84 protein-coding genes, 1 tRNA gene and 1 pseudogene are annotated in these 83871 nt (G+C 60.5%); 46 read left to right on the top strand and 40 right to left on the bottom strand.

Features of this window, described 5'->3' with window-relative positions:
- The coding region (locus tag ACPYOJ_RS10875; RefSeq protein WP_442196306.1) for a 4Fe-4S dicluster domain-containing protein at positions 1-99 on the top strand (99 nt) is incomplete at its 5' end.
- A 3-nt stretch (positions 100-102) separates the two neighbouring features.
- Here ACPYOJ_RS10875 and ACPYOJ_RS10870 read toward each other — a convergent pair.
- The 3 genes from ACPYOJ_RS10870 to ACPYOJ_RS10860 form a co-directional block, all read right to left on the bottom strand.
- Complete coding sequence (locus ACPYOJ_RS10870) at positions 103-471, bottom strand: type II toxin-antitoxin system VapC family toxin (protein ID WP_481416261.1); 369 nt, start codon at positions 469-471, stop codon at positions 103-105.
- Positions 468-665: a type II toxin-antitoxin system VapB family antitoxin gene (locus tag ACPYOJ_RS10865; protein ID WP_168828929.1), complete on the bottom strand. Its 198-nt coding sequence runs from the start codon at positions 663-665 to the stop codon at positions 468-470. The genes ACPYOJ_RS10870 and ACPYOJ_RS10865 overlap by 4 nt, the downstream gene beginning before the upstream one ends.
- A 91-nt stretch (positions 666-756) precedes the next feature.
- Complete coding sequence (locus tag ACPYOJ_RS10860; RefSeq protein WP_481416260.1) at positions 757-1665, bottom strand: DMT family transporter; 909 nt, start codon at positions 1663-1665, stop codon at positions 757-759.
- Positions 1666-1810: 145 nt separating this feature from the next.
- On the opposite strand from ACPYOJ_RS10860, the gene ACPYOJ_RS10855 reads away from it, so the two are divergent.
- From ACPYOJ_RS10855 to ACPYOJ_RS10835, 5 genes are all read left to right on the top strand, one after another.
- Positions 1811-2284: an Lrp/AsnC family transcriptional regulator gene (locus ACPYOJ_RS10855; protein ID WP_481416259.1), complete on the top strand. Its 474-nt coding sequence runs from the start codon at positions 1811-1813 to the stop codon at positions 2282-2284.
- Between the two features lie 107 nt (positions 2285-2391).
- The gene (locus ACPYOJ_RS10850) at positions 2392-3324 is read left to right on the top strand and encodes an ABC transporter substrate-binding protein (protein ID WP_481416258.1); all 933 of its coding nucleotides are present in this window, start codon (positions 2392-2394) and stop codon (positions 3322-3324) included.
- Positions 3325-3351: 27 nt separating this feature from the next.
- Positions 3352-4350, top strand: coding sequence for a FecCD family ABC transporter permease (locus tag ACPYOJ_RS10845; protein ID WP_481416257.1), 999 nt, complete (start codon positions 3352-3354; stop codon positions 4348-4350).
- Entirely contained in the window at positions 4347-5348 is a 1002-nt protein-coding gene (locus tag ACPYOJ_RS10840; RefSeq protein ID WP_481416256.1) for a FecCD family ABC transporter permease, read from the top strand. Before ACPYOJ_RS10845 ends, ACPYOJ_RS10840 begins: the two co-directional genes overlap by 4 nt.
- Positions 5341-6153 (top strand): ABC transporter ATP-binding protein, encoded by an 813-nt coding sequence (locus tag ACPYOJ_RS10835; RefSeq protein ID WP_481416255.1) that lies wholly within the window; start codon positions 5341-5343, stop codon positions 6151-6153. Before ACPYOJ_RS10840 ends, ACPYOJ_RS10835 begins: the two co-directional genes overlap by 8 nt.
- On the opposite strand, the gene mgtE is transcribed toward ACPYOJ_RS10835, so the two are convergent.
- Both mgtE and ACPYOJ_RS10825 read right to left on the bottom strand, forming a co-directional pair.
- Complete coding sequence (mgtE, locus tag ACPYOJ_RS10830; protein ID WP_481416254.1) at positions 6134-7510, bottom strand: magnesium transporter; 1377 nt, start codon at positions 7508-7510, stop codon at positions 6134-6136. The two genes, ACPYOJ_RS10835 and mgtE, sit on opposite strands and share 20 nt — an antisense overlap.
- Positions 7511-7794: 284 nt before the next feature.
- Positions 7795-8808, bottom strand: a complete 1014-nt coding sequence (locus ACPYOJ_RS10825; protein ID WP_481416253.1) for a zinc-binding alcohol dehydrogenase family protein — start codon at positions 8806-8808, stop codon at positions 7795-7797.
- A gap of 104 nt (positions 8809-8912) precedes the next feature.
- On the opposite strand from ACPYOJ_RS10825, the gene ACPYOJ_RS10820 reads away from it, so the two are divergent.
- The gene (locus ACPYOJ_RS10820; protein WP_481416252.1) at positions 8913-9308 is read left to right on the top strand and encodes a winged helix-turn-helix transcriptional regulator; all 396 of its coding nucleotides are present in this window, start codon (positions 8913-8915) and stop codon (positions 9306-9308) included.
- On the opposite strand, the gene ACPYOJ_RS10815 is transcribed toward ACPYOJ_RS10820, so the two are convergent.
- Positions 9276-10496 (bottom strand): MFS transporter, encoded by a 1221-nt coding sequence (locus ACPYOJ_RS10815; RefSeq protein ID WP_481416251.1) that lies wholly within the window; start codon positions 10494-10496, stop codon positions 9276-9278. The two genes, ACPYOJ_RS10820 and ACPYOJ_RS10815, sit on opposite strands and share 33 nt — an antisense overlap.
- Positions 10497-10806: 310 nt before the next feature.
- Here ACPYOJ_RS10815 and ACPYOJ_RS10810 point away from each other — a divergent pair, with 310 nt between their 5' ends.
- Positions 10807-11757, top strand: a complete 951-nt coding sequence (locus ACPYOJ_RS10810; RefSeq protein ID WP_481416250.1) for a diacylglycerol/lipid kinase family protein — start codon at positions 10807-10809, stop codon at positions 11755-11757.
- Here the strand turns inward: ACPYOJ_RS10810 and ACPYOJ_RS10805 are convergent.
- The gene (locus ACPYOJ_RS10805) at positions 11754-13136 is read right to left on the bottom strand and encodes a glutamine synthetase family protein (RefSeq protein WP_481416249.1); all 1383 of its coding nucleotides are present in this window, start codon (positions 13134-13136) and stop codon (positions 11754-11756) included. The two genes, ACPYOJ_RS10810 and ACPYOJ_RS10805, sit on opposite strands and share 4 nt — an antisense overlap.
- Before the next feature lie 53 nt (positions 13137-13189).
- Between ACPYOJ_RS10805 and ACPYOJ_RS10800 the strand changes: the two genes are divergently transcribed.
- On the top strand, positions 13190-14557 hold the full coding sequence (locus ACPYOJ_RS10800; RefSeq protein WP_481416248.1) for an aspartate aminotransferase family protein: 1368 nt from the start codon (positions 13190-13192) through the stop codon (positions 14555-14557).
- Here ACPYOJ_RS10800 and ACPYOJ_RS10795 read toward each other — a convergent pair.
- The 3 genes from ACPYOJ_RS10795 to ACPYOJ_RS10785 are packed head-to-tail and all read right to left on the bottom strand — an operon-like array spanning position 14554 to position 18581.
- Positions 14554-16062 (bottom strand): ArnT family glycosyltransferase, encoded by a 1509-nt coding sequence (locus ACPYOJ_RS10795; protein ID WP_481416247.1) that lies wholly within the window; start codon positions 16060-16062, stop codon positions 14554-14556. The two genes, ACPYOJ_RS10800 and ACPYOJ_RS10795, sit on opposite strands and share 4 nt — an antisense overlap.
- Position 16063: 1 nt before the next feature.
- The gene (locus ACPYOJ_RS10790; protein WP_481416262.1) at positions 16064-17548 is read right to left on the bottom strand and encodes a glycosyltransferase family 39 protein; all 1485 of its coding nucleotides are present in this window, start codon (positions 17546-17548) and stop codon (positions 16064-16066) included.
- Positions 17549-17567: 19 nt separating this feature from the next.
- A complete protein-coding gene (locus ACPYOJ_RS10785; RefSeq protein WP_481416246.1) occupies positions 17568-18581 on the bottom strand; it encodes a glycosyltransferase family 2 protein in 1014 nt (337 codons plus the stop codon).
- 75 nt (positions 18582-18656) lie between these two features.
- On the opposite strand from ACPYOJ_RS10785, the gene ACPYOJ_RS10780 reads away from it, so the two are divergent.
- Complete coding sequence (locus tag ACPYOJ_RS10780) at positions 18657-19619, top strand: lysylphosphatidylglycerol synthase domain-containing protein (RefSeq protein WP_481416245.1); 963 nt, start codon at positions 18657-18659, stop codon at positions 19617-19619.
- Here ACPYOJ_RS10780 and ACPYOJ_RS10775 read toward each other — a convergent pair.
- The 4 genes from ACPYOJ_RS10775 to ACPYOJ_RS10760 are packed head-to-tail and all read right to left on the bottom strand — an operon-like array spanning position 19587 to position 21923.
- Positions 19587-20831, bottom strand: coding sequence for an RNA polymerase sigma factor (locus tag ACPYOJ_RS10775; RefSeq protein ID WP_481416244.1), 1245 nt, complete (start codon positions 20829-20831; stop codon positions 19587-19589). The two genes, ACPYOJ_RS10780 and ACPYOJ_RS10775, sit on opposite strands and share 33 nt — an antisense overlap.
- A gap of 3 nt (positions 20832-20834) precedes the next feature.
- Positions 20835-21194: a YciI family protein gene (locus ACPYOJ_RS10770; RefSeq protein ID WP_168828947.1), complete on the bottom strand. Its 360-nt coding sequence runs from the start codon at positions 21192-21194 to the stop codon at positions 20835-20837.
- Positions 21195-21197: 3 nt separating this feature from the next.
- Positions 21198-21557, bottom strand: a complete 360-nt coding sequence (locus ACPYOJ_RS10765; protein WP_481416243.1) for a YciI family protein — start codon at positions 21555-21557, stop codon at positions 21198-21200.
- A gap of 9 nt (positions 21558-21566) precedes the next feature.
- The gene (locus ACPYOJ_RS10760; protein WP_481416242.1) at positions 21567-21923 is read right to left on the bottom strand and encodes a YciI family protein; all 357 of its coding nucleotides are present in this window, start codon (positions 21921-21923) and stop codon (positions 21567-21569) included.
- Between the two features lie 154 nt (positions 21924-22077).
- On the opposite strand from ACPYOJ_RS10760, the gene ACPYOJ_RS10755 reads away from it, so the two are divergent.
- Positions 22078-22299: a hypothetical protein gene (locus tag ACPYOJ_RS10755; RefSeq protein ID WP_481416241.1), complete on the top strand. Its 222-nt coding sequence runs from the start codon at positions 22078-22080 to the stop codon at positions 22297-22299.
- Positions 22300-22302: 3 nt separating this feature from the next.
- Here the strand turns inward: ACPYOJ_RS10755 and ACPYOJ_RS10750 are convergent, their stop codons facing one another.
- Both ACPYOJ_RS10750 and ACPYOJ_RS10745 read right to left on the bottom strand, forming a co-directional pair.
- Positions 22303-23802: an AMP nucleosidase gene (locus ACPYOJ_RS10750; RefSeq protein ID WP_481416240.1), complete on the bottom strand. Its 1500-nt coding sequence runs from the start codon at positions 23800-23802 to the stop codon at positions 22303-22305.
- A gap of 78 nt (positions 23803-23880) precedes the next feature.
- On the bottom strand, positions 23881-24054 hold the full coding sequence (locus ACPYOJ_RS10745) for a hypothetical protein (protein ID WP_481416263.1): 174 nt from the start codon (positions 24052-24054) through the stop codon (positions 23881-23883).
- A gap of 164 nt (positions 24055-24218) precedes the next feature.
- On the opposite strand from ACPYOJ_RS10745, the gene ACPYOJ_RS10740 reads away from it, so the two are divergent.
- Positions 24219-24920, top strand: coding sequence for a glutathione S-transferase family protein (locus tag ACPYOJ_RS10740; protein WP_481416239.1), 702 nt, complete (start codon positions 24219-24221; stop codon positions 24918-24920).
- Positions 24921-24972: 52 nt separating this feature from the next.
- Here the strand turns inward: ACPYOJ_RS10740 and ACPYOJ_RS10735 are convergent, their stop codons facing one another.
- A complete protein-coding gene (locus ACPYOJ_RS10735) occupies positions 24973-25311 on the bottom strand; it encodes a DUF2147 domain-containing protein (protein WP_168828953.1) in 339 nt (112 codons plus the stop codon).
- Positions 25312-25746: 435 nt separating this feature from the next.
- Between ACPYOJ_RS10735 and ACPYOJ_RS10730 the strand changes: the two genes are divergently transcribed.
- Positions 25747-26013, top strand: coding sequence for a sel1 repeat family protein (locus ACPYOJ_RS10730; RefSeq protein WP_168828954.1), 267 nt, complete (start codon positions 25747-25749; stop codon positions 26011-26013).
- A 106-nt stretch (positions 26014-26119) separates the two neighbouring features.
- Here ACPYOJ_RS10730 and ACPYOJ_RS10725 read toward each other — a convergent pair whose 3' ends face one another.
- A complete protein-coding gene (locus ACPYOJ_RS10725; protein WP_481416238.1) occupies positions 26120-27232 on the bottom strand; it encodes a pyridoxal phosphate-dependent aminotransferase in 1113 nt (370 codons plus the stop codon).
- Positions 27233-27347: 115 nt separating this feature from the next.
- Positions 27348-27755, bottom strand: a complete 408-nt coding sequence (locus ACPYOJ_RS10720; protein ID WP_481416237.1) for a PilZ domain-containing protein — start codon at positions 27753-27755, stop codon at positions 27348-27350.
- Between the two features lie 256 nt (positions 27756-28011).
- Here ACPYOJ_RS10720 and ACPYOJ_RS10715 point away from each other — a divergent pair, with 256 nt between their 5' ends.
- On the top strand, positions 28012-28458 hold the full coding sequence (locus tag ACPYOJ_RS10715; protein WP_481416236.1) for a baeRF12 domain-containing protein: 447 nt from the start codon (positions 28012-28014) through the stop codon (positions 28456-28458).
- A gap of 41 nt (positions 28459-28499) precedes the next feature.
- Here ACPYOJ_RS10715 and ACPYOJ_RS10710 read toward each other — a convergent pair whose 3' ends face one another.
- Both ACPYOJ_RS10710 and ACPYOJ_RS10705 read right to left on the bottom strand, forming a co-directional pair.
- Complete coding sequence (locus tag ACPYOJ_RS10710) at positions 28500-29366, bottom strand: LysR family transcriptional regulator (protein ID WP_481416235.1); 867 nt, start codon at positions 29364-29366, stop codon at positions 28500-28502.
- A 260-nt stretch (positions 29367-29626) separates the two neighbouring features.
- On the bottom strand, positions 29627-29977 hold the full coding sequence (locus ACPYOJ_RS10705) for a hypothetical protein (RefSeq protein ID WP_481416234.1): 351 nt from the start codon (positions 29975-29977) through the stop codon (positions 29627-29629).
- 338 nt (positions 29978-30315) lie between these two features.
- Here ACPYOJ_RS10705 and ACPYOJ_RS10700 point away from each other — a divergent pair, with 338 nt between their 5' ends.
- Both ACPYOJ_RS10700 and ACPYOJ_RS10695 read left to right on the top strand, forming a co-directional pair.
- Complete coding sequence (locus tag ACPYOJ_RS10700; protein ID WP_481416233.1) at positions 30316-30753, top strand: glyoxalase superfamily protein; 438 nt, start codon at positions 30316-30318, stop codon at positions 30751-30753.
- A 69-nt stretch (positions 30754-30822) separates the two neighbouring features.
- Positions 30823-32192, top strand: a pseudogene (locus ACPYOJ_RS10695) (MATE family efflux transporter).
- A 41-nt stretch (positions 32193-32233) separates the two neighbouring features.
- Here the strand turns inward: ACPYOJ_RS10695 and iolB are convergent.
- The 5 genes from iolB to ACPYOJ_RS10670 all read right to left on the bottom strand — a co-directional run bounded on the left by iolB (position 32234) and on the right by ACPYOJ_RS10670 (position 39224).
- On the bottom strand, positions 32234-33031 hold the full coding sequence (iolB, locus tag ACPYOJ_RS10690) for a 5-deoxy-glucuronate isomerase (RefSeq protein ID WP_481416232.1): 798 nt from the start codon (positions 33029-33031) through the stop codon (positions 32234-32236).
- A 170-nt stretch (positions 33032-33201) separates the two neighbouring features.
- The gene (iolE, locus tag ACPYOJ_RS10685; RefSeq protein WP_481416231.1) at positions 33202-34119 is read right to left on the bottom strand and encodes a myo-inosose-2 dehydratase; all 918 of its coding nucleotides are present in this window, start codon (positions 34117-34119) and stop codon (positions 33202-33204) included.
- A gap of 173 nt (positions 34120-34292) precedes the next feature.
- A complete protein-coding gene (gene iolD / locus ACPYOJ_RS10680; RefSeq protein WP_481416230.1) occupies positions 34293-36143 on the bottom strand; it encodes a 3D-(3,5/4)-trihydroxycyclohexane-1,2-dione acylhydrolase (decyclizing) in 1851 nt (616 codons plus the stop codon).
- A gap of 182 nt (positions 36144-36325) precedes the next feature.
- Positions 36326-38260 (bottom strand): bifunctional 5-dehydro-2-deoxygluconokinase/5-dehydro-2-deoxyphosphogluconate aldolase, encoded by a 1935-nt coding sequence (locus ACPYOJ_RS10675; protein ID WP_481416229.1) that lies wholly within the window; start codon positions 38258-38260, stop codon positions 36326-36328.
- A gap of 88 nt (positions 38261-38348) precedes the next feature.
- Entirely contained in the window at positions 38349-39224 is an 876-nt protein-coding gene (locus ACPYOJ_RS10670) for a MurR/RpiR family transcriptional regulator (RefSeq protein ID WP_481416228.1), read from the bottom strand.
- 196 nt (positions 39225-39420) lie between these two features.
- Here ACPYOJ_RS10670 and ACPYOJ_RS10665 point away from each other — a divergent pair, with 196 nt between their 5' ends.
- The 3 genes from ACPYOJ_RS10665 to ACPYOJ_RS10655 all read left to right on the top strand — a co-directional run bounded on the left by ACPYOJ_RS10665 (position 39421) and on the right by ACPYOJ_RS10655 (position 42014).
- The gene (locus ACPYOJ_RS10665; RefSeq protein WP_481416227.1) at positions 39421-40536 is read left to right on the top strand and encodes a Gfo/Idh/MocA family protein; all 1116 of its coding nucleotides are present in this window, start codon (positions 39421-39423) and stop codon (positions 40534-40536) included.
- Positions 40537-40621: 85 nt separating this feature from the next.
- A complete protein-coding gene (locus ACPYOJ_RS10660) occupies positions 40622-41839 on the top strand; it encodes an NAD(P)/FAD-dependent oxidoreductase (RefSeq protein ID WP_481416226.1) in 1218 nt (405 codons plus the stop codon).
- Positions 41840-41923: 84 nt separating this feature from the next.
- Positions 41924-42014, top strand: a tRNA-Ser gene (locus ACPYOJ_RS10655).
- A gap of 267 nt (positions 42015-42281) precedes the next feature.
- Here the strand turns inward: ACPYOJ_RS10655 and ACPYOJ_RS10650 are convergent.
- The 3 genes from ACPYOJ_RS10650 to ACPYOJ_RS10640 all read right to left on the bottom strand — a co-directional run bounded on the left by ACPYOJ_RS10650 (position 42282) and on the right by ACPYOJ_RS10640 (position 45911).
- The gene (locus tag ACPYOJ_RS10650) at positions 42282-43604 is read right to left on the bottom strand and encodes an alpha/beta hydrolase family protein (protein WP_481416225.1); all 1323 of its coding nucleotides are present in this window, start codon (positions 43602-43604) and stop codon (positions 42282-42284) included.
- 102 nt (positions 43605-43706) lie between these two features.
- Positions 43707-44738: an ABC transporter substrate-binding protein gene (locus ACPYOJ_RS10645; RefSeq protein WP_481416224.1), complete on the bottom strand. Its 1032-nt coding sequence runs from the start codon at positions 44736-44738 to the stop codon at positions 43707-43709.
- A gap of 141 nt (positions 44739-44879) precedes the next feature.
- Positions 44880-45911 (bottom strand): ABC transporter substrate-binding protein, encoded by a 1032-nt coding sequence (locus tag ACPYOJ_RS10640; protein ID WP_481416223.1) that lies wholly within the window; start codon positions 45909-45911, stop codon positions 44880-44882.
- A 305-nt stretch (positions 45912-46216) separates the two neighbouring features.
- Here ACPYOJ_RS10640 and ACPYOJ_RS10635 point away from each other — a divergent pair, with 305 nt between their 5' ends.
- Together ACPYOJ_RS10635 and ACPYOJ_RS10630 are read left to right on the top strand one after the other, a co-directional pair.
- Positions 46217-47113 carry an SDR family NAD(P)-dependent oxidoreductase gene (locus ACPYOJ_RS10635; RefSeq protein WP_481416222.1) on the top strand — a complete coding sequence of 299 codons (897 nt, stop codon included), beginning with the start codon at positions 46217-46219 and terminating at the stop codon, positions 47111-47113.
- Positions 47114-47143: 30 nt separating this feature from the next.
- Positions 47144-47449 (top strand): putative quinol monooxygenase, encoded by a 306-nt coding sequence (locus ACPYOJ_RS10630; protein ID WP_481416221.1) that lies wholly within the window; start codon positions 47144-47146, stop codon positions 47447-47449.
- A gap of 11 nt (positions 47450-47460) precedes the next feature.
- Here ACPYOJ_RS10630 and ACPYOJ_RS10625 read toward each other — a convergent pair whose 3' ends face one another.
- A complete protein-coding gene (locus ACPYOJ_RS10625; protein WP_481416220.1) occupies positions 47461-48555 on the bottom strand; it encodes a LacI family DNA-binding transcriptional regulator in 1095 nt (364 codons plus the stop codon).
- Between the two features lie 494 nt (positions 48556-49049).
- Here ACPYOJ_RS10625 and ACPYOJ_RS10620 point away from each other — a divergent pair, with 494 nt between their 5' ends.
- The 6 genes from ACPYOJ_RS10620 to ACPYOJ_RS10595 all read left to right on the top strand — a co-directional run bounded on the left by ACPYOJ_RS10620 (position 49050) and on the right by ACPYOJ_RS10595 (position 56020).
- Complete coding sequence (locus ACPYOJ_RS10620; protein WP_481416219.1) at positions 49050-50084, top strand: ketopantoate reductase family protein; 1035 nt, start codon at positions 49050-49052, stop codon at positions 50082-50084.
- A 124-nt stretch (positions 50085-50208) separates the two neighbouring features.
- Positions 50209-51270 (top strand): ketopantoate reductase family protein, encoded by a 1062-nt coding sequence (locus ACPYOJ_RS10615; protein ID WP_481416218.1) that lies wholly within the window; start codon positions 50209-50211, stop codon positions 51268-51270.
- A 56-nt stretch (positions 51271-51326) separates the two neighbouring features.
- Positions 51327-52433: a sugar ABC transporter substrate-binding protein gene (locus ACPYOJ_RS10610; protein WP_481416217.1), complete on the top strand. Its 1107-nt coding sequence runs from the start codon at positions 51327-51329 to the stop codon at positions 52431-52433.
- Positions 52434-52449: 16 nt separating this feature from the next.
- Positions 52450-53475 (top strand): ABC transporter permease, encoded by a 1026-nt coding sequence (locus tag ACPYOJ_RS10605; protein ID WP_481416216.1) that lies wholly within the window; start codon positions 52450-52452, stop codon positions 53473-53475.
- Positions 53472-54989 (top strand): sugar ABC transporter ATP-binding protein, encoded by a 1518-nt coding sequence (locus ACPYOJ_RS10600; protein ID WP_481416215.1) that lies wholly within the window; start codon positions 53472-53474, stop codon positions 54987-54989. The genes ACPYOJ_RS10605 and ACPYOJ_RS10600 overlap by 4 nt, the downstream gene beginning before the upstream one ends.
- 50 nt (positions 54990-55039) lie before the next feature.
- Positions 55040-56020, top strand: a complete 981-nt coding sequence (locus tag ACPYOJ_RS10595) for an ABC transporter permease (RefSeq protein ID WP_481416214.1) — start codon at positions 55040-55042, stop codon at positions 56018-56020.
- Positions 56021-56063: 43 nt separating this feature from the next.
- Here the strand turns inward: ACPYOJ_RS10595 and ACPYOJ_RS10590 are convergent, their stop codons facing one another.
- A complete protein-coding gene (locus tag ACPYOJ_RS10590; protein ID WP_481416213.1) occupies positions 56064-57842 on the bottom strand; it encodes an extracellular solute-binding protein in 1779 nt (592 codons plus the stop codon).
- Positions 57843-57910: 68 nt separating this feature from the next.
- Positions 57911-58840 carry an NAD(P)-dependent oxidoreductase gene (locus ACPYOJ_RS10585; RefSeq protein WP_481416212.1) on the bottom strand — a complete coding sequence of 310 codons (930 nt, stop codon included), beginning with the start codon at positions 58838-58840 and terminating at the stop codon, positions 57911-57913.
- 360 nt (positions 58841-59200) lie between these two features.
- On the opposite strand from ACPYOJ_RS10585, the gene ACPYOJ_RS10580 reads away from it, so the two are divergent.
- The 19 genes from ACPYOJ_RS10580 (at position 59201) to ACPYOJ_RS10490 (ending at position 77282) form a co-directional block, all read left to right on the top strand.
- Positions 59201-60334 carry a substrate-binding domain-containing protein gene (locus ACPYOJ_RS10580; RefSeq protein WP_481416211.1) on the top strand — a complete coding sequence of 378 codons (1134 nt, stop codon included), beginning with the start codon at positions 59201-59203 and terminating at the stop codon, positions 60332-60334.
- A 63-nt stretch (positions 60335-60397) separates the two neighbouring features.
- Positions 60398-61888 carry a sugar ABC transporter ATP-binding protein gene (locus ACPYOJ_RS10575; protein ID WP_481416210.1) on the top strand — a complete coding sequence of 497 codons (1491 nt, stop codon included), beginning with the start codon at positions 60398-60400 and terminating at the stop codon, positions 61886-61888.
- 9 nt (positions 61889-61897) lie between these two features.
- On the top strand, positions 61898-62863 hold the full coding sequence (locus tag ACPYOJ_RS10570; RefSeq protein ID WP_481416209.1) for an ABC transporter permease: 966 nt from the start codon (positions 61898-61900) through the stop codon (positions 62861-62863).
- On the top strand, positions 62863-63843 hold the full coding sequence (locus ACPYOJ_RS10565) for an ABC transporter permease (RefSeq protein ID WP_481416208.1): 981 nt from the start codon (positions 62863-62865) through the stop codon (positions 63841-63843). Before ACPYOJ_RS10570 ends, ACPYOJ_RS10565 begins: the two co-directional genes overlap by 1 nt.
- A 22-nt stretch (positions 63844-63865) precedes the next feature.
- Positions 63866-64654: a glucose 1-dehydrogenase gene (locus ACPYOJ_RS10560; RefSeq protein ID WP_481416207.1), complete on the top strand. Its 789-nt coding sequence runs from the start codon at positions 63866-63868 to the stop codon at positions 64652-64654.
- Between the two features lie 22 nt (positions 64655-64676).
- Complete coding sequence (locus tag ACPYOJ_RS10555; protein ID WP_481416206.1) at positions 64677-65444, top strand: SDR family NAD(P)-dependent oxidoreductase; 768 nt, start codon at positions 64677-64679, stop codon at positions 65442-65444.
- Positions 65445-65461: 17 nt separating this feature from the next.
- Positions 65462-66535 carry a zinc-binding dehydrogenase gene (locus ACPYOJ_RS10550; protein ID WP_481416205.1) on the top strand — a complete coding sequence of 358 codons (1074 nt, stop codon included), beginning with the start codon at positions 65462-65464 and terminating at the stop codon, positions 66533-66535.
- Between the two features lie 2 nt (positions 66536-66537).
- Entirely contained in the window at positions 66538-67305 is a 768-nt protein-coding gene (locus ACPYOJ_RS10545) for an SDR family NAD(P)-dependent oxidoreductase (protein ID WP_481416204.1), read from the top strand.
- A gap of 19 nt (positions 67306-67324) precedes the next feature.
- Positions 67325-67609, top strand: coding sequence for a YciI family protein (locus tag ACPYOJ_RS10540; protein WP_481416203.1), 285 nt, complete (start codon positions 67325-67327; stop codon positions 67607-67609).
- Positions 67606-68619 carry a Gfo/Idh/MocA family protein gene (locus ACPYOJ_RS10535; protein ID WP_481416202.1) on the top strand — a complete coding sequence of 338 codons (1014 nt, stop codon included), beginning with the start codon at positions 67606-67608 and terminating at the stop codon, positions 68617-68619. The genes ACPYOJ_RS10540 and ACPYOJ_RS10535 overlap by 4 nt, the downstream gene beginning before the upstream one ends.
- Positions 68620-68629: 10 nt before the next feature.
- Complete coding sequence (locus tag ACPYOJ_RS10530; protein WP_481416201.1) at positions 68630-69613, top strand: zinc-dependent alcohol dehydrogenase; 984 nt, start codon at positions 68630-68632, stop codon at positions 69611-69613.
- Positions 69614-69618: 5 nt separating this feature from the next.
- Positions 69619-70677: an SDR family oxidoreductase gene (locus ACPYOJ_RS10525; RefSeq protein WP_481416200.1), complete on the top strand. Its 1059-nt coding sequence runs from the start codon at positions 69619-69621 to the stop codon at positions 70675-70677.
- A gap of 15 nt (positions 70678-70692) precedes the next feature.
- Positions 70693-71574 carry an intradiol ring-cleavage dioxygenase gene (locus ACPYOJ_RS10520; protein WP_481416199.1) on the top strand — a complete coding sequence of 294 codons (882 nt, stop codon included), beginning with the start codon at positions 70693-70695 and terminating at the stop codon, positions 71572-71574.
- Between the two features lie 9 nt (positions 71575-71583).
- Entirely contained in the window at positions 71584-72648 is a 1065-nt protein-coding gene (locus ACPYOJ_RS10515) for a maleylacetate reductase (protein ID WP_481416198.1), read from the top strand.
- Positions 72649-72834: 186 nt separating this feature from the next.
- Positions 72835-74118, top strand: a complete 1284-nt coding sequence (locus tag ACPYOJ_RS10510) for a sugar ABC transporter substrate-binding protein (protein WP_481416197.1) — start codon at positions 72835-72837, stop codon at positions 74116-74118.
- A 55-nt stretch (positions 74119-74173) separates the two neighbouring features.
- A complete protein-coding gene (locus tag ACPYOJ_RS10505) occupies positions 74174-75685 on the top strand; it encodes a sugar ABC transporter ATP-binding protein (protein ID WP_481416196.1) in 1512 nt (503 codons plus the stop codon).
- 24 nt (positions 75686-75709) lie between these two features.
- Positions 75710-76651, top strand: coding sequence for an ABC transporter permease (locus ACPYOJ_RS10500; protein WP_481416195.1), 942 nt, complete (start codon positions 75710-75712; stop codon positions 76649-76651).
- Between the two features lie 28 nt (positions 76652-76679).
- Positions 76680-76979, top strand: a complete 300-nt coding sequence (locus tag ACPYOJ_RS10495; RefSeq protein ID WP_481416194.1) for a YciI family protein — start codon at positions 76680-76682, stop codon at positions 76977-76979.
- Between the two features lie 135 nt (positions 76980-77114).
- A complete protein-coding gene (locus tag ACPYOJ_RS10490; protein ID WP_481416193.1) occupies positions 77115-77282 on the top strand; it encodes a hypothetical protein in 168 nt (55 codons plus the stop codon).
- Here ACPYOJ_RS10490 and ACPYOJ_RS10485 read toward each other — a convergent pair.
- The 8 genes from ACPYOJ_RS10485 to ACPYOJ_RS10450 form a co-directional block, all read right to left on the bottom strand.
- Positions 77279-78001: an ABC transporter ATP-binding protein gene (locus ACPYOJ_RS10485; protein ID WP_481416192.1), complete on the bottom strand. Its 723-nt coding sequence runs from the start codon at positions 77999-78001 to the stop codon at positions 77279-77281. The genes ACPYOJ_RS10490 and ACPYOJ_RS10485 overlap by 4 nt on opposite strands.
- Positions 77998-78822: an ATP-binding cassette domain-containing protein gene (locus ACPYOJ_RS10480; RefSeq protein ID WP_481416191.1), complete on the bottom strand. Its 825-nt coding sequence runs from the start codon at positions 78820-78822 to the stop codon at positions 77998-78000. The genes ACPYOJ_RS10485 and ACPYOJ_RS10480 overlap by 4 nt, the downstream gene beginning before the upstream one ends.
- Positions 78815-79672: an ABC transporter permease gene (locus tag ACPYOJ_RS10475; RefSeq protein ID WP_481416190.1), complete on the bottom strand. Its 858-nt coding sequence runs from the start codon at positions 79670-79672 to the stop codon at positions 78815-78817. Before ACPYOJ_RS10475 ends, ACPYOJ_RS10480 begins: the two co-directional genes overlap by 8 nt.
- A complete protein-coding gene (locus ACPYOJ_RS10470) occupies positions 79669-80751 on the bottom strand; it encodes an ABC transporter permease (RefSeq protein WP_481416189.1) in 1083 nt (360 codons plus the stop codon). Before ACPYOJ_RS10470 ends, ACPYOJ_RS10475 begins: the two co-directional genes overlap by 4 nt.
- Complete coding sequence (locus tag ACPYOJ_RS10465) at positions 80752-82338, bottom strand: ABC transporter substrate-binding protein (RefSeq protein WP_481416188.1); 1587 nt, start codon at positions 82336-82338, stop codon at positions 80752-80754. It lies immediately after the preceding gene.
- A gap of 28 nt (positions 82339-82366) precedes the next feature.
- On the bottom strand, positions 82367-82897 hold the full coding sequence (locus ACPYOJ_RS10460; RefSeq protein WP_481416187.1) for a carboxymuconolactone decarboxylase family protein: 531 nt from the start codon (positions 82895-82897) through the stop codon (positions 82367-82369).
- Between the two features lie 100 nt (positions 82898-82997).
- The gene (locus tag ACPYOJ_RS10455; RefSeq protein WP_481416186.1) at positions 82998-83285 is read right to left on the bottom strand and encodes an Arm DNA-binding domain-containing protein; all 288 of its coding nucleotides are present in this window, start codon (positions 83283-83285) and stop codon (positions 82998-83000) included.
- A 275-nt stretch (positions 83286-83560) separates the two neighbouring features.
- The coding region (locus tag ACPYOJ_RS10450) for a hypothetical protein (RefSeq protein ID WP_481416185.1) at positions 83561-83871 on the bottom strand (311 nt) is incomplete at its 5' end.

The raw sequence follows: 83871 nt of genomic DNA, 5'->3' as shown, positions 1-83871 counted from the left end.
TGCGTCCACTGCAAGACCTGCGACATCAAGGACCCCAACCAGAACATCAACTGGGTGCCGCCGCAGGGCGGCGAGGGACCGGTCTATCCGAACATGTGAAGTTCAGGCGTTGCTCAGGCTCACGCCCAACGCCGACGCCGTCTTTTCGAGTCGTTTATCTCTGGTCCAGAGACGTGCTTCAGGTGTCAGCAGGACGGAGGCCAGCAGGTGTGCGTCGACATAGCCGATGCCTATGCCGTAAAGCTTTCGCTGTTTGATAAGGTGGAGAACATCTTCATCTGACGCTTTGACGGCCTTCGGCAAAAGCTCAAGGCTGCTCAGCACCAGGTCATATTGCGGTAGGTTGCCGAGGCTGATTTCACCGATAATGAAAGGATGAGAGAGAACTTCCCGTGCTTCCAGAAAATCGCGCAAATTTGGATCACTTGCCCGCAGATGGTCGACCCATACCGAGGTGTCGACAAGGATCATTCGTCGCCCAGCCTGCGGCGCGGCGGTGCAACCAAATTGGGTGCGCTGCCGCCGAGCCGGGCAAGCGTCCGCGCCGCCTCGCGTTCTACGAGAGCGCGGAGCGCTTCCCGAACAATCAAGGACGTTTCCGCAATACCGGTCGCGTCACGCGCTTTTGACAAAAGTTCGTCGTCGATGCTTAACGTTGTGCGCATCACCTGTCTCCTACGCATCAAAATTAGCATCACATGATGCGGCTTTCAATGCATCGGCAAAGCGGGCACCCGGCGGGCACTACTGGCTTTTCTAGCGCCCCCGAGCCGCGATGCCGGTCGAAAGCGCAACGCCGATCCCGGTGATGACGGCGGCCGATATTTCCGCAACACCGATTTCCTCTCCGAGCAGCACGCCGGCGCCGATCGTGGCCAGCACCGGCGTGATCGCCGTGAAGGCCGCCGCCTGCGTGCCACCCAATGCATGCACGGCAAGGCCATAGGCAACGGTTGCGGCAAGACCCGAGAGGACACCTTGGGTCAGCATCTGCAGGCCGACCTCGGCAAGCGGGGCGCTCGCGATGGAGGTGCCGAAGATGAAGGCAAGGCCGGCGTGGATCAGAAATGACCAGATGGCGATGATCGCGCTTGCCTGCACTGCGGTCAGGCCCGAGCGCCGGAAGGCGTGCGTGTAGGCTGCCCAGAGGATTGCGCCCATCGGCAACAGGACGAAGCTGGTCCAGGGGAGGGCAGTCCCTGCAAGGCTGCGGACGAGCAGAATGGCGACGCCCACGACGATCGCCGCCAATCCTAGCCAGCGCGAGACATCCGGTCGTTCGCGGAAAATGACGACGCCGATGAGGGCGGCAGCGAGCGGCATGGAGCCACCGAGCAGGATTCCGGCCGCAGAGGCAGGGGTCGAATGAATCGCCGAAGTGGTCAGCTGGAAGAAGACGGCGCCGGCGCCGGAAACCATCATGGCAAGCAGGCCAAGCGGCACCCCCTTCGGTAGCAGGCCGGTTTTTAGCCAGACCGGTGCCAGCACGAGCGCCGGGATGCCGTAGCGGATCAGACCGATATCGATCGTCCCGAGCTGTGTTGCCGCGCTGTGACGTGTCGCAAGGATCCAGGCCGCCCAGATCAGGACCGTAACAGCGGCTCCCGCATATCCGACGGACGTCGAGGCGGATTTGGCATTGTTGGTGAAGGCAAGGACGCTCATGGATCTATCCTCTCATTGTCATCGGATCGCTGTCCGGTTGAGAAAAGAATAGGCGAGGAGTGCGGGGCATGTCCTTGCTATCTATGGCGCGAAAGCGGTACCGTAAGCAATGATCTGCCAAAATATGCGAAGGAATTTAGCAATCATGCCAAATTTGGATAAATTCGACTTAGCGATCCTGAAGTGTCTTCAGGAGGATGCGCGGGCGACCAACGTCGAGATTGCCGAGAAGGTCAATCTGTCGCCGTCCCCCTGCCTGCGCCGAATCCGCAACCTCGAAAAGACGGGCGTCATCCGCGGCTACCGCGCTGATATCGATCGCAAGGAGGTTGGCCTCGGCTTGACGGTTTTTGTCGAACTTAAGGTCGCCCACCACAGCCGCGAGAACGCGCAGGCGCAGGAGGCGGCATTGCTTGCCATTCCCGAAGTGGTCTCGTGTTTCCTGATCTCAGGAACGGCGGACTTCCTGGCGGAAGTCGTGGTCGAGGACCTGGCCGCTTACGAGCGGCTTCTCACCGATACGCTGCTGACCTTGCCGAATGTCAGCGACATCCGCTCGAACTTCGCCATTCGCAGCATGAAGACTCACGGGCCGTTGAAGCTGCCCGAAGGAAAATAAGGTGAGTTTTTTTGTAAACTTTACTTGAAGTCTGCACGTCAATTCTGTAGCGGAAAATTTAAAAGCGGGAGCTGCCTCCCGTCGCCCGTTTCAGCTGGGAGTTTGACATGAGCATATTGCAGAACCCGATTTCACGCCGCCATTTTGGCCTCCTCCTCGGCGCCGCCGCAGCGGCAGCCGCAACCAGGCCGGCCTTCGCGCAAGATTCAGCCCGCACGATCAAGCACCAGCTCGGCTCGACGGAGATCAGTGGCAAACCGCAGCGCGTCGTCGCGCTGGAATTCTCGTTCGTCCAGGCGCTGGACGCCATCGGGGTTGTGCCGGTCGGCGTGACCGACGACAACCAGCCGAAGCGCATCGAGCAGCTGCTCGGCAAGAAGATCGACTACAGCTCCGTCGGCACGCGCCTCGAGCCGAATCTCGAGCTTGTCAGCGCCCTGACGCCCGACCTGATCATCGCCGATGAAATCCGCCATTCCGCCATCTATTCGCAGCTCAGCACCATTGCTCCGACGATCGTGCTAAACAGCTGGGAGGGCAGCTACCGGACAATCAAGGACGGCGTCGTCACAATCGCCGATGCGCTCGGCGACAAGACAAAGGGTGAAAAGGCGGTCGCAAATCACGAAGCGGCAATCGCGGCCCTCGTCACCAAGATCCCGGCGGGCGAGAAGCGCCGCTTCCTTCTGGCGGTCGCAACGCCCGATTCCATGAGCCTCCACACTTCGTCGTCCTTCACCGGCTCCGTCTTCAAGGCGATGGGACTGACGCCTGCAGTCGACTCCTCCGATGCCGTGGAAAGCGGTGCGGGCCTCGAGCGGCTGATCGCCGTCAATCCCGATGTACTGCTGGTCGCAACCGATGCCGGCGGCACGGTGCTCGACCAGTGGAAGGGCAACAGCGCCTTCGCCAACATTTCCGCGGTCAAGGATGGCAAGATCTTCGAGGTAGACCGCAATCAGTTCTCGCGCTTCCGCGGCCTGAAGACGGCCGAGATGGTTGCTCGGGAAATCCTGGCCAAGGTTTACAGCGCAGCGTGAGCGGCAGTGAGCGGCAAGGCGGCAGCGATGGCAGTTAAGGCGGGCTGGCGGCTGCAACCGCTCACCCTCGGCTGCCTGCTGTTTGCCGCTCTGGTTGCGGTGATCGTCGCAGCCGTCTGCTTTGGCGTTTCGGAACTGCCGGTTCTGCGCGCCTTTTTCCTCTTTATCGCGCCCGATGGCTCGCCGGACAGCGCGCTCGTCTGGGACGTGCGCCTGCCGCGTGCGCTGCTCGCCGTCATGGTCGGCGCCAATCTGGCGGTCGCGGGCGTGCTGATCCAGACCCTGACACGCAACCCGCTCGCCTCGCCGCAGACCTTCGGCATCAATGCCGGGGCGTCGCTTGTCATCGTCCTCTGCCTGATTGCTTTTCCGCCCCTGAAGGGAGCAGGCACCGTATGGCCGGCCTTCGCCGGCGCTGCGGCGGTCGGGCTTGCGATGTGGGCGCTTTCGGTCTCGGGCGCCATGAACGACATGAAGCTGGCGCTCGCAGGCATTTCCATCCAGCTCGTTCTTGCGGCCCTGGTTCAGGCAATCCTGATCGCCAACAATGCGGCGCAAGATATTGTCTACTGGCTGGCCGGATCGATCAACGGCGCCCAATGGGAGAAAGTCTGGATCATCCTGCCGTTCACTCTGCTCGGCGGCGGCGCAGCACTTCTGGCCGGGCGCCATTTCGGCGTGCTGGCGCTCGATGAGACGACAGGCCTTTCTCTCGGGCAGAACGCCACGCGGGTCGGCGGGCTGGCGGCGCTGCTGATTGTCGTGCTGGCCGGTTCGGCCGTTGCCGTCAGTGGCCCGATCGGCTTCATCGGCCTGCTGGTGCCGCATATCATCCGGCGCATGGTCGGCGGCGACCAGCTGACCCTGATTGCGCTGAGCGCCATCGCCGGTCCGCTGCTCCTCAATGCCGCCGATCTCGCGGGCCGCGTTGCAGCCTACCCATCCGAAATGCCGGTCGGCATCGTCACTGCGCTGATCGGCGCTCCGGCTTTTTTGCTGATCCTCTGGAGGCAGCGGATCAGATGAACGCGCTTGCCGGACGCAACATGCGGGCGCTGACGGTCTGCCTCACCATCGCCTCCCTTATTGCGGTCCTTGCCGTTCTCGGCATGACGATCGGGGCTGTGACGCTGAGTATTGCTCAGGTGCTGGACGGTATCGGCGGTGGCAAGAACGCTTTCATCGTCATGCAGTATCGGGCGCCGCGTGTTGCCGTCTCGATCCTTGCGGGCGCCTCCTTCGGCCTCGCTGGCGTCTTCCTGCAGGGGGCACTCCGAAACCCGCTGGCCTCGCCGGATGTCGTCGGCATCACCAAATGCGCCGGCCTCGGCGCCTTCCTTGCCGGGATGATGGCTCCTCCCGCCTGGGCGATCTGGGCGATACCGGCAGGGGTAGTGGCAGGGGCAATTCTTGGCGCCGTCCTATTGCTCGTCCTCGGCCGTGCCTTTGGCGGCGGCATTGCGGCGCTTGCGCTCGTCGGCGTCGCGCTCGGCATGCTGGCGCAGGCACTGACGCAATATGTGATGGTGATCTTCCCGACCCGTGCCGACCAGTCGATGGTCTGGCTTGCCGGCAGCGTCTACGGCAGTTCCGGGACCGACGTGCTGATCCTCGGTCTCTGGCTGCTCGCCTGCCTGCCGCTCCTCCTGCTCGCGGCCGCGCGCCTCGATGCCGGCGGTTTCGGTGACGACACGCTGATCAGCCTCGGCATGTCGCCGGGCTGGCTGCGCGGCGGGCTGATTGTCGTTTCCGTGCTGCTCTGCGCAGGCGCCGTTGCCAGCGTTGGCAGCATGGGGTTTCTTGGCCTGCTTGCGCCGCATGCCGCCCGCCTCCTCGTCGGTCCCCACGCCAGACATCTCGTGCCCACGAGCGCGCTGATGGGAGCTCTCGCGCTGTCGGCCGCCGATCTTGCCGGACGGCTCGTGGCGCTGCCGAACGAGATCCCGGCCGGCATCGTCGCCGCGGTGATCGGCGGGCCTTATCTGATTTTCCTGCTCATCAAGGAGACCGGCCGCCATGAGTAGCGCCGCGCAATCCCGCCTTGCCGGAGAAAGGCTGACCCTGGGCTATGCCGCTCTCCAGGTGCTCGAAAGTGTCGATGTCTCCATTCCCGATGGTCGCATAACCGCGCTGATCGGTGCGAACGGCAGCGGCAAGTCCACTCTGCTCAAGGCGCTCGGCCGCATCATCGAACCGGCCTCAGGCACGGTCTATCTTGACGGCAAGGAGATATCCGCGATGCAGGGCAGGGCGATCGCCCAGAAGCTCGCATTGCTGCCGCAGAGTCCTGTGTCGCCGGATGGCCTCACCGTCCGCCAGCTCTGCCGTTTCGGCCGCCATCCGCACAAGGGCCTGCTGTCGCGCACCAGCGCGCATGACGAGGACGTGGTGGATGGAGCACTTGCCGCCACCGGGCTTACCGATCTAGCTTCGCGGCCGCTCGACCGGCTCTCGGGCGGCCAGCGGCAACGCGCCTGGATCGCGATGGCGTTAGCGCAGGAGACGCCGATCCTGCTGCTCGATGAGCCGACAACCTATCTCGATATCGCACACCAATTGGAGGTTCTGGAGCTGCTGCGCGAGCTCAATCGCGATCGCGGCTGCACCATCGTCATGGTGGTCCATGATCTGAACCACGCGGCCCAATACGCCGATCACATCATTGCCGTTGCGGATGGCGGCATTCACGCGGCAGGAAGCCCCGGCGAGTTGCTGACGCCGGAGCTCATCAAGGCCGTCTTCGGGATCGACGCCGCGGTCGTCCCGCATCCTGTGAATGGCACGCCGCTTTGCCTTCCGCTCGCCCCTGCTAGAGAAGCGTCCCGCTGAGGATCAAGAGGGCAACGGAGAAGTAGATCACCAGTCCGGTCACGTCGACCAGCGTCGCGACGAAGGGAGCCGATGCCGTTGCCGGATCGAGCCGCAGGCGCTGCAGCAGGAACGGCAGCATCGAGCCCGACATCGAGCCGAAGGTGACGATGCCGACGAGCGCCGCAAAGACGGTGATGCCGACAAGCACCCAGTGCGGGCCGTAATCGTAAAGCCCGGCCGTCTGCCAGAAGATGACGCGGAGCAGGCCGACGAGACCGAGGATCGCGCCGAGCACGAAGCCGGTCGGCAGTTCGCGCAGCAGCACCCGCCACCAATCGGACAGCTTGAGTTCTCCGACTGCCAGCGCACGGATGATCAGCGACGTCGCCTGCGAACCGGAGTTGCCGCCCGAGCTCATGATCAGCGGAATGAAGAGCGTCAGCACGACCGCCTTCTCGAGTTCCCCTTCGAAATGCTGCATGGCGCTTGCCGTCAGCATTTCGCCGAGGAAGAGGGCACAGAGCCATCCGGCGCGCTTGCGGATCATGCCCGCGAAGCCGACCTTCATATAGGGCTTGCCGAGCGCTTCCATGCCGCCGAATTTTTGCGCGTCCTCGGTCGTATCGGCAATCATCGTATCGATGACGTCGTCGACGGTCACGATGCCGAGCATATGGCCGTCGTCACTGACGACCGGCAGCGCCAGAAGATTATGCTTGCGGATCAGCCGTGCGACCTCCTCCTGCGTCATCAGCGGGTCGCAGCGAACAACCCCTTCCTTCTGCGCAACCGTGAGAACGGATTCGCCGGGATCGCCGGTGATAAGGCGGCGCAGTGTCACGACATTGGTCAGCACCTGCGTTAGCGCGTCGAGGACGTAGATCGCATAAACTGTCTCGCGTGAGCGTTCGACCCGGCGAACGTGGTCGAGCGTCTGCTGGACGGTCCAGCTATCCGGCACGCTGACGAACTCGGTCGTCATGATGCCGCCTGCCGTGCGCGGCGGGTAGCCCATCAGGTGCTTTACGGCGAGCGCCGTGGGGCGGTCGAGTTTCGCGAAAAGGGTGGCGCGCGAATCCTCGTCCAGCTCATGGAAGATGTCGGCGACGCGGTCGTTCGCGGTAGAGTTCAGCAGCCGCGCGGCATGCTCGACCGGCATTTCGGCGAGGATTGCGGCAGCGTTGTGCAGTTCCGGCCTGCCGAGAATACGGACGGCCTTCTGCTGCGGAAGCGTAGCGAGGATGGCCGCTGCCTCCGGGATTTCGAGTCCGTTCAAACGCTCGACGCGCTCTGCGGTGGTGACCGCTCCGAGGCTGTCGCTGGCGAAGAAACGGGCGGCATGCCCTGCCCGCAGGGGGAAGCGATTGAAGTTCATTAGCTCGCCTTTCCGTCGATCCGCCGTAGCGTCCGATCGGGCGAGCCCGGAGCAACCAGGTTAGCGCGAAAGGGCCGCGTACGGCAAAGGCAATCGACTGCTACTGTCGCTTGGCATCTGATTGATGGCTCCGTTGATATCCGCGGCTGACGAGCGTCATCCGCGTGTCATACTACGTGGTCCTGAACACTGAAAAAGTCAACTAGGATAGATGGTTAATGGCAGAATGCCGCACCGTCAGGCGCGGCATTCTTTGAGAACATGATTTACCGGATGTTTCCGGTTCAGAAGCCGGCGAGAACAGCCTTGCCCTTCATCCTGCCGCTCTCGATCATCGCATGCGCCTTCTTCAGGTTGGCTGCGTTGATCGTACCGACGGTTTCGCTGAGCGTCGTGCGGATCTTGCCACTATCGATAAGCTCGGAAATCTGGTTGAGCAGCTTATGCTGTTCGATCATATCCGGTGTCGAGAAGAGCGGCCGGGTAAACATAAGCTCCCAGTGCACCGAAACCGATTTACGCTTGAACGGCACGACATCGAGCACCTTCGGATCATCGATCAGGGCGAAGCGGCCCTGGGGCGCGATCGCCTCGACGATGTTGACGATGTGAGAATCCGTATTGGTGGTCGAGAAGATGAAACCCGGCGCGCCGATGCCGAGTTCCGCGATCTGCGGCGCGATCGGCCTCGAGTGATCGACGACATGGTGCGCGCCGAGTTCCTTGACCCATTCCTTCGTTTCCGGACGGGAAGCGGTCGCGATGATCGTCAGGTCTGTCAGGGCTCGGGCGATCTGGATGGTGATCGAGCCGACGCCACCAGCACCGCCGATGACGAGCAACGAACGTGCCGCGCCGGGCACCGGATCTTGAACCTTCAACCGGTCAAACAGCGTCTCATAGGCGGTGATCGACGTCAGCGGCAGGGCGGCAGCGGCGGCGAAATCCAGGCTTTTCGGCTTGCGACCGACGATGCGCTCGTCGACGAGATGAAACTCCGCATTCGAGCCAGGGCGATTGATCGCGCCAGCATAATAGACTTCGTCTCCAGCCTTGAAGAGCGTGACATCCGGCCCGACGGCCTTGACGATGCCGGCGGCATCCCAGCCCAGCACCTTGAGTTCATCGGCAGCGGGCGCCACGCCGGCGCGCACCTTCGTGTCGACCGGATTGACGGAAACGGCCTTGATCTCCACGAGCAGGTCGTGTCCCATCGCTTCCGGCACCGGCAGGTCGACGTCGATCAGCGAGGTTTCGGCGGAAATGGGCTGCGGGGTCTTGTAGGCGACGGCGCGCATGGGGAAACTCCTGTGTTCGTTGCACGGAGGCTAGATGCGTCTTATGCTCTATAAGCGCAAGAATGCACAAATTCTGTACGTAGTACCAAAAAGGATACTGTCGAATGTCGCTGCCCCGCGCCAAGCTGACGAAGAATTTCCCCGGCTGCCCAGTCGAAGCAACGCTGAGCTATCTGGATGGAAAGTGGAAGGGCGTGATCCTGTTCCATCTGATGGATGGAACGCTGCGCTTCAACGAGCTGCGCCGCAAGCTCCCGGCAGTGACGCAGCGGATGCTCACCAAGCAGTTGCGCGAACTGGAAGAATCCGGTCTCGTTTCGCGCACCGTCTATCCGGTCGTGCCGCCGCGCGTGGAATATGCGCTGACCCCGCTCGGCGAAACGCTGAAGCCGGTCATTCGTGCGCTGGCGGCCTGGGGCGACGAATATGTCTTCTGCCGCCCCGAGGGCATGGAGCTGCGCGATCCGTCATGCGCTTCCGTTGCGGCGCTCGAGGCGTAGCGAGGCGGCGAACACGAACATTCCGAGGAACGACAGGAACGCGCCGACATAACCGGTGGCTGCAAAGCCGTAGCCCCAAGCGATGACCAGACCGCCGAGCCAGGCTCCGAGGGCATTGGCGATGTTGAAGGCGGAGTGATTGGAGGCGGCGGCAAGCGTCTGCGCATCGGCCGCAACATCCATTAGCCGGGTCTGCAGGGCAGGACCGGCGGCAAAGCCGCAGCCGACGAGGAAGACGCAGAGCGCCAGCATGAACGGGCTTGAGGCGGTCAGCGAAAACAGCGTCAGCACGACGATGTTGAAGACCAGCGAGCCGCCGATTGTGCCCATGATCGATTTGTCGGCGAGCCAGGAGCCAACGATGTTGCCGGCGTTCATGCCGAGGCCGAAGAGGATCATCATCACAGCGACCATGCTTTCGGGCAGCATCGCGACCTTCATCGTGGTGCCGGCGATATAGCTGAACATCGCGAACATGCCGCCATAACCGACCGCTGCGATCCCGAGCGTCAGCAAGACTTGCGGCCGCCGGAAGGCGCCGAGTTCGCGCAGGAAGCTTGCGCCGTCATCCACCTGATCACGCGGCACGTAGTACCAGATGAGCGCCACTGTCACGAGCCCGATGACGCCTACCGACGTGAAGGCGACGCGCCAGTCAAGCGACTGGCCGAAGACGGTTGCGAGTGGCGTGCCGAGCAGGGTTGCGATCGTAAGGCCGAGCATTACCCGGCCGACGGCGCGGGCTCGCTTGTGCACTGGCACCATCGACGCGGCGACAATCGCGGCGACGCCGAAATAGGCGCCATGCGGAAGGCCGGTGATGAAACGCAGTATGATGAAGCTCTCGAAGGTCGGCGCTAAGGCGCTTAGAATATTGCCCACAGCGAAAATGCCCATCAGCAGAAGAAGCAGCGAACGGCGCACCATCTTGGCCGCAAGGACCGCAATCACCGGAGCGCCGATGACGACGCCGAGCGCATAGGCGCTGATGACATAACCGGCCTGCGGTGTCGTGACCGAAAAAGTATCGGCCACATTCGGCAGCAGGCCCATGATTGCGAACTCACCCGTGCCAATGCCGAAGCCGCCACAGGCGAGCGCCAGCTGCACCAGCGCGACTGCCATGGGCGAGGGGGCTTCGGAAACCGGACTGGAATCGATGGAATCGTCTACGGCGATCTGGCTCACGGGAGCTCCTGAGGCATGTCTCAATGGCAAACGATCCGGAAGCTTCGTGTTCGCAGGACGGTTGGCCGGGCTATGGCGGGAAGGGAGGTACGTACCTCCATCTTCCACTCTATCCCTGATTGCCCGCAAAGCGTCGAGTGCGTTTTTTGCAGTGCAGCGTCCTGCTATCTGCATATGTCCGTTGCAATATTTGCGTTTGTGCGTTTCGCGGACCTGCCTCGCCGCGGGCACACGGCGCTTGAAATGAAAGAGGCTCAGACCAACTTACGCACACAGGACTGAGACGCGCGATGCGGGAGCAGCACGCCTGATGAAGCTTGTAGGTTTTTTCAACAAAGACGGCGGTACCTTCAGAACCACGGATATGGAGGCCTATGAGAAGCGGGCGGAGGCGACCTTCCGGGAAGCGGGGCATGACTTCGAGGCCATCGTCTTTTCCGGCAGGGAGATCGTTCCCGCTATGGAGCGCGCTGCCCGGCGCGACGACATCGACGGCATCGTTGCCGGCGGCGGCGACGGCACCATTTCGGCAGCGGCCTCGATCGCCTGGAAGAACGGTGTCGCCCTTGGCGTGATCCCCGCCGGCACCATGAACCTTTTCGCCCGCTCACTGAAGGTCCCGCTCGATATCTGGCAGGCGCTTGATACCTTGGCCTTTGGCGAAGTCGATCACGTCGACATTGCCAGCGCCAACGGCCGGCCCTTCATCCACCAGTTTTCGGCGGGGCTGCACGCGCGTATGGTGCGCTACCGCAACTCCTTTAGTTACCGCTCCCGCCTCGGCAAGATGCGCGCCAGCGTCCGTGCAGCCTTCGGCGTCATTCTGAATCCGCCCGAATTCGAGGTCGATTTTGAAGCGGCCGGCGTTCACGAGCGTCGACGGGTATCCGCCGTCTCGGTGTCAAACAACCCCTTCGGCGCGAACGCCCTGCTTTATGCAGACAGCCTCACCAGCGGCGAACTGGGTTTTTATACCGCCAACCCCTTGAAACCGCTTGGCGTCGCACGCTTGGCAGTCGATCTGCTAAGAGGCAAAGTGAGGGAAAATGCCGACGTGATGATCATGCATCCGGCGGAAGTCCATCTCCATTTCCCCAAGCTGCGTGCCAAGGCAAACTGTGTCATGGACGGCGAGCTTCTGCCGCTCGAGCGCGACGTTTTCATCAAGCTGCATCCCGAGGAACTGAAGGTGCTCGTAAAACAGGGCCTTGCCTCGCAGATGGAAGAGGCCGAACGCCGCGAACCGGCTGCGTGGCTCTAAATTCGCGGCAGATAGGTCCGGTAGTCGAAATCCGACACGGTACGCAGATAGGCCAGCGCCTCCTTGTATTTCGTGTCGCCATAGAGCTTCTGATAGCGCTCGCCGAAGGCATCCTTGATGAAGGGCGACGCGCGGAAGGCTTCGACCGCCGTCAGAAAATCATGCGTCAGCCGTTCCGTATTCTCCGGGACATGGGACGGCGTCGTCTCTTCGCCGGGATCAAGCTCGTTGTCGAGGCCGAGCAGCATTCCGCCGAGAATTGCCGCGAGCAGCAGATACGGATTGGCATCCGCCCCGGCGACGCGATGCTCGATGCGCGCTGCCGGCCCGTTGGCGTCGGGAATCCGGATTGCCGTGCCACGGTGTCCTGTGCCCCAGGTTAGATCGACCGGGGCGAAGGAGCCCGGCTGAAAACGGCGATAGGAGTTGGCGAAGGGCGCGAAGATCAGCTGCGCCTCCTGCATCGTGTTGAGCAGTCCGGCACAGACGGATTTCAGTCTCTTCGGCTCTCCGCCCTTCGCGTCGAGGATGTTGCGGCCATCCTTGTCGATGATGCTGGCATGCACATGCAGCCCCGAACCGGCGTGGTCGGAATAGGGCTTGGCCATGCAGGTCGATTTTAAGCCGTGCTTGCGCGCCGCCTGTTCGGCGATGCGCTTGAGGTAAATGCAGTCGTCGGCGGCCGCCAGGGCATCGGGCCGGTGCAGCAGGTTGATCTCGAACTGTCCGGGGCCGAACTCGGCCGTCGTCGCATCCGCCGGCAGGTTCTGCGCTTTGGCATAGGCACGCACCGTCTGGAGATAGTCATGGAGCGCATCGACGGCGCTCATGTCATAGAGCTGGAAACCGTTCGGCTCGCCGCGATAGCTGAGGCTCTTCGGCGGCGAAGGCCGACCGGTGTCCCGCCAGTCCGGCTCCACCACGTAGAATTCGAGCTCCGTCGCGACGACCGGCGTGAGACCGCGCTCATCATAGCGCTTCAGCACGGCGGCCAGGATTGCCCGCGGATCCATGAAGCTCGGGCTGCCGTCGAGTTCGTGCATCGTGGCGAGCACCTGCAGCGAGCCTTCCGGCGCCCAGGGCATCGGTGCAAGGCTGCGCGCATCGGGAAAGCAGTTGCCGTCCGGATCGCCGATCGTCAGGGACAGACCGGTGATGTCGTCGTTGTCGTCGCCCCAGATATCCAGCGATTGCGTCGAGGTGGGCAGGCGCACTTCGCCCGCCCAGATTTTCTTCTGCGCGTCGAGGGGGATCTGCTTGCCGCGCAGGTCCCCGTTCATGCCGACGATCAGGATCTCGATCCGCGGTTCGCCCTCCGCAGCTTTGCCGTGCACGATGTCAGCCGTCATGATCTTGAAAATCCCCTCGGACAAGGCCAAGGTCGTAGCTCATTGAGACGAGCCTTTCAATCTCAGAGGGTGTTTTGCAAATCATGTCCGATACTTACCCGCTCTCAAATCTCGCCGCCATCGATGCCGCCCATCATCTGCATCCCTTCTCCGACATGAAGAAGCTGAACGCCGACGGCACGCGCATCATCCAGCGCGGCGAGGGCGTCTACATCTGGGATAGCCAGGGCAAGAAGTATCTGGACGGTTTTGCTGGCCTCTGGTGCGTCAATGTCGGCTATGGCCGCAAGGAGATCGCCGATGCCGTCATGCGGCAGATGAATGAGCTGCCCTACTACAACACCTTCTTCGGCACCACGACCATACCCACGACGCTGCTCTCCGAGAAGGTGACGTCGCATGCCGGTCCGCGCTTCAACCATGTCTTCTTCACCGGCTCGGGATCGGAAGCGAACGACACCTGGTTCCGCATGGCGCGCGTCTACTGGAGCGCGGTCGGCAAGCCCTCGAAGAAGATCGTGATCGCCCGGAAGAACGGCTACCACGGTTCGACCGTCGCCGGCGCCAGCCTGGGCGGCATGAAATACATGCACGAGCAGGGCGATCTGCCGATATCAGGCATCGCCCATATCGGCCAGCCTTATTGGTATGGCGAAGGCGGCGATCTCTCGCCTGCCGAGTTCGGCCTCAAGGTCGCTTGCGAACTGGAGGCGAAGATCGATGAACTGGGCGAAGACAATGTCGCCGCCTTCGCGGCGGAGCCGATCCAGGGTGCTGCGGGCGTCATCATCCCGCCGGAGACCTATTGGCCGGAAATTGCCCGCATCTGCAAGGCCCGCAACATCCTGCTCGTCTCCGACGAAGTGATCTGCGGTTTCGGGCGGCTGGGCGAATGGTTTGGCCATCAGTATTTCGGCGTCGAGCCCGATTTCGCGCCGATCGCCAAGGGCCTGTCGTCGGGTTATCTGCCGATCGGCGGCGTGCTCGTCAGCGATCGCATCGCCGATGTGCTGATCAACGAGGTCGGCGAGTTCAACCACGGCTTCACCTATTCCGGCCACCCGGTCTGCGCCGCGGCGGCACTCGAAAACCTGCGCATCATCGAGGAGGAAAAGCTGGTCGATCGCGTCCGCGACGACATCGGCCCATATTTCGGCAACGCCTGGAGCGCCCTCCAAGACCACGACCTCGTCGGCGAAGCCGTCAGCATCGGCCTGATGGGTGGCCTGCAATTGACGGCCAGTAAGAAGACGCGCACTCGCTTCGAAAAGCCCGACGCGATCGGTGCCCTGATCCGCAACCATGCGCTCGCGAACGGTCTCGTGTTGCGAGCGACCGCCGACCGTATGCTGGCGTCTCCGCCGCTGGTAATCAGCCACGAGGAAGTGGACGAAATGGCGCGGATCGCAAAGATCGCCCTCGATGCTGCTTGGGCTGATTTGAGACCCTAATCGGCAGGCGCGACCCACGCGTAGCCGAAACGGTAGGAATCGTCGTTGTGGGCGTAGTAATATGGAATCTCGATCGTCGAAACTTTGGGCGTGACGCCGGTCAACTCCGCAACCGATCTCAGCCATTCGGCAGCTTTAGCGGGTAGGGCACCGCCTTCTTTTCGACCCAACTGCCAGACGATGAGAATTGGGTGCTGTTTCGAGATCGGGACTGCAGGCGTGAACCCCGGGTAGTCCAGTGAAATCACGGTGACCGGCAGGAGATCCTTCCGCAAATTTCCGGCAAGGAGGCTGCTTTCCGCCACAATCGCACTCGGTTCGCCCTGTTGCCGGAGTGCGGCGGCAAGCCGCGCATAGGGCGTATTCAGGCGCTCATAATCGCCGTTGAGACTTGCCGCCGCAATACGACCGAAGAGGATCCCGGGAACTGCGATCATGATCGTCGCGATGATCGGCATGAGGCGCCGCAAGGCATTCGGAACATGGACGTTCGACGCCTCGATTTTCAGGCAGAGATAAAGGGGCGCGACAAAGAAGAGTGGAACCAGCCAGCGGTCTTTGACATGGGCTGCTCCGCCGAAGACGACCAGAAGGAGGATGCCGAGGATGGCAAAGAGCATCATGCGCTCGAAGAGCCGCGTCCATTCCGATCTGCCGGAGACGGCCGAGAAAAACGGCTTGCCGAACGCGATCGCGAAGACCAGCATTGCCACGGCGCAAAAGCCGATCACGGCCAGTATGAGTGAGCCGGAGCCCATCGCGACCTGCACGAGGTAGCTCGCGTTGCCGCTGTCCGTCAGTTTCTCCAGTGTCCGGGCTGTGGCGAAGCCGAGGTTGTCCTTGAGCCAGAAGAGATGCGGCAGGGTGATGACGAGCGCAGCGACGGCGGTCACCACCGTGCGCCAGTCGAAAACGCGCTTGCGCATCTCAGGGTCGAGCAACGCCGCCAGAAGCGCCGAGGCGGGCAGGAGGGCGAAATTGTATTTCGACAGCAGGCCGATGCCCAGGCCGACGCCCGCCACGAAATATGACAGCATGTCCGGCTTTTTGAGCGAGCGGACAAATCCGTAAAGAAACAGGCAGCCGGAGAAGAACACGGCGACCGTGTGCGTCAGGTCGCGCTGCATTTCGAACGCGATCTGCGGAAGCGTCAGAAGCCCGAGCATCGCGATTGCCGCGAGCATGCTGCTCTTCAGGATCATCCGGGCCGTGAGGCCGTAAAGGACGTAGGAGGCAAACAGCAGCGTATTCTTGACAACGGCCAGCGACAGCAGCGAGACGCCGCTGAGCGAAAAGGCGGCATATTGCAGCCAGTTATAGAACGGCGGCTGGGGACCATAGCCAGCGGCAAGCCATTGCGAGCGGAAGGACTGCTCCGCTTCATCAAGCCCGAGCGTCGGCGGCATCGCTATGCGGACCGCGATCTGGACCAAAAAATATGCGGCAAGCAGGGCAAAAACCCATCGCATATCGATCTGGCGGGTCGCGTAGCTGCGCTCGGTCATTTCATTTCCGTTCAAGCCAGGCGTAGCCGAGCGCAAACGTGTCGCCGTCCTTGCCGAAGTGGTAGGGAAGCGCAAGCGTGCCGATCTCATCCGGTTCGATGCCGCTGTTCTTCAGCCACGTCGACAGGCCGGCCGGCATTGCCGCATCCTTCGGAGTCGGTCCGCGCCAGACGAAAAGCAGCGGTCGTTCCGCGGTAGCGTCCACCGGGATGCCCGGACCGGGAAAGCCGGAGATCATGACCGGTACGTCCGGCCATTGAAGCCGAAGATTCCCGCCGAGCCATCTGTCGCTCGCGATGATGAGGGCAGGGCGCCGCTGTTTGGTCACCGTCTTGGCGAAGTCCGCGAAGGGAACGTTCAGCTTCGTATACGAACCGATGTATTCCGCTCCGGCGACCCTTGCGGCAAGTATGACCATCACGAGCGTCATCAGCACGGGGACAGAGCCCAGGAAACGCCTGATGCCAAGCGAGAAATCGCCGCCCGCCACTTCGAGCTTGCGGAAGAAATAGAGGGGAAGGACCAGCAGAAACGGATCAAGCCAGCGTTCGCGGATATGGGTCGCGCCGGTTACCAGGATCACCACGACGATCGCGATGAGGCTAATAATGATCATCCGCTCCATCAGCCGCGTCCATCGATCACCCGCCGAAAGCGCCCGCAGAAAATCGCGCCGGAAGGCGGCAGCAAAAATGGCGACGGGGAGGGCGGCGAACGCGACGATCGCAATGACAAGCGAGAGCAGGCCTTCGGCCGCTTGGAAAGCACCATTCCCTTCTCCGCTATCGATCATCTTGCTCAGCGTGCCGGCGGACGCCAGTTCGATGTTCCCGTAAAGCCAGAGGAGATGCGGCAATGTGATCGCCAGTGCGACTGTCAATGCCGGCAAAATCCTCCAGTCGAAGATCCGGCGCCGCCACTCCCGGTCCGGGATCGCGGCGGCAATTGCAATGAACGGCATCAGTGCGAAATTGTATTTCGAGATAACGCCGATCCCGGTCGCGATCCCGAGAACGAGATAGCTCAGCACGGTCGGACGCTTGAGTGTCCGGAAGAAGGCGAAAAGGAAGAGCGATGTCGCGCACAGCAGTGCGACCGTATGCGTCAGGTCCTGCTGCGCCATGTAGGAAACCTGCGGCAGGGTGATCAGCGCAAGCATCGCGGCCGCCTGAAGCACCGGACTCTTCAGCACTTCACGCGCGGCGAGGCCATAGAAGACGTAACACAGAAAGAGCAGCAGGTTTTTCGGAATGCTCAGCGCCCAGATCGACGGACCCGCAACGGACATGATCGCATATTGCAGCCAGTTATAGAACGGCGGCTGCGGCCCGTAGCCTGCCAGCAGATATTGCGAGTAGAAGGTCTGCTCCGCCTCGTCGAGTTCTAGGGAATGCGGCAGGGCGGCGCGAAGCGCGATGTTCAACAGGAAATAGATGGCCAGCAGCGCGCTCGCGCTGCCGATCGTCCTGCCAAAACGTTGCGTCAGCGAGTCGCCTCGCCGTTTGTCAAACGTCGCTTCCATCGAAAATCTGCCGCACGATGTAGTTCGGCGACGCGTCGTCGCGATAGTAGGTGCGCGCAATCATTTCCGCCAGAATGCCGGTGGTGATCAACTGCACCGACGATAGCAGGAGGACGACGCCGACCATCAGCATCGGGCGTGTGCCGATATCGTTGCCCATAATGAATTTGTCGAAGAAGAGGTAGAGCAGGATCAGCGCGGCGATCGCCCCGATACCAAGGCCGAGAGAGCCGAAGAAATGCCCGGGCCGCGCCTTGTAGCGCATGAAGAACATCACCGACAGCAGGTCGAGGATCACGCGGAAGGTGCGTGAGATGCCATACTTTGACTGGCCGTGCTGGCGGGCATGGTGGGTCACGGCCTTTTCGCCGATGCGCGAGCTTGGGACGACGCCTGCGACCCAGGCCGGGATGAAGCGGTGCATTTCGCCCATCAGCTTCACCTGCTTGATGATCGAGGCACGGTAGATCTTCAGGCTGCAGCCGTAGTCGTGGAGCTTCACGCCGGTGATGCGGCCGATCAGGTAGTTGGCGCACCAGGATGGAATCTTGCGAAGCAGCAACCCGTCCTTGCGGTTCTTGCGCCAGCCGACCAAAAGGTCGAGTTCGCGGCGCTCCAGTTCGGAGACCATCGACGGAATGTCCTTCGGATCGTTCTGCAGATCGCCGTCCATCGTCGCGATCAGCCGGCCTTGCGCCGTGTCGATGCCGGCCTGCATTGCGGCGGTCTGGCCGAAATTGCGCTGCAGCTCCACGATCCTGAGCGTAAGGCCTTCACGTCCTACATACTTGCGGGCGTTGACGAGGGTCGCATCGGTGCTGCCATCATCGACCAGGATGAGTTCCCACCGGCTGGGGTAGGCCAACATCGCATCGCATATCCGCTCGACGAGCGGGCCGACACTTTCCTCTTCGTTGAACACCGGCACCACAAGCGAAAGTTCAAGCGACTGGATCAGATCATTTGCGCTTTGAAGCGACTCGGACGTTGTCTGCAACTCTTATTGCTCCTAAAAGGCCGTCATGGCCAGTCGAGCGGCATTTGGGACCGCTGAAGTCAGGAAGCCTAGTACATGAACTCTCCGGTTGGCGCTAGCCGACAATCCTGGTTTGCGCGCAATCGCATGACGCTGCTCACAGTCGCGATCGTCGCTGCCTATGCGCTTTTCATCGAATGGTTTTGGGGGTGGTCGGTAATCATCGCTCAATGGGCGGCCGTCGGCGTCATCCCGATCCTCGTGGCGCTTGTATTGCTGACCAGCACCTACTTCCTGCGCACATGGCGCATTCTCGACTATTTCCCGCGGGAGACGAAAGGTCAGTTTCGCGCCCTTTTCCGCGTGACGCAGATTCACAATCTGCTCAATATCATGCTGCCGTTCCGCACCGGCGAGACGAGCTTTCCGGTTCTCATGCGCACGGAGTTTGGCATTCCGCTGACGCGGGGGACCTCCGCACTTCTTGTCATGCGCCTGCTCGACCTGCACGCGCTGCTTGCCGCAGCAGGCATGGGGATTGCGGTAGCCGCTCCGGATGCTGTCCTTGCCTGGGTCTTGTGGGCTGCATTTCTGTTGCTGCCGGTTGGGGCCTTTCTTGTGCGCAAACCGTTGCTGCGCATCAGCTTCAAGCTCTTTCCCGCCAAGGCGCAACACTTCCTTTCCGAGATCGAAAACGGCCTGCCCGTAAATGGCGTTGCATTCGCACGTGCCTGGGCCATGACAGCGGTGAACTGGCTGGTGAAGGTCGTCGTGCTCGCCTGGGCGCTCAGCCTCATGGGCGTTCTGCCGCTGACGGCAAGTTTCGGCGGAGCGCTCGGTGGCGAGCTTTCCTCGGTGCTGCCGGTCCATGCGCCGGGGGGCGTCGGCACCTATCCGGCGGGGATAACCGCCGGCGCAGTCGCCTTCGGCGCTTCGAGCGGGAAGGCGGCGCTCGCCGCGCTCGCCCAGGCGAGCATTAATGCACACTTGCTGATTATCGTCTCCGCCCTGACGGGAACGGCGATCTCACTGCCGCTCGGGCGCCGCCGTCAGCTCTGAGATCCTCTTTCGCAGGAAAGCCTGTTCGGGTCCCTGATGGCAGAGCGAGAGGGCGCGTTCGTAAGCCGCGATCGATTCCTCCCTGCGGTCCAGCTGCCGCAGGAAATCGGCGCGTGCGGAATGCGCCAGATGATAGCTGCCGAGTTTGCCGGATTCCATGATGCCCTCGATGAGCTCGAGCCCTCTCTGCGGTCCCTCCGACATTGCAATCGCCACGGCGCGATTGAGTTCGGCAACCGGCGAAGGCTGTGCTTCGATCAGCAGATCGTAGCAGGCGGCAATCCGGGGCCAATTCGTCGCCTCCGGCGTTTGGGCCTTGGCATGTTCGGCGGCGATGGCCGCCTGGACGGTATAAAGCCCGATTTCGTCGGGCTCCATCGCCCGCCGCAAGAGCCTCAAGCCTTCCTTTATCTTCCGCGGATCCCAAGCCGATCGATCCTGCTCGGCAAGCAGGATCAGACTGCCATCCTCGCCGCGCCGCGCAAGGCTGCGGGAATCCTGCAGCAACATCAGCGAAAGAAGACCGGCGACATCGGGATGCGGAAGAAGTTCCTCCACCAGCCTCGCCAGCCGGATCGCCTCGCCAGTCAGATCCGTCCGCGTCACCTCTGCGCCCGAGGAGGCGGAATAGCCCTCGTTGAAAACCAGGTAGATGACATGCAGAACGCGGTCGAGCCGTTCGGGAAGTTCATCGAGGTCGGGAACTTCGTAGGGAATGCCGGCTGAACGGATCTTGCTCTTGGCCCGAACGATGCGTTGGGCGACCGTCGGGGCCGAAACGAGGAATGCGTGTGCGATCTCCTCGGTCGTCAGCCCGCAGACTTCGCGAAGCGCCATCGCCATCTGCGCGTCGGCCGGAATGGCCGGATGGCAGCAGGTGAAGATCAGCCGCAGCATGTCGTCGCCAATGAGCTCCATGTCGCCGATCTCCGTAGCCCCGGCTTCGCTGTAAAGGCTGTCTTCGATATCCTTGAGCGACGCATCGAAGCGCGAGCGGCGGCGCAGATGGTCGATCGCCTTGTGGCGACCGGTGGAGACAAGCCATGAGAAAGGATTGGCGGGAACACCATCGCGCGGCCATATGCGCGCTGCTGCCGCAAAGGCGTCGTGCAGCGCTTCCTCCGCACGGTCGAAATCTCCGAGCAGGCGGATGAGCGTTGCCAGCACCCTGCGCGATTGCGACCGGTAGATGTCCTCGATCAGTTTCTCCAAGCGCTACTCCGGTAAAGTCAGCATACGCACCGGCCGCAGTTCCACGGCACCAACACGCGCCGAAGGGATGCGCGCGGCAATCGCCTTCGCCGCCACATCATCAGGCGCTTCGATGACGTAAAGGCCGGCAAGATGCTCCTTGGTTTCGACGTAGGGCCCATCGGTTGCCTGCAGGGCATTGTTGCGAACCCTGAGCACCGTCGCCTTTTCCGGCATCTCCAGCGCATCCGCATGGATCATGATGCCTTTGCGGCGAAGCTCCTCGTCGAAGCTGAAATGCGCTCTGACGATCTCGTCGGTTTCCTTCGGCGTCAGCGTGCCATCGACGTCGGCGGAATTATAGATCAAGCAAATATAGCGCATCTTTCATTCCCCGTCCTTGATCGAATAGGCCGGTCGCACTTCGATCGAGGCATATTCCACGATCGGAAAAGCCGAGGCGATTTCTGTCGCCTCGTCGATGTCCCTGGCTTCGAGCAGCACGAAGCCGCCGAGATGTTCCTTGATTTCGGCAAAGGGGCCGTCGGTCGCCGATAGGGCACCGTTATGCCTGCGGACCGTCATCGCCGTCGACGGATTTCGCAGGGCGAGGGCGGTCAGCAGATGCCCACTGTCACGCCAGCGATCATCGCTCTCGATGCATCTTTGGGTGAGCGCATCCCACTCTTCCTGGGGCACGAGTTTGCTCTTTTCCGTGTCGAACCAGATCTGGCAGAGAAACTTCATAGGCGCCTCCTAACCGTTCTTGAAATCGTAGATCGGGCGGACCTCGATGCTGCCCAGTTTGGCAAGCGGAATACCCGCCGCAACGCGGATCGCGTCGTTCAGATCCTTGGCTTCGATGAGAATGAAGCCGCCGAGTTGTTCCTTGGTCTCCGCATAGGGGCCATCGGTGACCGACATTTCGCTGTTGCGGACGCGTACGGTCACGGCCGTTTCCGGCGACTGCAGGGCTTCCGCATGGATCATATGGCCGCTTGCGGCGAGGTCCTCGTCGTATCCGAGCGAATCCCTGTCGAGGGTCTTCTTCTCTTCCTCCGTCATGCGCTCGAGCGCCGAAGGCTCGAACCAAACCTGGCACAGATATTTCATTGCTGACGTCCTCCCGGCTGCCTCTCACAGCCTGTTGACGAAGAGACTAGGCGGAATTCGACAGCAAAGGAAAAAATCTTTGTTCGCGCTCTATTGTCGAAATGGCGGACGCGCATTCGACAAGGCTCCATCGATCACATCGAGGAGCACGGACATGGGAATCCTGGAAGTCGCCATCACGAATTTCATCTGCGCACGGCGAAGGGCCGAGAGGCTGGACGTGCTTTACCACGCGGATATTCGAGAGGTTCTTGTGCGGCTGGTCGCCGCATTCGCTGTCTTTGCAGCCGTCATTGCCGGGCTGCAGGTCTCCAGCACGCACAACGTCGATCCGCAGCGGCTTGCGGATCGCGTCGCATCGGCAGAAGCCAGATAATCGTTATTGGAACGCCGTCTCGAAGAAGCTGCGAAGCTTGCGGGAATGCAGCGCTTCGGGCGGCATTGCCGCGAGCTTCTGGATGGCGCGGATGCCGATCTTCAGGTGCTGGTTGACCTGGGTGCGATAGAAGGCGCTTGCCATGCCTGGCAGCTTCAACTCGCCGTGCAGCGGCTTGTCGGAAACGCAAAGCAGCGTGCCGTAGGGCACGCGGAAGCGAAAGCCGTTGGCCGCAATCGTTGCCGACTCCATATCGAGCGCGATGGCACGGGCTTGCGAGAGCCGCTTGACGGGGCCGCGCTGGTCGCGAAGTTCCCAGTTGCGGTTATCGATCGTTCCGACGGTCCCCGTGCGCATGATGCGCTTCAGTTCGAAGCCTTCGTAGCCGGTGATTTCCGCAACCGCCGCTTCCAGCGCAACCTGCACTTCGGCAAGCGCCGGGATCGGAACCCAGACCGGCAGGTCGTCGTCCAGCACGTGGTCCTCGCGCATATAGGCATGCGCCAGAACATAGTCGCCGAGGCGCTGGCTGTTGCGCAGGCCCGCGCAGTGGCCGAGCATCAGCCAGGCATGCGGGCGAAGCACGGCCACGTGGTCGGTAATGGTCTTGGCATTCGACGGGCCGACGCCGATGTTGATCATGGTGATCCCGGCGTGGCCCTTCTTCTTGAGATGATAGGTCGGCATCTGCGGCAGGCGGGCGAGCGTAACGTCTGTCTCCGGCTGGCTGGATCCCGCATGGGTGATGATATTGCCCGGCTCGACAAAGGCCGTATAGCCGTCTTCGCCGCCCCCCTTGGCCATCATCTCGCGCGCCCAGGCGCAGAATTCGTCCATGTAGAATTGGTAGTTCGTGAACAGGACGAAGTTCTGGAAGTGCTGCGCGCTGGTTGCCGTGTAGTGCGCGAGGCGGGCGAGCGAATAATCGATGCGTTGCGCGGTGAAGGGGGCAAGCGGCGACGGTTCGCCCGGCGGCGGAATGTATTCGCCGTTGGCGATCTCGTCGTCGGTGGTGTTGAGATCAGGCGTATCGAAAAGGTCGCGCATCGGGATGTCGATGAAGGCCGATGCCGACGCCTCGACATGCGCGCCTTCGCCAAACGCAAAATGCAACGGGATCGGCGTCGATGATTCGGATACGACGACCGGGACATTGTGGCTGCGCATCAAGAGCGCCAGCTGTTGCCTCAAGTAGTGGCGGAAAAGCTTCGGCCGGGTGACGGTTGTCGTATAAACGCCCGGCGCCGTCACATGGCCATAGGACAGACGCGAATCGACATGGCCGAAGCTGGTCGTCTCGATGCTGACCTGGGGATAGTAGGCGCGGTAGCGCGAAGTGATCGGCGCGCCCTTGGCGAGCTCCGCAAAACTGTCGATCAGGAAGGCTGTATTGCGTTCGTAGAGCTCGGTGAGCGCATCGACGGCCTTTACAGGATCATCGAAGCTTTGCGGTTCAAAGGCAGGTGGCGAGGAAATATCGAGAGGTGAGATTCGTTTGCTCATGGCGCATTATAGGTTGCCGTTGTTAACAAGCAAGCGACGCCCCGGTGACCAATCGGAGAATATTAGGCAGTCTTGATCTTAGCGCATGTTGCTGCAGAAGGGGCTGGTCGAATTGAGGCAGGTGTAGCTCGCGCCGAAATGCGACTGCGAACCGCCACCCCCGCCGCCGTGTACGACGGCTGCCGAGAATGTGATCGCGAAAACCGCCATGAAGAGTGTAATGACGGTGAACCGTCTTGCCAGAATAAGCACGTCCGTGATCCCTGAACCTGTGTGCGCCCTATCGTTGAGATAAGTTCTGCCACACCCGGTCTGAACGGGCGCTGAGATCGCGGTTCATTTGGCGTTCACAATGATTGACTGCTTGAAGGCGGTCTCTCGCTACTTATGTGTTTAGTCCCGCTAAGGAGATTTTCATGACGGCACCGATCGAACTTTACTATTGGCCGACCCCGAACGGCTGGAAAATCAGCATCATGCTCGAGGAACTCGGTGTTCCCTACGAGGTGAAATACATCAACATCGGCAAGGGCGAGCAGTTCGCGCCGGACTTCCTGAAGATCGCGCCGAACAACCGCATGCCAGCCATCATCGATCCGGACGGCCCCGGTGGCGAGCCGATCTCCGTCTTCGAATCCGGTGCCATCCTGCAATATCTCGGCCGCAAATACGGCCAGTTCTATCCCACGGACGAGCGGAAGCGCGTGCAGGTCGAGGAATGGCTTTTCTGGCAGGTCGGCGGTCTTGGCCCCATGGCCGGTCAGGCCCACCACTTCCGCAACTATGCGCCGGAAAAGATCGAATACGGCATCAACCGCTATACGAACGAAGTGAACCGCCTCTATGGCGTCATGAACAAGCAGCTGGAAGGCCGGGATTATCTCGCCGGCGAATATTCGATCGCCGACATGGCCTGCATCGGCTGGGTCATCCCTTACGAACGGCAGGGACAGGACCTCAACGATTTTCCGAACCTGAAGGCCTGGTTCGAGCGTATGCATCAGCGACCTGCGGTCTTGAAGGGCATTGCCGTCGGCAAGGAAGAGCGCGAACGTCAGGCCAATCTGGCCGAAGACAAGGAAGCGCAGAAGATCCTTTTCAATCAGCGCGCCCGCTGAGGTGTGGAAGCGCAGTTGGAAAAGCGCCCGGATGACCGGGCGCTTTTTTTGTTCAGAGCCGCGTCCAGGTCTGTGACTTGCAGAAGACCTTGAGCACGCAGCCGCTCATCTTCAGCGAATTGCCGGACACGGTGCCCGAACCGCTGTAGGTCTTGTCATTGCTCGGATCGGTGATCTCGCCGCTGTATGTGCCGCCGGAGCCTGCAAGCGTTCCGATCTTCCTGCCGGCGAACTTGCCGGTCTTCAGCGTTATGCAATAGCCGCCGCCGCAAGGGGCGATCACCGCCGTGTCGCCGGCGACCGTCTTCCAGTTGCCGACGATAGGCTCCTCGGCATAGGCGAAGCTTGCCGAAAGCGCCAATGCGCCGGCCAGAATAAGCGTTCGGATCATTATCCCCTCCCTCATGTCCGTTGCGCGCAAAGTAACTAACGCGAACGTAAGGGTAAAGGACGCCGGGGTTAAAACGGCGGATTTTCAGGCTGCTTTTGCCCCGGATTATTTCCAGCTTTCTTCTTGCAAGCTCATTTCGTGGTGAACGAAAGCTTTATTTTCAAAAGTAAACTTTTCGTAAAAGTTCGCGGAAAGTCCTTAATAGGCAGGGATTCCGATGTTTAACGAAAACCCAATTTTACCAAGCGTTTGCACTTTGTTTGTCTCAAATTAATCATGCATTTTAGGCGTTTTTTGAAAGCCAGGCGGCATAGTGGAGCCATCAAACGAGCGGGGCAAACCCGCCGACCGAAGGGACCGAAAGCTGCGACAGACGGCACGGCCCGGAAGGTAAAACAGGGCAAACCGATAACAGGCTAAACAGGGATAAAACCGATGGCACGCTTTGAAATGCACAATGCTGAAATGGCCACCATGGGTGGCGACAGAAACGCCGACGTCTTCTGCGAAATGGGTCTGATGTATGCGACCGGCCGCGGCTGCGAGGTCGATCTGGTCGCTGCACACAAGTGGCTGAACATCGCCGCGATCAAGGGCAGCGACCGCGCCGCCGAGCTTCGCGCCGATGTCGCCGCATCGATGAACAAGATGCAACTCGCCGAAGCGCTGCGCGCCGCCCGCGAATGGATGACGATCCACTGAGACAATAACAACCTCGAAAAAGAGGGAACCGGCGGGGCGCGTTGTGCCCGCGCCCGGAAAACGGAACCGCGACCGGCAGAAACAAGGCCGGCGCGGTTTTTCCGTTTTAACCCAGCGAGCGAAGGACCTGGGGAAGGGCCTCTTCGAAGCGGGCCATATCGCTCTCCGGCCCGACGCTGACGCGGATGCAGCGGTTGAGCGGCGCGACGCCCGGCATGCGGATGAAAACGCCATGCTGCATCAGCCCATCGACGATTGAGCGGGCGTAGGTTCCGTCGCGCCCGGCATCGATCGCCACGAAGTTGGTCGCGGATGCTAAAGGCGAAAGCTGGTTGGCTCGCGCGATGCCGGCAATCCGTTCGCGGGCGGCGTGGATCTTTCCGACAACTTCTGTGAGATAGGCCCGGTCTTTCAGTGCGGCGAGTGCTGCGGCAGTCGCCAGCCGGTTCATGCCGAAATGGTTTCTGATCTTGTCGAAGGCCTTGGCCGTGCCGGGCGTCGAAATGGCATAGCCGACGCGCGCACCCGCGAGACCGTAGGCCTTCGAGAAGGTGCGCATGCGCACGACGTTTGGCAGGTCGATCAGCGAGTCGATCGAGGGAGGGGCGCTTGCCGGTCCCGTTTCGCTATAGGCCTCGTCGAGCACCATCATACAGGTTTCCGGAAGGGCGCGGGCGAAGGTGACGATCTTGTCCGCGTCCCACCAGCTTCCCATTGGATTGTCCGGGTTGCAGAAATAGACGAGCGGGGCGTTTTCACGCTTCACCGCATCGAGCAGACCGTCCAGATCCTCACGGTCGTTGGAATAAGGCACGGTCACGAGGCGTCCGCCGAAACCCGCCACATGGAAGTTGAAGGTTGGATAGCCGCCGAGCGATGTGACGACCGGCATGCCGGGCTCGATCACCAGGCGCACGATCTGCCCGAGAAGCTCGTCGATGCCGCCGCCGATTGCGATATTGGCGGCCGTCACGCCGAGATGGGCGGCCAGCGCCTCGCGGAGATCGAAGTTTTCCGGATCGTTGTATTTCCACGTATCGCCGGCCTGTTCGCGGATTGCGGCAAGCACCGAAGGCGCGGGGCCGAAGCCGTTTTCATTGGCGCCGATGCGCGCCTCGACCTTGAGACCCTGCTGACGCTCGATGGCCTCGGGCCCGACAAACGGAACGGCGGAGGGGAGGGCGCTGACCAGCGGCGTGAAGCGCGAAAAAGCGGACATCGAATTTCAGATTCCCGGAGATGTGAAAAATCGGCCAACAATAGGCGTTGCCATCCTCAAGGCAAGGACGATTATTCCACGGCCGGTCCGGAAACCACTCCAGCATTTGAAAGATTTATGGCCTCAGCTCGATGCGAGGCGCGCGGTATGCTTCGATGGCTTCCATGTTGCCCGCCATGAAGTCGGCCCGCACGACGCGTCGAAGGACTTCCGGGTCTATGGTGTTGATGAAGCGGACGCTGATGCGCTCGTTCCTGCGGTAGGCTTCCGCGCAGCCGATGCGATAGGCGAGCCCGAGAATGTTGAGATAGTAGTGTTTCGGCAGGCCGGCGGTAGACGAGACGGCGAGCGTGGCGCCGCCGCGGGAAATATCGAGGATCTCCGCGCTTCGAACCGACATGCCTGTCAAACAGGGGCGGACGGCGACGATGCGCGCTGGGCGCCGCACGTTGAACTGTTCCCACCGCACGTCGTAAACTTCCGACTTGACCGTGGCAAGGTGCGTGGCTCGGAGCATGGGCATGACGCGGCTCTCCCCTGGAACACAATCTCATACTGGTTCCGTCGCATAGCGTCACATGAATGTTTTTCGTATTCGTCAAACAAATCGGGACAATTTTAACGAAACCGGATTTTGCATTTCAGTGCATTCCATGAGCGCTTGAACGAAGCGCTGCTCCATTTATCCATGGTTTCTCCGAACTCTTTCAATTGCCGCACGTTTTCTCTCTGTCGATGAAGCAAATTCGCCTTCGAACAATCATCAAGAGGAAACGAAAATGGCTGACATCAGAGTGCCATGGGAATCATGGGTTGTGGTCTGCGATGGGGCGAAGGCTTTGATCATGCAGAATGCCGGCGATGCAGAGCTCATGAACCTGCAGGTACGCGAAACGCTGAGCCACCCGAACGAACCGGACCGTGAGCTCGGCTCCGATAAGCCGGGACGCGCACATGCGCCGGACGGCACGAGCGCCAGCGCCATGGAGGAAACGAGCTGGCAAGAGCAGGCGGAAGCCGATTTCCTCAGGCAAATCGCTGCAAAGCTGGATGAGCTCGTCCATGAGAAGAACGCCAATCACATCATACTGGTGGCGCCGCCGAGGGCACTCGGCACCTTGCGGCCGAACCTCAGCCCGGATGTGCAAGCCGCTCTCTCCGCCGAGGTCGCCAAGGATTACACCAATATGCCGGTCGGGGAGATCGAGCGCCACCTGGCTGCTTGACCGGTTCGCTGCCGAAAGAGCGCGGGTAACCCTCGCGCTTTTCATGGCTGGCTTTCTCGTCCCGCAAACAAATCCTCGTTCTCGCTGAAAAGCGCCGCCAGCCTGTCGATGACCGCGCGTACTTCCGGCCGCTGGCGCTCGTCGTCATGGGCGGTGATCCACATCTCATAGGTAAGGGGTTCGATGATCGGTCCGGCGCGCGTGAGGCCGGGGTCGGCATCGCCTATGAAGCAGGGCAGGACACCGCGGCCAGCACCGCCGCGGATCAAGTAGAAGAGCATGTGCGGCGTATTCGTCCAGCCGGTAATCCAGTAGTCCGGCTGCTCGAACGTCCATTTGTCGGCGGGCGTGATCGCAATATCGGTGCCGAGCGAAATCCAGTTGCAATTGTCGCCGCCGAAGCCGGCCGCCTGATAGACGGCGTGCGACACCGTCACCGAGCGGCGGATCGCAACATTGCCGCTTTCGGGACGTCTGTGCCTGATGGCGACATGCGCCTCACGATAGGTGAAATCGACGCTGGTATCGCAGGTCTTGTAACACATGCGGAACCGGTCTTTCGGCGTCCAGACCTTGGCCAGATGATCGGCAATGAAACGGGATGTCCAGCTATCGGCGGCCATTGAGACGATCGGCAGCGTAAGCACTTCGCCGCGCCAGTCGGAGATCGATTGCGCGGCTTCCTGCATCATGCGCACGCGCTCCAGGAGCGCCGTGCCGTCCTTTGCCAACCCGTAGCCGGTCGGTCCGCGTGTAAAAAGTGCGCGGCCGGTCGCGCGCTCCAGCGCCAGCATGCGCCGGCCGACCGTCGGCGCGCTGAGGCCGGTCTGGGCCGCAGCCGCTGACAGCCCGCCGGCTGTCGCGACATGATAGAAGAGTTGGAGGTCGTCCCAGCTCGCGTCTTTCATTTTTGAAAACCCCCTTTCTTCCGCGGCTCTACATCCGGCTGCGGCGAAGGCTTAGTTCAGGTGCTCCGGCAGATAGATGGAGAACCCGACAATGCTTCTCAACTGGGTAGTTCTCTGGAACGAACTGGAGATTAGAAACAGAAACCGCCACGACCCTCTAGCCGACCCGCTCGAAGGGCCGGAATGGCAAGGCCTCCAATGGCTCGCGCCGGTGATCGTGCGGCTTGCCTCGCGCAACGATGCCCGCCATCCAGACCGTGTCAGACGTCCGTCTCGAAGCTCAGGCGCAGCACGTGATGCAGGAATTCCGCATTGATCAGCATGTTGAAGCTGATCGTCACCAGCTCGCCTTCTCGCTTGACGACGGTCGAGCCGATCTCGTCCTGGATGCCGAGGATCTCGAGGAAGAAATGGTGCGGAAGCTCGATCCCCGGGTTTACTTCGAGGACGGCGCCGGCGAGGTTGATCGTACGGATAAGGCAGCGAACCTGCGTGCCGGTGCTGAGGTGATGGCCGACGAAGATGATCTTGCCGGGCCGGTCGAGCGTGAAATCCCGATACGATTTCTCCCGCTCGCTATTGTCGTCGTTGAGGTGCGTCTGAAAGGCCATATCAGCCTCCGCTTGTTGTACGGTTGAAGGGTAACGCATGAATGCTGACAGATGCTGAACGGGATTAGTAGAATTTGAGCCTTGTGCGTGGCGGGACAGAAAAGTCCTGCAATTTCGTGATCCCGAGCGAGCCGGGCGATCCCATTCTGGGGCATTCTTGACAGGCAACGCCGCTTCCGCCATATCAGGCGCCGGTTCGAGGCGCCTGCCGCTCGCGGATGAAAGTCCATGGTGAAGTTCTCGAAATTCACGTCGCAGCCAATTGGTGCATGCTGACTGACGGCAATGCGAGCTCCCTTTTGCAGTCGAAACGGCATGCCTTCCGAAAGGCTGAACCCATGACGACGACCTATCCCACGATCAATGAGCTGAAGGCCCAGGCGAAGCGCCTGCGTCAGGCGATGGCAACGCGCGGCACCGCAATCTCGCACGGTGCGGCACTCGAACTCGTTGCCGAACAGCACGGCATGCGTGATTGGAATACGCTCTCCGCTCTCGCAACCAGACCGAATGCCGAACCGATCGCCGCGCTTTCCGTCGGCTCCCATGTTCGAGGCCGCTACCTGAACCAGCCCTTCACCGGCACAGTTCTGGCGCTTGCGGAGACCGGCGGCGGACTCCACAAGGTCACCATTCATTTCGACGAGCCGGTGGACGTGGTGACATTCGAGAGCTTCTCGGCGTTCCGCCAGCGCATCAACGCGCAGGTGGACGCGAGTGGCGTGTCTCCACGCAAGACCTCGAACGGCCTGCCGCATCTCGTGCTTGATCTCTGATCTTTCATCTATGGATCAATTTTGGCAGCCATCGCATTTCGCGAGTTGCTGTTCGCATGGATTTTCCAAATGACACAAACTGTCCAAGAGAACATTTTTCTATCGGGCCGCCTGTTGCCCGTCTTCGCCCGCACGGCATTGCCCATCGTCCTGATCACCACGATCAGCGGCCTTTTCGCTGTGGTCGACGCTTATTTCCTGGGTGCCTATGTCGGACCGGCTGCTCTGTCTGCCGTTACCCTGATTTTCCCGGGGAGCTGATGATGATCATCGCGCTGCAATCGCTTGTGTCGAACGGCATGGCGAGCATCCTGGCGCGGCAACTCGGGGCTGGAAATCGCGACGGTGCCCGCCGGACATTCGCAGCGGCTCATGCCTTGGCCGTTCTGTTCATCGTTGCTTTGAACGGGATCTACTGGTTTGCGGGTCCCGGCATCATCGATGCTGCCGCATCGGGTGATCATCAGGTCGCGGTGAATGCCACACGATTCATGGCCATCATGATCGAATGTTCACCCGTCGCCTTCTTCCTGTCGCTGAACATCGATGCGCTGCGTTGCGAGGGCAAGATCGGTTTCATGACGGCGGTAACCTTGGTGTCGACCCTGCTTAACATCCTGGCGAACTGGCTCTTCATGGCTGTTATGCATTGGGGCGTCGCGGGGTCCGCGATCGGCTCCGTGATCGCGCAGGCGATCTGTCTTGGAGCCATTCTCCTCTATCGCTCGCATAGCCCTGCGGCGCTTCGACCGGCAGGCGCGTTCAACGTCGCGGAGTGGCACCGCATCATTGCCCTCGGCGCGCCGATGAGCCTCGGCTTCATCGGCATTTCGCTGGGCTCGGCGGCGGTCATCCTCAATCTCTCGATCTTCGAAATGTCGAACTATGTCGCGACCGTCGGCGCCTATGGCATCATCACCCGCATCATGACTTTCGCCTATCTGCCGCTGCTCGGCCTGAATATCGGTTTCCAGACGATATGCGGCAACAACTACGGCGCCGGCCGTTTGGATCGCGTCGGGCGCAGCCTGCAGATCGCGCTCCTTTCTGCACTGGTCTACTGCTCCGCAGTGGAACTGATGATTGAACTGCTCGCGGATCGGATCGGTGCTATCTTTGTCGCCGATCCGATCGTGATCGGCGAGGTCTCGCGTATCCTGCCCTGGACGATCGGCGCCTATTTCCTGTTCGGCCAGATGATCGTCCTGTCCGGATATTTCCAGTCGATCGGCGATGCGAGAAGGGCGGCCATATTCGGCCTGTCGCGACCCTATGTATTCACTTTGCCCCTGACGTTTCTTCTGCCGAGGATTATCGGAGAAATGGGGATCTGGATGGTGCCGGTCTTTGCCGAAGCCTGCATGTTCATCCTAGCAGGCGTCGTACTCTCGCGGCTGGCAAGGAGCCGAGGCTGGCAATACGGGCTGTTGCCCGCTTGAGACAATGCCGCGCCGTCAGGCGCGGCAAGCATTCACCCGAATCAGGCCTTCAGCAGCCACTCGTGTTCCGGCGCATTGTAGAACTTCCAGATGCGTTTCGGGCCGGCCATGACATTGAGATAGTAGAGGTCGTAACCGTGCGTGGCGGCGCAGGGGTGATAACCCTTCGGCACCAGCGTCACGTCGCCGTCTTCGATCGCCATTGCCTCGTCCAGCGAACGGTCGTCGGTATAGACCCGCTGGAAGGCGAAGCCCTGCGGCGGGTTCAGGCGGTGATAATAGGTTTCTTCCAGCATGCTCTCGTGCGGAAGGTTGTCCTGATCGTGCTTGTGCGGTGGATAGGAAGACGTGTGGCCGCCGGGGGTGATCACCTCGACGACGAGGAGCGAATGCGCCGATCCGTCATCCTCCGGCATGATATTGTTGACGTAGCGCACATTCGTGCCCTTGCCGCGCGTGAGCGCCGGATGCGTGCCCGGCAGAATCGCCTTTGCCTCGTAGGTGCCGCCGCCGGGGGCCGAGCAGACTGCAAGCTCCAGATCGGTCTCGGCCGTCACCGACCACGTCGACTTCATCGGGATGTAAAGCGCATGCGGCGGCCCCTCGAACGGGTTCATCCGCTCGCCGAGCGCGCCGAAATCCTTCGTCCCGGCTTTGGCCTTGCCTTTGCCGCTCACCCAGACGAGGCAGACCTCACGCTCACCGGTCTCGCCCGACGCCGTTTCGCCCGGCTTCAGCCGGTGAAGGTCGAAGCCCACATAGGTCCAGCCAGCGCTTTCCGGCGTGACGTGGGTGACGCGGCCGTTGGTGCCCGATGGTTTCACCTTGAGGTTTGGCATTGGTGTTCTCCTCACGAATTATATGGATGCGGCCCCCTCATCCGGCTGCCGCCACCTTCTCCCCGCTGGGGAGAAGGGTTTTGCCGTGCCGGCTCGTTTCCCTTCTCCCCAGCGGGGAGAAGGTGCCCGAAGGGCGGATGAGGGGCTTCCGCTCCGGCGGTTTCGAAGGCTTACCCCTTCGGAAAACCTTCAGTCTCTACCGTATATCCGGCAGCCGTCATCACACGCATCAGTTCGGCATGGCCGATCTCGGCCATCTTCTGCGGCGGGGCCTTGCGCGGGTCCTGTTCGGCCTCGACCACGAACCAGCCCTCATAGCCGTAGTCGGCCAGCCGCTGGACGATGGCGCCGAAATCGAGCGAGCCGTCGCCCGGCACGGTGAAGGCGCCGAGCGCCACCGCGTCGAGGAAGGACTGCTTGCTACGGTCCAGCCCATCGACTACGGGCTTTCGAATGTCCTTCACGTGGACGTGGTTGATGCGGGCATGGTGATTGTCGATGGCGCGCAGCACGTCGCCGCCGGCAAAGGCGAGGTGACCCGCATCGAGCAACAGCGGAATGCCTTCGCCCGAATTCCGCATGAAGGCGTCGAGTTCCGGCTCGGTTTCGACCACGGCGGCCATGTGATGGTGGTAGGAAAGCGGCATTCCCTGCTCGGCGCACCATTCGCCGAACTCGGTCACGCGGCGGCCATAGGCCTTCATCTCGTCGTCGGAAAGACGCGGCTTGGTGGCGAGCGGCTTGGAGCGGTCGCCCTGGATCGAGCGGCCGACTTCGCCATAGACGATGCAGGGCGCGTTGACCGCCTTGAACAGCTCGATCATCGGTGCGATGCGGTCTTTGTTGGCGGCAAGCTCCTCGTTGACCAGCGTGCCCGAGAACCAGCCGCCGCAGAGCGTCACGTCGGCGGCGCGCAGGATGGGCAGCATCACTTCGGGATCCTCCGGGAAGCGGCGGCCCTTTTCCATGCCGGTAAAGCCCGCGCTGCGCGACTGCCGCAGGCATTCCTCGAGGGACACGTCGTCGCTGAGCTCAGGAAGGTCGTCGTTCCACCATGCGATGGGCGACATGCCGAGTTTGGCCTTCATTACTATTTCTCCTCATATTTTAGTGGCCGAGGCCCCCTCATCCGCCTGCCGGCACCTTCTCCCCAAAGGGTAGAAGGGGATGTGCCGCACCATCTCGTTCCCCCTTCTCCCCAGGGGGAGAAGGGGCCCGAAGGGCGGATGAGGGGGCCTCCAGCTCTACGTCTCAAAATCGATCAGCCGACGCGCTGGGCGGCGCGCGCCTTGACGTAAGCCGCATGCGCCTTGTTGACCTCACCGCGCGGGCTGACTTCCGGGACGGCAACATCCCACCAGTGGCCGCCAGCCTCCGTCGTGACCAGCGGATCGGTGTCGATGACGAAAACCGAGGTGCGGTCGTTCCTCTTCGAATCGGCGATCGCCTTTTCGAGTTCCGCGATCGAAGCGACCTTGACGGCGATGGCCCCCATGCTTTCGGCGTGCGCCCGGAAGTCGATCTCCGCCATCACCTCATGGCGGGCATCCTTCAGCAGGTTGTTGAAGTTCGCGCCGCCGGTTGCCATCTGCAGGCGGTTGATACAGCCATAGCCGCGATTGTCGAGAACGACGATATTGAGCTTGAGGCCAAGCATGACCGAGGTCGCAAGCTCGGAGTTCAGCATCATGTAGGACCCGTCGCCAACCATGACGACGACCTCCCTTTCCGGATGCGCCATTTTGGCGCCCAGGCCGCCGGCGATCTCGTAGCCCATGCAGGAGAAGCCGTATTCAAGGTGGTAACTGCCGGGGACCGTGGCCGGCCACAGCTTGTGCAACTCGCCGGGCAGGCCGCCGGCGGCGCAAAGGGCGATCGACTTTTCCAGATCGATCGAGCGCGTGACCGCGCCGATCACCTGCGCATCAGAGGGCGGGGCGGCATTGGTGGTTGCCATCGCCTTTGCCGCGGCATCCATCCAGCGGCTCTTTTCGCTCGCGGCCTTTTCGGCGAGCGCGGCCGGAGCCTTCCAGCCGGCAAGGCCGCTCGACAGAGCCTTCAAGCCTTCTCGCGCATCGGCAACGAGCGGATGGCCGTCGTGCTTCAGCGCGTCGTAGGCCGCAATGTTGAGGCCGATCATCTTCAAGCTTTCATTCTTGAAGAGCGCCCAGGAGCCGGTCGTGAAATCCTGCAGCCGGGTCCCGACGGCGATGATGAGATCGGTTTCCTCAGCAATGGCGTTGGCAGCCGATGTACCCGTCACGCCGACCGAACCGAGCGCCAGCGGATGCCGCTCGTCGATTGCCGACTTGCCGGCCTGGCTTACGACTACGGGAACGCCGTGGGCTTCGACAAACGAGGTCAGCTCCTTCGTCGCCTGCGAATAGAGTACCCCGCCGCCGGCGACGATCACCGGCTTCTCGGATTTCTTGATCAGTGCGATGGCATTCGCCAGCTCGTCCGCATCCGGGCGCGGCCGGCGTTGCGTCCAGACACGCTCGTCGAAAAAGCTTTCCGGGTAGTCGAAAGCCTCCGCCTGCACATCCTGGCAGAGCGACAACGTCACCGGACCGCAATCGAGCGGATCGGTCAGCACCTGCATGGCACGCTTCAGCGCCGTCATGATCTGCTCGGGGCGGGTAATGCGATCGAAATAGCGCGAGACCGGGCGGAAGGCGTCGTTGGCCGAAACCGTACCGTCGCCGAAATCCTCGATCTGCTGCAGCACCGGATCCGGTGCCCGATTGGCGAAGACGTCGCCGGGCAGGAAGAGGACGGGAATGCGGTTGACATGCGCGACGCCCGCCGCCGTCACCATATTCAAGGCGCCGGGGCCGATCGAGGTCGTGCAGGCCATGAAGCGTCGGCGGAAGCTCGCCTTGGCATAGGCGATCGCAGCATGCGCCATGCCCTGTTCGTTATGGGCACGATAGGTCGGCAGTTCGCCGCGTACCTGATAAAGCGCTTCGCCGATGCCGGCGACGTTGCCGTGGCCGAAGATCGCCCAGACGCCGCCGAAGATCGGCATCTTCTTGCCGTCGACCACCGTCATCTGCTTCTTGAGGAAATGCGCGACAGCCTGCGCCATCGTCAATCTTACCGTCTTGCCCATCGGGTCCTCCCGCATCCTTGCTTTTTATTTTCCCCTCCCCAACCCCTCCCCACAAGGGGGAGGGGTTAACCAGCCGCATCGCCTCATATTTCCACAGCGGTTCCCGCAGGATGGCTGCTGTTTGGGCGGTGCCCCAAGTTAAGTCCCTCCCCCTTGTGGGGGTTGGGGAGGGGTTTACTTCCTCAGTTAAGCCCGCGCGTTTTCAACCAGGCCTCGGTCAGCTGGCGGAAACGACCCGCCATCTCGGCGATCGCTTCTTCGTCGCTCATCCTGCCGGAAAGCCAGGCGCGTGCGGCGTCGGCGAAAATCGTGCGGCCCACCGCAAAGCCCTTGACGGATGGCGCGGCGAGCGTCGCCTCGAAACCTTTCACAAGCTCTTCGGCGGGCGCCTCCAGCCCAAGCAGCACGATACCCCGGCACCACGGATCGTTCTTGGCAATCACGGCGTCGATCTTCTTCCAGGCAGCACTCGAAGCCTGCGGCTCCAGCTTCCACCAATCAGTCTTGATGCCGAGCGCGTAGAGTTCTTCCATCGCAGTCGGGATCGTATCGTCGGTGAGTGGCCCGTTCTTGCTGGCGATGATCTCGACCAGCAGCTCTCGGCCCACTTTTCGCGCCGCTTCGAAAAGCGTGCGAAGCTTTTCCTGCTGCTCCTTCTTCAATTCGGCCGGATCGTCCGGATGATAGAAGCAGAGGCACTTGATGCAATGGTCGAGCGGCCATTCGACGAGCTGCGAGCCGATGTCCTGGCTGAATTCGAACTTCAGCGGCTTAGAGCCGGGCAACTCGACCGGGCGGCCGATCCAGGAAAAATTCTTGGTCGCCGCATCGAAGAAGGCATCTCGCCCGAAGCGTTCGTCAATCAGCATGCCGTAGCCGCTGCGGCCATCGGCAACGCGTGCGGCTGCTTCGACAGCAAGGCGCTTAAACTGGGCAATCTTCTTGTAGTCGGTGCCAAGCTCGTCGCAAACGCTCGTCAGCTGCGAACGATGGTCGATCGCAAACGCCATCAAGAGCGGAATCTCGCTCTTACGGGTCGACGCCCAGTGAACGTGGTTGATCGCCTCGTCCTTGCGCAGCGCCCGGTGCTTGCTGCCGTTCTTCAGGAAGAAGTCGAGCTCTGCCCAGGTTGGATATTCCGGCGAACAGAGCAGGCGGGAGACAGCAAACGCGCCGCAGGCATTGGCCCAGGTGGCGCAGGTTTTCAGCGGTTCGTCTTTCAGCCAGCCGCGCAGGAACCCGGACATGAAGGCGTCGCCGGCCCCGAGAACGTTGAAAACTTCGATCGGAAAGCCCTGGCCGACGATGCCTGCCTCGAGATCGTCCGAAATCGGTCCGTCATAAACGACGCAGCCCATCGCGCCGCGCTTCAGCACGATTGTCGCCGGCGACAGGCGCCGGATTTCCTTCAGCGCGCCGAGCACGTCATCCGCGCCGGAGGCGATCAGGATTTCCTCTTCCGTGCCGACGATCAGATCGCAATCCGGCAGCGTTTCCTTCATCTTCGAGGAAACGCGGTCGGATTTCACGTAGCGCTCGAAACCTTCCGCGTGACCCGCCAGACCCCAGAGGTTCGGCCGGTAGTCGATGTCGAAAATGACTCTGCGGCCGTTCGCCTTGGCGATGCGGATCGCCTTGCGCTGCGCGGCTTCGGTGTTCGGCCGGGAAAAATGCGTGCCGGACACGAGGACGGCGCGGGACGACCTGATGAAGTTCTCGTCGATATCGCTTTCATCGAGCGCCATGTCGGCGCAATCCGAGCGATAGAAGATCATCGGCGAAACGCCTTCGGCTTCCACCGCCAGAAGCACGAGGGCAGTCAATCGCTCCTTGTCGGTGACGATGCCATCCGTTGCGACACCCTCGCGTGCTGATTGCTCGATGATGAAGCGGCCCATCTGTTCGTTGCCGACGCGGGTGATAAGCCCGGACCTGAGGCCGAGACGCGCGGTACCGATCGCGATGTTGGCCGGGCAGCCGCCGACGGATTTCGCAAATGAGCCGATATCTTCCAGCCGGGAGCCGATCTGCTGGCCATAGAGATCGACGGAAGAGCGGCCGATGGTGATGACATCGAGAGACGGTTCGGGCTGTCGACCCGGATTCGGTTGCGCCATGATCTCCTCCGCGTGATTTTGCAGATCTTTGCCGCCTGCAGCTTCCGCAATGAAACATCGGTTCCGATTTTTTGTCAATTCGGAATATCTATTCCATTTCCCATTTTTCGGCTTTTCGGATTTTAAGTTTGCGCCGGCGCTCGGCGATCGCCACCGGCAGCGCCATTGTCAGCGCCATGGCGGCCGAAAGGGAGCGGAAGCCGGCGAAGTCCGCTTCGGCAACTTCGAACCAGCAACTGGCCTGCGAGGCGAGCGGCGAAAAAGCCGAGTCGGTAATCGCAACGACGGGCACGCCGCGGTTGACGAGTTCCGCGGCCTGGCTGAGGCTATCGGCCGCGTAGGGCGAAAAGCTTGCGGCGATCGCCGCATCCGTCGGCCTCGCGAACTGCACCATCTCCAGATCGACCCCGTTCGGCGAAGCGACGATCTGATGGCGGATGTTCAGTTTCGAAAAGGCGTAGGTCAGATGCGCCGTCAGAGGGTAGGAGCGGCGCTTCGCTATAAGATATATGGTGTCTGCCGCGGCCAGAATATCGACCGCCTTGGTGAAGGTCTCCGCGTCAACCGTCGCGGCCATGCGGCTGATGGACTGGCTCGCTGCCGAGATGAAGCCGGAAAGCAGATTGGCATCCTCGTCGCCGCCGTCCGATTGTTCCAGCGTGACGAGGCGTTCCTCGTAGCTCAGGGTCCGGTCGCGCAGCCGTGCGCGGAAAATGCTCTGGAGATCGGAGAATCCCTCGTAACCGAGGTGATGCGCGAGCCGGACCAGCGTCGATGGCTGGACCTCCGACGCCGCGGCAATACTCGCCGTCGTGCCGAAGGCGATCTCGTCGGGATTGGCGAGCGCGAAGGCGGCGACCTGGGCAAGGCGCTTCGGCATGCTCGCCTTGCGCTCGATAATGGTACTGCGCAGGCTTTCGAAATCGCGCGGAACGCGGACAAGTGTCTTGGCGTCATTATCCATAAGGGCCGTCCAGTGGATGAAACAAATATTCCATGATCGGACTATAGATGATTTGGGTTTTCGATCCTAACTGTTTTCATTCAAAGGCATTTGGCCGGGACTGGCTCCCGCTTCCCGCGAATGGCTTAGTGACAACGCTTGTCAAAACGGTCCAGATATTCCAAAAATCGCTGCGGGACATGGAGGAGCGCCCGAGATGAAGTCACTCGGAATCGGTTTGATCGGCACCGGCTATATGGGCAAGTGCCACGCGCTGGCCTGGAATGCGGTGAAACCCGTCTTCGGCGATGTTGAGCGCCCCAGGCTCGTGCATCTCGCCGAAACAACAGCGGAACTTGCCAAATCGCGGGCTGCCGAATTCGGCTTCGAAAAGGCGACGGCGGACTGGAAAGCGCTGATCGCCGATCCGGAGGTCGATGTCGTCTCGGTCACGACACCGAACCAGTTTCACGCCGAGATGGCGATTGCGGCTCTCGAGGCGGGAAAGCATGTCTGGTGCGAGAAGCCGATGGCGCCTTCTTATGCCGACGCGGAGCGCATGCTGAAGGCGGCGAGGACATCCAGCAAAATCGCGGTGCTCGGATACAACTATATACAGAACCCGATCATGCGGCACATCAAGACGCTGATCGGCGAGGGGGCGATCGGCACCGTCAACCATATCCGCGTCGAGATGGACGAAGACTTCATGGCCGATCCTGACGCCTTCTTCTACTGGAAGAGCGAACTGTCGGCCGGTTACGGTGCGATCGACGATTTCGCCGTACATCCGCTATCGCTGCTTTGGTATCTTTTCGGCCATGTCGAGGCGGTCATCGCCGACATGGTGAAGCCTTACGCAGATCGTCCGCTCAGGGATGGCGGGCGGCGGCCGGTCGAAAATCATGATGCGGCAAGCGTCCTGATGCGCCTTGGCGGTGGGATTTCCGCCGTGTTGATGGCCAACCGCGCAGCCTGGGGCCGCAAGGGTCGCATCGCCTTGCAGATCTTCGGATCGAAAGGATCGATCACATTCGATCAGGAGCGCTTGAACGAGTTCGAGCTCTATCAGGCTGACGGCCGCGGCACCGAGCAGGGCTACCGCAAGATCCTCGCCGCACCCGCTCACCAGCCCTACGACCGCTTCATTCCGGCGCCCGGCCACGGATTGGGCTTCAATGACCTGAAGATTATCGAATGCCGTGAACTGATACGCGCCATTTCCGGCGCGCCGTCGTCCTTGGTGACATTCGAAGACGGTCTCAGGATAGAGAAGTCCGTTCATGCCATGGCACAGTCCTTCCACGAGCGCCGCTGGGTCGAGATCGTCTGACGAGGAAGATTGCTCCTGTTGACGGCGCTGGGGGCGAGGGCTACCTCTCGCCTCTACAATGAAACGCAGTTTCCGGGAGTGAGACGTGACGGACAGACTGGTAATCATCGGTGCGGGGCAGGCGGGTTTCGCGATGGCGGCAAAGCTCCGTGCTCTGAAGGACACCCGGCCGATCACCATCGTCGGCGCCGAAGACGTTCTGCCCTATCAGCGCCCTCCGCTGACCAAGAAATATCTGCTGGGCGAGATGACCTTCGATCGCCTGCTGTTCCGCCCGGAGCACTGGTATCCCGACAATGACGTCGAAATCCGCCTCGCAACCTGGGCCGAGCAGATCTACCGCGATCAGAAGCAGGTCGCGCTGCAGGACGGCTCCATTCTCGACTACGGCACGCTGGCGCTGACGACGGGCTCGACGCCGCGCAGGCTACCAGCAGCGGTCGGGGGCGACCTTGATGGCGTCTATGTCGCCCGCGACAAGCGTGACGCGGACCTTCTGGCCGACGAGATGCGTCCCGGCCGCCGTGTCCTTATCATCGGCGGCGGCTATATCGGCCTCGAAGCGGCGGCGGTCGCGCGCCATCGCGGGCTTGAAGTGACCGTCATTGAAATGGCCGAACGAATCCTCCAGCGCGTTGCCGCCAAGGAGACGGCCGATATCGTCCGGGCGATTCACCAATCCCATGATGTGGCGATTCGCGAACACACTGGCCTCAAGCGCCTTGTCGGCAGGGATGGGCGTGTTTGTGGAGCAGAACTCTCCGACGGCTCCGTCATCGACATCGATTTCGCCATCGTCGGCATCGGCGTCGTCCCCAACGACCAGTTGGCCCAGGACGCGGGTCTTGATATTGCAAACGGCATCATCGTCGACGAATTTGCCCGTACGTCGGATCCCTCGATCTACGCCGCCGGCGATTGTGCCATGCTGCCGTGGCACGGCGGGCGAATCCGGCTCGAATCGGTGCAGAACGCCGTCGACCAGGCCGAAGCCGCGGCCGCGATCATTGCTGGCGGCGACGTTCCATACGACCCGAACCCGTGGTTCTGGTCCGATCAGTACGACATGAAGCTGCAGATCGCCGGCTTCAATCTCGGCTACGACGAGACGATTCTCCGCCCCGGAGTCCGCGAAGGCGCGCACTCCATCTGGTATTTCAGGAAAGGCGCGTTCATCGCCGTCGATGCGATCAACGACGCAAAGGCTTATGTGACCGGCAAGAAGCTCCTGGAATCGGGCGTCAAACCGGACAAGGCGGTCCTTGCCGACGCATCGGCCGACCTCAAGCAACTGCTTTCGTGATGCGGGAGGACGTCTTCGGCGGTCGGTGAAAAAGCCTAAAAAGAGCTTGATTCACCTGCCGAATAACTCTATCAGGCTCCCACCGGAGAGGTGGCCGAGTGGTCGAAGGCGCTCCCCTGCTAAGGGAGTATACGTCAAAAGCGTATCGTGGGTTCGAATCCCATCTTCTCCGCCATCCCTTTTCATGTCTGGATGTTTAGAAAAATCGAGCCCTTGTGGCTGACGATTTTTTTGTGACCAGCTTGGCGTCATGGCTTCAAAGCCATTTCATGTCAGCTGCGGGCTCGGCCGGCGGCGCCGTCAAGGCCAACGAGATGGCGATTGCTCTGCAACCTACGTCTTTCTTAACCAGGGACAGTGTTCGTAGAGCCGGTCGCGATAGATTTTATGCGAGATTCCCGGCATAGCCGGGAATCTCCGTTTCGCTTAAGCCGATAAACCCTCAGCCTTTCGTCCACCGTTTGTTGGCCCAGGCGGCAACGTAGTCGTAAAGGTTCTTCGTGGCGTTGTCGTAGGACACCCCGGTCTGCTCGGAGCAGGGCTTGCAGGGCGTCATGCCGTGAACGGCGCCTTCGACGACGATGAAATCCTTGTCCTTGCTGGCGGAGAGATCGAAGATCGTTTCGCCGTCTCTGACGAAGTAATGACCGCCCATCGACATCACCAGCGTCGGTATGGTGATCGATTGCACCGCGCAGAGGGTCGAGTTGTTGCTCGAGCAGATATCGATGTCGTTCAATGCATCCTTGGAGCGGATGGCATTGGCGCTCAGGAAGGATTTCACGGTCAGGAACAGCGCGCCGCCATTGAGGCTCGCATCGACTTTGGCATTCTTCGGGGTGGATACGCGGACCGAGCGGATCACCTCCGTCGAGATCGAGCCGTCATTCTTCAGGAGTTTTTCCGGCCGCTGGGTGCAGCACCAGACATCCGTCGAGATGTCGGAGAGGCGGGCGCGGTCGCGATACGCGATGAAGGGCTCGTCGTCGCCGCGCCGATCCTTGCCTGATTTCAGGTCTGCCTTCATCTGCAGGGCCTTGTCGATCAGCTTGTTCATGCGAACAGACTGCGCCTTTGAATAGCGCTCGACGAATTCGGCCGAATAATGCGAGTCGCCCTTGGGATTGAACCCGTTTGCCGGATTGAAGGGATCGAGCGTCGGGTCGAGATCGTCTGGCTTGCTCTCGTCGGTCACCGCGGGGTTCAGCCCACGTAACGTATTGATCGTATTGCCGGGGTGGGCATCGAGGAAGACCACGCCGTCTGCCTTCGGCAGATCCTTGACATCCTCCGCCGAGCATTTTGAGAGCTTGTTCGGACCGTCGCAATAAGACGCCCCCTTTTCCGCAACGGCCTGATAGTAGCTCGTGCTGGGTCCGCCGCCGGAATGGCCGATCAGGATCACCGCCTTGATACCGGGCTGCTTTTTCAGGAATTCGACCCCTTGCTTAATATCGAGCGCGATATCCTCGAAATTGACCGCAGCCTCGTTATTGTCCGAGCGCGGATTCATGCCGAGGACCATGAAGCCGCGCTGCGCGAGTTCTTTGGTGGCGATCATGCTCATGAAGTTGGATGTGCGGTGGATCGCCAGGAAGGCGACAGGCGAGGGGGTGCCGTTATCCGGCTTGTAAAGCGCGCCCTTCGTGGCGCTTGGTGAAAACTGGATATATTCCGGGTGGCTTTGCGCGTAAGCCGTGCCGCCCAGGGCAAAGCTAGCTGCAAGTGCCAGTGCTAAAGCCAATAACTTATGGATTGAAAACATATATTCCTCCGTTTCAGACAGTGATGAAAGGCAAAGGGAAGAGGAGGGCGCCGATGCTCGGCGCCTTAAAGAGGCTTTGTTGGTTTGTAATGGGCGGCGCAGCTAGTTGGCGCTCGCCTGGCCGTAGAGCTTGTCGATGAAACCGCTCTTGTCGAGATCGGCCATGAAATGGGCGTCGTAATAATATTCGGCCGGATGCATGGTCATCTGGTGAAAATTATAGACTTCCATCGCCTTCTTGATGCCGTCGACGGAAGGATACGGCTTCTGTGGCAGCTCGGCGATTTCCTGGTCATACATGTGCTGCTGCGCATCCCGGTCCGTGATGTTGAACCATTTTGCCAGGGCGTCGAAGACGACCTGCTTGTTGGTCTTGGTCAGTGCGATAGCCTCGACGGTGGATTTGACGAAGCGGGCGGCGGCGTCGGGATTGTCCTGCAGCCATTTGCGCTCGACGGTGACGCTTGAGCCGACGAGCGGGATATTGTAGCTCGCGAGATCGACGAGGTCGTGCCAGCCTTCCTTTGCGGCGATTGCCTGGATCAATTCGCTGCCGACCACGGCATCGACCTGCCCCTTTTCCAGCGCGTTGATATTGTTGCCATTCGCCATCAGCGAAATGTCGTGATCGGGATCCCAGCCCATATGCTCGGCGAAAAGGCGTGCCGTGACATGGGTGACCGAGCCGAGTCCGGAAAAGCCGAGCCGCTTGCCCTTCAGCTGGTCGAGCGAGGTGATGTCGTGAGCGACGATGATATGGTCCTGCAGCTTGTCGTCCGTGGTTGCGAGAATGACGCGGTCGACCGCCCTCGCATCCGTCGCCATGCCATACATCATCGGGACGCCGCCCCCGATCGAGATCGGCGCTGCCTTGCTGTCCTTGCCGACGAAGCTGTCAGGCACATTGATGCCGCTATGGCGGATCTTCTCCGCGGCATCCGGCGTGATGAACTGATGGACGTTCAGCCCGTTCTTTTCGTAGATTCCCGCATCGGCAGCGACAAGGAAGGTTACCTTGTTGATCGAAACGTCGCCAAGAGCGACATCGATCGGCTTCGAGTCGGCGGCAAAGGCAGGAACGCCAGCGATGAGCGCCAGGGATAAAACTGTCGTGATCTGCAGATTTCTGATCATCGTGATCCTCCCAAAATCGATAATGAAGAAAATCCAATTTGGATCGCCGCGGCCGTGGCAACACGACCGCGACAGGCTGGTACAGCGAGGTGAAAGCAGTGCAGACTGAGCAGCTTGGCCGCCGGGCACTCCAAGCGACGGTCAGTTCGCCTTGGGATCGGCATAGACCTTGTCGATGAAGCCGCTCTTGTCCAACTCGGCGACGAAACTGTCGTCGTAGAAATAGTCGGCGTCATGGCGCTTAAGTTCGCGATGATTGAAGAGTTGTTTCACGAGCTTGATGCCGTCGGCGGCGGGATAAGGCTTTTCCGGCGCGGCGACGACCTGGGCGTACATCGCATCCTGCTGTTTGGGATCGTTGATGCCATACCATTTGGCGAGAACGGCTCTCACGACATTCTCGTCCGACTTCATCAGCGCGTAGGCTTCGATGGTCGATTTGACGAAGCTCATTGCTTCATCATGATGATCGGCAAGCCACTTGCGTTCCACATTGATGCCGGAGCCGGCGAGCGGGATCTTGTAGTCGGTCAGGTTGACAAGATCCTTGGCGCCGTTCTTCTCGGCCATGGTGTAGTAGATCTCGCTGCCGATGAACGCGTCCACCTTGCCCTCTTTCAGCGCCGAATAGGCCATGCCTTCTTCCATCAGCGAGATGTCGTCGTTTTGGCTCCATCCTTTCTGGCGCAGAAATTCCAAGGCCATCAAATGGCTGACGGAGCCAAAGCTCGAATAACCGAGACGCTTTCCTTTCAGATCGTCGACGGAATTGAGCGCTTTGGAGCTGATGATATGAAACCGGGCCTGGCTGTCGGTCGTGGCGATGATGACGCGATCGGTCGAACGCGCATCCGTGGTCATGGAGACGATCAGCGGACTGCCACCGCCGACCGAGATCGGCGCCTTTTCGTCCTGCTCGTCGGTGCCGACGAATTCTGCCGGAACATTGATGCCGCTGCGGCTGATGCGCGAGGCTGCCCCCTTGGTAATGAATTGATGGATGGTCAGGCCGTTCTTCTGGTAGATGCCGTTATCGGCGGCGACCAGGAAGGCCACCTTGTTCAGCGAGACATCCCCAAGGGCGACGTCGATTGCGCTGTCCGCAGATGCCGCCATGTTTGCACCGAAAAGCAACGGCAGTGCCACTGCCAGTCGCGCTACGAGTATTCTCATGAATTTCCTCCCATATTTCGTCCCCGAGGCCAAACGACAGCGCCCGGGCAAAATGCCAGGTTGCCTTTTATCTCGTATCTGGATACAGGTGCGGAGACTGGTCCGTCGGTAGGGCACACGATCTTCCGGCAATATCCTCCACGCCGGAATAAATTCAGCGTTACACGGACTGCATTTCCCGACAAAGATAAATTGTATTGGTTAGCAAGCTAATTTTTAGCTACCTACCAAACTGCGTTTCATGGCCAGTTCGGTGAAGCATTGGCGGTGCCGCGCGAAATTTCGACCGCCAGGCATCTCATTTATTGCTCAATGGCCTTTCTCGTCTGCGAACTCCAAAAGCCGAAGTCCAAAATGGACAATTATTCCCTTCTCCCTCCATCGATTGTTTGTACCCTTCACAGGATGCGTGGGAGGAGAACAGTGAAATGGCAGATACAAAGCTTTGCATTCTGACAGGCGCCGCTGGCGAGGTCGGTCGGGCGACCGCCAGGCGCTTCGCCGAGAGCGGCTGGTCAATGATCCTCTGTGACCGGACTGATGACGTGAAAGCACTGGCAGAAGGTCTCTCCACGGAGTTCGGACGCCAATGCTCCGGGATTCAGATGGACCTGACCAATGATGACGAAGTTGATTCCGTCGCTAGAACAGCCGCCGGCCTGGGGATCCCGTTGCGCTTCCTTGGATTGATCGCCGCCATCAACCATCCGGCAATCAGCATAGAGCAGATGGACATGTCCCTCTGGGATAAGGTGCAAAACGTAAACCTCCGGGCAAACGTCAAGTTCATCAGTGCTTGCGTTCCACTGCTGCGGAAATCCGGAAATGCTTCCATCGCGACTGTTTCAAGCTTTTGGGGGCGGGAAGGGCATGCATACTTCAGCCCCTATTGCGCCTCGAAGGCGGCGCTGATCTCCCTGACGCAAAGCGTTGCAGCAGAGCTGGCGCCAGATATCCGGGTCAACTGCGTAGCCCCTGGAAACATCAACACCCCGATGCATTTCAACGCCCTCGCCGTCGAGGCAGAACAACGCGGCATTTCCGCGGATGAAATGCGCTCCATCGAATGGAACAAGATTCCGATGCGCCGCCCGGCGGAAACTGCGGAAATTGCCTCGGCCATCCATTTCCTCTCGACAGAGGACTCCAGCTACTTTGTTGGCGCCACTCTCGACGTCAACGGCGGCTGCCGATTCACGTAATCGCACGGCATTCGAGGAGGACACACGCAAATGCCGGATCAGGTAACAGTGATGGCACACCTGGTGGCTCGGCCCGAAAAGGTCGATGAAACCAGGGCATTTCTAATGGCGTTGATTGAGCGAACCCGTGCGGAGAATGGGTGTGTCGACTACGACCTGCACCAAAGCGACGACAATCCAGCCCAGTTTTCGTTTTATGAGAACTGGATCAGCCGGGAGGCTTTGGACAGGCATATGGAGACGCCCTACTTGAAGGAACTGGTCGAACGAAAGGACGAGTTCCTCGCACTGGACCCGGATGTCCGGCTCATGACCATGATATCCAAGCGGAAATAGCGATTTCAGGCCTACGCAGGCTGTACCTTCTCATTGGTGGGCGACTTCGCCTGCGGTTTGCGCGCAGGTCCTGTTGTTCCCCGCACGACCATGTGCGGGGTCAGGAGAATGCGCTTCACAGGCTGATGGAGATTGTCGATCAGGCTCATCAAGAGCTCCGCGCTTTCAGATCCGAGATCACGGCCGGCGGTATGCAAAGTGGTCAAGGGCGGCGAGAGCATGTTCATAAACGGAAGATCGTTGACGCCGGCGATCGAAATCTGTTCGGGGCAAGCGACACCGGCCGATCTGAGGGCCACGAGGCATCCAACTGCCAGAAGATCATTGAAAGCGAGGACCGCGCTGCTGGTCAGCCCGTTCGCCAGCATCTGTCCCATGATGCGTTCGCCCTCCGCAACATCATAGGCTTGTGCCTCGATCACGTCGAAGCGGCAGCCGGCAGCCTTTTCCAATCGCGTGCCCGCGTTGAAGCCAGCGAGCCTGTTCTGGGCCGTCGACGCGGCCAATGGCGGTGTCACATAAGTGATGTCCCGATGGCCGAGATCGAGCATATGTTCGACGAGCGCTTGGACTCCGACGACATCGTCCATCGAGACGGAGGAGATGCGGCTGTCCCGGGGGTCGCGCAGAACCGCGACCGTCGGTATCCCAAGCTTCAGGCACAGGTCCACTGACGGGTCGTTGAGTTCGAAGCTTGCGACGATGAGGCCGGCGACGAATTGGCTGCCCATGCGTTCGATAATCGAACGCAGCTTTGCCGGATTGTAGTCTGAGTTCGCGACGAAGGTCACATAGCCTTCCTCCGCGACGCGCTCTTCGATGGACGCGATGATCGGCGAGAACAGCGGGTCACTCAGATTGGGTACGATAAGACCAATCGTGCCGGTCTTCTGCGTACGCAGACTGGAAGCCAGCGTGTTGGGTTTGTAGCCGAGCTGCTCCGCGACCTTTTCGATTTTCCGGACGACCTTGCTTGAAATCCGATGGCTTGCCTTCGGGTTGAGCGCCCGAGAGGCCGTCGAAACGTGCACACCGGCACTGTTTGCGACGTCGACAATGGTTACGCGCGAACGCTTCTTCTGATCCTCGCGGAGAGTGTCACTCATCTCGTTCCAGCCACGTTGCAGTGATTCAGTGCTACCTTCAGGAAAATAAGCGATCAAACCTTTGCGCACAAGCGAGCGTGTCTGGAACCGCCGGAGCACTCAGAACGACTGCCACAAAAGCCATAGTTGGGAAACTTTAATCAGCTCTGACCCTGAAAGGCTCTCTGACGACCCATTTGCCGCAAAAAACCGCGTTTGCCTTGTCGGTTTGTAAGCGGGCTGACGTCACAAACGGGCGGAGGACATCGGCACTGTCCGCATCTTGGCCGCCGCGTCACTTCCAAACTATAAATAAAGACAAACGGTTGCACAAGGAAACGGTTGGTGGAGACCTCACGCCTCCCGCCGTTTTAAAGGCATCAAGAGAAGACGTCGCGGAAAATTGAGAAATTTTGCGCAAACGTTTGCACTTGACTCTAGCCCTGATCCCTTTTATCGATGCGGTCGGAGGCGGCAACATCGGGTGCCGGCGGGACAATGGAGAGGAATCTGCAATGGCCTGGGATATGACGCGTAGTTTGAAGATCGCGTTTGTAGGAACGGGCGCTCAAGGCGCGTCAATCGGGGCCGATTTCGTGTTGGCCGGGCTGGATGTGACGTTTATCGAGCAATGGCCGGAGCATGTCTGCGCCATGCGAGAGAATGGCATAACCGTCAATCTGCCTTCCAGGTCAATCAATGCAAACGTTCGCGCTATGCACCTATGCCAGGTGGCGGAGCTTCGTGAGCCCTTCGACATCGTTTTTCTGGTCGTCAAGGCCTATGACACCCGTTGGACATGCCAGTTGATCGCGGCCGTTCTGGCGCCTGACGGCTTGGTCGTCGGGGTCCAGAATGGGATGACGCTCGACGACATCGCTGCCGTGGTCGGCGATGAGCGCTGCGTGGGCGCCGTATTCGACATGGCCTCCAACATGTTCACGCCTGGAGTCACCAATCGTCAGAACGATCACGATACCTCCTGGTTTGCGCTTGGTGCCGTTGATGCAGGCAATCGGCAACGTGTCGAGCGGATTGCCGAATTGCTGCGACATAGCGGTCGTGTGGAAGTCTCCGACGACATTCGCTCCGCCAAATGGATGAAGCTGATCGTCAATGCCGCTCAACTCGTTCCATCAGCGATATTGAACCTTCCGTTTGCCGAGGCGGTGAGAGCGCCCGGCATGGAGGGCGTCATGCGAGCTGCCGGTTACGAGGCAATGCGGGCCGCGCAAATTGACGGAGCAAAGATTGTTCCGATCCTCGGGATGCCGCCGACGAAAACCAACGATCCGGAACGGTATGTCGATGAGATCTTCGACGAGGTTCTCAAGACTTTCATGATGCCCGATACGCTGACGACCGTGCTGCAGGACTGGCGAAAAGGTCGGCGCGGCGAAGTTCTCGACATCAACGGCCACGTTGTGAAGACGCTGGAGAAGGCCGGTCAGTCTGCGCCCGCCAATAGCAGGATCGTCGACGTCGCGCTTTCGATCGAGAAAGGCGAGCTGCAGGCACAACCATCCAATAGCTCCCTTCTCGTCGCGTGACCAAATGCGTGAAGGAGGCATCCGCATTGGTCCTGTGGGAGAGAATTTCAGGCGCGCCAGTCGAACGGCTGGAAATGTTTTAACCGCGCGAGCAGCGCATGCCATTTGCAAAGGAGAGAGCCACATGACTTGGGATAAAACGCGCGGCCCGAAGATCGCGTTCGTCGGAACCGGCGCGCAAGGGGCATCGATCGGTGCTGACTTTGCCCTGGCCGGTCTCGATGTCACCTTCATCGAGCAGTGGCCCGAGCATGTCACGGCGATACGCAAGGACGGCATAACCGTAAACTTGCCGACACGGACCATCAATGCAAAGGTTCCGGCGCTTCATCTCTGCCAGGTTGCGGAAATCAAGGAGCCATTCGATGTCGTCTTTCTCGTGGTCAAGGCCTACGACACCAAGTGGGCGTGTCAGCTCATAGAGCCGTGCCTGGCTCCGGACGGCTTGGTTGTCGGCCTTCAGAACGGCATGACACATGAGGACATCGCCGCCATCGTCGGCCGGGAACGAACGATCGGTGCGGTTATCGAAATCGCCTCCAATATGTTCGTGCCGGGCATCACCAACAGGCAGAATGACCATGATACGTCATGGTTTGCGCTTGGCGCGCTCGATCCGAAGACGCAGGAGCGTGTGGAGGACGTTGCCGAACTGCTGCGCAACTCCGGCACGGTCGAGGTCGTCGACGACATTCGCTCCGCCAAGTGGATGAAGCTCGTCGTCAACGCGGCTGAACTGATCCCGTCGGCAATTGTCAATCTGGCATTGGCCGATGCCGCCCGCGCCCCGGGAATGCTCGAGGTGATGCGGGCCGCCGGGTACGAGGCGATGCAGGCAGCGCTCGTCGACGGGGCAAAGATCGTTCCGATTATCGGTATGCCACCGGTCACGACCAATCATCCCGAACGATACGTCGATCAGATTTTCGAGGAAGTGCTTAAGACGTTCTCGCAGCCGGACACGCTGACCACGTCCCTCCAGGATTGGCGCAAAGGCCGGCGCGCGGAGGTCCAGGAAGTCAACGGCTGGGTCGTGGATATTCTGCGAACTCACGGTCAGTCATCGCCGATCAACCAGCGCGTCGTGGAGGTGGCCTTCGACATCGAAGCCGGGAGACTCGAAGCGCAACCGGAAAACTCCAGGCTTCTGATCGAAGCCCATGAGGCTATCGCCGACCGCCGATGAAGCGCGGAGGTACGGCGCACCTATCGATGTGCATTTAACCTGAGGAGGAGAATGGCATGAAATCGCATTTGAAATTCGGCCTGTTTGCCGGGTGGCTGCTGACAGCCGCCACCGCGTGCGCAAGCATCGTGCTTCCCGCCGGCCATGCAACCGCGGGCGAAGCGAAGGGCGGACGTCTGATCGTCGGCATCGACGAGACGGCCTCGGAATATTGGTCGGAATATCTGCAGGGCGTGAAGGATATCGCCGCGTCGCTCGGCAAGGAGCCCGCCGTTCTGACGAGCAATTATCAGGGTGATCAGCTACTGGCGCAGCTTGGCGCCACCTACTCAGCCGGGTGCAATCAATGCGCGCTTGCGACCGATCCGTCGTCGAATGCCTTCGTTAAGGCGGTCGTGAACAGATCGGCCAAGGCCAAGGTGCATGTCGTCACGATCTGGAACCGGCCCGAAGACATCCATCCTTGGGACACCAATTCCAAGTACTGGGTCGCCCATACGTCCTTCGACGGTGTGATGTCTGGCTACTATCAGGCCATGGCGCTCTGCAAGGCGCTGAACGGCAAGGGCAAGATCGCCGCGATCGAGGGTGTTCCGTCGACGCCACCGGCCTTTCAGCGTATCGCCGGCTTGAAGAAAGCGCTCAAGGAATGCCCCGGACTGGAGCTCGTCGACACCCAGGTCGGCGATTGGCAGGAAACCAAGGCGCAAAACATAACCCGCACCTGGCTCGCGCGTTACGGCGACCAACTGCAGGGTATTTTCGCGTCCAACGATGCGATGGGCCGCGGAGCAGTCGCTGCGCTGAAGGAAAAAGGCCTGAACGGCAAGATCCTGGTCACCGGTTCGGACGGATCGAACATCGGCCTGGAAATGGTCAAGAGCGGCGACATGCTTGCGACAGTCTGGAACGACCCGGTCTTGCAAGGCGCGGTTTCCATGTCGCTGGCCTATGCCGCAGCAATCGGCGACATCGATCCGGAGAAGCTGACGCATGCGCAGCGCGATTTCTATCTCAAGCAGGACGTCGTGACGAAGGACAACGTCGACAAGTATCTGGATCTCAAGAAGAACGCGCCGAATTACACGTACGACCAGATCAAGCAGGACTTCTGGAAGGATTCCGCAGGTCAGATTCCCGAAGGCGCAAACGAGAATAACTAATCGGAAGGAGGGGTCGATGGAGGCCGCTACCAGGATGCACTCCCAAACGGTCGCTCGCTCGCTGACGGTTCTCGACACGGTCAGAAGCAAGTTGCCATGGACTCAGTTCGCTGGTCCTATCGCAGCGCTCATCGTGCTGTCCGTGGGCTTTCAACTGGTCAGTGGAAGCTTCTTTACGATCGACAACCTCAAATCCGTCGTAGAGGCAGCGGCGGTCCCGGCCATACTCGCCGCTGCCATCAGTTTCGTGGTCATCATGGGCTCCATCGATCTGTCGCTGGAGGGCATCATGGCTGCGACGAGCATGATCGTCGCCCTGTTGGTCGCTAATGGCGTCAACGGCAACGACTACGGCATGATGGGCTTGCTGGTCGCGCTTGCCGCGGGCCTGGCCTTCGGCTTCTTCAACGCGGTGCTCAACGCAATTTTGCGGATGCCGTCGCTGATCGTCACCCTCGGCACATGGTTTGTCGGGTTGGGAATCGCGGCGGTGCTTTTCCCGGAACGCGTGCCGCAGATCAACGATCCGCTTGTCCTAAACCTGGCAAGACTTCGGATCTTCGACTTGAGCCTGGTCGTCTACATCGCGCTGGCAGTGATCGTCGTCAGTCAACTCGTCCTCAACTATACGAGGCTTGGGCGGATGATCTACGCAATCGGTGGTGACGAGAGTTTGCTGGTCGCCTCCGGCTTGCGCATCCGGCACATTAAGATAGCGGCTTTCGCGATCTGTGGCCTTCTGGCGGGGTTGTGCGGCGTGCTGCTGTCCGCACAACTGAGCACCGGCAATGCCAATATCGGTAATGGCCTGCTGTTTCCCGCGATTAGTGCCTCGGTGCTGGGTGGAACGGTTCTGACCGGCGGGCGGGGCGGAGCGGTGCAATCCGCGCTAGGCGCCTTGATCCTCGAAGTGCTCAACAACGGCCTGATCCAGATTGGCGCAGGTCCCTATACACGCCACATTATCAGCGGCGCGGTCATCATCGTCGCAGTTGCCGCCGGCGGATGGCACCGCCGTAGCAAACTGAGGGTGGTAAAATGACGGGTTCGCTTGTTCTCCAAGGCATACGCAAAACCTATGGCAACGTCGTCGCTCTCGAAGACATTGATCTGGAGATTCCTGCCGGGCAGGTCCTCGGTCTGATCGGCCAGAACGGCTCCGGAAAGTCAACCTTGCTGAAGATATTGGCAGGGCTCACCATGCCGGACCAGGGCCGGCTGCTGCTTGATGGAAAGCCGATCGTCCTCGGGTCTGCGGCAGCAGCCAGCAGCTATGGCATCGGGATGGTCCACCAGGAACAATCGCTCATTCCAAACCTGACTGTCGCTGAGAACATCTTTCTGGATAAGCCGCATCCTGCCAAGCGAAATGGGCTTTATAGATGGTCGGCGCTGAACAAGGCAGCGCGCATGCAGCTGCACAAGATTTCCGTCGATCTGCCCACCCACATACCGGTGGAAGATCTACGGTTTGCCGAACGCCAGCAGGTCGAACTCGCCAAGGTGCTCGCCATCGAGGAGCTTGTCGATCGGCCGCCCATCATCCTGTTTGACGAGCCCACGTCGGTGCTCACGCCCGATGAGATCAAATTGCTGTTCAAGCAGATCAACAGATTGCGCGGAAGCGCAACGATCGTTTTCGTCTCTCACCGGCTGGAGGAAGTGCTGGAAATCAGCGACCGGATCGTCGTAATGACGGATGGTCGAAAGGTGGCGGAGAGGGACAGCCGCTCGGTCGACCGCAACGAGCTCTATGAACTGATGGTCGGGCGGCAGCGCACGACCGAGCCTCGCGGAGGCAATGGTATGCCGAAACAGGATGGGACTGCGGTCCTCAAGCTGGAACGGCTGGGCAGCGGAGCGCATTTCCGCAATGTCAGCCTTGCACTCGGCCGTGGTGAGATTCTAGGGATAGCCGGCGTTCTCGGCTCCGGTGCCGAAGAAGTTTGCCGGGCGGTGTTCGGCGCGGAGCGCGTCGATACCGGCAGCATTGCACTGAGTGGCAGAACGATGACCTCGTGCAGCCCGCGTACAGCCGTCCGGCGGGGTATAGGCTATCTTCCGGCAGACCGGCGCTCGGAGGGCATGCTGCCCAGCCGGTCTCTGTTCGAGAATGCCGTTTTGACATTCGGCCTCGATTACGGCTGGCGATCGCTTCTACTGCGGCGAGGCAAGGAGCGCCCGGTCGCGCTTGAATGGATGCGGCGCCTGAAGGTGAAGATGCACACGCCTTTTGCTCCCATTTCCAGCCTCAGCGGCGGCAATCAGCAGAAGACCGTGCTCGCAAAATGGCTCATGGCGAAAGACCTCAAGGTTCTGCTGCTTGATCATCCAAGCAGGGGTCTTGATCCCGGTGCGAGGGATGATCTCTTTGATGTCATCCGCCAACAGGCAAAAAACGGACTTTCGATCATCTTCGTCGGAGACACGATTTCGGAGCTTCTGGAACTCTCCGATCGTATCGTCGTCATGCGTGACGGCGAAATCACCGCCCGTTTCGATCTAAGGACGGGCGCTTTGCCGAAGGAAGAAGAAGTCGTGGCGGCCATGGTCTGACATCCATCGGACAGCCCCGCGACCCCTGAAATTCATAGGGAAACATCACGATGCAAAACGCACTCGACAGTACGCTTATCCGCGCTCTTGGCGGGCAACGGTCGACGATCCTGCGGGCGCTAGCCCCGATGCTTGTCCTGATTGCGCTCGTGCTGGCCAGCGCCATGATCGCACCGGGGGTGCTCGAAACGGATTCCCTTTTGAGTTTCCTTTCGGACGCCGCGCCGGTCGTCGCGCTCGTCGTCGGCGGAACGCTGCCGATTCTGGCAGGCAGCATCGACCTCTCCGTCGCCGGCATTGCATCCCTGACGGGCGTTCTGGTCGTCGTCCTCAATCCGATCTTTGGCCCCTGGACGTCGGTTGTCGTTGTCCTGATCGTGATGTGTTTCGGAGCGGCGCAAGGATGGTTCCATGCGTGGCTGCAACTGCCCTCTTTCATCGTAACCCTGGGGACACTGAGCATGCTGTCCGGCCTGGCGCTGCTTCTTTCGAACGCCACGGCGGAGCCGGTTCCTGACAATGACCTGTTTGTGACCTGGCTTGCGGACAGCACTGCGGAAATTCCCAATACAGTGATCGCGCTCGTCGTCATCGTCGCGCTCTTGGGAACCTTGTTGCGCTATCTGCGCCTTGGAAGAGATATTTATGCTCTGGGCACCGGCGAACGCGCCGCAATCATGTCGGCGGTCAACGTGATCGTGGTGCGCACGACCATCTTCGCCGTCTCGGCGGGTTGCGCCGCAATTGCCGGATTGTTCCTGATATCCGTAACGACCTTCAGTTCACCGACGCTTGCAGGCAATCTGTTGCTTCTCTCCATCGTCGGCGTCGTTTTGGGCGGCACGGCAATATCGGGCGGTGTCGGCGGCCTGCTCCCGGCAGTCGTGGGCGGTTTGATCACCTCCTGGCTGAGGATTGTCACGGTCATCATTGGCGTACAGCCCACGGCGCAGAACATCGTATTCGGCTTGACGGCCCTGGTGGCAGTTGCCCTCACCACCGATCGCAGCAAGCTAGGCATCATCAAGTGATGTGATCGGACGATTGGGAGACGGGCGCACAGGTTAAAGGCGGCTAGTTTTCAGTCACGCGGCTTGTGCCGCCAAGCGGAAAGTCCTCCGAATTGAGGGTCGAAGCCGAGCTCTGCCTGGGCCGTTTTCCGCGACCGGATTTCAAGCTGAATTCAATTTGCTGCGCAGCGTCCTCGAGGGCACTCCGCGGCGATTTGTTTCCCAATAGCGCGTCGTGGATCTCTACGCCCAATGTCCTCTCGATCATCGTATATTGCGGGATATTTGGTCGTTGCCACGTATGCAGAAGATTCTTCTTCGCGAGTTGATCGACGAAACGGACGATCGGCGAACTTGCCGCCGCCTCCGGATCCGCGCTGACGGAAAAGCGCGGGGCAACTGGGAAACCGTTCTTGACGTGCGCCTTCATTGCCTCTCTCGAGGCCATCCAGGCAATGGCATCAGCCGCCAGTTCCACCCGCTCTTCCGGCAGGTTGGTTGGAATACAAAAAAGAAAGCCACCGATCGGCGAAGCGCGGGTGCCTCCTGAGCCCGATGGTTGCGGCAGATACTCCACCCGCCGCTTCACCACGGACTGAACGTCATATTCAAACCGGGCAGCCCGCATCGTCCAGAAATAGCCGAGGCTCGCTCTTCCCTTGAGGAAGACTGCAAGGGTCTGGTCCCAGGCCATTTCGAGAATCTTGGGCGGCGAAATTTCGATCAGCCGGCGCATGTATTCAAGAGCGGCAAACCCGGCGTCCGAGAGGATTGTACAAGTCAGCTCTTCGAGATCGGCTCCGTCGAGCGTAAAGCCCGATCGCGTCTTTCGTAACGATATCGCCGGCTGTCCGCACGCCCCGAGGAAAAACAGAAAACTCGATGCTATCGGCATGCCCCGCGCACCGTCCCAGACCGCTCCGAACATGCCGTCGTTTGGGGAATGGAAGCGGCGCCCGGCGGCAATTACGTCATCGAAGGTCTTGGGGAAGGGCAGTCCTGCCTCGGAGAAGAGGTCCTTTCTCGCCGCAAGAAACTCGACCGTGCAGTAGCCGGGCACTCCATAATCGTTTCCCTCCCATGTCGCGGTGGACCATATGGAAGGGTGGAAATCGAGCGGGTTTATGCCGGTCTTCTGAATATAGGTATCCATAGGCCGGATGATGCCGCTCTCCGCGAACTCGCCAAGCCACGGCATGTTGATGGCGATCACATCATAGTCTGAAACCGCTCTCGCACCGTTCTCGCGTGCGCGAGTGTAAAGCTCTGGCAGCGGCAGGAGATCGAAATTTTTGCGAGACGCGAGATTGTTGCGGAAGTCCGCCCACATGTTGCGCATCGCGGAGAAGTAGTTGTCGTCATTCAGCAGAAACCGCAACTCGATCTGCGATTCCGCGCGTTTCTGGACGAGACGCATGGGTGGAATGATCTGCGAGCCGAGCGGCGTTCCGCCGAAATAATACTCATCTTCCTCCTCGCCGGCGCGCAAACCGAGGGTTTGCGCCAGCAGGGACTTCGTCTTGCGCGCATAGGATTCGAACGAGCGCAAAAGCTGCGCGCTCGGTTGCAAGGAGAAACTCTTGCCGGTGGTGCCTTTGGCCACTTTCTGGATATAGCCGCCATCGATGAGGCGGTTTATCAATCGCATCGACGTTGCGTAGGGAAGACCGGACTCCTGTCCGAGCGTCGAGATCGAAACGGTTTGGCTTAGAATATGCGACTTGATGAGATAGGTGACGACCCGCCATATGGCATCGTCATCTGCAGGCTCAACGACGTCTCTGAAGGGGCGCCGCGTTTTTTCGATAAAGTCGATGACCCGCAGCATTTCATATTCGTTCACGTCGGCCTCCCAACCGTCGCGCGGTCGAAGATAAGGTTAACTGGCAAAGGCAAGCTTTGCCAGCCCATTCAGACAGCCTTCAGATCCCGGGGACTGGTAGTGGTGTCGCGTGCCGTCAATCCGGCCAGACGTTCATACTGTTCGAAAAGAACAAAAAAGTCCTTCTCCGCCAGCCCTTCGGCAAAGGCGGCCTCGTACTGCTGCCGGATCATCGATGCGAGATACATCGGCACGTGGTCGGACTTGGCAGCACCCAGGATGAGGTCGAAATCTTTCATCATCTGCGAAACGGAGAACGCTGGGTCGAAATTGCGATTGACGAGCAGATCCCGCTTATAGGCGATCAATGGGGAGGCGACCGCGCTTTCGCAGATAACGTTGAGCATTGTTTCGACGGAGAGATTACCCTTGAGCCCGAGTGTCAAGGCTTCGCCCAGAAGAGCGGCCGTCGCACCGACGAGGGCATTCAGCACCAGCTTGAGGTAACGGGCTTCTTCGCCCCCGCCGAGATAGAACCGGCGAGAGGAGAAGCAGGCGAGTATTGGCTCTACCTTGCGATAGGCCTCCTCAGGCCCGGAAACCATCACGGACAACATGCCGGAGGACGCCGTTACGGTGCTGCCGGATACGGGCGCCCGTAGATAGGCAACACCTTTGTTGCTGAGGGCATCATTGACCTCGGCCGACAGTTCCGGAGAGACGGTACTCATTTCGACAAGGATCTGACCGGGCTTCAGCAAGTCGGCGAGGGCCCCGGGCGACAATGTCAACGCCCGAAGAACTGCGTCGTTGGGAATGGTCAGCATGATGACATCGGCTGCTTCCGCAAGGTCCTCAAGCGAATGCGCGACATTTGCGCCCTGCGCGACCACGGAGGCCCGATTTTCGGGAAGTGGTTCATAGACCGCCAGCGCATATCCGTTTTCCAGAACGCGGCGGCTCATTGGCATGCCCATTTTGCCGATTCCGGCCCATCCCACTTTCAACGTTTCGCTCATACACAACCTTCCTTTCCAGCCAGAACAAGCTGGCCGGAGCTTTTTTAAATGCCGCTATCTCAGGGAAGAACGTACAGGCACGTGAACAAACCGACGTTTGTGTGCAGACGCACCATCCTCCCGCAAGAATAGTATCTTCGACAGAACCCGGATTGCTGCATCTAAAATATCCATTTTGGATAATTAAAGGTTTGTGGAAGCACAGGTTCATCCCTTAGCTTTCTTTCCGGATCGCACGGTGGTTCCTACGGGAGGAATATAGGCCGTCAACAAAAGAGAGTTGCCGCGGAAAACAAGGTTTTCCGTGAACGATACTTTGTTGCAGAGCGGTTTGACGAGTTTATCGGAGGAGAATCCAAAATGAAAAACAAAGCCATCGGCCTTATCGCTTCACTGGCTCTGCTCTCCAGCACAGTTTCGACATTCGCAGACACGTACGCAGGTGTTCCCAGAACCTTCCTGTTCAATCCGTCGCTCGATGTCTGCTTCAAGGATACGGCGGAGTTCAAGAAGGAAGGTCCGTACACGATCGGCTTCTCGAATGCCGGCCTCGGCGATAGCTGGCGCGTAGTGATGCTGCATTCGATGGAAAAGGCCGCCGCCGAGCACAAGGATCAGATCAGTCATCTGCTCATCACCGATGCCGGTCATGACGACGCCAAGCAGGTGTCGGACATTCAGGATCTGATTTCACAGGGCGTCGATCTGCTCATCGTCAGCGCCAACACGGAGCAGGCTGTCGATCCGGCCGTGTCGCGCGCAATGGAGCAGGGGATTCCGGTGGTCATGGTCGATCGCCGTGTCTCCTCCGACAACTTCGTCACCTTCGTGACGGCGTCCGACGCGATGATGGGACGTCTGTTCGGACAATGGATCGCCGAAAAGCTGCATGGCAAAGGTAATATCGTAGTTCTCGGCGGCCAGGCAGGCTCGAGCCCCAACGAGCTGCGCGTCAAGGCGGCAAAGCAGGTGCTCGACCAGTATCCGGACATCAAGATCCTCGATACCGTCTATTCCGACTGGAGCCCGGTCAAGGGCAAGCAAGTCATGCAGGCCGTAATTGCAAAATACGGCAAGAGCATCAACGCCGTGCTGTCGACCCATGGGCTGCAGACTCCAGGCTCGATCGAAGCGTTCCTCGAAGCCGGCTTCAAGCCTGGCGAGATTCCGCCGCACACCACCTCGGACGTCAATGGGCCCCTGCAGCTGGCTCTCAAATACAAGGTTCCGATGCTTGAGGTCGGCTATCCGCCGGCCATGGGCGGTACGGCGATCGACGTCGCGCTGAAGGTGCTTTCTGGCGCCAAGGTACCCTGCACCTACGAAATCAACGCGCAGATCGCGACGACCGATGGTGACGAAACCCCTTCCATCCGTCCCGATTTGCACATCAAGGACATGGTGTTGCCGAATGCACCGGCGGACATGCTGGTAACGGGCGGCATGGGCCCCGACTACAATCCGTCGACCTTCAAAGTCGACTATCCGCAATAAGTCCTCCCAGGACACGGCGGGGCGACAGGTGCCCCGCCGGCTTCACAATTGCGAGGAAGAGATATGTTGTCACTGACGGGAATCTGCAAATCCTTTCCCGGCGTCAATGCGCTCACAGACATGGGGCTCGATGTTCGCGCCGGTGAAATTCACGCGCTCGTAGGCGAAAACGGCGCCGGAAAATCGACGCTGACGCGCGTCATCGCCGGGGTCCACCAGCCGGACACGGGCACCATCACCTTCGACGGCAAGGCGGTCAAATGGGCCAAGCCCCGAGAGGCCAAACAGGCCGGAATACACGTGATTTATCAGGAGTTCGTGCTCTTCCCGCATCTGAGCGTCGCTGAGAATATCTTCATCGGCCACGAGCGCCGGAATCGCCTGGGCCTGATCGACCACCGCAAGGCGGCCGCCGACGCCAAGGACCTTCTCGCCCGCTTCGGCCTGGACCTCGACCCGAAGGCGCTGGTGAAGGACCTGTCGGTCGCAGACCAGCAGATGGTCGAGATTGCCAAGGCGCTCGTCCACGATGTCAAGCTGCTGATCCTCGACGAACCGACCGCCGTCATCTCCGGGCATGAAGTCGAAGTGCTCTTTGCTCGTCTCCGTTCGCTGCGCGACGCCGGTGTCGCAATCATCTACATCTCCCACCGCCTGGAGGAGATCTTTGCACTTTGCAATCGCGTGACGGTGCTGAAGGACGGCCGATACGTCGGGACGCGCGATATTGCGAATGTCAATCGCGACGAGCTTATTTCCATGATGGTCGGCCGCTCGCTCGTGGAGCTCTTTCCGCCGCGCCGCCAATTGCCGGCGGATCGCCCCGTGGTCCTCGATGTGAAGAATGTCTCGGTTCCCGGCCGGGTGCGTAACGCATCCATCACGTTGCGTGCCGGCGAAATCACCGGGCTTGCGGGTATGGTGGGTGCGGGCCGATCGGAACTCGCATTCGCCATATTCGGCGCGCTGGAGAAGTCGGATGGCGAGGTCATTTTGGACGGCAAGGATATCTCCAGAATCAGTCCCTCGCGTGCGATCGCTGCGGGTATCGGCCTCGTGACCGAAGATCGCAAAGGCCAGGGGCTCGCGATGCAACTCGACATCGCAGCCAATGTCACGGCTTCGACCCTGCCAAGCGTGACCCGGCTTGGCCTTGTCGACCGCCGCCAGGAAGACGAAATCGCAAAGCGTGAGATCAGCAACTACCGCATAGCCTGCCGTGGTCCGTCGACAGCGGTGTCGCTGATGTCGGGCGGCAACCAGCAGAAGGTCATTCTGGCCCGCTGGGCGCGCACCAGCACGCGCGTCCTCATTCTCGACGAGCCGACACGCGGCGTCGACGTCGGTGCAAAAACGGAAATCTACCGCATCATCCAGGAACTTGCCGACCGCGGCATCGCGATCCTGATGATCTCCTCGGAGCTGCCGGAAATCGTCGGCTTGTCCGATAGCGTCTTCGTCATGCGGGAAGGCGAGATCGTCGGTTCGCTCGACGCGGATGCGATCAGCGAAGAAGCGGTAATCGCCCTCGCGACCCATCAACTTGCAGCGTGAGGTGGGACAATGAACAGCTCTTCCATCAAACTTGGATCCATCTTCAACAGTTCGCGCGCGGCTATTGCCGTCGTCATCGCGCTGTTGGTCATCCTCTTCGCAACCGGTGTCCTGGTCTCTGACCGCTTCGGCACGACGAGAAACATTTTCAACGTCTACGAGCAGTCGACAGGTCTCGCGCTTGTCAGCCTCGGGCAGACGCTTGCCGTTCTGACCGGCGGCATCGACCTTTCCGTCGGTTCGGTCATCAGCCTCGCCTCGATGCTCACCTCCGGATTGATCAATGGCGACCAGAGCATGGTCGTGCCGGTGATCGCAGCCGTTCTCCTTCTCGGTATCCTCATCGGTGCTGTGAATGGAGGCGTCATCATCGTGACTGGCGTGCACCCGCTGATCGTCACGCTCGGCACAGGTGCGATCATCCAGGGCGTCGCCCTGCTGTATGGGCTCGGTCCCATCGGCAAAGTTCCGAAGGGTTTCGATTATTTCGCCTACGGCCGCCTGCCGGGCGGACTCTCGATCGGCGCTACCTTCGCCGTCGTCCTGTCCCTTCTGGCCGCGTTCCTTCTCGTGAAAACCAGGCTAGGTCGCTACATCTATGCGGTTGGCGACGACCCCCATGCGGCGACGTTGATGGGGCTGCCAAAGACGCGCGTGATCCTGTTGGTCTATATGCTGTCGGGCCTGTTTGCCGCACTGACCGGTGTTTATCTGGTCAGCAGATTCGGCGTTGGCCAGCCTTACACAGGGGCCAACTACACGCTCGCGTCGATCACTCCTGTCGTCGTCGGCGGCACGATGCTGGCGGGCGGCCGCGGCGGCGTGATGGGCACGCTGCTCGGCGTCTATCTCGTGTCGCTGCTCAACAATCTTTTGAACTTCCTCGGCGTGTCGACGCACATCCAGCTCGTCGCGCAGGGATTGGTCATCATTGCCGCCGTTTCCGTCTACGTGGAAAAGAGGAGGATAGCCTAATGGCCATCGCTAAAGTTAACGAGGCGATCAGTACGTCGAGGTCCCCCGTCGGAATTCGCGCAGGTGATATCGGCAGGAAGTACGGAATCTACCTGTTTCTGCTTGCGGCCATTCTTCTGACGACAGCAGTAAGCCCGGCCTTTCTGAGCCCTGCCAACGTCTCGAACATGTTGATGCAGCTAGCGCCGCTCGCCATCGTCGTGATCGGCCAGACCTTCGTCATCCTTGTCCGCGGACTGGATCTTTCGGTCGCCTCCGTCATGGCGACCGCGGCGGTCATCGCGACCAGCTTCAACGGCCAGAACAGCGATGCACTACTCATCCTGCTCGCCTGCGTGGCCATGGGTGGTGCGACCGGCATTACCAACGGCATCCTGGTGACGAAACGCAATGTTTCGCCGTTCCTGGCGACGCTCGCAACGATGATCGTTCTTCAGGGACTTCGCTTTGCGGCAACCCAGGGAGCCCCCTCGGGCAATGTGCCACCGCTTTATAGATCGCTCGGCTCCGAAACCCTGTCCGGCGTGCCTTACAATCTCTTGGTCATGGCGGTGCTGGCGATCTTCTTCGCAATCCTGCTCCATCGCGCCGCATTTGGCCGGCGCGTCTACATCACCGGCGGAAATCCGATCACGGCGCGTCTCGTCGGCATCTCGGCCGACCGTGTGATCATCCTCTGCTACATCATCTGCGGTGTCCTAGCGGCGGTTGCGGGACTCCTGCTGTCCGGCTTCGTCGGAGTCGTCGACAATTTCGTCGGACGCGGCTTCGAGCTCGACTCGATCGTCGCAGCTGTCATGGGCGGCGTCGCCCTCTCGGGAGGAAGAGGGACGATTCCCGGGGCGCTCGCCGGCGCGGCGATCCTGGTCGTCCTTTCAAACGCGGTGGTCATGGTCGGCATGCCCGTCCAGCTGCAAATTATCGTCAAGGGCATCGTCATCATCGTGGCCGCCAGCCTCTACGTTCGAGCGGTTCGGTAATCAAAAGAGAAAGGGAGGTCCAATGAGCGGATCAGTCAACAACAAGGTCGTCATCGTGACCGGCTCCGGCCGTGGCATCGGAGCCGGTATCGCCGCCGACCTGGCTGCAAAGGGCGCCAAGGTCGTTATCGCCGATCTGAACGCCGATGCGGCGCAGCAGACCGCATCGAAAATCGCCTCGGACGGTGGAAGCGCGATTGCGCTCACCGTCGATGTTTCCAACCGCGACAGCGTTCAAGCGCTGATCGGCGAAACAGTGTCCCATTTCGGGCGGCTCGACGTCATGTTCAACAATGCCGGTATCAGCCAGACATGCCCGTTTCTGGAGGTCACCGAAGCAGACTTCAATCGGATCATGAAGATCAATGGTCTCGGCGTCCTGATCGGAACGCAGGAAGCAGCCAAGCAGATGATCAAACAAGGTCACGGCGGCAAGATCATCAACACGTCATCGATCGCCGGCAAGCAGGGCTATCCCTTGTTTGCGCATTATTGTGCTTCAAAATTCGCAGTCGTGGCGATCACGCAGGCTGCCGCCCGTGCGCTTGCCGAACACAAGATCACCGTCAACTGCTTCGGCCCGGGCGTCGTTGCGACGGAACTCTGGCAGCAGCTCGACCGGGAGTTCATGGAGCATGGCCTGACCTCCAAGCCGGATCAGGCGATCAACGAGTTCTCGCAATCGATTCTGCTCGGCCGTGTGTCCGTTCCAAAGGACATTGCCGGCGTGACGACCTTCCTGGCGTCCGACGCCTCGGACTACATCACCGGCCAGACCGTCATGGTCGATGGCGGCATGGTTCTGATCTAAAACAGGCATCAGGGAGGAAGACATGGTACGCTTGGCCAACAAAGTCGCCATCATCACCGGCGGAAGCACGGGCATCGGCGAAGCGACTTGCTACCGCTTCGCTGAGGAGGGCGCCAAGGTCGCGATCTTCGATGTCAGCGCCGAACAGGGCACGCGGGTCGCGCAAGCTATCAAGGACAAGGGCGGCGAGGCCGTCTTCCACAGGGTGGACGTCTCCAACGAGAATGACGTCGCACCGGCGATAGCCGAGGTCGTCGGCGCATGGGGCAAGCTCGACATTCTCGTCAACAACGCTGCCGTTACCGGCGTCAACAAGCTCGCCCATGAGGTGACGGTCGACGAGTGGGATCGCATCTTCGCGATCAATGTGCGCGGCGTCTTTCTCTGCACCAAGCACGCGGTCAAGCCGATGATGGCGGCGAGGGCGGGATCGATCGTCAACTTTTCGTCGATCTACGGCTTGATCGGCAATGACGACCTTCCTCCCTATCACGCGACCAAGGGCGCGGTTCTTGCCATGACGAAGACCGATGCGGTCTGCTATGCGCCGCACGGCATCCGCGTGAATGCCGTCCATCCCGGCTCGACGAAGACGCCGCTGTTCATGAAGGCCGGCGAAACCTATCCCGGCGGCCTCGATCATTATCTCGAAATGATGAAGGCAAAGCATCCGCTGACGCTTGGTGAGCCCGTCGATGTCGCCAACTGCGTCCTCTTTCTGGCTTCTGACGAAGCCCGTTTCGTGACAGGCAGCAGCTTGGTCTGCGACGGCGGCTACACCGCGCAATAACTCAGAAAGGCATGGCAATGAAAGCTGTACGATACTACTCGAAGAAAGACATCCGCGTTGAGGACGTGCCCGCGCCGAGCGGACCACTCGGGGACGACATGGTCCTGATCGAACCTCTCGTCTGCGGCATCTGCGGAACCGACCTGCACGAATATATCGCTGGCCCGATCGTCACTCCGGCCACGCCGCACGTCTACTCGGGCGCGACGCTGCCGCAGATCCTCGGCCACGAATTTTCCGCCCGTGTGCTCGAGGTCGGCAAGAATGTCACGCATGTCCAGCCGGGTTCGCGTGTTTCTATCCAGCCGCTGATTTCGCCTCGTGACGACTATTATGGCCGCCGCGGCCTCTTCCATCTCAGCGAAAAGATGGCCTGCGTCGGTCTGTCTTGGGACTGGGGCGGCATGGGCGAACGCGCCGTCGTCAACGGTTACAACGTCTTCCCGGTACCGGATACCGTTTCCGATATTCAGGCAGCAATGATCGAGCCGGCGGCGGTGGCACTCTATGGCGTCGACCGCGGCGGTGTCACGAGCGGCAGCAGCGTTCTGGTCTCCGGCGTTGGTCCGATCGGAGCGCTGGTCCTGCTGGCAGCCAAGGCGGCCGGGGCCACGAAGATCTTTGTGTCCGAACTCAATCCCAACCGGCGCGCACTGGCGCGAAAGCTCGTTCCCGAAGCGATCGTTTTCGATCCCCGCGAAACGGATACCGAGAAGCTTTTCCGCGACGAGACGGAGGAGGGTGTCGGTGTCGACGTCGCGCTGGAATGCGTCGGCGCGGAAGCCTCCCTTAACCTCTGCGCAAAGGCCGTCCGCCGCCAGGGGACTGTCGTTCAGGTCGGTCTTCATGTGAAGCCTGCAGCGATCGACGCAATGCTATGGGCTCTCAAGGATATCACTGTCGAAGCGACCTGGTGCTATCCGGTACAGATCTGGCCACGCATCGCTGCGATGATTGGCGCCGGCATCTTCCCGGTCGAAAAGATCGTGACGGCGGAAATCGCGCCGGAAGACGTCGTTGAAAAGGGCTTCGAAGCACTGCTCGATCCCAAGGCGTCGCACATGAAGATCCTCGTCAACATGAAGGCCTGATCATGAAGAACCCGATGGATATTAGTGGGCGCAAGATCCTGGTCACCGGCGCGGCCGGCGGAATCGGCAGCGCCGCCTGCCGTTATCTGGCCTCGCTGGGCGCGACGGTGATAGCAGCCGATCGTGACGCCTCGGTCGAAAAGACTCGCGACGAGATCCGCGCTGCGGGAGGCAAGGCGGAGAGCGTCGTCTTCAACGTCGCCGACAAGAATTCTGTCGAGGCGGCCGCGGCGAGCGTCCGTGAGGGTTTCGGGCCGTTGGACGGGATCTTCGCCAATGCCGGCATGTCGTATGAACGGCCTGCCCTGGATCACAGCGAGGCGGATTGGCGCACTGTGATGTCGGTGAATCTCGACGGCGTCTTCTGGACCGTCCAGGCTTTCGGCCGATCGATGATCGAAGCCGGGAAGGGGGCTATCGTCATGACGGCTTCCATCGCCGGTGTGAAGGCGGTGCGGCCGGAACTGCATGTCGGCTACGACGTGTCCAAAGCAGGTGTTGCCCACATGTGCCGCGTCCTTGCCGCCGAGTGGGCAAAATCGGGCGTGCGCGTCAACGCTGTCGGGCCTGGCTACACCGATACCGTCATGCTGGCCGAAGTCGGCCGGACTCAGCCTGCGGTCATGAAGCAATGGATGGACGACACTCCGGTCGGCCGTCTGATCAAGCCGGAGGAGATCGCTTCCGCTGCCGCCTTCCTTCTGTCCGACGCGGCGAGCGGCATCACCGGGCATCTGCTGATGGTTGACGGCGGCTATTCGATCGCCTGATTTTTCGAAAGGAATTCCCATGCACTATATCGTTCATTGCCTCGACCACGAAGGCGGCGTCGAAAAGCGCCTCGCCAACTACGACGCCCACAAGGCCTATCTCGCCAGCGCCTCGACCAAGACCGTCATCTCCGGGCCGCTTCTGGCCGATGACAACGAGACCATGATCGGCTCTCTCTTCCTTCTCGAGGCTGACAGCAAGGAAGAAGTCGTCGCGTTCAACAAGGCCGATCCCTTCACGAAGGCGGGTGTCTGGAAGACCGTCAATATCCACCCCTTCAGCAAGCGGGTGGACAATCGATGACGATGATTGAGGAAAGGCCAGTCATCGCCGCCCTCGTAGGTCTCGGCTGGTGGGGCAAGAAGATGGCAAGCCTCGTCAATAGCGGCGGGGCGGAGATGCATTTCGTTCGCGGCATCGACCCGAATCCGGAGACGGAGGCCTTTGCGAAAGAGACCGGCCTGCAGTTCTCCACCGATCTTGCCGAAGCGCTCGCCGATCCGAACATCGAGGCGGTGGTGCTCGCCACGCCGCATTCGCTCCACCAGCAACAGATCGCCCAGGTAGTCGCGGCCGGAAAGCATGTCTTCTGTGAAAAGCCGCTGGATCTGACGCGCGCCGGCGCCGAGGCCTCGGTTGCGCTATGCAGGAGGGCGGGCGTCGTCCTCGGCATGGGTCATGAACGCCGCTTCGAGCCGCCGATCGCCGAAATCCTGGCGGCGGCCGGTGAAGGAAGGCTCGGTCGTTTGTTGCAGATCGAAGCGAATTTCAGCCATGACAAGTTCCTTGGCCTCGATCCGTCGAATTGGCGGTTGAAGGCTGACCAGGCACCGGCAGGCGGCATGACGGCGACCGGAATTCATTTGACGGACCTTGCCGTCAAGCTGATGGGACCGGCAAAGGATGTTCGGGTGATTTGCGAAAACCTTGCCTCGCAAATACCCCAAGGTGACACGATGAGTGCTCACATCCGCTTCGGAAACGGCGGGTCGGCCTATGTCTCCGCCACGCTCGCCACCCCCTTCGTCTCCCGCTTTGCCGTCTACGGCACGCTCGGATGGATCGAGGTGCGCGACAAGGCGCATGTCGAAGCGCCCGATGGCTGGGTGGTGACGGAAGGGTGGAAGGACAAACCGATCACGGTGCGGGAAGTCGCACCTGCCGAGCCGGTCCGCGACAACCTGCGAGCCTTTGCACGGGCCGTGCGCGGCCAAAAGGACTATCCGATCACCGGCGAGGACATGATCAACAATATCGCATTGCTGGAGGCGATCGTTCGGTCGGCCCGCACCGGCGCCCTGGAACAGGTTTGAGGAGGACGACATGAAGGCTCTGGTTTTCGAAGCGCCGGAAAAACCGGTCATCGTGGAGACGGCCATGCCGGAAATCTCCCCGAACGAGGTGCTGGTACGCACGCGGGCAGTCGGCATCTGCCACTCCGACTACGAATTGCTGGCGGGGCGCTACATCATCCCGATCTCCTATCCCGTGACGCCCGGCCATGAATGGAGCGGCGAGATCGTCGAAGTCGGGCGCAACGTGACGGGATTCCGTAAAGGGGACCGCGTAGTCGGCGAATGCGTCGTGCGCACGCCCGAGCGCCTGCATCATTTCGGCTTTTCGCTGAGCGGTGCTGATCGCGAGTTTTTCGCCGTCAATCCCGAGTGGCTTCACAAGCTTCCCGATGCGGTCGATGACAAAAAGGCGGCGTTGATCGAACCCTTTACCTGCGGCTTTTACGCAGTCCTGCGTTCGGGCGGCACGAATGCCAGCGAAACCGTCGTGGTGTCCGGCGGGGGTACGATCGGACTGGTCTCGGCCGCCGCGGCAATCGGCATGGGCGCCCGCGTAATCGTCGTCGACCCGCTCGCGTCGCGTCGCGAGGTCGCGAAAAAGCTCGGAGCCGATGTCGCCATCGATCCGACGGATGGTGGCGCGGCCGAAAAAATCCTCGACCTCACGGGCGGAAACGGCGCCGATCTCGTGATCGAAGCATCCGGGCATGACGCGTCGCTGGCCGCCGCCTTCGACTACGCTCGCGAAGACGGTCGCATGTCGATGGTCGGCATTAACATCGGCCGCAAGGTGCCCGCGGTTCTCGGGCAGATCCAGATGAAGAATCTGACCGTGCGCGGATGCATCGGATCGCCAGGCGTCTGGCCTGCCGCCATCCGCTTCCTGGAAAGAACCGGCATCGATTTGTCGCCGATCCAGACGCATGACTTTGCTCTGACGGAAGCGGTCGAGGCCTTCGCCTTCGGGCAGGACCCGACGAAAAGCATCAAAATCACTCTGTTGAACGGTTAAAATTCATGAGCAAGCACGCATTGATCGTCGGTGTTACCGGGATCACCGGCAGCAACCTCGCAGAACACCTGCTGTCGCAGGGCGGATGGACCGTTTCGGGACTGTCGCGCTCCGAAAGCCCGGTCTCCGGCGTCAAGACGCTTCGATGCGATCTCGTCGACGCAGGCTCGGTGCAGGCCGCGCTGGAGAATACGAAGCCCAGCCACGTCTTCATCACGGCCTGGTCCCGGCAGGAAACGGAGGCAAAGAACTGCGAGGTAAACGGAGCCATCGTCCGCAATGTGCTCGATGCACTGAAAGGACGTGGCGTGGAGCATGTCGCTCTGACGACCGGCACCAAACACTATCTCGGTCCCTTCGAATCCTATGCCAAGACGCAGCCGGAAACGCCGTTTCGCGAGGAGCAGGAGCGCCTGCCTGGCGAAAACTTCTACTACGTCCAGGAAGACGAAGTTTTTGCAGCAGCGGCGCGCGATGGTTTTACCTGGTCCATCCACCGTCCGCATACCCTGATCGGCTACGCTGTCGGAAATGCGATGAACATGGCCGCCACGCTCGGCGTCTATGCATCGATCTGCAAGGAGACCGGCAGGCCGTTCGTCTTTCCGGGTTCTCCGCAGCAATGGCAGGCCGCCACCGACGTCACCGATACGCGGCTGCTTGCCAGGCATCTCAAATGGGCGTCGACAACGAAGGCTGCCGCGAACTTGGCATTCAACGTCGTCAACGGCGAGGTCTTCCGATGGAAATGGCTCTGGCCACGGCTTGCGAGCTATTTCGGCATCGAGGCCGCGGTCTATTCGGGAGAGCCGAACCCGCTTGAAAACCAGATGGCGGATGCGGCGCCGATCTGGGATGGGATAGTGAAGAAATATGATCTTCAACCCAACGCTCTCTCCCGTGTCGCGTCGTTCTGGCATTCGGATGCCGATCTCGGGCGGCAAGTCGAGACATTCAACGATATGGGGCGTAGCCGGAAACTGGGCTTTCTGGAGTATCAGGACACGACCCAATCCTTCACCGACGCCTTCGATCGCCTTCGGGCAGATCGCATCATTCCCTAAAGCAAGGAGTATCGGATGAGCGCGGAGACCTTGGGAACAATGGCGCCTACCGGCTATTTCACGGAAGAGAATTCCGTCGAGACGGTCAATGCCCGGATGGGAAAGGAGGTCAATCCACGCCTTGCCGCCGTGATGGCTTGCCTGGTGAAACATCTCCATAATTTTGCGCGGGAGATCGAACTCACGCAGGAGGAGTGGGAATTCGGCATCGATTTCCTGACCCGGACGGGCCAGATCTGCACGCAGGAGCGACAGGAATTCATCCTCCTGTCCGACACGCTCGGCCTTTCCATGCTGGTCGATGCCATCAACAATCGAAGGCCGGAGGGTGCGACGGAAAATACGGTCTTCGGCCCTTTCCATGTCGAAGGCGCTCCCGTGCGTCAGATGGGCGATCAGATCTGCCTGGACGGCAAAGGGGAAAGCTGTCTGTTCACAGGCAGTGTGCTCGATCACGACGGCAATCCTGTTGCCGGCGCCCGCATCGACGTCTGGTCGGACAATGCGGAAGGCTACTACGACGTTCAGCAGCCTGACATCCAGCCGAAATGGAATAATCGCGGCGTTTTCGTCACGGGTGCGGACGGACGCTATAGCTTCGTCGGCATCAAGCCGGTTTCTTATCCGATCCCCGACGATGGGCCGGTAGGAAAAATGCTCGCCGCCCTTGGGCGGCATCCGTATCGACCGGCGCACATGCACTACATGGTTCGTGCAGACGGCTTTCAGAAGCTCGTGACCCACACGTTCGTCGGCGGAGACCCCTATCTGGAATCGGACACGGTCTTCGGAGTGAAAAAGACGCTTGTCGCACCCTTTGAGCGTGTCGAGCACGGCAACACGCTCTGGCGCTCGGATTTCGATTTCATCCTCGCGCGGCCAGAACAGGCGCAATAGGAGGGGCAGTTGGAAAATTTCATCTACAACGCAAACTCCGGTCGCGTCATTTTTGGCAGCGGCACGGTCTCCCGGCTTGGGGAAGAAGCCGACAGGCTGGGCGCTAAATCCGTCCTGGTTCTCTCCACGCCGGAGCAGGCGAAGCAGGCGGAAGACATTGCGCGGCACCTAGGCTCGCGCGTTGCCGGCATTTATTCCAAAGCGCAGATGCACACGCCGGTGGACGTGACGTCGGATGCCATGCGGACCGTCGAGCGGCTTGGCGCCGACGCGGTTGTGTCGATCGGCGGCGGATCGACGACGGGTCTCGGCAAGGCGATCGCCTATCGCACGGATCTGCCGCAGATTGTCGTGCCGACGACCTATGCCGGATCGGAGGCCACTCCCATCCTCGGAGAAACAGAGGGTGGCCGAAAGGTCACCAAGTCCGATCCGCGCATCCTGCCCGAAGTCATCGTTTATGATGTCGATCTGACGCTGAGCCTGCCCGTTCCGCTTTCGGTGACAAGCGGTATCAATGCGATCGCCCATGCCGTCGAGGCGCTTTACGCTAGGGAAACAAATCCCATCATTTCGATGATGGCGGAGGAGGGGATTGCAGCGATCGCCCGTGCTTTGCCGCTCATCCAGGCAAACCCACAGGACACGGCCGCGCGCGCCGATGCCCTCTATGGAGCCTGGCTTTGCGGCGTCTGCCTCGGATCGGTGGGAATGGCGCTGCATCACAAGCTCTGCCACACGCTGGGCGGCATGTTCAACCTGCCGCATGCGCCGATGCATACCGCGGTTCTGCCCCACGCGGTGGCTTACAACAGCAAGGCCGCTCCGGCCGCCATGGCACGTATCGGCAGGGCGCTCGGAGGAGGCGAGCCAGCCGCGGCGCTTTATGACCTTGCGAAGCGATTGGGGGCTGTCATGTCGTTGAAAGATCTTGGCATGCCCGCAAACAGTGTCGGCGACGCAGTCGAACAGGCGATGTCGAATGCCTACTGGAATCCGCGTGCTCTCGAAAAGAACGCGCTGAGCGAATTGCTTGAGCTCGCTTATCGAGGAGAACCGCCGGCGTCAGTGTGACGTTGGCCGGGATGCAACGGAGTGCGTACCCTCGATTGCGCGGCAGAAGGGGCGGAGCGACGACATCCAGAATGGATAATTACAAGGTTTTTATTCGAGAATAAGCCCCTAAACTGAGGCTTCCGGTAAAGTCCGGCACGCGCATACATGGGAGGATTACTAATGCATGGCCACGAAGCTCGCGGCGTGAACCGTAGAACTGTGCTTAAATATACGGCCGCGATTGCGGCATCATCGATCGCGTCCCCCTTTGTCTTGAGGAAGACGGCGAGAGCATCCGATGAGACAATAACTATACTCAATACGTTCCCGACGCTGGCAAATGAATACTGGCAAGGTTGGGATGCGGGTTGCAGGCTGGCGACCGAACAGCTTGGCCTTAAATATATCGCACAGACATTCGAAGATTCAGTCGACAAGCAGATCGCACAGATCGAGCAGGCCCCTTCGCTCGGCGTGAATGCCGTCGTTACTTTTGCGCAAAACGCCGAAGTTATCAAAGCCTTGGCGGCCACTGCAAGTCAGGTCGGCGTCAAGCTCGCCAACGCCCATTCGACAGCTGCCTGGCTCGATGCCGACGACCCTGCGTATGCAGGTTCCTATATGCTCTATAGCCAGCCGGATAACATTCGCGGCATCGCCGCCATGGCACAGGCCCTCTTCGACAAGATCGGTAACAAGGGCAAGGTGCTCTACGTCGCCGGATTGCCGGGCAACTTCTCCGCAGATTCGCGCGCCGCCGGCGTCAAGCTGGCGCTCGAGAACAATCCAGATATCGAGCTTGTCGGCGAGCAGCCGGGCGGCGAAAACCGTGTGGCAGCCCGCCCAATCGTCGAAAATCTTCTGACGGCCAATCCCGATGTAAGCGCCATTATTTCCTATAACGACGACACGGCCATAGCCGTCCTCGACGTCTTGCGTGAACGAGGACTGAGCGGCTCCATTTTCACCGCCGGAAATGATGCCACGCGCGAAATGCTGAACCGCATGAAAGAAGACAAGAGCGCGCTGGGCACGGTCTCGATCAATGCGCCTTTCATGACCGGCTACTCGGTCGTCACCCTCTATGATGCGCTGGAAGGCATTACTTACGATCCGCTCGAGAAGATGCGGTATTTCGATTCCGTTTTCCTCGATTCTCCCGAGGTCGCCGAAAAATATCTCAGCGCCATGGACCAGAGCGGCAAGATTAACTTCGACTTCAAGTCGATGTCGCGCCATCTGAATGGCGATAATTGGAAGATCCAATGGGGCATGGAGGTCATCGACCCATCGAACTTCTGGGGGAAAGTCGGTTCCATGCAGTCGCTCAAACCCGGCGGGTGGGCGTTGCCGGAAAGCGTCGAGGCCTCCCTCAAGGCCGGCAATGCCGACAAGCTCAACAAGATGTACCGTGACCACTTCGTCCCCGGTCCCCTGAGCGACGTCGCCGGCCAGACACGCGCCAAGAAAACCGTCCTCGGATTCTGATTCTTGGGAGCGCCGCAACGGCGCTCCCTGAATCCTGCAGATCGGACCGGCATCAATGAAGCAGCATCTCGAACTACGTTCCATCACGAAACGCTATCCTGGCGTGACCGCGTTGCGGGACGTGTCCTTTTGTATCGACCATGGCGAAACCCTAGGGCTCGTTGGCGAGAACGGCGCTGGTAAAAGTACGCTTCTCGATATTCTCTGTGGTCTCCAGACGCCCGACGAAGGTCAGCTCGTTCTCCATGGCGAGGTCGTCGAATTCGATCAGCCGCGCGAGGCGACCCATGCGGGCATATTCCGCGTCCACCAGGAACAGGCGCTCATTCTCGTCTACCCGATCTTTCAGAATCTCTTTCTCGGTCTCGAACACCATTTCTCCCGTTGGGGGATTATGCAATTCGCCGAAATGCAAGCGCGCGCCCAAAGAATTTTGAACGAGCTCGGCATCGCACTTGATGCGAAGGCCGTCACCGGAGACCTCAATTTCGGCACCCGGCAGCTTGTCGAAATCGCGCGTGTCGTTGCCCAATCGGAAATACTGAAGATCGATCGGCCGCTCGCCCTCCTTGATGAGCCGACCGCCTCACTCTCCGGTCCGGAACTCGATCTCTTTTATGGAGTCGTCCGACTGCTGAAAGAAAAGTTCAGAGCTTCGGTCGTATTCATATCGCATCGTCTCGACGAGGTGCTGCACCTCTGCGATCACGTGGTCGTTCTCAAGGACGGTCAGGTCGTCGATGCTGATGTCTCCGAACCGACGGAGGCGAAGCTCCACAGCCTAATGGTCGGACGGGAACGGCTGACGGATTTTTATGCGACCAACCGGCAGCGTTCCGAATTCGGCTCCTCCGTGCTCGAACTCACAGACTTCACAACCGAATTTTTCCGCAATGTGACGCTCTCGGTCCGCGAAGGAGAAATCGTCGGCATCGGCGGACTGGTCCAATCCGGCAAGACCGAGTTGGGACGCGCGATATTGGGCGTCGAGGCAAGCCGCGGCGGAGTCAGAATCCTGGGCCGCGATGTCAGCCCGCTTACGGCATCGGACCGCATCGAACTCGGCGTCGGCTACGTGCCGCTTCACCGTCATCTTGATGGCGTGATGCTTGGCCGATCGATACGGGGCAACATCATCCTCCCCTCGCTCGACCGTTTCGCGCGCTGGGGCATTCTGGACTTCCCCAAAGCTGCGAGTTTCGTATCGGAACGGGTAGATGAGTTGCGGATCAAGGCGCCGAACGACGCGGCTCTCGTCGGCACGCTTAGCGGCGGCAATCAGCAGAAGGTGGTGCTGGCCAAATGGCTGGGGCGAAATCCCCGGCTACTGATCGTCGATAACCCCACGCGCGGCGTCGATGCAGGCGCGAAGGAGGAAATTTATCGTCTTCTCCGGGATGTGACGGCTGGCGGATGCGCCGTCCTGCTGATTTCCGATGACCTCGTCGAACTGATCGAGCTTTCGAACACCCTCTACTTTCTTTCGAGCGGGTCGCTATCGGCGTCCATTCCCGCTCCTGTCGAGAACAAGCCGAAAGAGCAAGACGTCGTTGCGATGATGTTTTGAGCAGCCAGGAATCAAGGAATTGAAATGTCGAAGATAAATGCCCTCGGAAGGTTCACGCCTTTCATCGCCGCAATTTTCCTGATCGTGTTCTTCTCGGTCATGCACAGCGCATTTCTGACCTGGCCGAACCTCTGGAACATCATTCGCCAGTCCTCGGTGTTGCTCGTAGCATCCATGGGGGTGACTTTCGTCATCCTCATCGGCTCGATTGATCTGTCGGTCGGCGCCGTCATGACGTTGTCCGCTATCTGTTCGATTACCCTAGTGCCGGTCATCGGTGAGAGCGGCATTCTTGTCGGCCTGATCGTCGGCGGCCTATGCGGCGCGTTTAACGGCCTTCTCAATTCTATCCTGAAGCTCCCGAGCTTTCTTGTCACGCTTGGTTCATTGTTCATCTTCCAGAGCCTCGGCTTGATCATATCCGGCGGGCGGCCGTTGCCATGGACGACGCCCACATCGAGCGCCCTTGCCGGCGGCGTCGTCTTCGGATCTTTTCCCAAGATTGGCCTATGGGCGATCGCCGTTCTGCTCATATGTGCGTTTGTCGCCCGATACACGCGCTTTGGCCAATATATGTATGCAATCGGCGACAACGAGCGCACGACCCGGATGTCCGGTATTTCGACAACACGGCTGAAGGTTGCCGTCTTCGTCGTGGCCGGTGCGATTTCGGGACTCGCGGGAAACTTGCTTGGAATCCGAACCTTTTCGGCCTCTCCCGGCATGGGTGATCCGTTTCTTCTGGATACGATTGCGGCGGTCGTCCTCGGCGGCACGCTGCTCACCGGCGGCGTCGGCGGACCGCTGCGGACCGTCTTTGGTGTGCTGACCATCGTCATCCTGGCAAACGGCATGACGCTCCTGCAAGTCGATCCTTTCTTCCAGGTCGGTATTCGCGGCGCGGTCGTCATCCTGGCTGTCTTGATCACCACCAAGCGCGGCCGTCTGGATCAAATTGTCAAGTAAACTAGCCTGAGCCAAGGAGCTTAACGCAATGCTCGCCATTCGTATCGCACTGTCGAATCCGGAAAAAGCTGAAGCTCGCACGGGCTATATCGAGGATCACAAAAGGTACTTGCGATCCGGCCGGCTTCGCATTGTGCAATCAGGACCTATTCTGGATGAATTCGGAGGAGCCAGTGGAGGCGTTGTTGTTGCCGAGGTCAACTCCATCGACGAGATGCAAGATTTCAATTCCGCGGACCCATTTGTGGTCCACGGGGTATATGAGAGCGTTCGTATTTATGAATGGCAACCAACAATCACCGAGGCGGCTCAACAGAGCCTGCGATGACCTAACGCGGGATTACGATTAGAGCGCAATCGCTTTCTGGAGGAGGAAACAAAATGAGGGCGTTTGGAAGCTTGATTTGGAAATGCGTTCGCGGCTGGCTTACAGAAGCCGGGATGGCCTATAGCGGATACCATGTTGACCATGGTCAAACATCCGTCGCTCGTCCGGCTTTGCTACCTCGCCGGTGGTTTGATGAAAGCCCGGAAGAAAAATAAAAAGTGCCTGCGCGGAGGCATTCGCCCAGATTTGAAAGACCCGACAAGCGATAATTTCGGGTTTTTCGCGACGATGGTTTCTGCCTAGGAGGGCTGCATCTCCCAGCCACCGGCCGCAAGCGCGGCGCGGTCGAGCTCGCGTTCGATGCGGCCAGCCTGCATCGTCACCGCCCGATCGCACATATGACCTACGACACCGGGATCATGGCTGACGAGAATGAAGGTCATCCCGTTCGAGGTCTTCAGCTCGTTGAGCAGATTTAGGATGCCCGCCTGCACCGAAACGTCGAGCGCCGAAGTCGGCTCGTCGAGCAAAAGCAGTTTCGGCTTCAAAAGCAGTGCCCTGGCGATCGCCACGCGCTGGCGCTGGCCACCGGAAAGCTGATGCGGATAGCGCCCGGCGACCGCCGACGGTAGCCCGACCCGAGCGAGCGCTTCGCGGACCTCGTCCTCGACATTGTGCGCGCCGCGGATCGAAAGCGGCTCGCCCAAAATGCGGGCGATGCGATGGCGTGGATGCAACGAGGAATAAGGATCCTGGAAGACCATCTGGATCTCGGTCCGCAACGCGCCGGTGATCTTGTGCCCCGACCGCAGCGGCTGGCCGAAAACGGAAATCTCCCCCTGCCAATTGGTATTGAGCCCGGCGATCGCCCGAAGCACGGTCGTCTTCCCACAGCCGGACGGGCCGATCAGGCCGAAGGTCTGCCCGGACTCGACCTCGAAGCCGACGCCGCGCACGGCGGTAAAACCCTTGCCGCTGCCCTGGAAGGTGACGGAGAGGTCCTTAACTGTCAGCGCGCTCACGGCTCGTCTCCATAGACGGGCAATTGCGTGCCATAGGTGACAGCCGAGGGCCGCGCCGCCCAGAGCGCTCTCGTATAGGCTGACTTGGCATGGGAAAGATCGGCGGAGGCCATCTGGTCCTCGATATGGCCATGGCGCATCACCATTACTCGATCGGCATAACGCGACACCTGTTGCAGGTCGTGGCTGATGAGCAGCAGGCCCATGCCGAGTTCCTCCGTCAGCGAGCGCAAGAGCGTCAGGATCTGGTCCTGGAGGCTGCGGTCGAGCGCTGAAGTCGGCTCGTCGGCGATCAGAAGTTTCGGTCGGTTGATCAGCATCGCGGCGATCATGACGCGCTGCCCCATACCGCCGGAAAGCGCGGCTGGATAGCTGCCATAGACCCGCTTCGGATCGGTAAGCCCGACACGGGAGAGCATATCGAGCGTTCGCTCGCGACGCTCGGAAGAGGAAAGCCTCGTATGCAGGAGTAGCGCCTCTTCCACCTGCCGCCCGACCTTGTGGGCTGGGTTCAGCGAATATTTCGGGTCCTGCAGGATGAGGCCGATGCCATTGCCGCGGATCGCGTTCCAGCCGGAGGGCGACAGCGTCGTCAAATCCTGCCCGTCGAAGGCGAGGCGCTTGGCCGATACCGCCGCGCTCCGCGGCAGAAGCCCCATGATCGCCCGCCCGGTCATCGATTTACCGGAGCCGGATTCGCCAACCAGCGCCACCACCTCGCGACCGACGGAAAAAGAAATGCCGTTGACGACGCGCACCGGGCCGGCGCCGGAGGGAAAGGAGATCGAAAGCTCCTCGACGGAAAGCAGCGGCTCAGTCATGGCGCGGATCCAGGATGTCACGCAGCCCGTCGGCCATCAGGTTGAAGGCAAAGGAGGTAACGAAAATGGCAAAGCCCGGCACTGCAGCCACCCACCACTGATCGAAAATAACCTGCGTGCCCTCTGCCACCATCGAGCCCCATTCTGCCGTCGGCGGACGTACGCCAAAGCCGAGGAAGCCGAGGCCGGCCGCGGCAAGGATGATGCCCGAAAGATCAAGCGCAAGGCGGATGATGGCAGACGGCAGGACCAGCGGCAGGATATGCCCCCAGAGCAGCCTGACGCCGCCGATGCCCACCATTTCCGCTGCCGCGAGATAATCGCTGCGCCTCAGCGCCGCCGTCTCGACGCGGGCCTGGCGGGCATAGGCTGGCCAGCTCGTCAGTGCCAGCGCCAACGCTCCATTGATCAGCCCCGGTCCCATGATGGCGACGAAGGCGAAGGCGAGCAACAGACGCGGGAAGGACATGACGATATCGGTGATCCGCATCAGCACACGTTCCGTGATGCCGCCGAAGAAGCCGGCAAGGATGCCGACGAGGATGCCGAGCGGCGCCATCAGGAGCACGACGACGAGCACGAGCAGAAGCGTCGGCCGAGCGCCATAGATCAGCCGCGAGAGGATATCGCGGCCGAAGCCGTCAGTGCCGAACCAATGCGTCGCGCTCGGCGGCATCAGCCGGTTCGCCGTCTCCTGCAGGTTCGGATCGTAGGGCGCTATAACAGGCGCCAGCAGCGCGAGCGCGAGGATGAAGGCCACGACCACGCTACCCGTCGCCGCGGAGGGCGAGTGCAGCATGCGCCGGAGAAAGGACGGCCCGCCGAGTGGCGCCCGGACGATCGCACTCATTGCTTCTTCTCCGCTTCCAGCCGCGCCACGCCCAGATCCGTCAGCGCGTTGAGCAGCACGAAGGAGGCGCCGACGACGAGCGTCGCGCCGAGAATTGCCGGCATATCCCCGGCAAACATGGCTGTGGTGAGATAGCGGCCGATGCCCGGCCAGGCGAAAACGGTCTCGGTCAGTACCGCGCCTTCCAGCAGGCTGGCATAGGAAAGCGCAATCACTGTGAGCAGCGTGCCAGAAATGTTCGGAAGGATGTGGACGAAGACGATACGGTGGAGGCTGGCACCCTTGGCACGCGCCGTCGTCACATATTCCTGCCCGAGTTCCGTCAAGATCGAGGCGCGCGTCAGCCGCGAGATGGCGGCGAGCGCATAGAGGGCAAGCACGACCGCCGGTAGCGTCAGATGCGCCAGCGCATCGCGGAAGGCGCCGGCCTTGCCGGAGAGCCAGGTATCGATCAGCGCAAAACCGGTGACGGATTTGACCGTATATTGGAAAACGACATCCGCTCTGCCGGGCCCCGGAGCCCAGTGGAGCCGCGCATAGAACAACAGCAGCATCAGAAGGCCGAGCCAGAAGATCGGCACCGAATAGCCGAAGAGCGAAACGAACCGGGCGAGGCTGTCCACCCACGTCCCCTGCCGCATGGCTGCGGCGATGCCGAGCGCAAGGCCGATGACGGCGCCGAAAATGATCGCCGTCGTCGCAAGCTCGATCGTCGCCGGAAAGGTGCGGGCGATGTCCTTCGCCACCGGCTGCCCCGTCGAGATCGATTGACCGAAATTGCCGGATAGTGCCGTCTCGACATAACGCAGGAACTGCACCGGCAGCGGCTGGTCGAGACCGAGTTCCACTCGCGACTGCTCGTAGGTGGACTGGCTGGCATGGTCGCCGACCAGCTGCAGCGCCGGATCGATCGGCGAAAGACGCGTCATCGCAAAGGTCACCAGCGCCAGCCCCAAGAGCGTCAGCGCGAAGGACCACAGCCATGTGAGAAGTGGCCAGACGAAAGACAACTCCCGCCAACCTTTGCGCTGGCGGGAGTCGGTCCTGTCGGCATCAGGCGTTGTTGCCGCTTGCGGCACTTACTTTTCCACCTTGTCGTAATACACCTGGTCTGCGTTGAGACCCTGGGCATAGTTCTTCACCTTGTCGCTTAGCACGACCTGGTCATTGCCCTGAAGCGTAAAGATGTAGGGCGAGCTTGCCTGGATCTTCTTCTGCAGGTCCTGATAAGCGGCGACGCGCTTGGCCGGATCCTGCTCCTTGACGGCCGCAAGCGTCTCGTCGGTCAGTTCCGGGATCACCCAGCCTGCCTGCCTGGCGACGGTATTGGCCGAGTTATCCTTGTTGATCGCAAACGCGCTGGCATTGGAATGCGGGTCGAAATAGTCCGGGATCCAGTAGCGCAGCGTCATCTCGTATTTGCCGGCGCGGCCGCGGGCATAGATGTCGCTTGCAACACCTGGCTGGATGTCGAGCGTGATGCCGGCCTGGGCAAAGGTCGACTGCAGCGACTGGGCGATCGACAGGAAGGGCTGGTCGTTGAAGACGATGAATTCGATCTTGAACGGCGTCTTGATGCCGGCATCCGCCAGAATTTTCTTCGCTTTCTCGACATCCAGCTTGAAGGGCGTATCCGTCAGCGCGCCCGGGAAGCCAACTGGCAGGAAGGCCTGATGCACCGTGCTCTGGCCACGCAGCAGGTTCTTGGCGATGCCATCGTAATCGACGAGGTAGCGTGCCGCTTCCCAGAAGGCCGGGTTGCCGAGCGTCGCATTCGCCTTGCTGTTCAGGAGGATGTAATCGGTACGGGCAGACGGAACGGACAGCACCTTGATGCCGCCCTTGTCCTTCAGCGCTTCGATCTGGTCGGCGGAAAGGCCGCGGGCGATGTCGGCATCGCCCTGTTCGACGAGCAGGCGCCGAGCGCCGACATCCGGCACGTTGCGGATGATGACGTTTTCGAGCTTGGGCTTGTCGTCGGAATTAGCGTTCGCCTGCAGTACCAGGGCCTCATGTGGCGTGTAGGTAGCAATCGCAAAGGCGCCGCTGCCGGCTGAATTCGTCTTCAGCCATTCATTGCCGAAATCGTTGTTCTTGGCGTTCGCGGCAACCGTCTGCTCGTCGACGATCGAGGCGATCGGCGCCGTTAGCAGCGAAAGGGCGAAGCCGGAACCGACATCGGCCGTCCAGGTCAGCTTCAGATGCTTGTCGTCGACCTTGGTAATGGCGGCATCGACATTGTCGGCTTTCCAGCCGAGCTCGTTGAGGATGAAGGCCGGAGATTTATTGAGCTTCACGGCCCGCGTCAGCGAGAAGATCACGTCTTCCGGACGCACCGGGTTGCCGGAGGCGAACTTGGCGTCGGCGAGCGTGAAGGTCAGGCTCTTGCCGTCGCTGCCGGCTTCCCAGGAGGCGGCAAGCGCTGGCTCGATCTTGGTACCGTCCTCGCGGTTCGACTGCACGAGACGCTGGTAAAGATTGTTGAAGGACTGGACGGTCGTCAGCTCGAAGCCTTCGGCCGGGTCGAAGCTGACGGCATCGTCGATCGACTGGGCGACGACGAGAACATTCGCCGGCGTCTCGGCATTGGCGACCGTTGCGCCGAAAGCGAGCGCGACGCCGAAGACCGTGCCGAGCAGTCGCGAGCGAGTGGTGATGATGGACATCGAGTAACTCCCCTTGGGTGATGAAAGATCAGTTGGCGCCTTCAGCGAAGGCCTCAAGTTCCGGATCGAAATCGACCTGGACGACATTGTTGAAGACCGCCGTGGCGATCATGATGCCGGCGAAGGCGACGAGATCGACGAGCACCTTGGCGTCGTAACGTTTCTTGAGCGCGGCCCAGATCTCGCCCGGCACCTTATTGGAATCGGCGACGATCGCCTCCCCGAAACGTTTAAGCAGCGATTCGATCTCCGTCAGCTCGAGCGCATCCGGGTCGAAGCCGTTGATGATCAGGGCGCGGCGGAAGAAGGTGACCGCAATCTTCGAATTCAGCGCCTTCGAGATCGCATGCGAGAAGACCCAGATTTCGCGGTCGCTGATGGCGGGATTGAGCTCCGCCCTGAGCGTGAACCATTCGGCATAGATGCGGTGCGCTTCCGGCGAATGCAGCAGCGTCCGCTTCATATTGGTCATGCGCCCGCGACGCCGCACCTCCTCGTCATGTGCTTTTCGAATTTCATCGGGGGCGGTCGCGTAATCGATCTGAGGGATATGGCTCATGACATCTGCTCTTCAAGAAGCTGCCAAGCTAGAAGCGAGCCTTTGATTTGTGCAGACTCTGTTGACCTAGCTTTCTGCGCTTCTGACGAAAAATATTCCATCACTCAGGAGTTCGGTGGGATTTCATTGACATGAGGTAGCGACGCCCCGTCCGGCAACTTTGATACTGGCATTGCCCTGGCCATAGCCCAGACGGCAAATCAATAGCCGCGTTCTCGGTATTCTGCAGGGGTGACCAGCGCTCCTCAAGCGAATTGCCGCCGCCTTCGATCAGGGTCCGAGCCTCGAGCGCCTTTGCGCGTGCGTCACGGATAGACATTGACGGGTAGCTCCCGAGCTCCATATCGCGACGTTTGCCCGTCACAGGTGAAACGAATCGCAGAACCATTTGCCGCCGCCGGCGCACCCGAGGGAAACGAGTAAAACCACTTGGCGTTGGCCGCGGCATCGGCGCGGGCGTGTTCTCGCATGCGTGAGCCGAATCTATCCCCGCGCGTGGACTCAGCCGAAGAGAATCGGTCATCGCGCGCGAATCCGGTGGGTGCTGGCATCAGTTATGCTGGACTGCCTGACACTGCCGCAGTTCATGAAAGTAGCCGAATCCGGCCGGAAATTGGTATCAATGCGGCACAAAACCGCCTTCGTCATACTTATGTCGCTACGCTAAGCCCCTGCAAAATCGACGGTTATTAATAAAGCATAAAGAATTGCGGCCGGTGCCTGCCAACTTTGTGGCCTTTCAGCAACAGGGGTCTGTGAAGGCGGATGCAAACAGCACAAACGAGCAAGTTGGTGATTGCGTGACGGGCGGGGTCTTGTATTTTCAACCTCGGAAGCGAGGGCGGTTGATCGTCCGACTTCTTGAAACATGGGGATGGGGCAGGGAACGCTGCTCAAGCGAAAAATCCCAGACCCGATCGAAACTTTGAATTGGAGGTCATAATGAACATCAAGAGCCTTCTTCTCGGCTCCGC

The organism is Rhizobium sp. SVR5-9E, from assembly GCF_056755095.1.
The sequence above is the reverse complement of the archived record's forward strand: the minus strand, read 5'-3'. Positions and strand labels throughout refer to the sequence as shown.

Bases quoted from the DNA above. Each gene is read 5' to 3' on its own strand.
- ACPYOJ_RS10770 (WP_168828947.1), bottom strand. From the start codon at position 21,194: ATGCGCTATATTTGCTTGATCTATAATTCCGCCGACGTCGATGGCACG.
- ACPYOJ_RS10630 (WP_481416221.1), top strand. From the start codon at position 47,144: ATGCCGGATCAGGTAACAGTGATGGCACACCTGGTGGCTCGGCCCGAA.
- ACPYOJ_RS10645 (WP_481416224.1), bottom strand. From the start codon at position 44,738: ATGATCAGAAATCTGCAGATCACGACAGTTTTATCCCTGGCGCTCATC.
- ACPYOJ_RS10740 (WP_481416239.1), top strand. From the start codon at position 24,219: ATGACGGCACCGATCGAACTTTACTATTGGCCGACCCCGAACGGCTGG.
- ACPYOJ_RS10795 (WP_481416247.1), bottom strand. From the start codon at position 16,062: ATGACCGAGCGCAGCTACGCGACCCGCCAGATCGATATGCGATGGGTT.
- ACPYOJ_RS10530 (WP_481416201.1), top strand. From the start codon at position 68,630: ATGAAGGCTCTGGTTTTCGAAGCGCCGGAAAAACCGGTCATCGTGGAG.
- ACPYOJ_RS10495 (WP_481416194.1), top strand. From the start codon at position 76,680: ATGCTCGCCATTCGTATCGCACTGTCGAATCCGGAAAAAGCTGAAGCT.
- ACPYOJ_RS10720 (WP_481416237.1), bottom strand. From the start codon at position 27,755: ATGCCCATGCTCCGAGCCACGCACCTTGCCACGGTCAAGTCGGAAGTT.
- ACPYOJ_RS10850 (WP_481416258.1), top strand. From the start codon at position 2,392: ATGAGCATATTGCAGAACCCGATTTCACGCCGCCATTTTGGCCTCCTC.
- iolE (WP_481416231.1), bottom strand. From the start codon at position 34,119: ATGAAGGCCAAACTCGGCATGTCGCCCATCGCATGGTGGAACGACGAC.
- ACPYOJ_RS10820 (WP_481416252.1), top strand. From the start codon at position 8,913: ATGTCGCTGCCCCGCGCCAAGCTGACGAAGAATTTCCCCGGCTGCCCA.
- ACPYOJ_RS10520 (WP_481416199.1), top strand. From the start codon at position 70,693: ATGAGCGCGGAGACCTTGGGAACAATGGCGCCTACCGGCTATTTCACG.
- ACPYOJ_RS10505 (WP_481416196.1), top strand. From the start codon at position 74,174: ATGAAGCAGCATCTCGAACTACGTTCCATCACGAAACGCTATCCTGGC.
- mgtE (WP_481416254.1), bottom strand. From the start codon at position 7,510: ATGAACTTCAATCGCTTCCCCCTGCGGGCAGGGCATGCCGCCCGTTTC.
- ACPYOJ_RS10670 (WP_481416228.1), bottom strand. From the start codon at position 39,224: ATGGATAATGACGCCAAGACACTTGTCCGCGTTCCGCGCGATTTCGAA.
- ACPYOJ_RS10860 (WP_481416260.1), bottom strand. From the start codon at position 1,665: ATGAGCGTCCTTGCCTTCACCAACAATGCCAAATCCGCCTCGACGTCC.
- ACPYOJ_RS10475 (WP_481416190.1), bottom strand. From the start codon at position 79,672: ATGAGTGCGATCGTCCGGGCGCCACTCGGCGGGCCGTCCTTTCTCCGG.
- ACPYOJ_RS10500 (WP_481416195.1), top strand. From the start codon at position 75,710: ATGTCGAAGATAAATGCCCTCGGAAGGTTCACGCCTTTCATCGCCGCA.
- ACPYOJ_RS10750 (WP_481416240.1), bottom strand. From the start codon at position 23,802: ATGAGCAAACGAATCTCACCTCTCGATATTTCCTCGCCACCTGCCTTT.
- ACPYOJ_RS10765 (WP_481416243.1), bottom strand. From the start codon at position 21,557: ATGAAGTTTCTCTGCCAGATCTGGTTCGACACGGAAAAGAGCAAACTC.
- ACPYOJ_RS10755 (WP_481416241.1), top strand. From the start codon at position 22,078: ATGGGAATCCTGGAAGTCGCCATCACGAATTTCATCTGCGCACGGCGA.
- ACPYOJ_RS10595 (WP_481416214.1), top strand. From the start codon at position 55,040: ATGCAAAACGCACTCGACAGTACGCTTATCCGCGCTCTTGGCGGGCAA.
- ACPYOJ_RS10600 (WP_481416215.1), top strand. From the start codon at position 53,472: ATGACGGGTTCGCTTGTTCTCCAAGGCATACGCAAAACCTATGGCAAC.
- ACPYOJ_RS10845 (WP_481416257.1), top strand. From the start codon at position 3,352: ATGGCAGTTAAGGCGGGCTGGCGGCTGCAACCGCTCACCCTCGGCTGC.
- ACPYOJ_RS10835 (WP_481416255.1), top strand. From the start codon at position 5,341: ATGAGTAGCGCCGCGCAATCCCGCCTTGCCGGAGAAAGGCTGACCCTG.
- ACPYOJ_RS10725 (WP_481416238.1), bottom strand. From the start codon at position 27,232: ATGTCCGCTTTTTCGCGCTTCACGCCGCTGGTCAGCGCCCTCCCCTCC.
- ACPYOJ_RS10560 (WP_481416207.1), top strand. From the start codon at position 63,866: ATGAGCGGATCAGTCAACAACAAGGTCGTCATCGTGACCGGCTCCGGC.
- iolB (WP_481416232.1), bottom strand. From the start codon at position 33,031: ATGCCAAACCTCAAGGTGAAACCATCGGGCACCAACGGCCGCGTCACC.
- ACPYOJ_RS10580 (WP_481416211.1), top strand. From the start codon at position 59,201: ATGAAAAACAAAGCCATCGGCCTTATCGCTTCACTGGCTCTGCTCTCC.
- ACPYOJ_RS10780 (WP_481416245.1), top strand. From the start codon at position 18,657: ATGAACTCTCCGGTTGGCGCTAGCCGACAATCCTGGTTTGCGCGCAAT.
- ACPYOJ_RS10550 (WP_481416205.1), top strand. From the start codon at position 65,462: ATGAAAGCTGTACGATACTACTCGAAGAAAGACATCCGCGTTGAGGAC.
- ACPYOJ_RS10465 (WP_481416188.1), bottom strand. From the start codon at position 82,338: ATGTCCATCATCACCACTCGCTCGCGACTGCTCGGCACGGTCTTCGGC.
- ACPYOJ_RS10610 (WP_481416217.1), top strand. From the start codon at position 51,327: ATGAAATCGCATTTGAAATTCGGCCTGTTTGCCGGGTGGCTGCTGACA.
- ACPYOJ_RS10760 (WP_481416242.1), bottom strand. From the start codon at position 21,923: ATGAAATATCTGTGCCAGGTTTGGTTCGAGCCTTCGGCGCTCGAGCGC.
- ACPYOJ_RS10525 (WP_481416200.1), top strand. From the start codon at position 69,619: ATGAGCAAGCACGCATTGATCGTCGGTGTTACCGGGATCACCGGCAGC.
- ACPYOJ_RS10710 (WP_481416235.1), bottom strand. From the start codon at position 29,366: ATGAAAGACGCGAGCTGGGACGACCTCCAACTCTTCTATCATGTCGCG.
- ACPYOJ_RS10620 (WP_481416219.1), top strand. From the start codon at position 49,050: ATGGCCTGGGATATGACGCGTAGTTTGAAGATCGCGTTTGTAGGAACG.
- ACPYOJ_RS10625 (WP_481416220.1), bottom strand. From the start codon at position 48,555: ATGAGTGACACTCTCCGCGAGGATCAGAAGAAGCGTTCGCGCGTAACC.
- ACPYOJ_RS10705 (WP_481416234.1), bottom strand. From the start codon at position 29,977: ATGGCCTTTCAGACGCACCTCAACGACGACAATAGCGAGCGGGAGAAA.
- ACPYOJ_RS10665 (WP_481416227.1), top strand. From the start codon at position 39,421: ATGAAGTCACTCGGAATCGGTTTGATCGGCACCGGCTATATGGGCAAG.
- ACPYOJ_RS10640 (WP_481416223.1), bottom strand. From the start codon at position 45,911: ATGAGAATACTCGTAGCGCGACTGGCAGTGGCACTGCCGTTGCTTTTC.
- ACPYOJ_RS10615 (WP_481416218.1), top strand. From the start codon at position 50,209: ATGACTTGGGATAAAACGCGCGGCCCGAAGATCGCGTTCGTCGGAACC.
- ACPYOJ_RS10840 (WP_481416256.1), top strand. From the start codon at position 4,347: ATGAACGCGCTTGCCGGACGCAACATGCGGGCGCTGACGGTCTGCCTC.
- ACPYOJ_RS10535 (WP_481416202.1), top strand. From the start codon at position 67,606: ATGACGATGATTGAGGAAAGGCCAGTCATCGCCGCCCTCGTAGGTCTC.
- ACPYOJ_RS10735 (WP_168828953.1), bottom strand. From the start codon at position 25,311: ATGATCCGAACGCTTATTCTGGCCGGCGCATTGGCGCTTTCGGCAAGC.
- ACPYOJ_RS10570 (WP_481416209.1), top strand. From the start codon at position 61,898: ATGAACAGCTCTTCCATCAAACTTGGATCCATCTTCAACAGTTCGCGC.
- ACPYOJ_RS10700 (WP_481416233.1), top strand. From the start codon at position 30,316: ATGACGACGACCTATCCCACGATCAATGAGCTGAAGGCCCAGGCGAAG.
- ACPYOJ_RS10565 (WP_481416208.1), top strand. From the start codon at position 62,863: ATGGCCATCGCTAAAGTTAACGAGGCGATCAGTACGTCGAGGTCCCCC.
- ACPYOJ_RS10605 (WP_481416216.1), top strand. From the start codon at position 52,450: ATGGAGGCCGCTACCAGGATGCACTCCCAAACGGTCGCTCGCTCGCTG.
- ACPYOJ_RS10855 (WP_481416259.1), top strand. From the start codon at position 1,811: ATGCCAAATTTGGATAAATTCGACTTAGCGATCCTGAAGTGTCTTCAG.
- ACPYOJ_RS10480 (WP_481416191.1), bottom strand. From the start codon at position 78,822: ATGACTGAGCCGCTGCTTTCCGTCGAGGAGCTTTCGATCTCCTTTCCC.
- ACPYOJ_RS10800 (WP_481416248.1), top strand. From the start codon at position 13,190: ATGTCCGATACTTACCCGCTCTCAAATCTCGCCGCCATCGATGCCGCC.
- ACPYOJ_RS10730 (WP_168828954.1), top strand. From the start codon at position 25,747: ATGGCACGCTTTGAAATGCACAATGCTGAAATGGCCACCATGGGTGGC.
- ACPYOJ_RS10575 (WP_481416210.1), top strand. From the start codon at position 60,398: ATGTTGTCACTGACGGGAATCTGCAAATCCTTTCCCGGCGTCAATGCG.
- ACPYOJ_RS10650 (WP_481416225.1), bottom strand. From the start codon at position 43,604: ATGTTTTCAATCCATAAGTTATTGGCTTTAGCACTGGCACTTGCAGCT.
- ACPYOJ_RS10865 (WP_168828929.1), bottom strand. From the start codon at position 665: ATGCGCACAACGTTAAGCATCGACGACGAACTTTTGTCAAAAGCGCGT.
- ACPYOJ_RS10540 (WP_481416203.1), top strand. From the start codon at position 67,325: ATGCACTATATCGTTCATTGCCTCGACCACGAAGGCGGCGTCGAAAAG.
- iolD (WP_481416230.1), bottom strand. From the start codon at position 36,143: ATGGGCAAGACGGTAAGATTGACGATGGCGCAGGCTGTCGCGCATTTC.
- ACPYOJ_RS10460 (WP_481416187.1), bottom strand. From the start codon at position 82,897: ATGAGCCATATCCCTCAGATCGATTACGCGACCGCCCCCGATGAAATT.
- ACPYOJ_RS10455 (WP_481416186.1), bottom strand. From the start codon at position 83,285: ATGGTTCTGCGATTCGTTTCACCTGTGACGGGCAAACGTCGCGATATG.
- ACPYOJ_RS10870 (WP_481416261.1), bottom strand. From the start codon at position 471: ATGATCCTTGTCGACACCTCGGTATGGGTCGACCATCTGCGGGCAAGT.
- ACPYOJ_RS10555 (WP_481416206.1), top strand. From the start codon at position 64,677: ATGGTACGCTTGGCCAACAAAGTCGCCATCATCACCGGCGGAAGCACG.
- ACPYOJ_RS10810 (WP_481416250.1), top strand. From the start codon at position 10,807: ATGAAGCTTGTAGGTTTTTTCAACAAAGACGGCGGTACCTTCAGAACC.
- ACPYOJ_RS10825 (WP_481416253.1), bottom strand. From the start codon at position 8,808: ATGCGCGCCGTCGCCTACAAGACCCCGCAGCCCATTTCCGCCGAAACC.
- ACPYOJ_RS10545 (WP_481416204.1), top strand. From the start codon at position 66,538: ATGAAGAACCCGATGGATATTAGTGGGCGCAAGATCCTGGTCACCGGC.
- ACPYOJ_RS10715 (WP_481416236.1), top strand. From the start codon at position 28,012: ATGGCTGACATCAGAGTGCCATGGGAATCATGGGTTGTGGTCTGCGAT.
- ACPYOJ_RS10585 (WP_481416212.1), bottom strand. From the start codon at position 58,840: ATGAGCGAAACGTTGAAAGTGGGATGGGCCGGAATCGGCAAAATGGGC.
- ACPYOJ_RS10675 (WP_481416229.1), bottom strand. From the start codon at position 38,260: ATGGCGCAACCGAATCCGGGTCGACAGCCCGAACCGTCTCTCGATGTC.